At 37.5% G+C, this 115,343-nt stretch carries 95 protein-coding genes and 5 tRNA genes (1 of these 100 running past the window's edge); 41 read left to right on the plus strand and 59 right to left on the minus strand.

Annotated features, from left to right (window positions below):
• Positions 1 to 271: 271 nt before the first annotated feature.
• The 3 genes from EPA86_RS16130 to pabB all read right to left on the minus strand — a co-directional run bounded on the left by EPA86_RS16130 (position 272) and on the right by pabB (position 4,003).
• Positions 272 to 1,648 (minus strand): L-serine ammonia-lyase, encoded by a 1,377-nt coding sequence (locus EPA86_RS16130; RefSeq protein WP_140605428.1) that lies wholly within the window; start codon positions 1,646 to 1,648, stop codon positions 272 to 274.
• Positions 1,649 to 1,959: 311 nt separating this feature from the next.
• Positions 1,960 to 2,544, minus strand: a complete 585-nt coding sequence (locus tag EPA86_RS16135) for a CoA pyrophosphatase (RefSeq protein ID WP_140605429.1) — start codon at positions 2,542 to 2,544, stop codon at positions 1,960 to 1,962.
• A 70-nt stretch (positions 2,545 to 2,614) separates the two neighbouring features.
• Entirely contained in the window at positions 2,615 to 4,003 is a 1,389-nt protein-coding gene (gene pabB, locus EPA86_RS16140) for an aminodeoxychorismate synthase component I (protein ID WP_170309687.1), read from the minus strand.
• A gap of 211 nt (positions 4,004 to 4,214) precedes the next feature.
• Here pabB and EPA86_RS16145 point away from each other — a divergent pair, with 211 nt between their 5' ends.
• Positions 4,215 to 5,738 (plus strand): fumarate hydratase, encoded by a 1,524-nt coding sequence (locus EPA86_RS16145; protein WP_140605431.1) that lies wholly within the window; start codon positions 4,215 to 4,217, stop codon positions 5,736 to 5,738.
• A 76-nt stretch (positions 5,739 to 5,814) separates the two neighbouring features.
• Here EPA86_RS16145 and EPA86_RS16150 read toward each other — a convergent pair whose 3' ends face one another.
• The 3 genes from EPA86_RS16150 to EPA86_RS16160 all read right to left on the minus strand — a co-directional run bounded on the left by EPA86_RS16150 (position 5,815) and on the right by EPA86_RS16160 (position 9,956).
• A complete protein-coding gene (locus tag EPA86_RS16150; RefSeq protein ID WP_140605432.1) occupies positions 5,815 to 6,525 on the minus strand; it encodes a substrate-binding periplasmic protein in 711 nt (236 codons plus the stop codon).
• A gap of 174 nt (positions 6,526 to 6,699) precedes the next feature.
• The gene (locus EPA86_RS16155) at positions 6,700 to 8,817 is read right to left on the minus strand and encodes a methyl-accepting chemotaxis protein (protein WP_140605433.1); all 2,118 of its coding nucleotides are present in this window, start codon (positions 8,815 to 8,817) and stop codon (positions 6,700 to 6,702) included.
• 251 nt (positions 8,818 to 9,068) lie between these two features.
• Positions 9,069 to 9,956, minus strand: a complete 888-nt coding sequence (locus tag EPA86_RS16160; RefSeq protein ID WP_246058434.1) for a LysR family transcriptional regulator — start codon at positions 9,954 to 9,956, stop codon at positions 9,069 to 9,071.
• Positions 9,957 to 10,319: 363 nt separating this feature from the next.
• On the opposite strand from EPA86_RS16160, the gene EPA86_RS16165 reads away from it, so the two are divergent.
• The 3 genes from EPA86_RS16165 to EPA86_RS16175 all read left to right on the plus strand — a co-directional run bounded on the left by EPA86_RS16165 (position 10,320) and on the right by EPA86_RS16175 (position 13,143).
• Positions 10,320 to 11,987 (plus strand): hypothetical protein, encoded by a 1,668-nt coding sequence (locus tag EPA86_RS16165; protein WP_140605434.1) that lies wholly within the window; start codon positions 10,320 to 10,322, stop codon positions 11,985 to 11,987.
• A 133-nt stretch (positions 11,988 to 12,120) separates the two neighbouring features.
• On the plus strand, positions 12,121 to 12,393 hold the full coding sequence (locus EPA86_RS16170; RefSeq protein ID WP_140605435.1) for a hypothetical protein: 273 nt from the start codon (positions 12,121 to 12,123) through the stop codon (positions 12,391 to 12,393).
• Between the two features lie 150 nt (positions 12,394 to 12,543).
• Positions 12,544 to 13,143, plus strand: a complete 600-nt coding sequence (locus tag EPA86_RS16175) for an FmdE family protein (RefSeq protein ID WP_140605436.1) — start codon at positions 12,544 to 12,546, stop codon at positions 13,141 to 13,143.
• A 1-nt stretch (position 13,144) separates the two neighbouring features.
• On the opposite strand, the gene EPA86_RS16180 is transcribed toward EPA86_RS16175, so the two are convergent.
• Entirely contained in the window at positions 13,145 to 13,786 is a 642-nt protein-coding gene (locus EPA86_RS16180) for an HAD family hydrolase (RefSeq protein WP_140605437.1), read from the minus strand.
• Between the two features lie 192 nt (positions 13,787 to 13,978).
• On the opposite strand from EPA86_RS16180, the gene EPA86_RS16185 reads away from it, so the two are divergent.
• Positions 13,979 to 15,904, plus strand: a complete 1,926-nt coding sequence (locus EPA86_RS16185) for a methyl-accepting chemotaxis protein (RefSeq protein ID WP_140605438.1) — start codon at positions 13,979 to 13,981, stop codon at positions 15,902 to 15,904.
• 137 nt (positions 15,905 to 16,041) lie between these two features.
• Here EPA86_RS16185 and EPA86_RS16190 read toward each other — a convergent pair whose 3' ends face one another.
• From EPA86_RS16190 to EPA86_RS16200, 3 genes are read right to left on the minus strand one after another with little or no spacing between them, the layout of a single operon-like run.
• A complete protein-coding gene (locus tag EPA86_RS16190; RefSeq protein ID WP_140605439.1) occupies positions 16,042 to 16,533 on the minus strand; it encodes a hypothetical protein in 492 nt (163 codons plus the stop codon).
• Between the two features lie 40 nt (positions 16,534 to 16,573).
• Positions 16,574 to 17,533 (minus strand): MBL fold metallo-hydrolase, encoded by a 960-nt coding sequence (locus tag EPA86_RS16195; protein ID WP_211664955.1) that lies wholly within the window; start codon positions 17,531 to 17,533, stop codon positions 16,574 to 16,576.
• A gap of 34 nt (positions 17,534 to 17,567) precedes the next feature.
• Entirely contained in the window at positions 17,568 to 18,449 is an 882-nt protein-coding gene (locus EPA86_RS16200) for a LysR family transcriptional regulator (RefSeq protein ID WP_140605440.1), read from the minus strand.
• Positions 18,450 to 18,566: 117 nt separating this feature from the next.
• On the opposite strand from EPA86_RS16200, the gene EPA86_RS16205 reads away from it, so the two are divergent.
• The 5 genes from EPA86_RS16205 to EPA86_RS16225 all read left to right on the plus strand — a co-directional run bounded on the left by EPA86_RS16205 (position 18,567) and on the right by EPA86_RS16225 (position 23,587).
• Positions 18,567 to 19,118 (plus strand): cytochrome b, encoded by a 552-nt coding sequence (locus EPA86_RS16205; RefSeq protein ID WP_140605441.1) that lies wholly within the window; start codon positions 18,567 to 18,569, stop codon positions 19,116 to 19,118.
• A gap of 63 nt (positions 19,119 to 19,181) precedes the next feature.
• Positions 19,182 to 19,754, plus strand: coding sequence for a YceI family protein (locus tag EPA86_RS16210; protein ID WP_425462580.1), 573 nt, complete (start codon positions 19,182 to 19,184; stop codon positions 19,752 to 19,754).
• A 197-nt stretch (positions 19,755 to 19,951) separates the two neighbouring features.
• Positions 19,952 to 20,290: a winged helix-turn-helix transcriptional regulator gene (locus EPA86_RS16215; RefSeq protein ID WP_140605443.1), complete on the plus strand. Its 339-nt coding sequence runs from the start codon at positions 19,952 to 19,954 to the stop codon at positions 20,288 to 20,290.
• On the plus strand, positions 20,287 to 21,285 hold the full coding sequence (gene nudC / locus EPA86_RS16220; RefSeq protein ID WP_140605444.1) for an NAD(+) diphosphatase: 999 nt from the start codon (positions 20,287 to 20,289) through the stop codon (positions 21,283 to 21,285). The genes EPA86_RS16215 and nudC overlap by 4 nt, the downstream gene beginning before the upstream one ends.
• Positions 21,286 to 21,493: 208 nt before the next feature.
• The gene (locus EPA86_RS16225; RefSeq protein ID WP_140605445.1) at positions 21,494 to 23,587 is read left to right on the plus strand and encodes a hypothetical protein; all 2,094 of its coding nucleotides are present in this window, start codon (positions 21,494 to 21,496) and stop codon (positions 23,585 to 23,587) included.
• Between the two features lie 163 nt (positions 23,588 to 23,750).
• Here the strand turns inward: EPA86_RS16225 and EPA86_RS16230 are convergent, their stop codons facing one another.
• Positions 23,751 to 24,188: a hemerythrin domain-containing protein gene (locus EPA86_RS16230; protein WP_140605446.1), complete on the minus strand. Its 438-nt coding sequence runs from the start codon at positions 24,186 to 24,188 to the stop codon at positions 23,751 to 23,753.
• A gap of 37 nt (positions 24,189 to 24,225) precedes the next feature.
• Positions 24,226 to 24,729, minus strand: coding sequence for a GFA family protein (locus EPA86_RS16235; RefSeq protein ID WP_140605447.1), 504 nt, complete (start codon positions 24,727 to 24,729; stop codon positions 24,226 to 24,228).
• A gap of 332 nt (positions 24,730 to 25,061) precedes the next feature.
• On the opposite strand from EPA86_RS16235, the gene EPA86_RS16240 reads away from it, so the two are divergent.
• Together EPA86_RS16240 and EPA86_RS16245 are read left to right on the plus strand one after the other, a co-directional pair.
• Positions 25,062 to 25,928, plus strand: a complete 867-nt coding sequence (locus EPA86_RS16240) for a LysR family transcriptional regulator (RefSeq protein WP_140605448.1) — start codon at positions 25,062 to 25,064, stop codon at positions 25,926 to 25,928.
• A 122-nt stretch (positions 25,929 to 26,050) separates the two neighbouring features.
• Positions 26,051 to 26,767, plus strand: coding sequence for a PGAP1-like alpha/beta domain-containing protein (locus EPA86_RS16245; protein ID WP_342777403.1), 717 nt, complete (start codon positions 26,051 to 26,053; stop codon positions 26,765 to 26,767).
• Positions 26,768 to 26,994: 227 nt separating this feature from the next.
• On the opposite strand, the gene pcaF is transcribed toward EPA86_RS16245, so the two are convergent.
• The 4 genes from pcaF to EPA86_RS16265 form a co-directional block, all read right to left on the minus strand.
• Positions 26,995 to 28,197: a 3-oxoadipyl-CoA thiolase gene (pcaF, locus tag EPA86_RS16250; RefSeq protein WP_140605449.1), complete on the minus strand. Its 1,203-nt coding sequence runs from the start codon at positions 28,195 to 28,197 to the stop codon at positions 26,995 to 26,997.
• 106 nt (positions 28,198 to 28,303) lie between these two features.
• Positions 28,304 to 29,611 carry an aspartate aminotransferase family protein gene (locus EPA86_RS16255; RefSeq protein ID WP_170309681.1) on the minus strand — a complete coding sequence of 436 codons (1,308 nt, stop codon included), beginning with the start codon at positions 29,609 to 29,611 and terminating at the stop codon, positions 28,304 to 28,306.
• A gap of 69 nt (positions 29,612 to 29,680) precedes the next feature.
• The gene (locus EPA86_RS16260; protein WP_140605548.1) at positions 29,681 to 30,331 is read right to left on the minus strand and encodes a 3-oxoacid CoA-transferase subunit B; all 651 of its coding nucleotides are present in this window, start codon (positions 30,329 to 30,331) and stop codon (positions 29,681 to 29,683) included.
• 65 nt (positions 30,332 to 30,396) lie between these two features.
• Positions 30,397 to 31,131, minus strand: coding sequence for a 3-oxoacid CoA-transferase subunit A (locus EPA86_RS16265; protein WP_170309683.1), 735 nt, complete (start codon positions 31,129 to 31,131; stop codon positions 30,397 to 30,399).
• A 197-nt stretch (positions 31,132 to 31,328) separates the two neighbouring features.
• Here EPA86_RS16265 and EPA86_RS16270 point away from each other — a divergent pair, with 197 nt between their 5' ends.
• Together EPA86_RS16270 and EPA86_RS16275 are read left to right on the plus strand one after the other, a co-directional pair.
• Positions 31,329 to 32,096 carry an IclR family transcriptional regulator domain-containing protein gene (locus EPA86_RS16270; RefSeq protein ID WP_140605451.1) on the plus strand — a complete coding sequence of 256 codons (768 nt, stop codon included), beginning with the start codon at positions 31,329 to 31,331 and terminating at the stop codon, positions 32,094 to 32,096.
• Between the two features lie 141 nt (positions 32,097 to 32,237).
• Positions 32,238 to 33,569 carry a DNA recombination protein RmuC gene (locus EPA86_RS16275; protein ID WP_140605452.1) on the plus strand — a complete coding sequence of 444 codons (1,332 nt, stop codon included), beginning with the start codon at positions 32,238 to 32,240 and terminating at the stop codon, positions 33,567 to 33,569.
• 65 nt (positions 33,570 to 33,634) lie between these two features.
• Here EPA86_RS16275 and EPA86_RS16280 read toward each other — a convergent pair whose 3' ends face one another.
• The 4 genes from EPA86_RS16280 to EPA86_RS16295 form a co-directional block, all read right to left on the minus strand.
• Positions 33,635 to 34,045, minus strand: a complete 411-nt coding sequence (locus EPA86_RS16280; RefSeq protein ID WP_140605453.1) for a type 2 periplasmic-binding domain-containing protein — start codon at positions 34,043 to 34,045, stop codon at positions 33,635 to 33,637.
• A 10-nt stretch (positions 34,046 to 34,055) separates the two neighbouring features.
• Positions 34,056 to 35,195 carry a porin gene (locus EPA86_RS16285; protein WP_140605454.1) on the minus strand — a complete coding sequence of 380 codons (1,140 nt, stop codon included), beginning with the start codon at positions 35,193 to 35,195 and terminating at the stop codon, positions 34,056 to 34,058.
• 31 nt (positions 35,196 to 35,226) lie between these two features.
• Positions 35,227 to 36,846 (minus strand): methyl-accepting chemotaxis protein, encoded by a 1,620-nt coding sequence (locus EPA86_RS16290; protein ID WP_140605455.1) that lies wholly within the window; start codon positions 36,844 to 36,846, stop codon positions 35,227 to 35,229.
• 268 nt (positions 36,847 to 37,114) lie between these two features.
• On the minus strand, positions 37,115 to 38,449 hold the full coding sequence (locus tag EPA86_RS16295) for a sodium-dependent transporter (protein ID WP_140605456.1): 1,335 nt from the start codon (positions 38,447 to 38,449) through the stop codon (positions 37,115 to 37,117).
• Between the two features lie 188 nt (positions 38,450 to 38,637).
• On the opposite strand from EPA86_RS16295, the gene EPA86_RS16300 reads away from it, so the two are divergent.
• Positions 38,638 to 39,321 carry an MBL fold metallo-hydrolase gene (locus tag EPA86_RS16300; RefSeq protein ID WP_140605457.1) on the plus strand — a complete coding sequence of 228 codons (684 nt, stop codon included), beginning with the start codon at positions 38,638 to 38,640 and terminating at the stop codon, positions 39,319 to 39,321.
• The gene (locus EPA86_RS16305; RefSeq protein ID WP_140605458.1) at positions 39,322 to 40,149 is read left to right on the plus strand and encodes an ion transporter; all 828 of its coding nucleotides are present in this window, start codon (positions 39,322 to 39,324) and stop codon (positions 40,147 to 40,149) included.
• 101 nt (positions 40,150 to 40,250) lie between these two features.
• Here the strand turns inward: EPA86_RS16305 and pip are convergent, their stop codons facing one another.
• Positions 40,251 to 41,195 carry a prolyl aminopeptidase gene (pip, locus tag EPA86_RS16310; RefSeq protein WP_140605459.1) on the minus strand — a complete coding sequence of 315 codons (945 nt, stop codon included), beginning with the start codon at positions 41,193 to 41,195 and terminating at the stop codon, positions 40,251 to 40,253.
• Positions 41,196 to 41,287: 92 nt separating this feature from the next.
• Complete coding sequence (locus EPA86_RS16315; protein WP_140605460.1) at positions 41,288 to 41,743, minus strand: YaiI/YqxD family protein; 456 nt, start codon at positions 41,741 to 41,743, stop codon at positions 41,288 to 41,290.
• A gap of 202 nt (positions 41,744 to 41,945) precedes the next feature.
• Between EPA86_RS16315 and EPA86_RS16320 the strand changes: the two genes are divergently transcribed.
• Positions 41,946 to 42,839 (plus strand): hypothetical protein, encoded by an 894-nt coding sequence (locus EPA86_RS16320; RefSeq protein WP_140605461.1) that lies wholly within the window; start codon positions 41,946 to 41,948, stop codon positions 42,837 to 42,839.
• Between the two features lie 30 nt (positions 42,840 to 42,869).
• Positions 42,870 to 43,229 carry an MGMT family protein gene (locus tag EPA86_RS16325; RefSeq protein ID WP_140605462.1) on the plus strand — a complete coding sequence of 120 codons (360 nt, stop codon included), beginning with the start codon at positions 42,870 to 42,872 and terminating at the stop codon, positions 43,227 to 43,229.
• A gap of 12 nt (positions 43,230 to 43,241) precedes the next feature.
• Here EPA86_RS16325 and EPA86_RS16330 read toward each other — a convergent pair whose 3' ends face one another.
• From EPA86_RS16330 to tpx, 3 genes are all read right to left on the minus strand, one after another.
• Positions 43,242 to 44,648: an FAD-dependent oxidoreductase gene (locus tag EPA86_RS16330; protein ID WP_140605463.1), complete on the minus strand. Its 1,407-nt coding sequence runs from the start codon at positions 44,646 to 44,648 to the stop codon at positions 43,242 to 43,244.
• 112 nt (positions 44,649 to 44,760) lie between these two features.
• Complete coding sequence (locus tag EPA86_RS16335; RefSeq protein ID WP_140605464.1) at positions 44,761 to 45,216, minus strand: Hsp20 family protein; 456 nt, start codon at positions 45,214 to 45,216, stop codon at positions 44,761 to 44,763.
• A gap of 336 nt (positions 45,217 to 45,552) precedes the next feature.
• On the minus strand, positions 45,553 to 46,194 hold the full coding sequence (gene tpx / locus EPA86_RS16340; RefSeq protein ID WP_425462581.1) for a thiol peroxidase: 642 nt from the start codon (positions 46,192 to 46,194) through the stop codon (positions 45,553 to 45,555).
• Between the two features lie 210 nt (positions 46,195 to 46,404).
• Between tpx and EPA86_RS16345 the strand changes: the two genes are divergently transcribed.
• Complete coding sequence (locus EPA86_RS16345) at positions 46,405 to 47,535, plus strand: response regulator (protein WP_140605466.1); 1,131 nt, start codon at positions 46,405 to 46,407, stop codon at positions 47,533 to 47,535.
• 48 nt (positions 47,536 to 47,583) lie between these two features.
• Positions 47,584 to 48,549, plus strand: coding sequence for a sensor domain-containing diguanylate cyclase (locus EPA86_RS16350; protein WP_140605467.1), 966 nt, complete (start codon positions 47,584 to 47,586; stop codon positions 48,547 to 48,549).
• Positions 48,550 to 48,600: 51 nt separating this feature from the next.
• Here the strand turns inward: EPA86_RS16350 and lnt are convergent, their stop codons facing one another.
• The 5 genes from lnt to miaB all read right to left on the minus strand — a co-directional run bounded on the left by lnt (position 48,601) and on the right by miaB (position 54,169).
• Positions 48,601 to 50,169, minus strand: a complete 1,569-nt coding sequence (lnt, locus tag EPA86_RS16355) for an apolipoprotein N-acyltransferase (RefSeq protein WP_246058437.1) — start codon at positions 50,167 to 50,169, stop codon at positions 48,601 to 48,603.
• A gap of 24 nt (positions 50,170 to 50,193) precedes the next feature.
• The gene (locus EPA86_RS16360; RefSeq protein ID WP_140605469.1) at positions 50,194 to 51,072 is read right to left on the minus strand and encodes a CorC family transporter; all 879 of its coding nucleotides are present in this window, start codon (positions 51,070 to 51,072) and stop codon (positions 50,194 to 50,196) included.
• A 36-nt stretch (positions 51,073 to 51,108) separates the two neighbouring features.
• Entirely contained in the window at positions 51,109 to 51,576 is a 468-nt protein-coding gene (gene ybeY, locus EPA86_RS16365; RefSeq protein WP_140605470.1) for an rRNA maturation RNase YbeY, read from the minus strand.
• The gene (locus EPA86_RS16370; RefSeq protein WP_140605550.1) at positions 51,569 to 52,597 is read right to left on the minus strand and encodes a PhoH family protein; all 1,029 of its coding nucleotides are present in this window, start codon (positions 52,595 to 52,597) and stop codon (positions 51,569 to 51,571) included. Before EPA86_RS16370 ends, ybeY begins: the two co-directional genes overlap by 8 nt.
• A 129-nt stretch (positions 52,598 to 52,726) precedes the next feature.
• The gene (miaB, locus tag EPA86_RS16375) at positions 52,727 to 54,169 is read right to left on the minus strand and encodes a tRNA (N6-isopentenyl adenosine(37)-C2)-methylthiotransferase MiaB (RefSeq protein ID WP_140605471.1); all 1,443 of its coding nucleotides are present in this window, start codon (positions 54,167 to 54,169) and stop codon (positions 52,727 to 52,729) included.
• A 434-nt stretch (positions 54,170 to 54,603) separates the two neighbouring features.
• On the opposite strand from miaB, the gene EPA86_RS16380 reads away from it, so the two are divergent.
• Both EPA86_RS16380 and EPA86_RS16385 read left to right on the plus strand, forming a co-directional pair.
• Positions 54,604 to 57,753, plus strand: a complete 3,150-nt coding sequence (locus tag EPA86_RS16380; RefSeq protein WP_170309684.1) for an EAL domain-containing protein — start codon at positions 54,604 to 54,606, stop codon at positions 57,751 to 57,753.
• Positions 57,754 to 57,824: 71 nt separating this feature from the next.
• A complete protein-coding gene (locus tag EPA86_RS16385) occupies positions 57,825 to 59,018 on the plus strand; it encodes an FAD-dependent oxidoreductase (protein WP_140605473.1) in 1,194 nt (397 codons plus the stop codon).
• A 457-nt stretch (positions 59,019 to 59,475) separates the two neighbouring features.
• Here the strand turns inward: EPA86_RS16385 and EPA86_RS16390 are convergent.
• From EPA86_RS16390 to lolB, 12 genes are all read right to left on the minus strand, one after another.
• Positions 59,476 to 59,559, minus strand: a tRNA-Leu gene (locus EPA86_RS16390).
• A gap of 137 nt (positions 59,560 to 59,696) precedes the next feature.
• Positions 59,697 to 59,771 (minus strand) — tRNA-Gln (locus EPA86_RS16395).
• A 49-nt stretch (positions 59,772 to 59,820) separates the two neighbouring features.
• Positions 59,821 to 59,895 (minus strand) — tRNA-Gln (locus EPA86_RS16400).
• Positions 59,896 to 59,933: 38 nt separating this feature from the next.
• A tRNA-Leu gene (locus EPA86_RS16405) sits at positions 59,934 to 60,017 on the minus strand.
• A gap of 31 nt (positions 60,018 to 60,048) precedes the next feature.
• Positions 60,049 to 60,125, minus strand: a tRNA-Met gene (locus EPA86_RS16410).
• Positions 60,126 to 60,321: 196 nt separating this feature from the next.
• The gene (locus EPA86_RS16415; RefSeq protein WP_140605474.1) at positions 60,322 to 60,663 is read right to left on the minus strand and encodes a DUF3718 domain-containing protein; all 342 of its coding nucleotides are present in this window, start codon (positions 60,661 to 60,663) and stop codon (positions 60,322 to 60,324) included.
• A gap of 302 nt (positions 60,664 to 60,965) precedes the next feature.
• Positions 60,966 to 62,057 (minus strand): redox-regulated ATPase YchF, encoded by a 1,092-nt coding sequence (gene ychF / locus EPA86_RS16420; RefSeq protein ID WP_140605475.1) that lies wholly within the window; start codon positions 62,055 to 62,057, stop codon positions 60,966 to 60,968.
• 71 nt (positions 62,058 to 62,128) lie between these two features.
• Complete coding sequence (gene pth / locus EPA86_RS16425) at positions 62,129 to 62,713, minus strand: aminoacyl-tRNA hydrolase (protein ID WP_140605476.1); 585 nt, start codon at positions 62,711 to 62,713, stop codon at positions 62,129 to 62,131.
• 31 nt (positions 62,714 to 62,744) lie between these two features.
• Entirely contained in the window at positions 62,745 to 63,365 is a 621-nt protein-coding gene (locus EPA86_RS16430; RefSeq protein WP_140605477.1) for a 50S ribosomal protein L25/general stress protein Ctc, read from the minus strand.
• A 315-nt stretch (positions 63,366 to 63,680) separates the two neighbouring features.
• A complete protein-coding gene (locus tag EPA86_RS16435) occupies positions 63,681 to 64,631 on the minus strand; it encodes a ribose-phosphate pyrophosphokinase (RefSeq protein WP_118960739.1) in 951 nt (316 codons plus the stop codon).
• Between the two features lie 153 nt (positions 64,632 to 64,784).
• Positions 64,785 to 65,669: a 4-(cytidine 5'-diphospho)-2-C-methyl-D-erythritol kinase gene (gene ispE / locus EPA86_RS16440; protein WP_140605478.1), complete on the minus strand. Its 885-nt coding sequence runs from the start codon at positions 65,667 to 65,669 to the stop codon at positions 64,785 to 64,787.
• Positions 65,670 to 65,680: 11 nt separating this feature from the next.
• A complete protein-coding gene (gene lolB / locus EPA86_RS16445) occupies positions 65,681 to 66,343 on the minus strand; it encodes a lipoprotein insertase outer membrane protein LolB (RefSeq protein ID WP_140605479.1) in 663 nt (220 codons plus the stop codon).
• Positions 66,344 to 66,652: 309 nt separating this feature from the next.
• Between lolB and hemA the strand changes: the two genes are divergently transcribed.
• The 7 genes from hemA (at position 66,653) to kdsA (ending at position 73,530) form a co-directional block, all read left to right on the plus strand.
• Positions 66,653 to 67,921, plus strand: a complete 1,269-nt coding sequence (gene hemA / locus EPA86_RS16450) for a glutamyl-tRNA reductase (RefSeq protein WP_140605480.1) — start codon at positions 66,653 to 66,655, stop codon at positions 67,919 to 67,921.
• A gap of 169 nt (positions 67,922 to 68,090) precedes the next feature.
• Entirely contained in the window at positions 68,091 to 69,179 is a 1,089-nt protein-coding gene (prfA, locus tag EPA86_RS16455; RefSeq protein WP_140605481.1) for a peptide chain release factor 1, read from the plus strand.
• An 8-nt stretch (positions 69,180 to 69,187) separates the two neighbouring features.
• The gene (prmC, locus tag EPA86_RS16460; protein ID WP_140605482.1) at positions 69,188 to 70,048 is read left to right on the plus strand and encodes a peptide chain release factor N(5)-glutamine methyltransferase; all 861 of its coding nucleotides are present in this window, start codon (positions 69,188 to 69,190) and stop codon (positions 70,046 to 70,048) included.
• 30 nt (positions 70,049 to 70,078) lie between these two features.
• The gene (locus tag EPA86_RS16465; protein WP_140605483.1) at positions 70,079 to 70,444 is read left to right on the plus strand and encodes a SirB2 family protein; all 366 of its coding nucleotides are present in this window, start codon (positions 70,079 to 70,081) and stop codon (positions 70,442 to 70,444) included.
• A gap of 78 nt (positions 70,445 to 70,522) precedes the next feature.
• Positions 70,523 to 71,350: a SirB1 family protein gene (locus EPA86_RS16470; protein ID WP_140605484.1), complete on the plus strand. Its 828-nt coding sequence runs from the start codon at positions 70,523 to 70,525 to the stop codon at positions 71,348 to 71,350.
• A 20-nt stretch (positions 71,351 to 71,370) separates the two neighbouring features.
• The gene (locus EPA86_RS16475) at positions 71,371 to 72,633 is read left to right on the plus strand and encodes a DUF819 family protein (RefSeq protein ID WP_170309685.1); all 1,263 of its coding nucleotides are present in this window, start codon (positions 71,371 to 71,373) and stop codon (positions 72,631 to 72,633) included.
• Positions 72,634 to 72,687: 54 nt separating this feature from the next.
• On the plus strand, positions 72,688 to 73,530 hold the full coding sequence (kdsA, locus tag EPA86_RS16480; RefSeq protein ID WP_140605485.1) for a 3-deoxy-8-phosphooctulonate synthase: 843 nt from the start codon (positions 72,688 to 72,690) through the stop codon (positions 73,528 to 73,530).
• A gap of 125 nt (positions 73,531 to 73,655) precedes the next feature.
• On the opposite strand, the gene EPA86_RS16485 is transcribed toward kdsA, so the two are convergent.
• The gene (locus EPA86_RS16485; RefSeq protein WP_140605486.1) at positions 73,656 to 73,937 is read right to left on the minus strand and encodes a hypothetical protein; all 282 of its coding nucleotides are present in this window, start codon (positions 73,935 to 73,937) and stop codon (positions 73,656 to 73,658) included.
• A gap of 341 nt (positions 73,938 to 74,278) precedes the next feature.
• Here EPA86_RS16485 and EPA86_RS16490 point away from each other — a divergent pair, with 341 nt between their 5' ends.
• From EPA86_RS16490 to rlmM, 4 genes are read left to right on the plus strand one after another with little or no spacing between them, the layout of a single operon-like run.
• A complete protein-coding gene (locus tag EPA86_RS16490) occupies positions 74,279 to 75,211 on the plus strand; it encodes a transcriptional regulator GcvA (RefSeq protein ID WP_140605487.1) in 933 nt (310 codons plus the stop codon).
• Between the two features lie 2 nt (positions 75,212 to 75,213).
• A complete protein-coding gene (locus tag EPA86_RS16495; RefSeq protein WP_140605488.1) occupies positions 75,214 to 75,882 on the plus strand; it encodes an alpha/beta family hydrolase in 669 nt (222 codons plus the stop codon).
• Positions 75,883 to 75,923: 41 nt separating this feature from the next.
• Positions 75,924 to 76,322: a DUF423 domain-containing protein gene (locus tag EPA86_RS16500; protein ID WP_140605489.1), complete on the plus strand. Its 399-nt coding sequence runs from the start codon at positions 75,924 to 75,926 to the stop codon at positions 76,320 to 76,322.
• Complete coding sequence (gene rlmM, locus EPA86_RS16505) at positions 76,319 to 77,404, plus strand: 23S rRNA (cytidine(2498)-2'-O)-methyltransferase RlmM (protein WP_140605490.1); 1,086 nt, start codon at positions 76,319 to 76,321, stop codon at positions 77,402 to 77,404. Before EPA86_RS16500 ends, rlmM begins: the two co-directional genes overlap by 4 nt.
• An 87-nt stretch (positions 77,405 to 77,491) precedes the next feature.
• On the opposite strand, the gene EPA86_RS16510 is transcribed toward rlmM, so the two are convergent.
• The 5 genes from EPA86_RS16510 to EPA86_RS16530 form a co-directional block, all read right to left on the minus strand.
• The gene (locus EPA86_RS16510) at positions 77,492 to 78,499 is read right to left on the minus strand and encodes an isocitrate dehydrogenase (RefSeq protein WP_140605491.1); all 1,008 of its coding nucleotides are present in this window, start codon (positions 78,497 to 78,499) and stop codon (positions 77,492 to 77,494) included.
• Between the two features lie 272 nt (positions 78,500 to 78,771).
• Positions 78,772 to 79,176, minus strand: a complete 405-nt coding sequence (locus EPA86_RS16515) for a DUF3192 domain-containing protein (protein WP_140605492.1) — start codon at positions 79,174 to 79,176, stop codon at positions 78,772 to 78,774.
• A 110-nt stretch (positions 79,177 to 79,286) separates the two neighbouring features.
• Positions 79,287 to 80,114, minus strand: a complete 828-nt coding sequence (gene xni / locus EPA86_RS16520; protein ID WP_140605493.1) for a flap endonuclease Xni — start codon at positions 80,112 to 80,114, stop codon at positions 79,287 to 79,289.
• A gap of 20 nt (positions 80,115 to 80,134) precedes the next feature.
• Positions 80,135 to 81,478: a nucleotide 5'-monophosphate nucleosidase PpnN gene (gene ppnN / locus EPA86_RS16525; protein ID WP_140605494.1), complete on the minus strand. Its 1,344-nt coding sequence runs from the start codon at positions 81,476 to 81,478 to the stop codon at positions 80,135 to 80,137.
• A 54-nt stretch (positions 81,479 to 81,532) separates the two neighbouring features.
• Positions 81,533 to 83,122 carry a GGDEF domain-containing protein gene (locus EPA86_RS16530; protein ID WP_140605495.1) on the minus strand — a complete coding sequence of 530 codons (1,590 nt, stop codon included), beginning with the start codon at positions 83,120 to 83,122 and terminating at the stop codon, positions 81,533 to 81,535.
• 257 nt (positions 83,123 to 83,379) lie between these two features.
• Here EPA86_RS16530 and EPA86_RS16535 point away from each other — a divergent pair, with 257 nt between their 5' ends.
• Positions 83,380 to 85,221 (plus strand): M61 family metallopeptidase, encoded by a 1,842-nt coding sequence (locus EPA86_RS16535; protein WP_246058439.1) that lies wholly within the window; start codon positions 83,380 to 83,382, stop codon positions 85,219 to 85,221.
• Between the two features lie 20 nt (positions 85,222 to 85,241).
• Here EPA86_RS16535 and queF read toward each other — a convergent pair whose 3' ends face one another.
• The gene (queF, locus tag EPA86_RS16540) at positions 85,242 to 86,093 is read right to left on the minus strand and encodes an NADPH-dependent 7-cyano-7-deazaguanine reductase QueF (protein WP_140605496.1); all 852 of its coding nucleotides are present in this window, start codon (positions 86,091 to 86,093) and stop codon (positions 85,242 to 85,244) included.
• Positions 86,094 to 86,147: 54 nt separating this feature from the next.
• Here queF and syd point away from each other — a divergent pair, with 54 nt between their 5' ends.
• Positions 86,148 to 86,732 (plus strand): SecY-interacting protein, encoded by a 585-nt coding sequence (gene syd / locus EPA86_RS16545; protein ID WP_140605497.1) that lies wholly within the window; start codon positions 86,148 to 86,150, stop codon positions 86,730 to 86,732.
• 29 nt (positions 86,733 to 86,761) lie between these two features.
• Here the strand turns inward: syd and EPA86_RS16550 are convergent, their stop codons facing one another.
• Entirely contained in the window at positions 86,762 to 87,091 is a 330-nt protein-coding gene (locus EPA86_RS16550; protein ID WP_140605498.1) for a hypothetical protein, read from the minus strand.
• A gap of 245 nt (positions 87,092 to 87,336) precedes the next feature.
• Here EPA86_RS16550 and EPA86_RS16555 point away from each other — a divergent pair, with 245 nt between their 5' ends.
• Together EPA86_RS16555 and EPA86_RS16560 are read left to right on the plus strand one after the other, a co-directional pair.
• Positions 87,337 to 87,711 (plus strand): DUF3192 domain-containing protein, encoded by a 375-nt coding sequence (locus EPA86_RS16555; protein WP_140605499.1) that lies wholly within the window; start codon positions 87,337 to 87,339, stop codon positions 87,709 to 87,711.
• 192 nt (positions 87,712 to 87,903) lie between these two features.
• Entirely contained in the window at positions 87,904 to 88,542 is a 639-nt protein-coding gene (locus EPA86_RS16560) for a GNAT family N-acetyltransferase (RefSeq protein WP_140605500.1), read from the plus strand.
• A 96-nt stretch (positions 88,543 to 88,638) separates the two neighbouring features.
• Here EPA86_RS16560 and EPA86_RS16565 read toward each other — a convergent pair whose 3' ends face one another.
• On the minus strand, positions 88,639 to 91,017 hold the full coding sequence (locus EPA86_RS16565) for a S8 family serine peptidase (RefSeq protein ID WP_140605501.1): 2,379 nt from the start codon (positions 91,015 to 91,017) through the stop codon (positions 88,639 to 88,641).
• A 385-nt stretch (positions 91,018 to 91,402) separates the two neighbouring features.
• Here EPA86_RS16565 and EPA86_RS16570 point away from each other — a divergent pair, with 385 nt between their 5' ends.
• The 3 genes from EPA86_RS16570 to EPA86_RS16580 all read left to right on the plus strand — a co-directional run bounded on the left by EPA86_RS16570 (position 91,403) and on the right by EPA86_RS16580 (position 98,435).
• Complete coding sequence (locus EPA86_RS16570; protein ID WP_140605502.1) at positions 91,403 to 93,235, plus strand: S8 family serine peptidase; 1,833 nt, start codon at positions 91,403 to 91,405, stop codon at positions 93,233 to 93,235.
• A gap of 247 nt (positions 93,236 to 93,482) precedes the next feature.
• Entirely contained in the window at positions 93,483 to 95,180 is a 1,698-nt protein-coding gene (locus EPA86_RS16575; protein WP_140605503.1) for a S8 family peptidase, read from the plus strand.
• A gap of 99 nt (positions 95,181 to 95,279) precedes the next feature.
• Complete coding sequence (locus EPA86_RS16580) at positions 95,280 to 98,435, plus strand: ligand-binding sensor domain-containing protein (RefSeq protein ID WP_140605504.1); 3,156 nt, start codon at positions 95,280 to 95,282, stop codon at positions 98,433 to 98,435.
• Between the two features lie 23 nt (positions 98,436 to 98,458).
• Here the strand turns inward: EPA86_RS16580 and EPA86_RS16585 are convergent, their stop codons facing one another.
• Positions 98,459 to 101,449, minus strand: coding sequence for an ATP-binding protein (locus EPA86_RS16585; protein WP_140605505.1), 2,991 nt, complete (start codon positions 101,447 to 101,449; stop codon positions 98,459 to 98,461).
• 1,056 nt (positions 101,450 to 102,505) lie between these two features.
• Here EPA86_RS16585 and EPA86_RS16590 point away from each other — a divergent pair.
• A complete protein-coding gene (locus tag EPA86_RS16590) occupies positions 102,506 to 102,799 on the plus strand; it encodes a hypothetical protein (RefSeq protein ID WP_140605506.1) in 294 nt (97 codons plus the stop codon).
• Positions 102,800 to 102,872: 73 nt separating this feature from the next.
• On the opposite strand, the gene EPA86_RS16595 is transcribed toward EPA86_RS16590, so the two are convergent.
• From EPA86_RS16595 to EPA86_RS16625, 7 genes are all read right to left on the minus strand, one after another.
• On the minus strand, positions 102,873 to 109,109 hold the full coding sequence (locus EPA86_RS16595; protein WP_140605507.1) for a collagenase: 6,237 nt from the start codon (positions 109,107 to 109,109) through the stop codon (positions 102,873 to 102,875).
• Positions 109,110 to 110,041: 932 nt separating this feature from the next.
• On the minus strand, positions 110,042 to 110,458 hold the full coding sequence (locus EPA86_RS16600; protein ID WP_140605508.1) for a hypothetical protein: 417 nt from the start codon (positions 110,456 to 110,458) through the stop codon (positions 110,042 to 110,044).
• Between the two features lie 372 nt (positions 110,459 to 110,830).
• Positions 110,831 to 111,664, minus strand: a complete 834-nt coding sequence (trpA, locus tag EPA86_RS16605) for a tryptophan synthase subunit alpha (protein WP_140605509.1) — start codon at positions 111,662 to 111,664, stop codon at positions 110,831 to 110,833.
• Positions 111,664 to 112,887, minus strand: coding sequence for a tryptophan synthase subunit beta (gene trpB, locus EPA86_RS16610; RefSeq protein ID WP_140605510.1), 1,224 nt, complete (start codon positions 112,885 to 112,887; stop codon positions 111,664 to 111,666). The genes trpA and trpB overlap by 1 nt, the downstream gene beginning before the upstream one ends.
• A gap of 1 nt (position 112,888) precedes the next feature.
• Positions 112,889 to 114,310, minus strand: coding sequence for a bifunctional indole-3-glycerol-phosphate synthase TrpC/phosphoribosylanthranilate isomerase TrpF (gene trpCF / locus EPA86_RS16615; protein WP_140605511.1), 1,422 nt, complete (start codon positions 114,308 to 114,310; stop codon positions 112,889 to 112,891).
• Entirely contained in the window at positions 114,310 to 115,326 is a 1,017-nt protein-coding gene (gene trpD, locus EPA86_RS16620; protein WP_211664957.1) for an anthranilate phosphoribosyltransferase, read from the minus strand. Before trpD ends, trpCF begins: the two co-directional genes overlap by 1 nt.
• On the minus strand, positions 115,326 to 115,343 hold the end of the coding sequence (locus tag EPA86_RS16625; RefSeq protein WP_140605513.1) for an aminodeoxychorismate/anthranilate synthase component II. Its footprint extends 612 nt past the window's final position; only the last 18 of its 630 coding nucleotides appear in the window; its start codon lies beyond the right edge, outside the window; its stop codon occupies positions 115,326 to 115,328. Before EPA86_RS16625 ends, trpD begins: the two co-directional genes overlap by 1 nt.

Here is a 115,343-nt window from a genome sequence, read left to right on the forward strand (position 1 = left end):
GTTTAGTGATTGATTTCATAACACTCTCCAATTTAATCGTGGAAAAGTGTCAACCTTATTTAGGACGGGTCAAAATAAAGAGAAAAGCCGTCATAATGACGGCTTTTTTATTAGTTGTTTTAGTATTATAAATCAATTGATTATTCTTGAATGAGGCAGTGAATTAGTTGTATTTGTTAATAAACGATTGTAATTAATGTGTCGAATATATTTACAAAAAAAAGCCCTATAAGTATTACTACTCATAGGGCTTTTTCTTATTTATTGCTGATTAACATTCGATAATATTAACGGCTAACCCACCACGCGAAGTTTCCTTGTATTTCGTTTTCATGTCATTACCTGTTTCCCACATAGTTTTAATGACTTTATCTAATGAAACTTTTTGCGTTCCTGTACCGCGAAGAGCTAAACGAGCAGCATTTATTGCTTTAACTGAACCCATGGCATTACGCTCTATACAAGGAACTTGAACAAGACCACCAACAGGGTCGCAGGTTAATCCTAAGTTATGCTCCATACCAATTTCAGCTGCATTCTCTACTTGAGATGGAGTACCACCAAGAATTTCAGCTAAAGCTCCCGCAGCCATTGAACAAGCAACACCAACTTCACCTTGACACCCAACTTCAGCGCCAGAAATAGAGGCATTGGTTTTATATAAAATACCGATAGCGGCAGCTGTTAGCAGGTAACGAATACAATCGTCATCAGTAACTGGTTTTACAAACTTATCATAATAACAAAGTACTGCAGGGATAATACCTGCAGCACCATTAGTCGGGGCGGTAACAACACGGCTTCCTGCGGCATTTTCCTCATTAACCGCCATGGCAAACAGGTTTACCCAATCCATAGCATTGAGAGGATCACTTGATTTTTCAACCATTAAGCCTCTATATAATGCAGGAGCTCTTCGGTTTACTTTTAAACCACCTGGTAAAATACCTTCTGTTGTCATGCCACGCTCAACACTGCTTTTCATAGCATGCCAAATTTCAATCAACTTGGTACGAACAGTCGCTTCATCATTTAAGCACTTTTCATTATTCATCATCATGGTTGATATGCTTAAGCCATGTTCTTTTGCTTGTACTAACAACTCTTCAGCATTTCTAAAAGTGTGCGGACGTTTAATATTGCTGTGTAAAGAAAGTGCTTTATCTTTTTCTTGTTCAAAATCGCAGTCTTCAACAATAAAGCCGCCACCGATTGAGTAATAAGTTTTTTCAGAAACTAACTCATCACCTTGGTAGGCAAATAATGTCATCGCATTTGCATGCGCAGGCAAGGTTTTTCGGTGATGGTAAATAATGGCATCGTCTTTTGGGAAACTAACTTGGTGAGAGCCATTTAGAAGTATTTTTTGTGTACTAACAACATCTTCTAAAGTTTGTTCAATAGACTCGACAGGAATAGTTTCAGGTGCTTGACCTGAAAAACCTAAGATCACAGCTTTGCCTGTACCATGGCCAATACCTGTTTGACCAAGAGAGCCAAAAAGTTCACATTTAACTCTATCAACTTTATCTAATAGTTTTTTCTCAAGTAAGTCATCTACAAAGAGTTTAGCGGCTTTCATTGGGCCAACAGTATGAGAGCTTGATGGGCCTATGCCAATTGAGAACATATCAAATACACTGATCATATTTCTTTACCTATATTTTTCGCAAGGCGATATCTTAATTGAAGAGCTGTCATTACCTCAATTGAAAGTTTAGTCGCTTTCTACAGTATGAGGAGAATCTGCTTTTTCAACAGAGTAAAATACATTTACTGTTATAAATATCAAATACGGTTTATTGTTTCATATCCGAATTTAAGTTGAGTAAATAGCTAATACATAAAATTATAATCGGTAATTCTATCCCAAATAGTTCGATTTGAAAAACAAAATAATATATAAAAGTTACTAAGCTATAACTAAAGGCTCTGGAAAGTTGAAATAGTATTGAGAAATCACTGTAAATGAGAGACTAAATCTTTAAGCATCACTGCGGTAGCACCCCATATATTATAATGTTTATAGGGTAGGAAGTGCACGTTGTGCTCTCGTCCATTCTTACTTGCTTTTACAACGTGGTGTTTATCGGCAGTGAGAAAGTGTTGCAATGGTACATGAAAAATTTCCGCGACTTCATTTTCATCAATACAGTATGACTTTGCCGTATCAACTATGGCAACAATAGGTGTGACAAGGTAGCCACTAATGGTTTGATAAGGTGCTAATTGACCAATTACCGTGACAGTATCGGGTGATAGACCAATTTCTTCTTCTGCTTCTCTTAAAGCCGTCCTGATAAGTGATAGATCTTCCGGCTCGGCTTTGCCGCCAGGGAAACTGACTTGTGATGGATGATGCTTTAAATGGCTGGCTCTTTTGGTCAGCAATACCTGTAAACCCACTTCATTATTTGTGGTATTAGGTTCAACTAAAGCAATTAATACCGCGGCTGATTTTAATGGCTTATCATGAAGGTAGTTATGGGCTGAATCGGTTGGTTGATACAAACTATAACGTAATAAAAACTCATCTTTTGTCATTTTTAACTTCCTAATATTACGTAATTACGTGTAATGAGTTCTTATCCTATTTAAGGAAACACGACAGTGGTCAGCTATTATTGCGAGTATTTAGCTGGCTCAGTATTGGCAGTATTTTATTCACTTTGTCATAGGTTTCTTGGTATTCACTCGCTGCAGTAGAGTCTGCGACTAAACCACCACCAGCCCAACAATGTATGGTTTGCTTTTGCTGATGGGCAATAAGCGTTCGTATTGTTATGCTTGTATCCATGTTACCACAGCTAGAAATATAGCCAATAGAACCACAGTAAACACTTCTTTTGTGTGGCTCAAGTTCCTCTATTATTTCCATTGCGCGAATTTTTGGCGCGCCAGTAATTGAACCGCCAGGAAAGGCATCTCGTAATAAATCGCAACCATCTTTGTTGGTTTGTAATTGACCTTCGATGGTGCTCACTAAATGATGTACGGCAGGAAAACTTTCAATATCAAACAGTTTAGGTACTTTTACTGAGCCTGCGATACAGTTTTTACTAATATCATTACGCAGTAAATCCACTATCATCAAGTTTTCGGCTTTATCCTTGGTCGAGTGAGCTAGGGTTTGGGCGTTTTCTTTATCTTTCAGCGCATCTTCACTGCGTGGCATAGTGCCTTTAATAGGTTTTGTTTGTACTTTACCTTGCTCTAATTGCAAAAAACGCTCGGGTGAAACACTTAAAATCGCTGCTTCGGGTATACGAATAAATGCTGAAAAGGGCGCTTTGTTTGCTGCTCTCAGTGCTTTATAGGCATTAAATGCTTCACCCTGGTATAGTGCACTAAAACGTTGGGCAAGGTTTATTTGGTAGCAGTCGCCACTGAGTAAGTAATCTTGTACTTGTTGAAATTTTTTCTCGTAATCTATTTGTGTCATATTAGCTTGCCATTCACTGGTTAAGCTAAAAGATGAATCTAGCTTATTCGCTGGGCATAGCTCATTTATTTCGAGTGTGAGTTGCTCTCTTTTTTCTGCTGGGCAAATCAAATAGTATTGTTGTTGATGATTGTCATAAACAATTGCTTGGCTATAAATCCCGACAGCCATTTCAGGCAAATTGATATCATTACTGGCTTTATCAGGCAATTTTTCAAAACGCCTACCTAAATCATAAGCAAAATAACCGACACTCCCTCCTAAAAAAGGGCAGGTAGCTGCATTGTGTTCTACTGGGGAAATAATCTGTGCCTGTAATTGCTTAATCAATAGAAGCGGGTCTGCTTGGCTTGTTTCATTATAGCTATCACTCATACGTTTAATGAGCGTATTGCGGCCTTGGGTGGTAAGGGTGATTTCAGGCTGCCAAACCAAGATATCAAAGCGGCTATCAACGTGTTCACTGTCACCTGAATCTAACCACATTGACCAAGGAGTCGCTGATAATGAAGTAAATAATGTTAAGGGTGAACATTGCTCTGAAAGTGCTAATTCCTCAATGGTTAACGATAAAGGGTAAGTCGTTGAAGAAAGTAACGATTGACTAAAATAAGAAGACTGAGAAGGCAAGGTTATAATTACTCAAGTTATTCGCTGTTTAAATGTTGACTATTAGCTGTTTACACTGGCAGCAAGGTCAATAGCAAGTTATTATAGGTGATAGTTTATTATAACTTTCAACTCAATAATATTAAAGCTAATAGAGAGCACTATGGCCATCATTAAACAACAAGATCTCATCGATAGTGTAGCGGATGCACTACAATATATTTCTTATTATCATCCTCTAGACTTTATTCAAGCATTAGAAAAGGCATATCACAAAGAGCAAAACACTGCGGCAAAAGATGCAATTGCTCAAATTTTGATTAATTCACGTATGTCAGCTCATGGTAAGCGACCTATTTGTCAAGATACGGGTATTGTGACGTGTTTCGTGAAAATAGGTATGGATGTTAAGTGGGATAAAACTGACATGACCGTTCAGCAAATGGTTGATGAAGGTACCCGCCGTGCTTATATGAACCCTGATAATCCTTTACGTGCATCCATTGTTGCAGATCCGGCAGGGGCTCGTAAAAATACTAAGGATAACACTCCATCAGTTGTGCATATTGACCTAGTAGCGGGCAGTGAAGTTGAAGTCATGATTGCGGCTAAAGGCGGTGGTAGTGAAAATAAAACCAAAATGGCGATGTTAAATCCTAGTGATTCTATTGCTGATTGGGTTGTTAAAACTTTACCGAGTATGGGGGCTGGTTGGTGTCCTCCTGGGATGTTAGGCATAGGTATTGGTGGTACGGCTGAAAAAGCAGGTGTACTTGCCAAAGAAAGCTTAATGGACCCTGTAGATATTCAAGAGTTAATTGATAGGGGCCCTCAAAGCGCTGAAGAAGAATTACGTTTAGAAATTTTTGAAAGGGTTAATAAATTAGGTATTGGCGCACAAGGCTTGGGTGGTTTAACGACAGTAGTCGATGTAAAAATTAACTCGGTACCAACCCATGCAGCCTCTAAGCCGGTTGTTATGATCCCTAACTGTGCTGCTACACGCCATGTTCATTTTCACTTAGATGGTTCAGGCCCTGCTGACTTATCGCCACCTAAACTTGAAGAGTGGCCAGAAATCACATGGGAAGTTGGTGAGAATGTTCGTCGTGTTAATGTTGATGGTTTAACCAAAGCAGATATCAGTGAATGGAAAACAGGTGAGACAGTTCTACTTAGTGGTACCATTCTTACAGGTCGTGATGCAGCACATAAACGTATACAAGATATGTTAGCTAAAGGTGAAGAACTGCCAGTAGACTTTACTAATAAATTCATTTACTACGTAGGACCTGTTGATGCTATTGGTGACGAAGCCGTAGGCCCTGCAGGCCCGACAACAGCAACTCGAATGGATAAGTTCTCGGATATGATGTTGTCTAAAACAGGTTTGTTAGGTTCAATTGGTAAATCAGAGCGAGGCCCTGCAACTGTTGAAAACATTAAAGAGCATAACTCTGTTTACTTAATGGCTGTAGGTGGTGCAGCATATTTAGTATCAAAGGCAATTAAAAAAGCAAAAGTAGTAGCGTTTCCAGAATTAGGTATGGAAGCTATTTATGAATTTGAAGTTGAAGATATGCCTGTGACCGTTGCTGTAGATAGCACGGGTGAGTCTGCACATGTTACTGGTCCGGCTATTTGGCAAGCTAAAATTGAAGAGCTAGACAGTAAATTAAAGAGTTAATCACATTAGCACGATAAATAGCGGCTAAAACTAGCTTTATAAAGCGGACATATGTCCGCTTTTTTTTCCTTTATCCTTAGAGGGGCGGGTTGTTTATTACGACTGATAACGTACCTTCGAGTTCTTTTTGAAATTCAATCCATTCAGATTTTTTTGATAAACCAAGGAATAAAGGAATGTTTTCTATATGAGAGTATGGTTGTTTCGTTAGATTTTTATGAGGATCGACTTCAGTAAAACTCTCTTCATTAAAACTTGGCGGTGCAATAAGTACATCTAACCTATCTTTTAGAATGAGCTCAGTAATAACTTCGATAGTTAGAAAATCAAATTTTTGTAAATTTTTGGCGTTATCAAATTTCGGAAAATGCTCATAACCTCTCAGTATGCCTATACGTAGACCAGTAAGATCTTCCCACCGGCTAATTTTAGCTGTTTGCTTGTTGTCTGCATAAAACCTAAAGCCAGCAGATTGAGTTCTTATGCTAGGCTGTAAAAATGTTAAATAACGGCTTCGTTCTTCACTATAAAATAAATCATCAATGATATCGGCTTTTCCAGATCTTATTGCTTGCATACAACATGCCCAAGGGCATTCATAGATTTCAATGGGAATATTTAACGATTTAGCTAAACGGATGATAGTGTTATGTTCTAATTTACCTTGTTCATACAACCTTGCGTCATGCGGTTGAGCAGCAAAAATTAACTTTTCAGGGAATAACTCATTGCCTTGTGCCGTGAAGGTAGACAATGTAAAAAATAGGCAAGTGATCAGTAGTTTCATCTTCTTAGATCTATAATGATATTAACTAAAGGATTAATAGGAAAAGGCATTGATTAAATTCAGCGTTAGTATATTACGTATGGCTTAGCAAAAACATGCAGAATCTATTCGTTGTTACAAAACTATAAAAAATAGGAGCGTAGACTCATAATAATTGTAAAAGTAAGGTTAATACTATTCAGATTTTAATAAATTTAATTGAGCATTCAAATCGTTAATTAGCTCTTGCGCACGCGCACTCATTTCACTTAAGGTTTCACCCATTTCAGCGAGTTGTTTGCTACTATCACTAATGGCCACTACTTGCATATTAACTTCTTCACTTACTTGGCTTTGCTCTTCAGCAGCCGTTGCTACTTGAACAGAGCTATCGCTGATGGCGTTAATGCTAGTTACGCCATTGGCCAATTGCTCAAAACTATCTTTTGTTGCATCAACTGATACATCAACAGATTGCTTTATTTCCGTTAGGTTACCTACAGCGACATCTACGTCGGTTTGTAAGAACTGAATTAAGTCACTAATTTCTGTTGTTGAGGTTTGCGTTCTACTTGCAAGATTTCTAACTTCATCAGCAACAACGGCAAAACCTCGACCCATTTCTCCCGCTCTGGCTGCTTCAATGGCAGCATTTAAGGCGAGTAAATTGGTTTGCTCAGCTATACTTTGAATAGTCGATACAATACTGGTTATATTTTGCGTACGCTCTGCAACTTTCTCAATTTGTTCACCAGTTTCGGTCATGTTTATAGAGAGTTTCTCAATTTCAGTAACAGTGCCTTGTAGAGAGCTTTGAGTTCCCGTAAGAATGTCATTCGCATCAGATGCATTTGTTGCAGTATCTTGTGAAAGGCGTGATACCTCCATTGCGGTTACTGACATTTCATTTATTGCAGTTGCCATATTATCTAAGTTCATCTGTTGATTGTCAGTATCATTTTTAACTTGCTCAGCTCCGCTGTCTAGTTCTGCCATTAAGCCAACTAATTGCTGAGATACCGCTTTTGAACCACCAATAATGTTGGCTAATTTGTTCATAAAGTCATTTAACCCTGAAGCTAATCGAATTAACTCTTCATGGTTTTGTATATGAACCTTTTGCGTTAAATCACCTTCTTGAGAAGAGAGGTTTTGTACTGAATCAGAAACGGACTTAATAGGAGAGGATATAGATTTTGCTAGCCAAACAGCAATACCAACAGCAACGGCTAAAAAGAGAATGGAATGGATCACTAAACTGGTAATTGCGCTGGTATAGGTTTCATCAGAGGCTTTCTTTAAACTGATGACTGGCATCATAGCCACTTCTTTTGGAATGGAGACAATTAATTTCCAAGTAACTCCCGCTTCTTCAAGGTTAACATCAACCTTTACCTGCCAGTTTTCATCAGTTATATGAGTTTTTTCTGATGATTTAGCAAATTGTAAAAGTTGATTAGAGCCTTTAGTCACAGGTTGACCAACCAAATCTTTATATTTAGTCGAGGCAACGATAATGTTATTTTGACTAATTAAGGTCAGCATGGATTTACCATTAAATAAACCTGTTGATGCTTGCTCTATCCATGTTTGTACGACAGGTAAATTAATATCTGCACCAACAATACCAATGAACTTCCCTTGAGAAATAATAGGGGCTGATAAAGTTGTTAACAGCTCAGATTTACCGGGCTCAATTTCATATAAATACGGATCAAGTGCACAGGGGGTTACTTTATCTCGAGGGCAAAGGTACCACTCTGATTCACGCATGCCACTTTCATTTATGGTTTCAATATATTTTTCGCCAGCATCTTCTGTTGGGTAAAAGATTGTTTGCCCATTTTCTCTTACCCAGTAAATTTCAAGTGCTCCGGTATTTGAGCTGTGTTCAAAATTATTTCGGTTTTGGTCATCTAAGCCATCATAGCCGTCTTTTTCAAGGTGGGTGTAAAGCGAGCTAATAGCTTCGTTGGCTTTTAATGCTGAGTGCGTGACTTTTTTTACTTTTTCACGTGAGAATGGCTTTTGCGGGATAGCTGAGTCAGAAAAAATTTGCGCTAAAGTTAAGGGGATAGAAAAGCTTTGCTTTAATAAGGTTGCGACTTTATTACCCGCAATAGTGCCACCTCGTTCAAGAGAGGATAGAACAGATTTTTTTACCTCATCTTCCATGTAGTTAAGTTGTTGCTCGCTTACATCCTCGAGAGAATTTGAGGAAACATAGGAAAGGATTACGATGCAAGTAGCAATCAGTAAAGCAAATAATAAGGTGATCTTTGTACTTAAAGGGGCGCTTTTACTTAGAATCACAATTGTATCCTTTTGGTGTATATGATGTTCAAGCTTTAAATGTGGTGAGAATTTATCGTACTTAGTTACCAAATATAGACGAACATTTCGTAATTAAAAAGGTGTATAAACAATAAATTACCAGCGTAATTTCTTAATAGCTTGTGAAAAAGTTGTGCTCTGATTAGAGGTGGCAACTAAGAAATAAACTGCTTATTTGAAAGGGATGGTTTTATTTAGCTTTTGGGTGTTGCTTATTAATTATGGGTAAATTAATTTTCATCTTTTACTGTGTCTATTAACCATTGGGTGAATTTCTGTACTGGGCTGTAATCAAGTTTATCATTTGGTGTGACTAAGTAATAAGCATTGTCAGTAGTGAGTGGTGTACAGCAAACCTCTACTAACTCTTTACGCTTTAGTTCATTTTCGATTAAAAACTTTGGCAATAGCGCGATACCTAAGCCAGCAATTGCTGCATTTGTTGCGATAGAAAATTGTTCAAAATGCATTCCTTGCTGTGCAGGTGTGAAAATACTGTGACTGGCAAACCATTGCTGCCATGCGTCTGGCCTAGTTGATATATGTAATAGTGGCTGCTCAGCTAAACTGGCGATAAAGCGCTGTTTATTATCAGTAGTGCAATCCTTTTGTTTAATTTTTTTAAGAAATTCAGGTGCACATACTGCAACTGACTCTTCTGCCATCAAAAAAGTTGAGTTTGCTTGTGCCCAATCTCCCTGACCAAAATGAATTGCGCAATGTACGTCTTCAAGAGAAAAATCAAATTGCGTTAATTTACTTACCGTGTTGATTGTTATTTGAGGGTTCTTTGATAGAAAGTCAGCGAGGCGGGGCATTAACCATCTAGAGCCAAACATTGGCAATATGGCTATATTTAATACCCCTCCTGTCGGGTTGGTCATCATGTTTAGAGTGGCTGAGCGAATATGACTTAATGCACTATGTATATCTTTTGCATAGCTTTTTCCTATTTCCGTCAGCTGAATATTTTGTTTGTGGCGGTGAAAAAGCGTGATATTTAATTGCGCTTCAAGCGCATTAATTTGCCTACTGATTGCGCCTTGAGTTAACGATAACTCTTTTGCTGCCGCGGTAAAACTTCCTGTACGAGCTGCCGCATCAAAAGCTGCAAGCATGCTCGTACTTGGTAATAATTTTTTTGATTGTGGCAAGTTCATTTTTAACTTTATTACCTAGTATTGTGGTCAATAAGAAACCAAGACATTATAGCGATAAATTTATATTTGATCATTACAAAAAGTCATGAGTTGGTGAGTTAATATCGTTTGAATGAAACAATGAATTGACGAAGAATATAGCGAATTCAGTAAAGTGAATGAACTTTTTTGGGATGTTTACACAGAATAACAGTTTGTTAAATGCGTTTTGTTATCATTTGCAGTAAACAGAGAGTTTTCGGCTATGACGTCAATAGTGAAAATATCTAACCTAAAATATGAGCTACTGTAATACCCTATAAAATATCAGGAGATTGTCGAATGTCTAATTCAAATTCAAGTGCGGAGCAACAGATTGATGTTGCTCTTGTTGATCCTAAACAAGTGGAAAACACTAGCTCATGTGAGCCTAGTGGCGCCATTCATAAGCGTGCTCAGGTAATAAATGATGTTAGCGTTGAAGATATTAACGACATGATGGATGTTTACCATTACAGTGACGAAACACGACAAATCATTAAAGATGAGAATTTACTTCCTACAGGTTTATTAAGCCGTTTACATGCTTCTTATCCACAGCATTCTGGCTTGTTAGATAAAGAATCGCATATGTTCAACGAAAAAGATCAGTATACTGGGCTTTCAGGTTTTCGTCGTGTAGTAGAAATACTCGAAGCGAATAATATTGATATTGGTGATATAGAAGAGCGAGAACTTTTTGTTGAAGTTTATCGGTTTTTAGCAACGAAACACAGTTTAAATAGCATTGATTGGACTAACTTCTATGAAGATTCAGTTTTTCAGTTAGTCATGCCTCAGCCTAATATGATTAATAAAGATACTGTAAATGAATATTTAGGTGCCAGTGTCGAAGAGAAAAAGAAAATTGTTGCTGATTATCAAGAAAAAACAAGCCCACATGATGGTAACCAACAACTTAATAAACCTTGGTTTGAGAACGAGCAAGGGGAAATAGAATTTCTCGATGGCAGTCAGCATAAATATCCGCAGTGCCAGCTTATTTTTGATAAAACCACGCAAAATTGTTTTTCTTTTTGTACTTATTGTTTCCGTCATGCGCAAGTTCGTGGTGACGAAGATATGTTTATTCAAAAAGAAATCGATCAAATTCATCGTTACTTAAAAGTGCATAAAGAAGTTACTGATATGCTGATTACGGGTGGTGACGGTGGCTATATGCCAGCGAGTCGCTTTGATCAATATGTTACGCCATTAATGGAAGATCGAGAATTACTGCATATTAAGACTGTGCGATTAGCCACCCGCTCATTAACTTTTCAACCGGAAATGATCTTAAGTCACAAATACGACAAGATGCTCGCCGTGTTTGATAAACTGCATGAAAATGGAATACAGTTGGCGTGGATGGCTCATTTTTCTACACCACGAGAGCTTCTAAACCCAACAACTATCGCGGCCATTCGTCGTCTACAGCGCCACGGTGTTGTTATTCGCAGTCAAAGCCCAATGATGAACCATATTAGCCTGTTTGAGCATAAAGATGGCACTATCGATATCGATCGCAGTGCGCAAAACTGGATTGATTTATCCAATATATTAGCGACTATGCTTATTAGTTTTCATTCTATGTATTGTGCGCGTCCTACAGGTGAGCATCATTACTTCACTGCACCATTAAGTGATGTCAGTAAAATCTTTGATAAAATATATCGAGAGCTTCCTTCTATTAACCGTCCATCTCGTCATCTATCTATGACAACTTCGGCAGGTAAAATTTCGATAATGGGTGAATGTGAGGTAGGAGGCGAAAGAGCTTTTGCCCTAATGTTCACTGAAGGTCGAAATATGAAATGGCTTGATAAAGTATTCTTAGCAAAATATGACGAAACAACGAATGATGTTAAGTTACTTAAGCCATTTGATACTGATAAATTCTTCTTTGAAGATGAATTAGAAACCATAGAGCATGATTTAGCTGAAGCGTTAAGTAAGCGACTAACGACTTAACAATCATTGAGTTACAATTCAACAAAGCCAGTTAATTAACTGGCTTTTTTTTTGAAAACGCTGTTGAGTTGATGAAATGAACGTTCTGCGGTACTGTATGCAAAAATAATAATAAAAATGTGGGAGTGTTGTTATGTTGTCGTGGATATTTACTCTAGCGGGGTTAGCGGTATCGTTTGCTTATATAGATCTTGATTCCTCCTCTTTTATTGGTGCGTTACTTTGCCCGATAATCTTTACTGCCTTTCTTATATCAGCAGTGATTAAATTTCGAAATTCTTCTCAATCAGAAACTTATGTAGGGAGTAGTATCTCCTCAAGTTCTTCTAGTTCATCATCAATGGATTCATGGACTGTGTCGGGGGATAGTTTTTCAGGAGGCGATTGTTCTGGTGGTGGCGATTAACCCTGAATATGCCTGTACAAAATCAGGTCAAGCTCTCTATTAAAAACTTATTTGATACCACACAATAAAACAGCTAACAGGCTGTTTTATTTTTTCTCACTTTTAACGTACTTTTATCATTAGAACCACTTTTTAATCCTAGGTGTAATGATGAAGCATCCTGATTTTTACAATCAAATTGAAACTATTACTTTGCAAGACGAACTCGCGAGCTTTTTAGGCGCTTTCGAGCAAGGAATTATTGAATTTAGTTATTTAGATACAGTAAAAGCTGCGGGTCACTCATGTCCAACGGTACTTGGGGCTTACTTAATGACCTTACAAGGCTTAAAAGCTCTGTATAAAGATAAACTGCCAAAACGCGGCGATATTTTGGTTGAGTTTGCCCAAAATGCCAACGAAGGAGTAGCAGGCGTAATAGCTAACGTAATAACTAATATAACAGGTGCAACGGTAAACCTTGGTTTTAAAGGTTTAGCGGGACGTTATGATAGACGTCATTTAATGCATTTTGACTGTGACATTTTAGGTGAGGTCAAATTTACTCGTCGAGATACTGGCGATGCGGTAGAAGTTTTTTACGATGCAAGCTCCATATCGGCTGATAAAAATATGCCTGAACTCATGCAAGCGTGTTTACAAGGGAATGCGAGCACTGAGCAACAAGCAAGTTTCGCAAAATTATGGCAAGCACGAGTAGAAGCGATTGCTAAAAATATCGATAACGTGATTAGCTTTCAGCGTTGTTAAGTTATAGTTTAGCTCTTTTTAAGCAAGCGTAGAGCGCAGGTAGGTTATTAATCGCGATATCTGCTTGTTTACTGTAACTAAGTTGACGTTCAAAGGTTAATAAACAAGAAATCATTTGCGCGTTTTTAGCTGCTTGAATATCATAAAGAAAGTCACCAACATACATTATATTCTGAGTAGGAGTTTTCCATTTGTGCGCTAAATATAATAGAGCTTCTGGTGATGGCTTTGCACTAAATTGCTCACGGGTTATAAGATCTGCAATGGCTATATCGTTGTTCTTTATTTTTAACCTAGCAGCTTGTTGGCAGTTTCTGGTGACAATTGCACAACGTAAACCTAGCTTTTTTATCAAATCTATAAGCTGATGGCAGCCATCTAGTGCAGTAGAGTTGCTAGCATCAGCCATTTCAAAATCAACTAATATTTGCGTTGCCTGTTGGCGCTCTTTTCCTGACATTTTACTGATAAAATCGAGTACGTCTTCACCATCTGGGCAGCCAAGTGTTGCTCGAATCTTGGGGAAATTTAATGAGGAAGACACTAGAGTATTGTCTAAATCAAAAATAATTCCCTTTAACTGCTTTAACGACTGCAATTTTGCATCGCTTGCAAGTGTTATTGAAAGGGCACCTTTTTCCATAGAAATTTCCTGCGTTTTTCTAGCAAGCTTAAAAAAGTTTCTGTTGCATTATGGTTGATGCAAGTGCTGGTTAAAAGAAAAATCAATGCTAATATGAAATAAAACAATGACCTATTAGGTCTATATCCTATCAATAAAAACAATGGCTATAAAGCTTGTGCTACTTACCATTTATCTTAGGAACTCGTACTTATGAGTATATTAACCCCTGCGATTGCTCTTTCTAATAAATTAAAGTTTAAATTCAAATTTTTATTACTAGGCATCATTTTCTATATTCCTTTAATGGGTATGTGCTTATGGGTAATCAATGGTTTAGTAACCAATATAAATGCTTATCAGTTGGAGTTAACTGGTTATGATTATTTAAAGCGATTAAACCAAATAGAACATCAACTCTCTCAAGGTCAAACGGCGTCAATTGAACAGCTCACGAGTGAATTAGGTGAGGATCCCCTGTTCAATAATGCGATGAATTCGTTAAATGAATTGCAGCAATGGCAAGCAATGAAGGAAGAAAGCGGAGAGTTTGATTTTTATTTACACACTATAGCCTTAAAAGAAAATATTTCTGCCGCGACGGGGCTAGCTAGAGAAAATGATGCGATTAGCTTTTATTTGAATCAAATTATTAGCTTACGTTTGCCATCTTTACTTGAATACTTAACAAAGCTTTCTTCAACAAGTGACCGTGTTATTCGAGATGGATTTGATGCACAAAGTTATACGTTAATTGTCGCGCTTGATAAGCGGGTCGATGAGATACAGAATCAGCTTAATAAAAGTGTTAACTTGCTTAAACTTCATGGTGAAGACAGCCAAGCAATTTTACAGTTTTCATCAAACTATGAATTATTGACACAAAATCTTGATGAGTTTCAGCGTACTTTAAGAAGTCAGGTAATTGAGCCTGATGAAATATCGTTATCACAGCCGCAAGCTATGCAACAATCATCAGAGATTTTAATCAACGGCCGTGCATTGCTTAATAGCAGCGAACAGATGTTATTTGAGGCATTAACCCATTTAAAAGCAAGCAGTGACACTGTGCTTTATTTGATATCGGCAATATTGCTTTTAGTCACTTTATTAAGTATTTACTTTTTAGTTGCTATGTATCAGTCACTAAGTGATAACGTGTATGCAATTACATTAGCTGCTGAGCAATTAGGAAACGGTAACTTTGACCAAACCTTAGTTGCTTCAAGTCAAGATGAATTTGGTAAAATTAGCGACAGCTTTTCTCAGATGCAACACAAAATTGCCTCACTGCTTGCACTGTTAAATACAGATGCGAAGGTCTTGACTGAGGCAGCCAATGATATTCAATTACTGACCACTAACATGGAAAATAGTATTAGTGAGCAGCAACAAAACACCCATTCTGTTGCGACGGCAATTAGTCAAATGAGTAATTCAATTGCTGTTGTCCATCATAATACTGAACAAGCTAAAGGCATCACTGAGCAGGCAAGTGAAAACGTGCAACAAGGACAGTCAGTGATCAAAGATACTGAAATGGCGATTGATGCCATTGCCTTAGAAGTAAATAACTCCGCTACGGTTATTAACGAACTTGCTGAAAATAGTACCAATATTACCCAGTTTGTTAGTGTGATCAGAGAAATAGCTGAGCAAACAAATTTACTCGCGTTAAATGCGGCTATTGAAGCGGCAAGGGCAGGTGAGCAAGGTCGAGGTTTTGCTGTTGTTGCTGATGAGGTGCGAACTTTAGCAGGTAGAACGCAAGATGCCACAACTGAAATTCAACTTATCATTGAAAAACTTCAACTGGGCGCTAACAAGTCGGTAGAAGTAATGAATGCGGGAGTTGAAAAAGCTAATGCGGGTGTTGAACAAGCACAGTTAGTTGCGACAACATTTTCTGATGTAACGGTAAATGTGACGGATATTGTTAACGCCTCGGGCGAAATCTCTTCCGCAGTAAACGAACAAAATCAAATGGTTGAATCAATTAATATCAATACTGAAAATATTGCAACCGGTGCTGATGAGGTGGCCAATGCCGCTAGAACCACCGCAGATGCTGGTGTGAAATTATCAACGATTGTAGAACAACTCTCCAGACAGTTAGCTCAGTTTAAATTGGCCAAATAAAGATTGCATTTGTTGAACATCTCGATGTTTTATTGACAAAAAGCCAGTTAATGACTGGCTTTTTTAATCAGGTTATTTAGTTGAGGCTATTTAGTTGAGCTAAGTCCGTTGAATTAATCCTGCTAAGAAAAATGAGATTATTCACAAATTCTATTCATCAGGCTTAATACGGCAGGACTGTCTTCAACTAATAGCATGCCTTGTTCAAATTGGTATTGACTGGCAGACTTCGCTTGACCAGTAATAAGCACAAAAACGTCGTTACCATTCGTGTTTTTAAAATAGCCCGCACGATAATCAGCCATAGCAGTGCCAGCTGAGCGGTATGACAATTGATAATTTGAGTTGGCGCTAAAGTTAGCAACTTTTATACAAGCATTAGCAGTACTAAATGTTTTTGAAAAGCCACCAGCGTACACAGTTAATTGGTTATCTTTTAAGATAATACTGTTTTTGTATGAGCTATAGGCGATAAAACAAATAATGATTATTGCAGCAAAGATACTTGCATAACCAAATGGCTTTTCACGTATTTTTTTTACAAAAAATAAAATAACCAAAAGTGGAACTATAGCAAGCAAAAACCATAGTTCGCTGATTGGTAGATAGATATTTATACTAGTTTCCATAAAATCCTTTTAACGATAACGTTTTCTTTTACATGTTTATTTAGTGACTATGTGCTCCCTCATTATGAGAGTGACGGTGAGATTGTTTGTTAGAATGTCTAGTAGATAAACCTTTAACCATTTGACGCGTCATACGCTCTGTGGTGATAAAGCCCCAATTCCATTTGTCATGGTATTTTTTTAACGGGTTGAGGGATACGATTTCTTCTTCATTCTTACCACTTACTATCAGCTTTTTGATGATGCTTTTTGAATCTTCTAGCATGTTAATCGAGGCTTGTAAGTCAGCCTTACTGGCTAGAGGGCCATGACCTGGAATGATTTTGGTTTTGTCATCAGCGAATGACAGAATTTTTTGTTGGGCTGCAATAAAGCCCTCAACGCTACCGCCACTGTTTAAATCAATATAGGGAAACATACCGTTGAATAAAGTATCACCCGTGTGAATTACATTAGATGAAGTAAAGTGTATTACGGCATCACCGTCTGTATGTGCGTGTGCTACATGGAAAATATGAGCCTCTTCATTGTTTAGATGAAAACTCATTTCATCAGAAAATGTAATTACGGGCAGGGCAGCTTTGGGAGCTGGCACCATACCATCTTTACCTTGGATACCTTTAGTTATTAGATGTTTACGTAAATTTTGGTGAGCAACAATATGAGTGCCTGATTTTGCCATTGCTTCATTATTACCGGTATGATCACCGTGTACGTGGGTATTAATTAAAAAGTCTACAGGTTGGTCGGTAACCGATTTTATAGCTGTTTTCATGATATCTAGCATTGGCGGCATTGAATCATCAATTAAAATTACGCCGTCGTCACCAATGGAAAGGCCGATATTACCCCCCGTGAAACCACCAACCCCCATAAGCATATGTAAGCCAGGTGCTACTTCTGTAGTTGAGAAATGTAATGGCTTTTTCTCATCTGCAATTGCGTTAAATGACATTGCTGTGAATATGCCAGCTATAGCCAGTACTTTACGTGCTTTCATAATTAATCCTTTTACAATGTAATGTTTTACCATTTCAATTTTGTTTGGTCAGGGAAGTTGTTAAAAAGTCATAAAAACTCTTTATACGTATACTATGCTTTAAATCTTTATGATAAACAAACCAAATAGACTCAGACGCTTTGGGTAGTTTTACCTTCATTTTTACTAGGCCTTCATGAGAATTGGCCTGATTCTCTGCTAAAGGGCCTATGCCCATACCTGAAAAAACCGCCTGGTGAATATCTGGAAAATGGTTGCTTTGAAAGACAATGTTTTCTTTGTTTATATGCTCCACTATGAAGCTAACAAATGGAATACGGTGCTTATCTGATGATGGAAGAATCCATTGGTGCTCTTTAAATTGTGCTATTGAGGCTGGCATACCATATTTTTCAACATAATCTTGTCGAGCATAATATTGTGTATTCAATTGAGTTAACTCTTTGACAATGAGGTCAACTCCATCAGGGCAGGGGCCAGCTCGAAGTGATATATGTGCAGCACCTGTATCTAATGGAATGATTTCGTCAGTAGAAATTAGTTTTAAACGAATTTTAGGAAAAGCAGCGCAAAAAGTTTTTAGTGATGGTGTTATGGTGGATGAGAAGGAACTCACGGTCGTTATACGTAGCTCACCACTGATTGTGCCTTCAACATTTTGTAATCGATTTTCTAAGCTGGCAAAGTTAGTGATTATTTCAGGCATTTCATCTAATAATAATATTCCAGCATCCGTGAGTTTGTAGCCACGTTGATGTCGAATAAATAATGTAACTTCTAAATTTTGTTCTAATTGATTAATACGTCTTAATACCGTTGCGTGATTAACGCCAAGAGAGACTGCCGCTTTACTCAAGCTACCATCAATGGCAACTTGATAAGCTATTTTATAATCATCCCAAGATACACTATTCATTTTATCTACCTTGTAAATTAGTTGTGCAAATATGCACAATAGTTTCTCATTTGTTGGTGTTTTTTGATAGGGAAATGTTCGGTATTATGGCCTCAGTTTTTTAAAGGCAGATAATTCATGATAAAAAATACAGAACAATCATATGGCTTGATCGCAATAATATTACATTGGGTAATGGCTATTGTAATTTTTGGCTTATTTGGTTTGGGCTTATACATGGTTGAGTTGAGTTACTATGATGCTTGGTATAAAGGCTCTTTAGATCTTCATAAAAGTATTGGTTCGTTACTCGCCATTTTGTTATTAATAAGAGTTTTTTGGCGCACTGTTAATCTACAGCCAGAGCACGCCGATTCAAGCGCAGCGTCTATTGAAGTTAAGGCTGCCTATTTCGGGCATTTAGCTTTATACATTTTAATGTTTTTATTAATGCTTAGCGGTTACTTAATTTCTACCGCTGATGGTAGAGCTATTGAAGTATTCAATGTTTTTTCATTACCGGCTTTGCCTTTTAGCATTGATAACCAAGAGGATATCTTTGGTGAAATACACTTTTATTTAGCTTGGACACTTATCGTTTTAGCAACAGGGCATGGCTTTGCTGCATTGAAACATCACTTTATAAACAAGAACAACACCTTAAAACGAATGTTATTCGTATCAAAATAACGTCGTTTTGCTAACCCAAATGACACCTAAAACTTAACTTAAGGAAATATAATGAATAAACAAATGATAATAAGCGGTTTACTTGCTTTTTCAGTTTTTATCGGAATAAATAACACTGCGTATGCAGCGCAATATAAAGTGGATGTGCAAGGTGCTCATGCTTTTGTACAATTTAAAATTAAGCATTTAGGTTATAGCTGGTTACTTGGTCGCTTTAATACCTTTGATGGAAACTTTAATTATGATGCTGCAAAACCAAATGAATCTCAAATCGCCATTGATATTGACGTTACAAGTATTGATTCTAACCACGCAGAGCGTGATAAGCATTTAAAAGGGAAAGACTTCCTTGATGTGAATAAATTTCCTAACGCAAAGTTTGTTAGTAAAAATATTACTTTCACCGATGAAAAAAATGCTGTGGTAACGGGTGAATTTACTTTGAAAGGAGTGACTAAAAGTATCAGTTTTAATGTTGAAAAAATTGGTGAAGGTAATGATCCATGGGGTGGCTACCGAGTTGGGTTTTCAGGCACTACAAGCTTGAAGCTATCTGACTATGGTATTACGTATAATTTAGGTCCAGCATCTACACATGTTGATATGGCTTTACATATTGAAGGGATTAGACAGTAAATCCTTAACTATTTGTTAAAGCACAGTAAATTAAACAGGAACTCTCATTTAAAGTATCTCTATAGCTAACGTTAGCAAAAGTTAACGTTAGCTTTTTTTTGCTTATTAGTCTAAAAATACTCAAATTTTATTTATTGTATTGTGCTACAGATACTGTAGCATGCTCTGTAAAATAATTTATATGTTCAATACAATTTATGAGTATTCCACAACCAGGTAAACAAGTACGAGGCTCTAAAACAGGTAAGCCAATTATGGCATTACTAGACTTAATAGGGCGAACGTGGGCGTTGGGTATTATTTGGAATTTACAGCAAGGCGCAGCAACCTTTCGAGAACTGCAACAGCGTTGTGAACAAATTTCGCCAACCTTATTAAATACTCGTTTGAAAGAACTAAAAGCACTTCATATTATTGAACTGAAAGAGACGGGTTATCAATTAACCTCTCAAGGACAAAGCTTAATTGAAATAATCTTTCCTCTAGGGCAATGGTCAATTCAATGGGCAAACGAATTAAAGGAGCAAAGCTCATGAGCTTAACCTATAGCCTTATGCCACTTGATAGGTGCAGCAATCAACGCAAAAATTTATCTTGGTTAAAAAAAGAATTTTCTCATCAAGATACTGTTTTTTGCTTAATTAATGACGGTATGAGCTTTTTCAATCTTGAAGGTTCTTTAACGCCTTATTTTGTACCAAAGCAGTTATTAGTTGAGTTAACGGTGCATCAATGTATTTATTTAGGAAAAGGTAAAAGGGGCTCAGTATTTGCTGTTGATTATAATAATTTACGGTTTTCTACCCAGCAAGCGCTTGAATCACTAGGGGGCTGGCAAGTGTTACGAGAAGTCACTGCTGTATTAAACTCTGATGATGCAGCCACTTTGGCACTGGCCAAAGGGTTAGTTCATTGGCACAAAAGTCATCAATTTTGTGGTCAATGTGGCAATGTTAATCGCTCAACGGAGGCAGGTCATGCCAGAAAATGTACTGAGTGTCGAAACTTAACGTTTCCACGCACAGATCCTGCGGTGATCATGCTCGTTGAAAAAATGTTTGCTGATGGTATTCCAAGATGTTTATTAGGCAGACAAGCAAGTTGGCCTGAAGGAATGTATTCAACTTTAGCTGGCTTTGTTGATCCTGGTGAAAGTTTAGAAGAGGCGGTAATTCGAGAAGTCAAAGAAGAAGCAAATATTGATGTAGAAAAACCAAAATATGTAGCCTCTCAGCCTTGGCCGTTTCCCGCATCTATTATGTTAGGCTTTGTGGCTGTTGCTACCAGTGAAAAAATTGATGTAAGCCAAGACAGTTTGGAAAATGCACAATGGTTTTCTAGAGAGCAACTTGCCTCATTTAAAGTTAATGAAAGAGTTATCAACACTGAGCAGTTAAATAGCCCGAGTAATTCTACTAATGTTGATAAAAACTCGGCCTCATCTATACAATATAAAATGAGTAGCCAAGACTCAATTTCATCACACTTAATTAAGGCATGGTTAAATAAAGAGATTGGTATTTATTTGTAGTAACGCTAGTCTTACAGTTTTGATGAATAGGGTAGGTTTCACTTGACTGGCAGTTATGAGCAATTAACTGACATTTAAACAGGTTCTAGTCTTCCTAGGCCCCACGGACTAAAACGGTCATTCATGGTTCACACATAATACTTTAAAGACTTGAAGCCGATTTAATGAAATTACGGTAGAATGCCTCAAACATAATTTATGTGACTGCTTGACGACTTTAAAGGACTATATGCAATATAAAAGACGTATCATCGGTGCTGCTGTTCTGGGCTTAGTTGTCATTATTATTGGCACGCACTTCTTTGCGCTAGAGGAGAAGAACGCGCTTTATATCGACTCAACAAATATCGTTACTGAAGAGCGAAGTATCACGGCAGACAAATACTCCCCGTTAAATGATCAATTAACACTTGTTCACACAGAGACAGTGTTGGACAACGCAATACAAATCTATGCGGCAAGTGAAGCATACAGCCAATGTGAAGTAGAAAATGCAGAAGTATGGGAGCGACTCGAAGTCGTAAAGAGCGCGATTAACGATGAACTCAATGTTATAGCTGATAACCATTTACTTAGAGATGCTGTGTTCCTACTCCAAAGTGAAGGACACTTTAAAACCTTTGAAGCATTATTTAATTTGAAACGACTTCAATTGGCCATTGAAAAGCAGCACTTCCAACGCCCACCAAATAGGCTCACTCAAGAAGAAATTGATCTATTTACAAGTGCAGCCAATCTGCTGCGCGATGTATCTGATGCCGCGACGGATTACGATATTGAACAAACCATTCAGGCAACACGTATTTTTAGACAAAACAGTAGTAAACGCGGTTTTCTGTTTCGACGTGGGAAAAACAAACAGCTTTGGACGCCAGACGTTTTAATTGGCCATACTCTAGCAACTGCGCCATTAAGTTTTGTTGACAGTATTGCCGCACAATATCCTACTAGTCACTTACTCTTTACTCAAGCAGTCCGCTCGGGCGCAAGCAATGAGGTTTTAAAGAAATTGCTGTCGAGTTTTGATTTTACCAATACACCGATTTATACCAAACACAACAATCTACAAACAGCATTGCAAGCGGCGATCGAGATTGAATCGCTAAGTGCAATGCGTTTAATTCTCTCTCAACCTAATCTTCAGCACACTGATTTTATCTTTAACCCGCTCAATATGATTGTTTTTGATACAATAAATAGGAAGGTGGGTGAGTTTACGGACACCCAAAAGGCCATGATGGCATTATTGGTTGAGCACGGCTTTCGAGTTGATATCGTATCTATACCATTTACCAAAAAACGTATGTTGGCAGGCTATGCAGCCATACTTGAACGACCTATTGTAGACCAATTAAAAGCATTGTCTATTCCCCCTCGTCACATTGAGAAACTTCGAATACATCCTGATTCTACATTGCCCTTACACTTACAAGATCAACTAAAACATGATGCGTTTCAAAGTCAAGTGCTGAAGAACGAATACAATGAAAGGGCAAAAACTTGTGGTGAACTTAAGCAAGCGTTACAGTCTTTGGTGCCGCCGCTAACAAGAATTGATGACATCTTTTCTTATGTCAGTGCCGAAAACAGTTTTGTCGATAACGTTCATATGCTGAAGCAACAATCGTTGACCTTGGTTGATGCCTATTACGCTAAGATGGAGCGCGAGTCTGCGGATACCCAAAGAGTTGATGCGATAGCAGCATCCACTAGTTCGCTTCAAGATATTCCTTTTACAGTTAGCGCACAAATTAATGAATTGACTCCGTTTGAGCGACACCACCTCACCGAAGTATATTGTGAAAAATTTGGTAAGCGCTTTATGGAAGATATTTTTGATATTGTTCAGTACATGAGTTTTAGTTTGTTTAGCTTTGAAGCATGCCTTGCCGGTACACCAGATGATTATACTGAGACCGAACTCAATTTTTATCTCCATGAGAATACTTATCCTGGGATCATTTATAGTAAATTAGAGCGCTATACCTTTGATAAAGTACTAGAGGCATTAGCCGATCCCGCCTTTCAGCGTCCAAAAGATTTACAAGGCTATCCCCATGGTCGGGATGCTTTGATGTTGGCGCTGGATTTAAAACTCGCCGCTCATAGTGTCGACAAAAAAGACTATAAAGCGGTGATAACCGATCTTATCGCGAAAACATCTTTGAAAGATGAACATTTCAAACGACTTCATCGCTTGAAGGTTGCTCACTTTTTATTCTTCGAGGAGATCGCTTCATTTCACCCGCAAATTCGTCAAGCCGTTGAGTTTCCTCTGGCAACGTACAGAACGCATAACTAAGGCCTGCCTATATCTCTTAAATATTATCAATGACCTACTGCCCTATAGATATATTTGACTATGGTTCATTAATGAACTGAAAATGGCACATATGCGACTATCAGATTTGATTGAATCTTATTAATAAAATCTGATAGTTCAAGTTAAAACTTATTTAGTTTTATTAATGATAATGCTGCATATTCTTTTGGGACTTTATTAAGTCTTGCATTATTTTTCGATCACTACGGCAAATGTGATTGGTAAACTCTCTTTCAAGTTTTGCTACAACTGTATGTATATTGCTAGAGCTTAAATTTGTTTGTAATAAGTGCAAACTATTATCAAGCTGCGTCAATTCATTTTGGTGTAATAACGCATGTTCTTTTACTACATGTGCAGGTAAGTACTTTTGTAACAATAACTCTTCTTTAATGACATGCTCAACAAAAAATGAAATAAGCCTTTCTAATATGATAATTGCGTAATCATAGTCTTTAGGTTGCTTAGCTATTTTGTTTAATCTAGCTATGTAATTGAAGAGATCTTTGTGATCATCGTTTAAATGTATAATGTCGATATCATTGCTTTTAATAACACTATCAAGGCTGTCCCGTTTCATGTTGACTCCCTATGCCTTGATGAGTTAATTGATTAGTTTACTTATCACCAATGGCTTTTGTTAACAGTGATTGTCTTTTTGCTTCGTTTTCTTTTGACCATACTGCTTTAAAATCGTAAAACTTTTCATATTGTGGGCTATTTTTTGCCAGCTGCAGCCAAGGCTGCTTTGATTCAGTATAAATGTGTACATCGGGTGGAAATAGAGCTGCTTCATCTAAAGTACCTACGCGAATAAAGCGAATAAGGTTTTTTATTCCACCCATGAAGTAGTTACTCCAAATGGCGACTTCACATCTTGGGCAACGTGCAATAACTTGACCTCTACCGCTTGGCGAGGGGGTCATAACCTCTTTCACTTCACCCGCAATTATGTTGACACTTGTGGCATCAAATAGGGCATTTAAGGCAAAGGCACTACCTGTTTGTCTTTGACAAAAGCGACAATGACAGCAATGAATAATGAAAGGAGGTGAACTAATTGTGTATCTAACATAGCCACATGCACACCCTCCTTCACAAGGAGTAAAGTTTGTAATCATCGTATTTCCTTCCTTGGATGATGTTTTAAAGAATATCCTTTATCCATGTATGAATCCTTATAATTTCGATAATTGCCACTATTCTTACTCTAGCCAGAGTAATCACGACTATACTCTGTTTTGTACGTATTGTTTTGTACGTATTGTTTTGTACGCATTGTGTTGTGCTTATTACGTAGTACCGCTTTGCTGCATTTAATCATCGAGTGCTATTTGCTTTTAAGTGATTGCCAGCTGATATCAACATAAAGAGCTTAGGTTGTATTTTACTCATTAACAATTATTGAAAAAATGACACTGAGTGTGCATAGATGCACAGTAGGAAGGAAGCTATGAATTGGGATGATTTAAAGTTTTTTCTCGCTGTATCTCGTTGCGGTACTATAAGCGGTGCAGCTAAACAGTTTAATGTACAACATTCTACAGTTTCTAGGCGTATTAAAGCGTTAGAGCACAGTTTAGGAGTTAGCTTACTAAAACGGACAAACAATGCTTACGAATTAACAGTGCAAGGAGCTAAAATAGAGCAAGCTGCTAAGCGTATGGAAAGCGAGATTACCTGCGTTGATGGCATGCTTGTCGGTAAAGAAGATTCTCTTGTTGGTCCATTACGGATAACGACCATTAGTAGTATGTCATCAGGCATTTTAATGCCAATCTTCTCAAGTTTCTGTAAAACTCACCCACATATTGATTTACATGTTGCCTCAACGAGTGAGGCAGTGAGCTTAACCAATAGAGAGGCAGATATTGCTATTCGGTTAACTAATACTCCGCCTGAAATGCTTATTGGTAAGCGAGTAGTTACCGTAGCTTCGACCATTTATGGCAATATTGATTATTTAAAAGAGCTTAGTCAAACAAGCGAGCCCTTTGAATGGATAGGCGCAAAGTGTTGTCATTTTCATGACACGTGGACCAAACAATCGTGTAAAGAAAAAACACATTTATTTAGTAGTGATGATGCCTTAACGATATTATCCGCGGTTAAAGCAGGCTTAGGAGTCACATTTTTACCCTGTTTTATTGGTGATGCTGAACCTTTATTAGCGCGGTATGTTGAACCTAAAGCCGACTTCGATTTAGGTTTATGGGTGCTCATACATCCAGAGTTAAAGCAAAATGCGCGTGTTGTTGCTTTTAAGCAGCACCTTATTAAGGCCATAAATAATATTCGGCATACCCTTGAAGGTTGCTGATGTTTCTTAAGTGTATTTGCTAATAAAGCCCTTTCACATATATCTCACTTTTTTGTTAAAAAATTGTAAAAGTGCAATTTAATCTATGGGTATTGTGGTATATCATCGGTGGGTTAATCGCTATGTTGAAAAGTAAGCTAATTGAGAGTGAGGTGCTAATGTCAGAGTCGTGTATAGTTCAGCAAAATAAAAATGCCTCTGTGATATTGCTTCATGGCCTTGCGCGCAGCGAAATTTCATTAAGAAAACTAGAAGCCATATTACAGCAGCAAGGTTATCACACGGTTAATTATAATTACCCCTCGACAAAGTTTAGTGTAGAGAAGTTAGCAGAAGATGCTATTAGCCAAGCACTATCTCAGTGCCGAAAAGATAATATTATTCATTTTGTTACCCATTCGATGGGCGGTATTTTGGTAAGGCAATATTTAAGTCAGCATAATATTGAAAACTTAGGGCGAGTGGTGATGTTAGGGCCGCCGAATCAAGGTAGTCAGGTGGTAGATTTTTTAAAAAATATTTCTATGTTTAAGCTAATAAATGGCCCAGCTAGCGTACAATTGGGCACTGCTGAAATTGGATTGCCTAAGCGTTTAGGTGCGGTTAACTTTGAAGTAGGAATTATTGCCGGTACACGCAGCGTTAACCCTTTTTTATCGACCATGTTGCCAAAACCTGATGATGGTAAAGTCTCTGTTGAGAATACAAAAATTGATGGCATGGCCGATCATATTACATTGCCGGTTACTCACCCATTTATGATGAGAAATGATAAGGTTATAGAGCAGGTGTTATCTTTTTTACAACAAGGAAAGTTTGTACACGAAGAAACGATTTAACTTCAATGAATACTGGTATAGGAAATGGGGCTCAAGAAGTATTCGCTTTGTTAATATATATTTAGGAAAAAGCCTCTAGTCACGCTGCTTGTTTGTAACCTGATGATCTGAAAAAGAAAAGAGAAAGATAATAAAGAGAAAAACAAGCAGTAATACTCTTTATGTTTCTCTTTTCTCTTATCTTTCTCTGGTTATGTTTTGCCTTACTTACGCCGAGCTTAGGTTACTTATACTTTTTCGATAACCATGGCAATGCCTTGCCCAACACCTATACACATGGCACAAAGCGCATAGCGTTTATCAGAGCGTTCTAATTGTTTCATTGCAGACAGCACAATACGGGTGCCGCTCATGCCAAGAGGATGACCTAAAGCAATTGCGCCACCTTGAGGGTTTAGACGTTCATCGTTATCTTTAATGCCAAGCTCTCTTGCGCTCGCTAGTGCTTGTGCGGCAAACGCTTCATTGAACTCAATAATATCCATATCATCTATAGAAAGACCTAAACGTTTTAATAGTTTTTCACTGGCTGGCGCAGGTCCTATGCCCATTACACGTGGCTCTATACCTATAACTGCAGAGCCGACAATTTTAGCTTTTGGCGTTAAGCCATTAGCTAATGCGGCTTCTTTTGATGCTACAATCACTGCTGCTGCACCATCATTAATACCTGATGCATTCCCTGCGGTTACAGTGCCTGGCTCACGAAATAGGTTTTTAAGCGTCGCTAATTTATCTAGTGGGGTTAGGCGTAAATGCTCATCTTTATCAAAAACAATGTCTTCTTTGCGTCGTTGCGGGATGATTACAGGTACTATTTCTTCTGCTAAGCGGCCATCTTCCTGGGCGGCTTTGGCTTTGCTCTGGCTCCAAAAAGCAAACTTATCTTGGTCTTCACGGCTAATATTAAACTGCTCAGCAACGTTTTCTGCCGTTTCTGGCATCGTTTCTGTACCATAGAGTTTATCAAGTTTTTTATTTACAAAACGCCAGCCCATCGTGGTATCAAACATTTCCTGGCTTCTACCAAAAGCACTATCAGCCTTACCTATAACGTAAGGCGCCCGAGTCATGGCTTCAACACCACCAGCGATGATAATATCACCTTCGCCTGCTTTAATATTATTTGCTGCCATGGCAATAGCGTTCATACCGGAACCACACAAGCGGTTAATGGTTGTACCGGCTACAGCCATTGGGTATTCGGCGAGTAATAATGACATGCGCGCAATATTTCGGTTATCTTCACCTGCTTGGTTTGCACAACCCAATATGACATCATCGACTTGGTTAAAATCAAGCTGTGGGTTTCTATCTTTAAGTGCTTTTAGTGGGATTGCCGCTAAATCATCTGCTCGCACAGAGGCAAGTGAACCGCCATAGCGCCCGATAGGCGTTCTAATTCCATCACACAGGTATACATCTTTCATCTTTAATTCCTAAAACTTATGGCAATTAACCTGAGTTTATGACTTTGGCTAATTGCTAATAATTTTTCAATGCTTAACTACTAATGTTTAACTACTTAAGTCAATGCTAAGCCATATCTGGCTTTAACATCTCAAAACCATCTTTAAGTGATGCGACTAAGCTATCTATTTCTTTTTTACCCATTGCGGTGGATAAGGTGGCTGAGCAGGTATTAATCATCATAATGCCGTTATCAAATAAATGATCAAGTAGCTTGTTGATTAATAAACTTTCTTGCTTACTAATGTAGGCTTCACGGTAGTTATTTGGTGGTGTAGCTTTTAGATGAATTCTAAACATGCTACCAGCACCAGTAACACAAGCATTAATTCCTACCTCAGCAATTGCTTGATTTATTTGCTCCTTAGCATATTTTGCCAAATCATTAAGCTTAGTTACCGCAGCCTGATCAAAATCTTTCATAGCAGCATAACCTGCTGTCATTGTGATAGGGTTTGCAGAAAATGTTCCTGAATGTGGTAGCAGTACTTTTTCTTGCGTGGGATCTAACACTTTCATTACGTCGTCGCTGCCAGCTAAAGCACCAGCAGGGAAGCCGCCACCAATCACTTTTCCCATGGCAGTTAAATCAGGTTTGACATCATAATTTTGTTGGGCGCCTGCAAAGTTCGTTCTAAAAGTGATTACCTCATCAAACACTAATAAGGATTGATTATCACGTGTCCATTGATATAACGCATTAATAAAGTCGTTATCTGCAGGGATTAAACCCACTCGATGCGGAAGTAAATCAACTAAAATACAGGCAATATCCTCTTTATGTTGATTCAATATATTGATGGCGCGTTCAATATCGTTAAATGGGATAACAACTACATCGTCTAAGGCTTTTTCAGGCGTACCAACGGCTACAGGAATACTGCTTGGTTTATCAATGTCGCCCCAATTAGACGGGTTAGCGGTTTGGCTAACTTCAGCATAATCATAAGCACCATGATAAGCACCTTCTACTTTCGCTATTTTGGCTTTACCCGTATAAGCTCGGGAAGCTTTTAGCATTGCCATCACAGCTTCAGTGCCAGAATTAACAAAGCGAATCTTGTCAAAACTTGGTACACGATCGCAAAGCAATTGTGCATAGTTAACTTCACTTTCTGTTGCCATGGTAAAGCAACTGCCTTTGGTAAGTTGTTCTGATACCGCATTTACAATCGCAGGATAGGCATGGCCATGAATTAGTGATGCCATGTTATTGGCAAAGTCTATTCGACTAACCCCTTCAATATCTGTGACATAGCAGCCTTCGCCTTTTTCTGCATAGAATGGGTGAGGCTTTCTAAAAATAGTGTTTCGACTAACACCGCCGGGCAGTACTTGTAATGCTTGCTCAAATAATTGTTCGCTTTTACTCATGATAATTTCTCAATTCTGCACTAATACTCGTTTTTATAGCGTGTAATGGTATGTTGGTTAGCAAGGGGATTAGCCCAATGCATTGATTAACTCAACTCCTGTTCTTGCTTGTACGTACTCAAAACTTACTTCAGGTGCAAGTTCTGTTAACACTAGCCCTTGAGCGGTCACGTCTATCACCGCTAAGTCACTGTAAATTCGACTCACAACTCCTTGTCCCGTTAGCGGGAATGTGCACTCAGGTAATATTTTTGCTTCCCCATTTTTAGTGGTGTGCTGGGTAATAATGTAGATAGTTTTAACACCTGCTACTAAGTCCATAGCACCACCTACTGCAGGAATTGCATCAGCAGCACCTGTTGACCAGTTGGCTAAATCACCTTTTGCTGATACTTGCATTGCGCCTAGTACACATACATCGATGTGGTTACCACGAATCATGGCAAAGCTGTCTCCGTGATGAAAATACGATGCTCCAGGAATTGCTGTTACGGGTTTTTTGCCCGCATTAATTAAGTCAGGATCTAATTCATCTTCACTAGGTGCGGTTCCCATGCCTAGTAAACCGTTTTCAGTGTGATAAATTACTTCTCGTCCATCGGGCACGTATTGGGCTACTTTTTCTGGAATACCTATGCCTAAGTTAACATAGCTTCCATCTTCAATGTCCTGCGCGCAGCGCTTGGCCATTTGCTCTCTATTCCAACCTACTTGTTGCATATCTCGCTCAGGTTTAGCGTTTTTGGCGTTTTCTTGAGCTGCTTTTGATACTGATTGATTCATGGTTATTCCCCGGCTACTTTGTTCATAGGAGGGTAAACAACCCCATCCTTGACTAATTGAGACTCTTGTTGAGGGTTAGCGACTTCAATAATACGATTAACGAAGATCCCTGGTGTAACAACATGCTCAGGATTTATATCACCCAGCGCTACAACTTGGTTTACTTGTACTAAGGTATTCGTTGCCGCCATCGCCATAATTGGGGCAAAATTTCGTGCTGTTTTATTGAAAATTAGGTTGCCATATCGATCTGCACATTTTGCTTTGATTAATGCAAAGTCTGCCTTTAGGCTACGTTCCATAACATAGTCATGACCGTCGAAGTTTCTAATTTCTTTGCCTTTGGCTAACGGTGTACCAACAGAAGTTTTAGTATAAAAAGCCGGAACACCCGCGCCGCCAGCCCTAATACGCTCGGCTAGAGTGCCTTGAGGGACTAACTCTAATTGAATTTTATTATTACGATATAGCTCGGGAAAAACTAAAGAGTTAGCGGTGCGTGGATAAGAGCAAATCATTTTAGCTACTTGATTGTTTTCGATAAGTGCCGCTAAGCCTACGCGCCCACTCCCTGTATTATTATTAATGACGGTTAGATCTTTTGCACCATGGTCTATAAGAGCATGGATAAGTTCTATTGGACTACCCGCTTCACCGAAACCGCCAATCATTACGGTATCGCCATCTTTTATATCTGCAACGGCTGTGGCACAGCTTGAGATGTTTTTATCAATCATTTGCACTACTCATTGTGTAGATAAAGAATGTTCAATATCTATTGTTAGTTAAAACAAGTTGTGCGCAATGCGAACACTTGTTACTATGTCGAACATTAGTGTAAGTCTCAGTAAATTGATTGTCAAAAATAGAACAGGTAAAAGATGATGACGATCAAAAAAATTAAATAAAAGCTGTATCGTAGAAGGGGATTTCTATGTCAGAAGACATAAAACCGACGGAGTTAGTTCAATCATTAGTAAAAGGGTTGGTAGTTATTCAAGCGTTTAACCAACAACGACCTGCGATGACTTTATCGGAAGTGGCAAGTGTTACCGGTTATACACGGGCGGCTACAAGACGTTTTTTGCTTACCTTAGTTAATGAAGGTTTTGCTAAACAAGAAGGTAAACTTTTTTCATTGACGGCTAAGGTGCTTAATTTAGGCTTTGCCTATCTTTCTACGGTTGATGTTTGGCATAACGCTAAACCCATCATGGAACAACTTGTTGAACAATTAAATGAGTCGTGCTCTGCTGCTGTTCTTGATGGCAATGACGTTGTTTATGTTGCTCGCGTTGCAACAACTAAACGTATTATGTCGATAACTTTAAATGTAGGAACAAGGTTACCCGCTATATCTACTTCAATGGGGCGTATGCTGCTTGCTTCATTATCTGATTCAGCACTTGATGAATATTTAAATCAATGCGATTTAGTCAAACATACTCAATATACATTAGTTGATAAAGTCGCTCTCAAAGCGGATATCTTGCAAGTTAGGACACAAGGCTATTCAATTGTTGAGCAAGAGTTTGAACTGGGCTTAACCTCCATTTCAGTGCCTGTTCATAACGGGGCAGGCGAAGTGATTGCCGCGCTAAATGTCAGTACACATATGTCGCAAACGGCAAGACAACAAATCCTTGAAGTTATATTGCCAGCGCTCAAACACAGTGTGAAAAGGATTGAGCAGTTAGGATAAGTGCAATTTTTTGGATATTTGTTTAAGAGATACGTGTTATTTCGATAAATATTTGGCTGTAGCAGTAAAGCTGTGTTTTAATAGTTCGAGCACTGTAATAATAAACAGTATCTTTTGGTTTGAAAACAATTAGAGCATTGTATGGATTTTTCTATTACTCAGTCCCCTTTATTTCCAGTAGCAGCCATTGTTGTTTGTTTTTTTCTATTGCTAGGTTTCATTATTATTGCCAAATTGTCAAAACTGCAAGCGCAATTGGTTGAGCAAAAAGTAAGCCACGGGGAATATATTGATGACGTTATATCAAAGCAAATCAAACAATTAAAAGAAAGTAATGAATCTAGCTTTTTACTGGCACATCAAAAGCAAGAGTTAGTCTTGGTCAATATGTTTGAACAAAAAATGGCTGATTTACGTATTAAACTATTGCGTCAATTAGCTGAGCAGAAAGATCAACAAAATCAAAACCAGTCACAGTCTCTTGATCAAATTATTAATCATTTAAACAATACAGCAAAGGATAATAGAGAAGAGTTAGCAAAATCGTTAGCGCAATCAAGTGAGCAAATGACTCAACGCATTGATGGTTTAACCCAAGCCACAGATAAACGCTTACAAGATATTAGTGGCCAAGTTGAAAAGCGTTTAGCAGAAGGCTTTGAGAAAACCACAAAGACATTTAGTGATATTTTGCAAAGACTTGCTTTAATTGATGACGCTCAGAAAAAAATTACAGAATTATCGAGTAATGTAGTGAGTTTGCAGGAAGTATTAGCTGATAAGCGCTCTCGTGGTGCTTTTGGTGAGGTACAGTTGAATGCACTATTACGTAATGTGCTGCCCGAGCAAAGTTTCAAATTGCAACATACCTTGTCAAACGGCAAGGTCGCAGATTGCATACTATTTTTACCACAGCCCACGGGTAACGTTGTGATTGATTCTAAATTTCCATTAGAGAGCTTTCAAAAAATGATGGATAATGAGTCGGCTGAGTTGGAGCGAAAGGTCGCATTAAGGCAATTTAAAACAGACATTAAAAAACACATTAATGATATTAGTGATAAATATCTAATCGATAAAGAAACTGCTGATGGCGCTATTATGTTTATACCCGCTGAAGCCATATTTGCTGAAATACATGGACATCAAAATGACTTAGTTGATTATGCTAATAAAAAACGTGTATGGCTTGCTTCTCCAACTACATTGATGGCGATTTTAACTACTGCTCGTTCAGTGTTAAAAGATGAAGCAACCCGCAAACAAGTACATATCATACAAGCCCATTTATCTCATCTATCAAAAGACTTTGATCGCTTTAAAGGACGTTTTGCTAATTTAGCTAAGCATATTGATCAAGCTGCGAGTGATGTAAAACAAATTCATACATCAGCGGATAAAATATCGACACGTTTTGAAAAAATAGAACAAGTAGAATTAGTTGATGAAGCGCTAGAGCTTCTCGAGGAGTAAGTATAAAAAAGGCAATATCTGCAACATATTGCCTTAGTATTCAATTTTAGTTGTATAGGTGGCTCTTAATTAACGACTTTTACAGAGTCATTCACTTTACTTCTATCTACATAGCCAATTGCATTAGGATTGGAGGCAATAAAAGAGATAACGTCTTCTTCACTTGACAGCTCTTTTAGCGGTTTACCTTTACCAGTAAAGATTAATTTTGACCAATAAGCCTTAACTTGCGATTTGGATTTTCCGAGTACTTGTTGCTGAAAACTATCTCGCACGGCGCTACTAGATTTTAAATTAATAGCTTTAACCGATTCACCGTTTGTGAATGTTTTGCTTTTGCCAAGAAAAATCTTACTGATATCGCTCTTGCTTAGGTCACTGTTATTACTAGGGTTGATTATTACGGCAATATCCGCAAATGCAGTAAAACTAATTAAGCTAACTAAAAGAGTAATTATGTTTGTTGGTAACTTCATCTTATACTCCTTAAAATACTGTAACCAATGCAGCACGTAATAACCCTGCATCATTATTGTTATTAAGTTTGTTAGAAAAATCTGTATATTCTAATTTAATAGCAGCAGAGTCATGGAAGTCATACCTTACCCCGACAGTGACATATTCTTCTTCAGTTTCCTGACCCATTAAAAAGCCTTCTGTTGTCCCTTTTAGAAAATCAATATCGGGATGTAAGCCATAAGGTATATCAGAGGTGTAAATGTCACTTGTATTTTCGTCAACACCATATGTGATATGCACAAGTACACTATCAAATTGATAACCCGCCATCACATAGTAAGACTCTTCTTCTGCTAATGGTGAGTTGTCTATTTCAAGGTTAGTATATTCACCAACAACAATTATAGCGTCATAATTAATTTGAAAACCTAACTCAAGGAATGAAGAGGAGTCCTCAGAAATAGTGGTATTATTAGCGACATCTTCAAAGCCTGCTTGACTCCAACCCTGAGCTAAACCTTCAAGGTCAGAAAATGGCATAGTTGTATCGGCAATAAAATAACTTGCTCTTAACGTTAGCCAATCGTAAGTAAAAGTTGTTGCAAGACCAGTTAAGTCACTAACATCTGGGGTTATGGTGTCGCCAAAACCAGTAAATTCATCGGTAATCCTACCGTAGATACCATGAAATGATGCATCCACTTCACCAAATGAGGTGGAATAGATGGCACTTAAGCCATCATAAGTGTCAAAGACTAAATCATAAACACCTTTTGGGGGAGAAATCCAAGGATATGCATACGATACGTCAAGAAAGTCTGAATACATGTAAAAAGGTGCACGTTGACGTCCTGCCAGAATACGCAGTTCGTCAGTAGCATCATAGCTGAGAAAAGCCCATTTAAATTCAGGGTCCCAATCATCAGCACCTTTTGAAGCGAGTTGAATGGTTACACCTAAGCCTTCTCCTAAATCACTTGATGCCTGCAGAGCAAAGATTGAGCCTTCTTTAAAGTCGATAGTGTCATCATAGCCATATAAATTGTCGTTACTCGAGGTTGTTGTGCCTGCAACAATTGAAGCAAAGCCATTAAAGGTTATTTCAGCTTGAGATGGTAAAGCGATCAAAGCTGCCATTAAGGATGTAAACGCTAATTTTTTCTTCATCAGTAAATACCTATGGTTTCATGTTATTAATTTACACTTTAAATTGTAATGCTATTTTTTCTAATTCTGAGGCGAGATCTGTTAGTTCATTACTCACTTGGGCTATTTCAGAAGAAGCGTTCGAAGCATCTTCTGCAGACTGTTGAATGTCATCAACATGCTGAACCATTAGTTTTGAAACTTCAGTTTGCTGTTGAGTTGAATGAGCGATTTCATCATTCATTGTAGATATCGTGCTAATGGCACTGGTAATTTCAAGAAGACTATCACCCGCTTGATTAGCACTTTTTACGCTATTTTCAACGCCGCTAATAGAGCTTTCCATAGTATGCACAGCTTTACTCGCCGCACTTTGCAGTTGATCTAACATTTGGTTAATTTGCTGAGTAGACTCTTGTGTTCGAGAAGCAAGATTTCGCACTTCATCTGCTACAACTGCAAAACCTCGTCCTTGCTCTCCAGCTCTTGCTGCTTCGATGGCAGCATTTAAAGCTAGTAAGTTGGTTTGTTCAGCAATACCACGTATAACCTCTAACACGACATTAACTTTGTTAGTATCATCGTTAAGCTGATTAATAATTTCAGAAGATTCTTGGATAACTTCTGATAATTGCCTTATTTCAACGACGGTTTTATCGACAACATCCTTACCATTGCTTGCTTCGTCATTGGCATTTCTTGCTGAAGATACTGCATCTGCAGCATTTGATGTGATTGCTTGAACACTGTGACTCATTTCCTCAACGGAATGTTTAGAAGCATTGATACTTTCTGTTTGTCTTTCAAATGAGCTGATTGTTTCGTTAGACAAGTTTTGAATGTTATTTGCCGTTTGAGCCAATGGCACGGCAGTATCGACAACATTTTTAATGACGCTTTGAAGTTTTTCAATAAAACTATTGAACCAGAAAACCAAATCCCCAATTTCATCTTTATTTGAGGTGGTTAATCGTACTGTTAGATCACCATTATCTTGCGCAATATTTTTTAACGAAGAAATAATACTTTGTAGGCTTTTATTAATTGAGTTTGCAATAGGGTATGAGGTAGTAAATAGGATGATAATGGTGACTAAGCCAATAATAATCCCAATAGTTGACGTTGACTCGACTTTACTACTTACCGATTCAAAAGCATGATTAAAGGATTGGTTCTTTTCATTTTGAAATTTTGATAATTTGTCTTGCAAGGCATTCAGTTTATCGACCATAGAAGCACTTCTACTTTCCAGGGTGCTAAAGTCCATGGTGCCATCAACCATTTCTTGAGATAAACCATGAGCTTGCTGATAATAGTCATTAAAATCAGCTAACAATTGCTTTAAAAAAGCAGCGTTGTTTTGGTTAATGCTATATGAGTTTTTAATTTTGTTTCTAAATTCTTCAGCATAATTATTAGATGTATCTAGTAGTTCTGTTTCTCCCATGGTGACAGCACTACTTAATGTTTCTTTAATTTTGTCTAAATAAAGTAAGCCAAACTCCGATGTTTTTAAGTACTTGTATTCAACAGCATATGCGTCATCTAGTTGATTCACAATTTGTGACATTGCCACTAGACTCGTAATTAAGTAAATGGAAAAACCAATAGTGCCTACGATAGGAATGAGTAGTATTTTGATACGAATGGGTAGAGTTTTAAATGAAACCATCAGATGTAAAGCCCCGTATTATTCTTAATTAAATAAGTTTCCTTTTTGAGTATAGTCAAAATATGAAAAAGTGACTGATACATAACAATAAATATTAATTTATCGATGAAAACTCACAAAAAATGACTATGGACTTGGTTTATTTATAAATGGATGTGAGTGAAGGGAAGTATTTAATTAGTAAAACATTAGGTTTGATATAAGAAAGGAAGTAAAAAGAGCGTTTCTCCCTTTCTTAAGGTGCGTTGTTTAAAGCCGAAGTGAGGGTTTAAAAAGCAATGTTAATAAAGACTATAACTAACAATACAGGGCAAATATAACGAAGATAAAAGCCAAGTAACTTTAAGCTGTTGTCTTGTTTAAGTGTTGCAATGTCAGTTAATTTATTACCTTTTTTCCATAACCAGCCTACGACAATAAAATAAAACAATGACATTAATGGCTGCAATATGGTCGTTAGTACCTGAATAACTAGACCAAAGAGTACTTCAAAGTAAGCGATAAGTACCATGCTTGCAATGAAAACTGCGCTTGACATTAACCATGTGGCTTTTTGTCTTGATACGTTTTTTGCTTCTACGAAATAGGCAACAGGTACTTCTGTGGAAGATATTGTTGAGGTTAAAGCCGCAATAGATAATAGCGCAAAAAAGGCAAATGATACCACTATACCTATGGTTCCCATGGAAGAGAAAAGCTCTGGAAGAATTTGAAAAATAAGCTGGCCTTCACCAATGAGTTTTCCGTCAGCAAAAACTTGTTGTCCTGCGTGTTGGGCAACAAAAAGAGCAGGAATAATCAATAAGCCGGCGACAAAGGCAATAAGTGTATCAAGGACAGCGATGGATACCACCAACTTACCTATTTGTTGATCTTTTTTAATGTATGAGCCGTAAACCATCATTGAACCAACACCAATAGCAAGTGAGAAAAATGCTTGCCCCATGGCTGAAATGATAAGTTTCGGATTCGTCACTTGACTGAAATCAGGCACTAAATAAAGCTTAACCCCTTCTAAAGCACCCTCTTGTTGCAAAATAAAGATGATTAAGCCGATTAACATTATTAGTAATATAGGCATTAGTCTAGTAGACCAACGCTCAATCCCCCCATGTACGCCTTGATGAATGATGCCAGCAGTAAGTAGAATGAAAATAGGGGTGAAAATAACATTTCGTAAAGTACTTGAAGAGGCTAACCATTCTGATAATTCGGTAGCATTAAATAGCAGTGCTAAAGCAGAAAGCGAATGAGCCAACATCCAGCCGGCTACAATAGTGTAAAAGCTAAGCATCATTAAGGCGCCAACTAGGCCTATTAAGCCAGCATTTTTACCTGTCTTAGCAAATTTTTCACCACAAGCTTGTTTCAACGACTCTACTGGGTTGCGCTGAAATTGATTACCTATATATATTTCAGCGTAAAGGGCAGGTAAAGCGAGAATAATCGTTACTATGAGATAGACTAATAGAAAAGCACCGCCACCATTATTTGCAGCCTGTGTTGGGAAGCCCCAAATATTTCCTAAGCCTATTGCTGCGCCAGCAGCAGCTAAAACAAAACCGAGACGAGATTTAAAAGAATCGCGAGAAGTAGCAGTCATAGAGAAAATTATTATTAGAAGTTAGTTAAGTAAAGCTTAACGATTTAAGAGAGCAAGTGAAAGCCTAAATATAGTCATTAGCTGCTAATTTAAGCAATAAACATACATTTACTGACAAAATGTCATTTATCTTGGTAAATGACTTTTGATATAATCTCGACATTATTTCATTAAAATATAGTTTTTATATGTCTTTAGAATCACCCGATAGTCAATTACAGTTTGAAATTATTCCTGTAACGCCTTTTGAGCAAAATTGTACCTTGTTTTGGTGTGAAGAAACGAAAAAAGCTGCCGTAGTTGATCCTGGTGGTGATATTGAAAAGATCAAAAAAGCTCTGACAAAACATAACCTCACTTTAGAGAAAGTGTTAATTACCCATGCACACATTGATCATGCCGGAGCTACCCATGATTTATCTAGCCAATATAATGTGGTCATTGAAGGCCCGCATAAGGAAGATCAATTCTGGATAGATATGCTTGAAGATCAAAAGCAACGTTTTGGTGGTGCTTTTTCCTATGCAAAACGCTTTACACCTACTAGATTTTTACAGCAGGGTGATACAGTTACGTTTGGTAATATTAGCTTGGAAGTTTACTTTTGCCCAGGGCATACGCCTGGCCATATTGTCTTTTTTCATAGACCATCCCAATTAGCGCAAGTCGGTGATGTATTGTTTTCGGGGTCAATTGGCCGTACTGACTTTCCTCGTGGTGATCATCCAACACTGATAAACTCTATCCGAAATAATTTATTTCCTCTAGGTGATAGTGTTCGCTTTATACCTGGCCACGGGCCAATGAGTACTTTTGGGCAAGAGCGAAAGTCTAATCCTTTTGTTAGTGATGCTGCATTAGGTCGCCGATAAATGAATAGTTTGGTATTTCGCACACAGCGACGATTAAAGAAAATAGATAACAGTAAAGTTTTTCAAGGGATTATTATCGCTGTTATTATTTTGTCGGCGTTACTTATTGGAGCTAAAACCCACAATCTTTCTGAAAATGCTATTGCAATATTAGCAATGTTAGATTCAGCGGTAACGGTTTTCTTCGTAATTGAAATTGTTATTCGTTATTTAGCTTACCCTAATAAAAAACAGTTCTTCAAAAATGGTTGGAATATATTTGATACTGTTATAGTCATTGGTAGTTTAATCCCTGCTGGCGGCACTGGCGTATTGCTCGCGAGGCTATTACGCGTATTTAGGGTGTTGCGTTTGGTTTCAATGGTTCCTGAATTACGCTTATTAATTAATGCCTTATTAAAAGCCATTCCAAGAATGGGTTATATAGCATTATTAATGTTTGTTATTTTTTATATATATGCTGCTATTGGCAGCATGCTATTTCATAACATTAATGAAGTACTTTGGGGAGATGTGTCTATTTCAATGTTAACGCTATTTAGGGTGGCAACATTTGAAGATTGGACAGATGTTATGTATGAAACCATGACGGTTTTCCCAATCAGTTGGATATATTATTTATCTTTTATTTTCTTAACGGCTTTTGTGTTTTTAAACATGATGGTTGGTACTGTGCTAGAAGTTATGGGGCAAGAGCATGAAAAATTTCGTGCAGAGCAACATGGTGAAACTGGTGAAGGTGGCGAACCAGCTAGTCGTGCGCAAATAGATAAGCTTGAAGCCGAGCTTGCTGAAATTAAAGCTTTGCTTGTAGATAAAGTAAAATAGTCACTTTATAAAACTATGTTAAAAAAATAAAAAAGCAGTGATAAATAATATCACTGCTTTTTTGATTACCGCTCTAATTGATTATCAATTTAATCATTCATTTAATCGACGAGTGCGTTTGTGGCGCTAATTAAATGGTGTTTGGTATTTGGCTCTGAAGAGGAATGTCCTGCGCCTTCACTGGTAATTAAGGTTGATTTTGATAACTTTTGATGTAATTGCCATGCATTATCGTATGGGCAAACTATATCGTATCTACCGTGAATTATTGTCGTAGGAATGTCTTGAATTTTATCGCAATTATTCAGTATTTGATCACTTGTTAAAAAGCATTGATTAAACATATAGTGCGCTTCATGGCGTGCAAGTGTCCATGCTCTTTCATCTGCGGTTGCTTCATCGACAAACTTTTGATCAGGTATGAGAGTACAGCAGCGAATTTCCCAAATACTCCAAGCTTTGGCAACTTTCATGGCCAGTTCTTTATCATCACCTATCATAATCTCATAAGCCGATTGTACTGTGCCTTGCTCAGCCCCTTGCGGCAAGCTGTTTAAATATTCTTGCCAATAATCAGGGTAAATTCGCGTGGCACCACCACCGGCAAAAGTCCAGTTTGTATCATGCTCTCTACCTAGGTAAATACCTCTTAAGGTAAGGCTTTTAACTTTGCTTGGGTGAGTCTGTGCATAGACAAGGGATAAGGTCGATCCCCAAGAGCCACCAAATACATGCCAAGCATCAATTGAAAGTTTTGTGCGAATTTTTTCTATATCTTCTACAAGATAAGCAGTTTCATTGTTATCTAAACAACCATGAGGTAAAGAGCGCCCGCACCCTCTTTGATCAAATAATATGATTCGGAATTTTTCGGGATTAAAAAAGCGTCTATCTTTTGCTGAGCAGCCACCACCGGGTCCACCATGAATAAATACAATCACTTGGCCGTTAGGGTTACCACACTCTTCTACATAAATTTGGTGCTGCTCATCAACAGGTAATAAAAAGTTGTTATAAGGTTCGATTTCTGGGTAAAAGTCATTCATTGGGTTATTATTTCCGTACAATAGTTAGGCTATAAAATGTTTCGATAGTTATTATATTGTCAAACGATAAGCAAGGGTAATTGAGCTATTGCTTATGAAGACTGTAGGTACTTGGTAATTATTTTATCTAAGTGGTTGGCAAATGTTTGGCGATCATGCTGACTAAGAGCAGCTGGTCCGCCTGTTTGCATACCACTGGCTCGCATTGTATCCATAAAGTCTCTTATATTGAGTCGAGATTTAATATTCTCAATGGTAAATAACTCACCACGCGGACTCAACGCTTGTGCACCTTTTGTTATGACATCATTTGCTAGTGGAATATCACTTGTGATCACTAGATCACCAGAATTAACACGTTTTACTATTTCATCATCAGCAACATCAAAACCACTTGAGACTTGTACAAATTGAATATATCTAGATGGTGGAGTTCTTATAGAGTGATTAGCTAGAAATGTTATTGGTATTTCGCGCTTATCAGCCGCTTTAAAAAGGATGTCTTTAATTGCAACAGGACAGGCGTCAGCATCAACCCATATTTTCATTGTGATATACCTTGTATAGTGCTTTACATGATGTTTTTATTGTAAATATTTTATAGTATAGATAGGCATTTAGATAGAAAATAATCTGTTCTTACAAGAATGAGCAATAGGAAAATGAGAAGATAAACGCTATGCTTTGTTATAGCATATCACTCTGTATTCCCATTAGAGGTTGCTTTTGAATATCACTAAGTATGCTTTTTTGATAGCAATGATATTATTTAGCTTTATCTGTCAGGCAAATAAAGAAAAGGAGCAACTTATTTGGCTTACCGATGATAGTGAAGATCTCGTCAACTTAAATTCACCGAATAAGCAAGTTTCTATTGGTACGGATACAACAAACCTCGTGTTACAGGCCTTATCTGAGTTTGATATCGACATACAGCTAGTGCAAATTCCGCGCGCGTCTATGTTAATGAAGGCGATGGATAATGTTTGTCTTTCAAATCGAGTTAAAACTAAAGCCCGGCTAAAAGATAATATTTTTAGTTTACCAGTCAATATTTTCCCAAGTTTACGCTTGTATTATATGCCTACACAAAAAAGTGCTTTAGAGCAAGGAATTGATGAAAGACTGTTTACAGATCGAGGCGAGCTTAAATCTTTGGCAAGTTTGTTTACTGTTTATCCTGAAGCAATCTTAGCCATGACAAAAGGGCGTTCATTTGGCGATATTATAGATAATCAATTGGAGCAAGTACCTGAACGCAATAAAATGACGCGAGCTGGAGATGGACGTTATCATGCGATAATTCAAATGCTGCTTAAGGGGCGTATTGATTTTATTATTCATTTTCCTGTAGAAATTAGGCAAGAATTAAAAGACTTACCAAAACAAACTAATTTATCTTCAGTATCACTTGCTAACACATCAGAATATATAGTTGGTCACATTGCTTGTAGTGATAGTGAGTTGGGGCGAGAAGTTATTGCTAAAGTAAACGCAAAATTAATGCAGCTTTATCAAGATAGAGCATATTATCAGGCTCATCGTCGTTACTTACCTGAAAGTGATTTAAATAACTTTGCACGTTATTATAAGGAAGTTTTTGGAACTGAAGTGCCTAAAAGAACTTTAACACCAATGAAATAAGCTTATTTCCCCAATTTAAAAATCAAACTTATGCAAAAAAGCTTTCAAAACTATCAAAAAATATGGCAAACCGTACAATGTATTCCCGAAGGGAAAGTCGCTAGTTATGGTCAGGTAGCTGATTTAGCTGGGTTACCAGGCCGTGCTCGTTTAGTAGGTAAAGCGCTTGGTCAAGTTCCTGACGATGGTTGGCAAGGTAAAGTCGTGCCTTGGTTTAGGGTGATTAATTCTCAAGGGAAAATATCATTTGCTGAAGGTTCTGAAGCTCATTTAAGGCAAAAGCAGTATTTACAAGATGAGCAAGTCGTTGTGCTAGGTAGCCGTATTAAAATGTCAGAATTTCAATGGCAGCCAGACCTAACTGAGCTGCTTTACAAGTTAACTTTTTAGCAGTGTGATCGTTTAAATAAAGGTTTTACTCTCTTGCTTTACTAAACTCTTAAGCTTTTCATAGACAAAGTCTTCTTGCCAATGTTTTTCAATGTCCTTTATCAACATTATTTGTTCCATGAGAGCGTCTTGTCGCTTGCCTATTTGCCTTGCTAGGCTATAGGGCAAATCAGCAGAAAAACTGATCATCGTGTATAGAGGTGTCCATAGTTTAGGATACATTTTGTGGAATTTTGCTTCGATTCTTTTCTTGAGAATAAAGCGTGGCTCACAGGCAAATTCACTAATTTCTTGAAAGTGTTCTTTGGCAAGCTTACTGATGGCATCAGTATTTTCTTTTCTTGATTTTTGATATGCAGGAAGTATTTGCTCCCAATCATCTTGATGTATATTGATAAGCTCTGCAATTTCTCGACAATCTTCAAAACTGCAATTTAAACCCTGTCCATAAAAGGGAACCATGGCATGGGCCGCATCACCTATTAAAGCGACTTTATTATTGAAAACCCATGGTGCAACACTCACTAAAAATAATGGATTTGCTGCTTTTTGACAGAACGCCTCTACAGGATCATTCAACATCGGGTAAACATCAGCAAAGTGAGTTGATAAAAAAGCTTTGATATCTTCCTTTTCTTGCAATGAGCTAAATGAAGGTTCACCATCATGATTTAAAAATAATGTACAGGTAAAAGAGCCGTCACTATTAGGTAAAGCAATCATGAGAAAGTGTTTTCGTGGCCAAATATGCAAAGCATTTTTATCAAGCTTATGGCTACCGTCATCATTTGCGGTAATGGTTAATTCTATGTAGCACTGCTCCATATAATGTTGAGAGTAACTAAAACGTGGTGTTTCTTGGGCAAGGCGGCGTACTTTGGAATAAGCGCCATCGGCAGCAAATGTAAGATCTGACTCTACTTCTTTTTGCTTAACTATATGCTCACTATGATTAGCATATACACTGCAACCATTGACAAAATCCAAATGCGTTAAACGGTTATTAAAAGTTAAGTTTACTAGTGGTTCTTGCTCGGCAATGGCGAGTAATATCTCATTGAGTTTAACGCGTGATATGGCCCAAATAGCTTGTTGTTCATCGCCATAGTTTTGTGATATTTGTGAGTTATCTTGCGTATGAACTATGCGTTGGTATAGGGGGATTGCGTGTTCTTTAACAAGTGGAGTTGCGCCTATGATATCTAAAGCTCGCCAAGCTCTATCAGACAGTGCTAAGTTTATTGATTTGCCTTGATAGTGTTTTTGTTCTCTAAAATCAGCTCTCGACTCAAATATATTGACTTGATAATTAGCCCTAGAGAGAATTGTCGCAAGTAATGCGCCTACAGGACCGGCACCGGCGATTGATATTTTAGCTTTTACCTTTGCTTGAAGTGAGGGATGTTGCGTGGTGTTCAAAAATATACGCTCAAATTCTAGTCAATTTGCTTTATTTAACCGCAACAAAAAAGCCCAGTCAATGACTGGGCAAAACAAAAAGGGAAACACAATAACTTTAGATTAAGTCAGTTTATGAATTACCTGACAATAAACTCTTGCCATTAATGGCTATTTTACGAGGCTTAAGTGCTTCAGGGATTTCTCTTTGAAGGTCAACATGCAATAAGCCATTTTCCATAAAGGCACCAATCACTTTCACATGTTCACCAAGCTGGAATTTTCGCTCAAAATTCCTTTCCGCTATGCCCTGATGTAGGAACTTTCTTTCTGTCTTTTTCTCATTATGTTGGCTGCTATTGCCAATAATAATCAATGTATTGTCTTTAGACTCTATTTCTAAATTTTCTTCGCCAAAACCGGCCACAGCCATGGTAATACGGTATTGGTCTTCGGCTAGTAACTCAATATTATATGGAGGGTAACTTGACTGTTTATCAGCGCGTGAAGCTTTATCAATTAGCCCTGCTAGGTGATCAAAACCAATAAAAGAGCGGTAAAGTGGACTGAAATCTGTAGATGTACGCATAATGTAATATCCTAAATAATTAGCAATAAAAAATCGTTAACAAATAACTGTGGGCAAATATTATTCTCGTGAATACATATTTAACGTCATTACTACCAAGATCACTTGCCTAGTAATTTATCGACTCTGTCACAGATGTTTTATTAACGTTGCCTTTCAATATGAACAGGCAAAGTGTGATTGTAGCCCCTTATGGCGACTACAATTATATAGATGGGAATGAAAGTATATTTTTCAAGAAAATAGTGAAAATAATTTTTAACTAACTGATAAGTAATAGGAATAAAGTTTTGAGCTTAAGGTGTCATCGCTAACAACACCTAAGCCCTATGCTTGTTAGCTCGTTTTATCGGTACTTTCAGGCGCCACTTCTTTTTCAATGACGACTACTGGAGCTGTATTTTTAATAAACTCCAGCGCTTTATCGTAATTTGGATGCTCAGAAATATTAGCGACAAGCTCTTTGTAGACAATCTTTCCTTCATTATTAATGATAAAAATTGCGCGGGTTAGTAATCCCATATCTTTTATAAGTAAGCCGTAATTAATGCCAAACTCACGCCAGACAGAATCAGAGAGTACTTTTATTTGGTCAACTTTTTCTGTTTTACAGAAGCGCTTTTGCGCAAATGGTAAATCATTTGAAATGGTCACTAAACTAATATTCTTGGGCAACTTACCTACTTCTTCATTAAATCGTTTTGTTTGTAGTGAACAAACACCGGTATCTAAACTTGGCACTACAGAAATTAAAACCGTTTGATTAGAAAAGTTTTCTAATGTTACAGGAGCAAAGTTTTTATCAACTACTTTAAAGTCGGGAGCTTGTTCGCCAACATTTACCTGAGTGCCAAGTAAAGTGACATATTTGTTGCCAGCTTTAACTAAGTTGCTGGTTGCCGTTAGTTCAGATAGGTCGAAGGCATTGGCGAGTGTCATCGTGCAGCTAAAGAGTAAAAAAACAGTTATTTTTATCATAGGAGTAGAAAAATTCATGAACAGTTGAAATAATTAATGTTACGGTAAGGTCAGTTTATCTTTTTAATTAAAGAATTTCTATCTATAGCCCATTTAGGCATTGTTTTTTATGTTGAATACTCTATTGTTATCAATAGAGACGGTTTCTTATAATAACGTGTTTTAGCTATTACGTTTCTTTGTGTAGGTTAATTGAGGGTCAATATTAATATGTCGACTAAGTTATTAATTTGTGATGACTCTAATATGGCGCGCAAGCAAGTTGCGCGCTCTCTCCCAGATGGCTGGGATGTGGATGTTAGTTTCGCCAGTGACGGCATTGAAGGCATTGAAGCCATAAAAGCAGGAAAGGGTGATGTACTATTACTTGATTTGAACATGCCTAAAATGGATGGTTATCAAGTACTGGAAACTATTTTAAAAGAAGATCTTCCTACCTTAACTATTGTTATTTCAGGAGATATTCAACCTGAGGCCCATGCGCGTGTTACAGGTATGGGGGCGCTTGATTTTATTCAGAAACCAGTAAGTAAAGATACTTTAACAAAAGTATTAAGTGCTTACGGTGTTTATAATGCTGAACGAGAACCTAACATTGAACAAGCGGCGCCAATAATTGCTCCTGAGGTGGCAACTAAGCATAGTACTCCTGCTTCGGTTGAGTCGATAACAACTAAACCAGTAGTTGTGGCTACTGAAATAGAAACTCTTGAAGAGCCTATTGTAGAAGATAAAATTGAAGTAAAATTATCTTCAGATATGCGCGATTGTTATCAAGAAATTGCCAATGTAGCGATGGGGAGAGCAGGGGATTTACTCGCACGTTTATTAAATGTGTTTGTGCAGTTACCTATTCCTAACGTTAACTTTATAGAAGTTAGCGAAATTAGAATGGCTTTAAAAGATGTTGAAGCTAATGATAGTACATCAGGAGTTTGCCAAGGCTTTATCAGCGCAGGTATCTCAGGTGAAGCACTATTAATTTTAAATGATTCTAGCTTTAAAGATGTGGCTTCTTTACTTAATTATCAGTATGACGCAGAAATGGGTACTGAGCTTGAGTTGTTAATGGACTTAGCTAATGTCTTAATAGGGGCCTGCTTAAAAGGAATTTCAGAGCAATTAGATGTTCAGTTTAGTCAAGGTCACCCTGAAGTTTTAGGCCAACATCGTAAAATATCAGAGCTGATTGCTAACAATGCGAAAAAATGGAAAAAAACATTAGCTATAGAAATTAGCTACAGCATTGAAAATTATCCTATTAAATGTGATTTACTTTTACTCTTTACTGAATCGTCAATGTTAACATTAAATAAAAAACTGTCTTATTTATTGGATTAGTTTTACTCAATAATAATTTTTAGCTATAGCGATAGCAGGAAAATAGAAATGGCATTAGAGTCTTCGCAATTAAATGAATTACACTGGTTAATGGAAATGTTGCATAACATTGACGTTGGTTTAGTCGTGTTAGATAAAGAGTATAACATTCAGATTTTTAATGGTTTTATGGAAAACCATAGTGGTTATTTACCAAGAGAAGTAAAAGGTAAATGTTTATTTGAGCTGTTTGATGAAATACCACAAGATTGGTTTGTACGAAAGGCCGAGTCAGTATTCTTGTTAAAAAATAAAGCGTTCACTATTTGGGAACAACGCCCTTATCTCTTTAAATTTGATAGTTATCGTCCTGTTACGGGTAGTGCTGAATTTATGTATCAAAACACTACGTTTATTCCTCTATTGTCTGCATCAGGTGACGTGACTCATTTATGCTTATTGGTTTACGATGTAACTGATAATGCCATCCATAAACTTAGCCTTGAACAAGCTAATCAAGAGTTGGCCATATTGAGTCAGACAGATGGGCTTACTCAGTTATTTAACCGAAGCCATTGGGAATTATGTTTACAAGCGGAATACAAGCGTTGGTCGCGAAGTGATCATGCGAGTTCATTAGTGATGTTAGATATCGATCACTTTAAAAATGTCAATGACAGCTATGGTCACCTCGTGGGTGATGAAGTCATTCGTCACCTTTCAGAGCTTATCCGTAAACACGTCAGAGAAACCGATGTTTCTGGTCGATATGGAGGTGAAGAATTTGCTATTCTGTTGGCCGATACGCCCATTGAGAACGCTAAAATCTTTGCAGAAAGGTTACGTTCAGAGGTAGAGAAATCAGTAGTAAAACATAATGATATTGAAATTCAATACACGATAAGTATTGGGGTTGCAGAGGTTGAGAAAACGATAAATACTTATGAAGCATGGATAGAGTGTGCTGATAATGCGTTATATCGCTCAAAAGAAGAGGGGAGAAATAGAATTTCTCTTTATCCTAAGCAAACTTAACAAGCTATTGACAGAAAAAGAGTTAAATAAATTAAAAGCTGCTTAATTATCTTAAGCAGCTTTTTTTGGGGCTGTGAAATAGTGTTGAAACAACATAATTAGTACTAGTGGTATTAGGATCATTAACCACAAAATTAACCTAGGCCACTGACTATACGGTGTATTCCCTGACACCAGCTTAATATTTGCTTTTAATACCGCTTCTTCAAACTGTGGGATAATGCCAGAAATATTACCAAGATGATCGATTGTCGCAGTTATACCATTATTGGTGGAACGCAGTAATGGTTTACCAAATTCTAAAGCGCGCATTCTTGCCATATCTAGATGCTGATGTGGTCCATGAGAATCTCCAAACCACGCATCATTACTTACGGTTAATATTATATTGGTTTCTTGAGTTAAGTTTGCTGCAAGCTGAGAAGGAAAAGCGATTTCAAAACAAATAAGTGGCAAAATAGCTAAATCATTAGCAATTAAATTAGGTTGAACATAATTACCGCGAGAAAAGGAAGATTGCGGTAGGTTAAATAGCGGGGCAATAGGCCTTAACCATTCTTGAAAGGGCACAAACTCGCCTATGGGTAATAAATGGTTTTTATAATAACGATTGCTGTGATTATAAAAATAGCCTAAGTCATCATCTGAGTGCTTTTTTCCTAAGGTAATCAGAGCATTGAAATATTGTTTACTTTCAAAATTGTAATTTAGAATACCCGTTATAATGGTGCTTTTATTTAGCAAAGCAGATTGATTAACTGTAGAAAGAAACTCTTGTACTGCAGGCTCTAGGGCTGGAACAGCAGACTCTGGCCAAATAATAAGATCAGCATCGTAATTAACCCGAGTTAAATCTAAATATTTCAACATGGTTGGCCATTCTTCTTCAGGCTGCCACTTTATTGATTGTTCGATATTGCCTTGAATGAGTGCAACAGTAAGCTCTTCGCCCGTTTCTTTTACCCATGTAGGGTAATTAACAGCAATAGTAAGGCTGGTTATTAACGCGATTACACCGGTTGCTTGGATTAAATCATTTTTATGGTGCTGAGTTTGCTTAAGGCGTAGAAAATATATCAGTTGGTATAACGCTACATTAAAAGACAGTATGACAAAGGTAATACCTACTTCACCAATGACAGGTGCGTATGAGGCCAAAGGGCTATTTATTTGGCTATAACCTAAAGATAGCCAAGGAAAGCCCGTTAAAACAATAGAACGCAAGAACTCTGTAAATAACCAAAGTGATGGTAGAAGCCATAATGTCACTGTGGATGTTTTTGAAAGCCGTTTAGTTAAATAACTAGCTAATGCGGGGTAAATGGCTAGATACAAACAGAGTAACACCATAAGTAGTATTGAAAAGAACAGTGGCAAGCCGCCAAACTGATCAATACTAACGTGTACCCAGCTGATACCACTAGCGAACCAGCCAAAAGCAAAATACAGTCCGCTTTTTGCCGCCTGTTTAGGTGTTTGGGCTGTTTTTATGGCATGGATAAGCGCTAAAGGCGCGATAAAAGCCAGCCACCATAAGGAGTATGGGGCATAAGCAAAAACCAAACTGAGCCCTGCCAGTAAGCAAAGCCAGTTCAGTTTATCTTTTTTGATAAAATTCAAAAGAGCAGACATTATTACTAAAGATTAGTCGTTAACTTTACCATTGATTTGGTGAGATTTATTCACAGTAACTTGCAAGGTTTGCATGCGTCTATTATCAGCTGCAAGCACCTTGAACTCAAAGTCCCCTATGGTGATAAGTTCACCTTTTTGTGGCATATGATTAAACTGGTGCAACACAATACCACCAATGGTATCGGCATCTGTTTCATCAAACTCAGAATTAAAGAACTCGTTAAAATCCTCTAGTTCAGTTAATGCTCTAACAAGGTATACAGTACCAGCAAGATGTTTGATATCTTCTTCAATCTCGTCATCGGTTTCATCTTCAATCTCACCGACAATTTGCTCTAGAATATCTTCGATTGTAATAACTCCAGAAACACCACCATATTCATCAACCACTAAGGCCATATGGTAACGGTTAGAGCGAAATTCTTTTAGTAATGGCTCTACTTTTTTACTTTCAGGAACAATAATGGCTGGTCTAATAATACTTTGTAAACTTAACTCGTCTGTCTGTTGGTTAAAACCAAAGGCAAGTAAATCTTTTGCTAATAAGATGCCATCCACATGGTCAATATCTTCATTGACTACAGGAAATCGAGAGTGGCCTGACTCTAAAATTATGGGAAGAAATTCATCAAGGTTTTGATTTCTGTCAATGGTAACCATTTGAGAGCGAGGGATCATTATGTCTCTAACTCGCATTTCAGAAACATCTAAAACCCCTTCAATCATTTGCTTTGTTTCGGGGTTGATCAATTCACGATCTTGGGCATCTAATAATACTTCGACCAATTCGTCTTTGTTCTTCGGCTCTGGCGTGAATGCTTGAATAATTTTATTCAAAATGGATTTATTGGCAGAGCCGTTACTAGAGTGGGGGTTGTCATCGCTCATAGAGCAGTTTGATATCCTATAATAGGTGAAATAACGTTAATTATTGGTTAAGTAGGGATTATCTATCCCTAATTTCGTTAAAATGGCAATTTCCAATGATTCCATTTCTTGTGCATCAGTATCACTTATATGATCAAAGCCAACTAAATGCAAGCATCCATGAATAACCATATGCGCCCAATGATCAAATAAAGCTTTATTTTGGCTTTTTGCTTCATCTGCAACTACTTGGCTACAAATGATGAGGTCACCCAGTAAGTTCAGCTCAACCCCTTCAGGCACCTCAAAAGGAAAAGATAATACGTTAGTTGTTTTATCTTTATGACGATATTGACTGTTTAGCTGTTGAATTTCAGCCCTATCAACCACCCTGATGGTTAACTCATGACTAGATTCACTGTTAATAGCTGCTGACAATGCACTATCAACCCATAGTTGAAAGTCCTCATTGGAGGGCAAATTGTTATCGCTACAAGCCAGCTGAATATCAAGGGTATTAGTCATTAGCTAAGCCTGATTGGTCGTTATTTGCGTTTTTATCATTGTCAGTTTTTTTACTATTATTTTGTTCCGCTTTAGCTTGTTGCTTTTGACGGTTTATTTTTTGTTCATGACTTTCGTAAGCTTCAACAATACGGGCAACAACTGGATGCCTAACGACATCTTTAGATTGAAAGAAGTTAAAGCTAATACCGTTAATGTCTTGTAATACTTCGATGGCGTGTCTTAAACCAGAAGATTGATGACGTGGTAAATCTATTTGGGTTATATCGCCGGTGATAACAGCACGAGAATTAAAGCCAATACGGGTTAGAAACATTTTCATTTGTTCTACCGTGGTATTTTGGCTTTCATCTAAAATGACAAAGGCATCATTCAAGGTTCTGCCACGCATATAAGCTAAGGGTGCGACTTCTATAACATTACGCTCTATGAGCTTTTCAACTTTTTCAAAGCCGAGCATTTCAAATAATGCGTCGTATAAAGGCCTTAAGTAAGGATCAATTTTTTGTGATAAGTCACCAGGTAAGAAACCTAATTTTTCTCCGGCTTCTACTGCTGGTCGAGTAAGTAAAATACGGCGAACTTCTTGACGCTCAAGGGCATCGACAGCACACGCCACAGCTAAATAGGTTTTACCTGTACCAGCAACTCCGATACCAAAGCTAATATCATTAGTAAGTATATTTTGCACATAACCTTGCTGGTTACCATTACGTGGCTTAACCATGCCACGCTTAGTTTTAATGGTAACCATGTCATCGTATTTTTCATCAAGCTTTGTGTCAGCAGTTTTAGTGTCGTCTTGCTCTAATACTTTGGCATCTAAAATAGCTAAATGTACCATTTCAGGAGTAACGGGTTTACTTTGCCCTTTAACAGTTTGCGTTTCAATATAAAGGTCTTTAAGTAATGAGATCACTGCCTGACAATTAAGATCATTGCCTACAACGGTAAAGTGGTGACCTCGGTAACTAATTTCTACGCCAAGCCTACGCTCGATAGTTTTTAAGTTATCGTCCATTGGCCCTGTTAAGTTCGCTTGACGATAGTTATCTACCGGCAATAATTCAAATTGTAGCTTGCTAGCTGTATTCGACGCTTTTGAGTAGGCTTGATTCAATCTGTTTTCCAACAATAATAAATAAACTGGTTAAGGAGTAAAGGTTGATACACCTAAATCATCTTGGTTACTTGGCTTAGCATTGTGATGGGTGTTAGCCAAAATATCAGCAGGTGAGTGAGCAATACGAAGTCCCATCTCGCTTTCTTGGCGAATTAATTCACCACGTAGAGAGTTTGAATAGACATCAGTGATTTTAACATCAACAAATTGCCCGATGACACTGTGTGGTGCTACAAAGTTGACAATACGGTTATTTTCAGTGCGTCCGCGAAGTTCCATAGGATTTTTCTTCGATGGGCCCTCAACAAGAATACGTTGCTCAGTATTTAACATTTGACGAGCAATTCGTAGCGCTTGTTGGCTAATTCTGTCTTGCAATATTTGTAAACGCTGCTTCTTTGTTTCATCACTAATATCATCAGGTAAATCAGCTGCTGGTGTACCCGGACGAGCGCTATAGATAAAACTAAAACTTAAATCGAAATCAACCGCTTTGATTAAATCCATGGTAGCGGTAAAGTCTTCATCAGTTTCTCCTGGGAAACCAATGATAAAGTCAGAAGACATGCACAGTTCAGGTCTTACTTTCTTCAACTTACGAATTTGAGATTTATATTCGAGTGCAGTATGACCACGTTTCATTTGAGTAAGAATACGATCAGCACCACTTTGTACGGGTAAGTGTAAATGGTTAACTAGTTCAGGTACGTCGGCATATGCTTCGATAATATCATCGGTAAATTCAACTGGGTGTGAAGTGGTATAACGAATGCGGTCAATGCCATCAATAGTTGCAACTAAACGCACTAAATCGGCAAATCGGCAAATACTGCCATCATGCATTTCACCACGATAAGCATTTACGTTCTGTCCTAATAAATTAACTTCGCGAACACCTTGTTCAGCAAGTTGGGCAATTTCATATAACACATCATCTAATGGTCGACTTACTTCTTCACCACGAGTGTATGGTACAACACAGAATGTACAGTATTTACTACAGCCTTCCATGATTGAAACAAAAGCACTTGCACCTTCAGCTTTAGGCTCAGGCAAGCGATCAAACTTTTCAATTTCAGGGAAACTTACATCAACAATTGGGCTACTGCTACGCTGTAATTGATTTAGCATTTCAGGCAAGCGGTGTAACGTTTGCGGGCCAAACACCATATCAACAAATGGTGCACGTTGACGTATAGCATCACCTTCTTGTGAGGCAACACAGCCACCAACACCAATAAGTAATTCGGGCTTAGTATCCTTTAGTGTCTTCCAGCGCCCTAATTGATGAAATACTTTTTCTTGCGCTTTTTCACGAATAGAGCAGGTATTTAATAAAATAACATCAGCTTCTTCAGCCTCTTCAGCTAAAGCATAACCGTGGGTTGAATCTAAAAGTTCTGCTATCTTTTGTGAGTCGTACTCATTCATTTGACAGCCCCAAGTTTTTATATATAGCTTTTTACTCATTTACTTCTACTCTATTTTGATGAAATGTCATCGGGGTTTTCGCTGATACTTGTTAAAAATTAACCAAGCACCGATAAAAGGAGGCGTATTTTATACCAATTTATGTGTGATTTCGACTTTTCCTTTAACTTATTCGTAATAGTGCAAAACTTTAAGAAAAGTTAGGCTTTTATTGGAGTAGGTTAGTGAAATAGCCCGTATTAACCTTAGTTTTTATAGTGATTTTCGTATAATTTATGTGAAGTATTATTGATGTTAAACAAGCCTTTGAACCAGCAAGGCTGCTAGTATTCCTTACTTTCTATTCTTTGCCCTAATTGACTGGATCATTAAAAATGATTTTAAAATGGAAGTGCGGTCTAAACATTAGTAAGCGTCTTAAAATATTATTATTGCTTCCTTGGCTAGTTATTTTGTATTTAGGCTTTGTACAGATGACTCAGCATATTGCAGAAATCAAGCAGGCTAGGCAAGCAAGTCTGTCTATTGATATTTCACTTCAAATTGACAAATTAATTTTTGAGCTGCAAAAAGAGCGTGGGTTAACTGAAGGTTTTTTAGGGCAAATAGATAAGCCTAATAAAACACTCCTGCATCAGCAGCGGTTAAAGACAGACCAGCAACTAGCTAAGTTTACTGCATTTAACCAAGCGATTGATTTTGAACATTTACAAATAGATACCATAGCGTCTCAATCTTTAATTCTATCGGTATATCAAGAAACAATTACTATAAGTGAAAGCCTTGCCCCTCAGCGAAAAAATATTGATGAGCGCATCGATTTAAACTACTTCAATTATTACTCTCATTTCATAGAGCAACTTTTACGGCTCATTTCACAACTGCAAGTAAATCTGCAAAACACAGAGCAAAACCGTAATAGCTTAGACTTTATTAACCTTGTTCGATTACAGGAGAAATCTGGTCAAGAGAGAGGGGCTTTAAACGGTATGTTAACTGCCGACAAAGTCACTATAAGTCAGCTTCAACAAATTATTTCGTACGGTAAATTACAAGATCAGATTATTGCTGACTTATTTGCTATTTCAAACAATCACCATCAAGACTGGTTATCAGAGCAGCTCGAATCAGAGAGTAATAAGCATGTTCTTGATATAAGAATGCGAATCAATGAGAAATTATTACGAGAAGAGTACCTTTATAAACTAGAGCATGAGTTAGGTTATGGCGGTCTAATCCATCATTTTAAAAACTATGTTATCCGTGGCGAGACAAAATACAGTCATTTATTTAGCCAGCACCATTTTGAAGCTAAAGAAGTATTAGCTAAATTTAAACGCTTACCTAACTTAACGACTACAGAAATAGCAGGCTTAAAGGTACTTGAAAATACAATTGATCAATACCAAATGCAGTTAGCAATGGCTAAGGAGTTAAAGAGTAGTGGCCAAAATATAACGTTTATTGATAATCAAGTACGTATTGATGACAGTCAGGCTATAGCTGCTATTGGGCATTTGCAGCAATATGAGCTCAATATAGATAGTGAAAAATGGTGGCAAGTGAGTAGTGAGCGTATCGATTTATTTAGAGGACTAAGTGATCACCTGAGTGCGGAAATGAAAGACCTTGCCACAAAACAGCAACAGAAGGTGACTAATATTCTCATTACTTATGTTTGCTTATTCTTAGCTATTTTTGTTGCTGTGTTGTACGTATCGTCTCGATCGATACGAATTATCATAGATAAAATCAATTATATTGCACAAGCAATGAAACAAATGCAGTTTGATCACAAGTTTAATGTACCTCTGGTAATGCATGGGCGCGATGAAATTACCGACATGGCAGTGGCATTCAACAAAATGCTAGCCGAACGTATTAAAACAGAAAGTGATTTAAAAATCTCGGCGCAAGTTTTTGAGTATGCATCAGAAGCAATTATGATCACCGATGATCAAAATAAGATAGAAATCGTCAACCCAGCATTTTGCTATATTAGCGGCTATCAACCTGATGAAGTGATTGGGAAAAATCCAAGCATTTTACGCTCGGGTAAGCACAATAAAGTTTTTTACCAAAATATGTGGCAGGAACTTGAACACAATAATTGTTGGCAAGGTGAAATTTGGAATAAGCGTAAAAGCGGAGAAATATATCCGGAATATCTTTCTATCAGTGTCGTTAGGGATGCTTCAAATAAACCATTACAATACATAAGCTTATTTTCTGATATTACAAAGCATAAAAAGTATGAAGAGGATATTTGGCGACAAGCTAATTATGATTCATTAACTGGCTTGCCTAATCGAAGCTTTTGTTTAGAGAGACTAAATGTTGAAATAAAAAACCTAGCCTTCACTCAGACTCATTTAGCTTTGCTGTTTATTGACCTTGATCGCTTTAAATATGTCAATGATACATGGGGACATCATTGCGGCGATGAGTTACTAAAATTAGCTGCGAAAAGACTTAATGAATCTATTAGAGAAACAGATATTGTGGCTCGGTTTGGTGGTGATGAATTTGTTGTTATTCTGTCTGGAATTTCCAAAAAAATCGACATTGAACGGGTAACTAAAAATATTATCAATAGTTTATCAATTCCTTTTCATTTATCTGATAGGGTCGACAGTATTTCTCATGAAGCCGTAGTATCGGCAAGCATTGGTATAACCGTGGCACCAGAAGATGGTAAAAGCGTTGATTTATTACTGAAAAATGCCGACACAGCGATGTACCAAGCTAAAGATTCAGGCAGGAATGCTTATCAATTTTTTGTTCCAAGTATGAATAAAATTGTCACTACACGCATGAAAGTGGAACAAGATTTAAGGATTGCTGTGAAGCAACAGCAATTTATTCTTCATTATCAACCTGTTGTTTCATTACTCACAGGAGAAATTATAGGTGCTGAAGCTTTACTGAGATGGCAGCATCCAAATAAAGGTCTTATTTACCCTGATTCCTTTATCAGTATTGCTGAAGAAACAGGGTTAATTGAGCCCATAGGTAAGTGGGTTATTGAGCAAGCGTGTCGGGATTTAAAAGTATGGCAAGGCATGGGGCTAAACCTGCATGTAGCGGTTAATGTGTCTAGTAAACAATGTAAGAAGTCCTGTGATACGCCTATATCAACAGTTATTCAGCAAGCTTTACAAGTAAACAACGTATTAGCACAGTATCTGAAAGTTGAAATAACGGAAAGTTTATTAATGGATAACTCCCAAGATATGATTGGCACCTTGCAAAGCATTAGAGATTTGGGGGTAGCCATCCACATGGATGATTTTGGTACAGGTTATTCATCGTTAAGCTATTTAAAGCAATTCCCTATTGATGTTTTGAAAATTGACAGAGCATTTATCGAAGGGGCTGTAGACGATATTACTGATGCTAATTTAGTTAAAGCGGTTGTACTTATTGGTCATAGTTTACGTTTAAAACTTGTTGGTGAAGGTATTGAAACTAAAGAACATCTTGAATTTTTAAAATCCTTAGGCTGTGATTATGGCCAAGGTTACTTTATTTCAAAGCCATTATTTTTTGAAAATTTTATAACCTTTTGTCAGCAAAAAAACAAAAATTCATCAGTTATTGATGAGCAAGTTGAAATCCCTTGATAAATTCATCGAATTTACTGAGCAGCAACGTTAGAATGTAACTCAGTTATTTAAGTCTTTAAGTGCGGTTTATGGAAAATTTTGATTGTGTCGTGATTGGTGGTGGGATGGTAGGAGCCGCTAGTGCTCTTAGTCTTGCTCAATTAGGATTAAAAGTTGCGGTTGTTGAGAAGTTTCCAGCGAAAGCATTTTCTGCCAGTCAAGCGCTAGACCTTCGTGTTTCCGCCATTTCATTAGCATCACAACACTTATTAACCCAACTTGGCTGTTGGCCGCAAATTAGGCAATGGCGTTGTTGCCCTTATAAACGTCTCGGGGTATGGGAAAGTGATACTAGCTACGTAGAATTTAATGCCCAAGAGATAAATGAAGAGAATTTAGGTCATATCATTGAGAATAGAATAATCCAGCTTTCTTTATGGCAGCAAATATCAAATCATGTTGGTATTACTTTATATTGTCCTGAAAGCTTGCAGCACATAGAGCAACATGAAGACTATAGTTTGATTAACCTTTCAACGAGCCAATTGAAGGCTAAATTAATTATTGGAGCTGATGGCGCAAATTCCTTTGTGCGAGCACAGGCTGGTATTGGTATAACAGGTTGGGATTATAATCAATCAGCCATGTTAATTAATGTTGAAACGGCGCTGACTCAACAAGATATTACTTGGCAGCAATTTCTAACTTCTGGCCCTGTGGCATTTTTACCGCTTCCTGGAGAAAGTGATTTAGGAGGATATGCCTCGTTAGTTTGGTATGACAGTAAAGAGAAGATTAATCAGCTGTCAGCAATGAGTAATAAACAACTTCAGCAAGCCGTTATAGCGCATTTTCCAAAACGTTTAGGAAGTATAAATGTTATAGATAAAGCGGCTTTCCCTTTAACTAGACGTCATGCTAATACGTATCAAAACCATCGCATAATACTTGTAGGTGATGCAGCTCACACCATTAACCCACTTGCTGGGCAAGGTGTGAACCTTGGCTTTAAAGATGTTAAGGCACTTCAAACGACTATTGCAGATGCAATAGCCTCAGGAAAGAGCTGGCATGATCCAATTGTATTAAAGGGCTACGAAAAGCTAAGAAGGGCAGATAACCTGCTTATGATGTCGACTATGGATGCACTTTACGCAACCTTTAGTCACCCATCTATACTTGTTAAGACCGCTCGTAATACCGCGTTTATGGCGCTTAATAAGTTACCTTTCTTAAATAACACAGTGAAAAGTAAAGCCCTTGCTTATGCATGCGGTTTATAAAATACTTGTGAAAGGCTGATTTATATTGATAAGGGTAAGGTATTGATAATAGCATAGGGAGATATTTGAACTCTCACATCAAAGATACTGGAACCGTACATATCTAACATCAGCAGCGCGTATACCAATCTCTACAGATAGAGATAAGTTGATGTTTTGGAATACAAAATAGAATATAAGGAAATGGTACGGGAGGAGAGACTTGAACTCTCACATCAAAGATACTGGAACCGTACATATCTAACATCAGCAGCGCGTATACCAATCTCTACAGATAGAGTTAAGTTGATGTTTTGGAATACAAAATAGAATATAAGGAAATGGTACGGGAGGAGAGACTTGAACTCTCACATCAAAGATACTGGAGCCGTACATATCTAACATCAGCAGCGCGTATACCAATCTCTACAGATAGAGATAGTTTATGTTTTGGAATACAAAATTGAATATAAGGAAATGGTACGGGAGGAGAGACTTGAACTCTCACATCAAAGATACTGGAACCTAAATCCAGCGCGTCTACCAATTCCGCCACTCCCGCATAGTAGAAAGTTTTTATAGAGACTTGAACTCTGGCATTTGAAAACTGAACCTAATTTGTAGAAGGAGTCAGCAAATCTAATGGTTATTTATTCCGTCACTTTAGAGATAGTTAAAGTGTTTTATTTGGAATGAAAGTGGCAGGGGTAAGAGGATTTGAACCTCTGAATGACGGGATCAAAACCCGCTGCCTTACCGCTTGGCTATACCCCTGCAGAAATCATTTTGTAATTACATTGGATTCTTTTGAATTGAAAAGAAGTGGCAGGGGTAAGAGGATTTGAACCTCTGAATGACGGGATCAAAACCCGCTGCCTTACCGCTTGGCTATACCCCTGCAATGTACTTACTTTTTACAACTTACGTTGTTAGAAATGGTACGGGAGGAGAGACTTGAACTCTCACATCAAAGATACTGGAACCTAAATCCAGCGCGTCTACCAATTCCGCCACTCCCGCATTTCTAAATTCACATAATCCTTATGTGAAATGGTGGCTACACCGGGATTTGAACCTGGGACCCCATCATTATGAGTGATGTGCTCTAACCAGCTGAGCTATGTAGCCTTTCCAACCTGCTCTGTAGCAAGTGCGGCGTATTATGCTAATCTGCTTTGCTTTCGTCAACCGTTTTTTTCGAAAAAATGCGACTTTTTGTTTGTTTGGCTACTGAGTGCTCAATTTGACCGATAACTATGCAAAAAAAATAAAAAAAACGAATAACCAGCAATTCGATTATTCGCTTTTAGTAATATTTTGCTATTTATCTTTCTCGTGCTTCTTCTGCTAAGTGAGCAGAATATTTCGCTAAGTTATCAATTTCTGGTTTAACTTTTTTTGCTGGTAGCTTACCAATAATAAATTCACCTACTTCAAGTGCTTTTGATTTAGCTGAAAAAATAAGTAAGTTGTCGCCATTACATTCTAGACCATCATATATATTGCGAATCTTTAACTTGTTTTGCTTTAAAAATGATCTTAAACGACTTTTGTCGTTGGCTTGAACGTATTCACAAATTCGAAGTGAAATGTTGTCTGCTTTAGCCGGCACAGCGGTAAGTGTACTGGCTGCTAGGATTGTTGAAAGTAAAATAACTTTTTTCATTATTCACCCTTATTATTAATTTTTAAGAATTTCTTTTTACACAGAAAGTGTAGACCATAATTGTGTATTATTTCTAAATGGACAAAATTGATTATTGCGCCCATCATTTCGTATCACATTTTTCGGGGGCGATTGTAGGTAATTTTTATTGTAAAACAAGAGTTATTTGTTGTTTTACAGGAGTTTTGTTGTGAATATACTTTTTATAGACAAGTTATTTACACGGCCTTAACGTATGTGGTGTTAGGCATAAAAAAAGCTAACTGAATTCAGTTAGCTTTTTTAAGTGCTTATTGCTTTATTTACACATTAAAGCGGAAATGAACAACATCACCATCTTTAACTAGGTAATCTTTACCTTCAAGGCGCCATTTACCTGCTTCTTTAGCACCAGATTCACCGTTAAATTCAATAAAATCATTATAGCTAACCACTTCTGCGCGGATAAAACCTTTTTCAAAGTCGGTATGAATCACACCAGCAGCTTGTGGCGCAGTAGCATTTTGCTTAACAGTCCATGCTCTTACTTCTTTTACACCAGCAGTAAAGTAGGTTTGTAAGCTAAGTAAACCATAGCCAGAGTTAATGACTCGATTTAAACCTGGCTCTTCTAGCCCCATTTCAGCCATAAACTCAACGCGATCTTCCTCGTCCATCTCTGAAAGCTCACCTTCTATTTCAGCACATACTGCAACAACAACAGCACCTTCTTTTTCAGCAATTTCTTTTACAATGTCTAAGTAAGGGTTATCTTCAAAGCCATCATCATTTACATTGGCAATGTACATGGTCGGTTTAACTGTTAAAAAGTTAAGGTATTTAACAGCTGCTAATTCTTCTTTAGATAGTTCTAAAGAACGAATCATATTGCCTTCTTCAACGTGCTTGAGGATTTTTTCAAGGACAGGTAACTCAAACTTTGCTTCTTTGTCGCCGCCTTTAGCACGTTTGGTTTGACGTAAAATTGCTCTTTCTGCGGTATCCATATCGGCTAAAGCTAACTCAGTATTGATGACATCAATGTCATCTGACGGACTAATTTTGTTTGCAACATGGATGATGTTGTCATTTTCAAAACAACGAACAACATGACCTATAGCATCTGTTTCTCGGATATTGGCTAGGAACTTATTACCTAAACCTTCACCTTTTGAAGCACCTGCTACTAAGCCCGCGATATCTACAAACTCCATGGTCGTAGGTATTACACGTTCAGGATTAACAATATTGGCTAATTTGTCTAAACGAGGATCAGGCACAGGAACAACACCTGTATTTGGCTCTATAGTACAGAAAGGGAAGTTAGCTGCTTCTATACCTGCTTTGGTGAGTGCGTTGAATAGTGTTGACTTACCTACATTAGGTAAACCGACGATGCCACATTTAAATCCCATAATTATTACCTACAGTTGTGTTTTTTACGTTTCTCTCGTCGTGACGAAACCACGAGAAAACAAGTGTTTTTTTATTGTGCTTTAAAAGCGTGTAAACGCTGTTGGGCTTTGGTTAAGCCATCTTTTTGCCAAACATCAAAGCAACGACTCGCTTCATCAACAGCTTCGTCAATAAGCGCTTGTTCTGTTGCAGGCGCTTTGCCTAGTACATGGCCCGTCACTTTATCTCTATGACCTGGGTGACCTATGCCAATTCTAAGACGATAGAAGTCTTTATTATTTGCCATGCGAGCAATAATGTCTTTCAGACCATTATGACCACCATGACCACCACCTTGCTTTATTTTTACTGTGCCAGGTAGCATATCCATTTCATCGTGAGCAACTAAGATATTGTCTACATCTATACGAAAAAAGTTAGCTAAAGGGGCTACGGCCTGACCACTACGATTCATAAAGGTTGTAGGGATCAATAAGTGTACTACATCATTACCTATGATGCCTTTACCGTATAATCCAGAATATTTTTTTTCGGGGCGAAGTGTGATGTTGTTGCGTCGTGCTAGTTCTTCAACAAACCAGACACCAGCATTGTGGCGAGTTCTTGTATATTCGGGGCCTGGATTACCAAGCCCCGCAATTAGTTTAATAGTCATTATTTTAAATTAAATAAATATATTAAAACTATTATTCAGCTGCTGCTTCTTCTTCAGCTTCATCTTCGTCACTTGCTTTACCTTTCGGAGCATTAGCAGTAACTACTGCTTGGTCGTGACTTTCACCTTTTGCTAATTCGTCAGAAGTAACGCCCGCTGGGAATACTACGTCAGATAAATGTAATGTTTGACCAAGTTCAAGACCAGCTAAGTCAATTTCGATGTACTCAGGTAAGTCTTTTGGTAAACAAGAAATAGCAATTTCATTGATGTGGTGAGCAATGCTAGCACCTGTTTTCGCTGCTACGTCTTCGTTTAAGAAGTGAACAGGAACGTTAGTGTGAACAGCGTGCTTAGCATCGATACGGATGAAATCTAAGTGCATGATAACGTCTTTGTATGGGTGACGTTGCATGTCTTTGATAAGACACTCAACCGCTTTACCATCAACGTTTAATGTTAAAACGTGTGAGTAGAATGCTTCTTCTTGTTGTGCACGGTAAACATTTTTGTGTTCTAACGTTAAAGAAACAGGCTCTTGGCCTTCACCGTAAAGGATAGCAGGAACTTTATTCGCGTGACGTAGGCGGCGGCTCGCACCTTTCCCTAAGTCTGTACGTACTTCTGCATCCAAAGTAAATAAATCAGTCATTGTTTAATACTCTTTATATAAAATAAAATTAGACCTTGCTTTTTGCGACCAAAAACAAGGAGATATGCTCTTTTTTTGAGTGAATAACTTAGCAAATAATTGAAAAGGCTTCACTACAGATAAAAAAGGCGCCGAATAATAACACTTCATGAAGGCTATTGCTATTGAATGTTTAATTATTAATGAAATATTTTATAGGGGGCGCTTCTCAATTGCTTGTTGAGTGGTTGCTGAAGGAAGTTAGAGGGGGAAATAAAAAGCCAACATGAAATGTTGGCTTTTAGTCGATTTATTTAAAGACAAATAACGTAAATATTATGAGTTTTCAAACATCGCAGAAATAGATTCTTCGTTACATACGCGACGAATTGCTTCACTTAACATACCGCTTAATGTTAATTGGCGAACCATTTTAAGTTTTTTGATTTCTTTTGATAATGGAATTGAATCTGTCACAACCACTTCATCAATGACTGAGTTTTTAAGGTTCTCAGCAGCGTTACCCGAAAGAACAGGGTGAGTAGCATAGGCAATTACACGCTTAGCACCATGTTCTTTTAGTGCTTCTGCAGCTTTTGCTAATGTGCCGCCTGTATCAATCATGTCATCAACAATAATACAGTCACGACCTTCAACTTCACCAATAATATGCATAACTTGTGCTACGTTTGCTTTAGGGCGACGTTTGTCGATGATGGCTAAATCTGTATCATCAAGTAATTTTGCCACAGCACGCGCACGAACAACACCACCAATATCAGGCGAAACCACTACAGGGTTGTCCAATTCGCGGTTTTTCATATCTTCTAAAAGAATTGGTGTACCAAATACGTTATCTACAGGTACATCGAAGAAGCCTTGAATTTGTTCTGCATGTAAGTCAACCGTTAAAACGCGGTCAACACCAACACTTGATAAGAAGTCTGCAACAACTTTAGCAGTAATTGGTACACGAGCACTACGTACACGTCTATCTTGGCGAGCATAACCAAAGTAAGGAATAACCGCGGTAATACGACCTGCAGATGCACGACGTAATGCGTCAATCATTACAATTAACTCCATTAGGTTATCATTGGTAGGAGCACAAGTTGATTGCACAATGAAAACATCTGAACCACGAACGTTTTCCGTGATTTCAAAGCTAATTTCACCATCACTAAAACTGCCTACTTTGGCTTCGCCTAAAGTAATATATAGGCGATTAGCAATTTCTTTGGCCAGTTCAGGGGTGGCATTACCCGCAAAGATCTTCATGTCAGGCACAGTCAGTTCCTCAGAAACTTTTGACATTAATATTATACTTAAATGCACTTGGTAAAATGCATTCAAGCACTACTAAAACAGAGTTAACTTTAGAAGTTATCAAAGTACTTCGCAAATTATCCTCAGTAAACTTTTCAGTATTCTTTTATCAATTTAGCGTAATTGATAACTTTCCATTTTACTTAGTAAAGGAGACTTATTGACTCCTTTTGCGACAAATGAGCTTACTCCCTCAGGGAGTTTTTCCTGTATATCGCGCGCCATTGCTTGACTAGAACAACGCGTAAAGATACACGCACCAGTTCCGGTCATTCTTGACGGCGCGTATTCTATCAACCAAGCCAGTAGCTTGGCAACCTCACTGTAGTGATTTATTACCATGGTTTGACAATCATTATGGAATATATCATTAGTAAATACATCGCTCATTAATTCATCAGGCGATAGTGAGGGAGTATTTCGCGGTAAGTCTTTTGCAGTAAATACACTTTGAGTCGAAATACTGCAATTAGGTTTGCTGATCAAATACCAGCTTTCTTCAGGTGTTATTGTGACTACTTTTTCACCAACACCTTGGGCAAAAGCAGAAAAGCCATGAATGAAAATAGGCACGTCGGCGCCTAGCGATAAGCCTAACTCGGCAAGTTTCTCGGTTGAATGGTTGCATTGCCAAAGGCTATTGAGTGCTAATAAAATGGTTGCGGCATTGGAAGAGCCACCGCCTAAACCCCCGCCCATTGGTAATACTTTTTTGACACTGATATTTACACCAAGAGGATTGTTAGAAGCACTCGCCTTTAATAGCTGTGCTGCCTTAACAATTAAGTTGTCTTTATTGGGTACATTAGTTATTGGCGTCAGTAAATTAATTTCATCGCTATCAGTAACTTCTAAAGTTAAAGTATCGCCATAATCGAGGAATTGGAATAAGGTTTCTAATTCATGGTAGCCATCATTACGTCTACCAATGATATGTAGAAATAAATTTAGTTTAGCTGGAGAAGGTAATTCGAAAGTTTGATTAATATACGAGGTCATAGAGTGATTCTTTAGGAGTTAACTTGCCACTTATCGATTGCTATTTTAATAGTTAAATTTTTTGTTTTGATAGTAAATTTAGTAGCCAGAGCAATATTGTTGACCATTTTATAGCGACTGTAATTAATATGCCATTGTTGCTGTTGACCATATGCATTAGCTAATGAGCTTGTTAACGTTTTTGGTAATGCGGTTTGATCATCATAGGTGATGAAATCATGTTCAGTGTCATAGGGAGTACCTTTTAGCCAATAACTTAATGCTTTTGTAGGCAAGGTTAGCCCTGTTAACTCTTCAATGAGTAAGTCGAGGTTTTCACCGTGATATTTTTTACCATCAATCTTTAACGTGTGGTGATTTTTTTCAGAATTAAGTTGAAGAACAGTAATGCCAAGGTAACTTGACAAATTTAGTTGCTGACTCGGAATATTTTCATCCATAGACCAATATAAATTTACACGTTCGCGTTCTTCACCTTGAAAAAAAGCAATCTTTCCTGATAATTTCCATAATGAGACATTATTCAGTTGCTCAAATCGTTGTTGAGCAGGGATATTAGTCGTTATAGGCTCGTCAACTCGTAAAGTAGAGCAGGCTGTTAAAAATAAAAAACATGATAGAGAGAGAATTTTAAACAAAGAACTAACAGGTGAGTTAGCTTTATATATAGTCATTTGAATAATCAAAAAAATAATTTTAGCTATTGGAACACAGGCATTGCTGATGTTCAAGATTAGGATGAGCTTAGTGATTGGTTATAATTTATGGAGTTTTTATCACAGATCATAGTTTATTAACAAAACCTGAGTAATAATAGGGAAATACCCTGATGACTGGGGTATAATGAACAAATAGATAATTTTTTAAGGTTTTGAGATTTAAAGTAGAGTGACTTTAATCACATCAAAGCATTAAATAGCATAAAGATTAAATGTAGCGGCTATAAACAAAAGCTGGCTACTTAGAAAGATAGGTTAATTATTTTGTCCATTGTTGCCGTTGGAATCAATCATAAAACTGCACCCGTTGCTGTGCGAGAGAAAATATCTTTTAACCCAGATAACCTCTCTATTGCTTTGCAAGAAATGTTGAATGAAGTTCAATGTAAAGAAGTTGCTATACTCTCGACTTGTAATCGAACTGAATTATATTTAGTGCAAGATGGTGATGTTGAACAAACGCAAGAACGCTTAGTTCAGTGGCTAGAAAATTATCATAACGTACCCGCATCAACTATTTTACCTAGCCTTTATTGGCACCAAGACCAGCAAGCCGTTAATCATATGATGCGTGTAGCGTGTGGCCTTGACTCATTAGTATTGGGTGAGCCACAAATCCTTGGTCAAATGAAGCAAGCATACAGCCAAGCTAAGGCTGCAGGTTCTATGGCACTTGTCATGGACAGATTGTTCCAGCGTACTTTTGGTGTTGCTAAACAAGTTCGTACTGAAACGGAGATTGGTGCGAGTGCTGTATCGGTAGCTTTTGCCTCTGTTAATTTAGCAAAGCATATTTTTGCCAGCCTCGAAAAAGCCAGAGTACTGTTAGTGGGTGCTGGTGAAACAATTGAGCTTGTGGCAAAACATTTATATGAAAACAATGTTGGTAAAATTACTGTAGCCAATCGTACTATTGCTAGGGCCGAGAATATGGCAAAGCAAATTGGTGCAGATGTGATTACTTTAGCGCAAATTCCTGAGCAGATGTGTCATGCTGATATTGTGATAAGTTCAACGGGTTCTACCTTACCTATTATTGGTAAAGGTATGGTTGAGCAAGCTTTGGTAACACGCAAACATAAGCCTATTTTTATGGTTGATTTGGCGGTACCAAGAGATATAGAAGAACAAGTGTCAGAATTAGAAGATGTGTTTTTATATACTGTTGATGACTTGCAAAGCATCATTGCAAAAAATATAGAAAATCGTCGCAAAGCAGCAGTTCAAGCTGAAGGTATTGTAAATACTCAGTCAGACAACTTTATGTCTTGGCTTCGTGGTTTAAATACTCAAGATACTGTTATTAGTTATAGAAAACAATGTTTGGCACATCGAGACCAATTGCTTGAAAAAGCACTGGTACAATTGAAAAACGGTAAGAATTCAGAAGCTGTCGTTGCTGAACTTGCCACGAAACTATCAAATAAGTTTATGCATGCACCAACTAGTGCTTTGCAATCTGCGGCACAAGGTGGTGAACTAGATAAGCTACTTTATTTACGTGATATCTTTCAAATAGATCAACAAGACTAAATGACACACGAGATGAGTTTATCGTGTGTTATTTGCTTTTGTAACTTTCCAATTAAAATCTCCCTGTAAATATTCATTCACAGCATTACTGTGCTAGAATAGCGGCAATTTTTGTTAATTGTGATAAATACAATTAACCGTTACCCGTTTAAAAGATAAGATATTATTCATGAAAGCCTCTGTTTATCAAAAGCTCGAAGTATTAGTCGAGCGTTTCGAAGAAGTACAAGCCCTATTATCAGATCCTGATACCATCAATGATCAGGACAAGTTTCGTGCTTTATCTCAAGAATTCAAACAACTTGAAGAAGTGACACAAACTTTTAACGACTATAAAAGTGCAGAAGACGATTTTGCAACGGCTGAGCTGATGCTTAAGGATGATGATCCTGATATGCGAGAAATGGCTCAAGAAGAGTTTAAAGAAGCTAAGAAAGCTGTTGCAGATATTGCCGATCAATTGCAAATATTATTATTACCTCGTGATCCCAATGATGACAATAACTGTTTTGTTGAAATTAGAGCAGGTGCAGGTGGTGATGAGGCAGCCATTTTTGTTGGTGATTTATTTCGAATGTACAGCCGTTATGCTGAAAAGCAAGGCTGGAAAATAGATGTCATGAACAGTAATGAAAGCGAGCAGGGCGGCTTTAAAGAATTAATCATGAAGGTTAATGGTGAAGGTGTTTATGGGCAGATGAAGTTTGAGTCAGGCGGACATCGTGTTCAACGTGTCCCTGAAACAGAATCTCAAGGTCGTGTCCATACTTCTGCCTGTACTGTCGTGGTAATGCCTGAAATTCCTGAGTCACAAGCCATTGAAATCAACAAAGCTGATTTAAAGGTTGATACTTTTAGAGCTTCAGGTGCGGGTGGTCAGCACGTTAACAAAACGGATTCTGCCATTCGTATCACTCATATTCCAACAGGTGTTGTTGTAGAGTGTCAAGATCAACGTTCTCAGCATAAAAACAGAGCGCAAGCGATGTCTGTGTTACAAGCTCGCTTACAACAAGCAGAAGATGAAAAACGTCGTAGTGAAGAAGAGTCTTCGCGTCGCAGCTTAGTCGCAAGTGGTGATCGTTCTGAGCGAATTCGTACTTATAATTTCCCGCAAGGGCGTATGAGTGATCATCGAATCAATTTAACCTTATACAGGTTAAATGAAATCATGGAAGGTAACTTACAATTAGTAATGGAGCCTATTATGCAAGAAAACCAAGCAGATTTATTAGCTGAGCTTGCAGAGCAAGAATAACGTTTAATATGTCTATTAGCGTTTCTTCAATTGCTGAGTTATCTGAATATGGCAAACAACAATTATTGTCACATTCAGATAGCGCACAATTAGACAGTAATATATTACTTTGTCATGTTATAAATAAAGATCTTAGCTATTTATATACATGGCCCGAAAAAAAACTTTCACTTAATGAATACGAAAAGTTCATCGAACTGCTTAATCGTCGCATTGAGGGGGAGCCCATTGCCTATATAGTTGGTATAAAGGAGTTTTGGTCGTTACCTCTACTCGTTTCTCCAGCTACCTTAATCCCTCGACCTGATACTGAAACACTTGTTGAATTGGTACTTGAATTATTTCAAGGCCAGAAGAACTTTGATTGCTTAGATTTGGGTACGGGAACAGGTGCCATTGCATTGGCATTGGCCTCTGAAAATACTTCTTGGAAAGTTGATGCAGTAGATTTTAATGATGAGGCAGTGAGTTTAGCCAAACTCAATGCAGAACGATTAAAAATTGCCAATGTAAATGTATTTCAAAGTAACTGGTACAGTAATGTGGCTAACGAAAAGAAATACAATATCATTGTAACTAACCCGCCATATATTGACGAGCATGATCAACACTTGGCGCAGGGCGATGTTAGATTCGAGCCAAAATCAGCGCTTGTTGCACAAGAGCAAGGGTTAAGTGATATAAAAGTTATCGTTGAAAACGCAAAGCAGCATTTAAAGCCTAATGGCTCATTGTTTATTGAACACGGTTTTGAACAAGGTGTATTAGTTTGTGATATATTGTCAGGCTTTGGTTATCAAAATGCACAAACTGTTACAGATTTAAATGGTCAAGATAGAATAAGCTGGGCCGTTTATTCAAATGAATAGATTAACCCCTCTTTATTGCAAGGAATTTTAATGTTTAAACATCTTCATATGACACTTGCACTGATAAGTGTCATCTTATTTAGTTTACGTTTTATTTGGACGCTAATTAATTCAAACCAATTACAAAAAAAATGGGTGAAAATCACTCCGCATATAATTGATACGTTATTACTCTGTGTGGGTGCTTATATGGCATATCAATACAGTATGAGCCCTTTTGAACACCTATGGTTGGGCGAAAAATTATTGGCATTAGTCGCCTACATTTTTACGGGTTATTACACCTTAAAACTAGCTCGAAATAGAAGCATGCAAATTATTGGTTATTTAGGTGCTATGGGTTGGATAATGCTGATTTATAGATTAGCAGTAACACGTGAAGCAATGTTCTTCTAAATCAGAATAGTAGAAAATTGAACCCGCGTTAATTAAGAATATTGATAGAAATATTAGCTGATATTCAGCAGAGATGTTATGAACGAATTGTTGTTGTCTGAAATAAATTCTACTGAAAAAGATTTACTTCAAACTATGGTGTTACTGGAAGAGTTTATACTTGCTAAACAACCCTCTGAAGGTAATGGAGTAAGCTCTGATAACTCTTTAGATGGTTTAGAACTAATTATTAAACAATGCCAAGCGGTGATTGAAGAAGTTGAATCTCCGCTAGATAGAGCAGAAATTCTGTTGAATGAGCTTTACTTTCAACATTTATTTATTGATAAATTTAGACGAACTTATCCGGTAGAGGCGTATTGTGTTGCACCTGCAATTAATAGCCGGCTCATGTCACCTGTGCTTAAAGCGGTGATTGTTTGCGAAATTATCAATGCCTGTGGTTTTGAAACAGATATAGTCTTTATACCTAGTAAAATGATGGTGCGAATTTGTTGTGATGAGAAATATGCCATTATTTTTGATGCGACAACAGGTGAGTCACTTAACTGGAATGAGCTTGATTTACGCTTAGATGAACTAAATGGTGACCCAACACAGCATGAATTATCGAGTGTTGAAAGTGAGGCGATTTTAGTAGAACATTTAACGGCATTTAAAAATACCTTAATCAAAGAGCAAACGTTTGATAAAGCCTTGCGCTGTGTTGATGTTATTTTAGCATTAACGCCTGATGATCCATTACAAAGACGAGATAGAGGCTACTTATTACATCAGTTAGATTGCTTTAATGTTGCGGTTGATGACTATCGCTACTTTGTTGAGCAATGTCCTAAAGATCCCGCAGCTAAGTTACTTAAACTGCAGCTAGATAAAATTAGTATTCTCGAAACTGTATTACATTAATTAAAATAAAAGGTTAACCAATGCAAGAGCAAATTGTGGCAAATGCGCCACTTATCGCTAACGATAACGTAGTGCTAGGGATCCTAGCGTTAATATTAGGTTTTGTATTTTATACATCTAATAGTTCACACCCCTTTTGGCAACGTTTTTACAAATATGTTCCTGCGTTACTCATGTGTTATTTACTGCCTTCTTTACTCAACACCTTTGGTATTGTTAGTGCGGATGTGAGTCAAGTTGATGAAGTGGCAAAGTATTATTTATTGCCAGCCTGTTTAGTACTACTTACGCTAAGTATTGATATTAAAGCCATTGCAGGTTTAGGTAGTAAAGCTATCATAATGTTTCTAACTGGTACCATTGGTGTTGTCATCGGGGGGCCACTTGCCTTATTAGCGGTTTCTGCTGTGTGGCCTGAGTTAATCGGTGTTTCTGGTCCAGATGCAGTGTGGCGTGGTATGGCAGCACTTGCAGGTAGTTGGATTGGTGGTGGTGCCAACATGCTTGCCATGAAAGAGATCTATGAAGCTGATGGCAAGATTTTCACTATCATGGTTACTGTAGATATAGTTGTGGCAAACATTTGGATGGCAGGTTTACTTTATATTGCTGCAAACCATAAAGCGATAGATGCCAAAAGTGGCGCTGATACCTCAGGGATAGATAAACTTATTGCGAAAGTTGAAGAGTATGAGCGTAATAATAAGCGTATGCCTGAGTTAAAGGATTTCATGCTGATAATTGCCGTTGGCTTTGGTGCAGCAGGCTTTGCTCATTTAGCGGCAGACTTTTTAGTTCCTTACTTTCAAACAAACTTCCCTGAACTTAAGAAGTTTAGCTTACATAGTAAGCTGTTTTGGATAATTGTAATGGTGACCACTATTGGTTTAACGTTATCCTTTACAAAAGCAAGAAAATTAGAAGCAGTTGGTGCTTCGAAAGTAGGAAGTAGTTTCCTGTATATTCTTGTGGCGACAATTGGTTTGCATATGGATATTGCTCAAATAGCAGAAGCGCCTAAATATGTGGTTATAGGTCTTATTTGGATGGCGATTCATGTTGTTTTACTGTTTGCTGTTGGCAAAATGATCAAAGCTCCAGTGTTTTATTTAGCCGTGGGAAGTAAAGCTAATATTGGTGGTGCAGCATCTGCTCCTGTAATTGCATCTGCATTCCACCCTTCTTTGGCACCTGTCGGTGTGTTATTAGCAGTGCTAGGCTATGCCTTAGGTACATACATGGCTTGGTTGTGCGGACAATTACTTCGCATTGTAGGTAGTTAAACTATTTTGATATATGACTCCTGTCAAAAGGAGTCATTTAATTAAGGAAAACATATGACAATTTCATCGGTAAATGTAGCCAATATTGAGGTTGCTAATGATAAACCTTTTGTTTTGTTTGGTGGTATGAATGTGCTTGAATCTCGTGATTTAGCCATGAAAATTGCTGAGCACTATGTTGAAGTTTGCCAAAAATTAAATATTCCCTATGTTTTTAAAGCTTCTTTTGATAAAGCAAACCGTTCATCGGTTTATTCGTATCGAGGCCCTGGCTTAGATGAAGGTTTAAAAATTTTTCAAGAAATTAAATCTACCTTTAATGTACCAATTATTACTGATGTTCATGAACCTTACCAAGCTCAACCGGTAAGTGAAGTTGTTGACGTAATTCAATTGCCTGCTTTTTTAGCACGACAGACCGATCTAGTTGTTGCAATGGCGAAAACAGATGCAGTTATCAATGTTAAAAAACCACAGTTTTTAGCAGCTCATGAAATGAAACATATCATTAAAAAGTTTAGTGAAGCAGGAAATGAAAAAGTAATGCTTTGTGAGCGTGGCAGTTGCTATGGATATAATAACTTAGTGGTTGATATGCTGGCGATGGATGAAATGAAGAGGTATGCACCCGTGATTTTTGATGCTACCCATGCTTTACAAAAACCTGGGGGGCGCAGTGATAGTGCTGATGGTAGAAGAGAGCAAGCGGCTCAATTAGCACGTAGCGGTATGGCTATAGGTATTGCAGGCTTATTTATAGAAGCTCACCCGGATCCAAGCCAAGCTAAGTGTGATGGTCCATGTGCTTTACCATTAGATAAACTAGCACCTTACCTAGCTCAAATGAAAGCAATTGATGATTTGGTGAAAGACTTTGCTCCACTACTAACTGATTAGGTAGTGTCTGCTATTTTGCGTAAAGCTAAGATAGTTTCACAATAGAAAAGCAAAAAGGTGTCCTAGGACACCTTTTTTTAATAACTGAAGTTTATTTGAGTGTGCGAGCACTTTTAAATAATGGCTTATTCTGCTACTAAGGTAATTTTTGAAATAGTCATCGTTTTGTTTTTGTTTTCAGACTTTTTCTTATTAACTAAAACATTGTCAGTGCTTAACTGTGGTAATTCTTTTTCTAGCTCGATAGTAGAAAATGAAGCAGCTAGTGAAGCTTGAGCGTGAGCAACGAGGTTTTCTTGTTTAACAGGTTCTAATTTTACTGTTTCAGAAGAGGGTACAGCTGCAAAGCTTGTGTTGCTAACTAAAATGCCGATGCTTAATGCGATTAAAGTGTTAATTTTTCTCATGGTCTTGATCCTGATTTTCCGCCAATTCTCTTATTGGCAATAATAAATATATGTTCTTCCCGATAGATTTATTAGGACCTTTTCTCGCGCTTGCTCATTCACTTACTTTAGGTAAACTAGAGTGTAGCTAAAGGGTTGGGGTCTTAAGCTACACCCTTATGTTTGAGCGTTGAGATGATGTCCTTCATCTACGGTGTGAATAATACGCAGGTAACTTAAAAAAATAAAATGACAATTTTTAATGTTATTCATTAGAAAAACTAATGAATAATTGTTATGCTTGCTTTCTAATTAATTATGCAGCATTTCCTTAATGCTATTAATATGTTTAAGGGTACCTTTTGGCTAACAGACTCCCACCATTAAACGCTTTGCGAGCATTTGAAGCTTCAGCTAGACAGCTTAGTTTTACCCGCGCAGCTGAAGAGCTTTTTGTCACTCAAGCGGCTATAAGTCATCAAATAAAGTCTTTGGAAGAGCATTTAGGCATTAAATTGTTTATGCGAAAAAATCGCGCTCTATTACTCACTGATGAAGGCCAATCGTATTTTTTAGATATTAAAGATATCTTTAACTCAATAAATGAAGCGACTGAGCGCTTACTGGCGCGTGGCGCAAAAGGTGCAATTACTGTTAGTTCACAAGCAAGTTTTGCAATTCAATGGTTGGTTCCAAGGTTAACAGCTTTTAATGCGCTGCATCCTGAAATAGATGTAAGAATTAAGGCGGTGGATCAAGCCGAAAATTCATTAACTGAAGATGTTGATGTGGCAATTTACTATGGTCGTGGAAGTTGGCCGAATATACACGCTGATAAGTTACATACCGAGTACTTGATTCCAGTATGTTCTCCTTTGTTAATGCAGGAAAACTCCGTTAATGGCAAGCCAGCATTGCTATCTTTAGATGATTTAGCTCATCATACTTTATTACATGATACTTCACGTAAAGACTGGAAACGCTGGTTTAAGCAAGTGGGTGTTAAAGGTGTTAACGTTAACCATGGCCCTATATTTAGTCATTCTGCCATGGTAGTCCAAGCTGCTTTACATGGTCAAGGTGTTGCGCTTGCATACAGTGTATTAGCAAAACCTGATATCGACTCGGGTAGGTTAGTCTGTCCCTTTAATGATGTGTTAGTGAGTAAAAATGCTTACTTTATTGTTTGTCGAGAAAATCAAAAAGAACTAGGTAAGATTGAGGCCTTTAGAGAGTGGATGTTAGATATGGTAGCTAGCGAGCAAGAACAAATAACGGACGGACAAATAACTTAGCTATGAAAAATACTATAGAAAATCAAGTTGAAAAGCCAATTGCCCATGTTATTTTTGCTCATGGTGCGGGGGCAGGCATGCACCATGAGTTTATGGAAGCGATGGTAAAAGCGCTGAATAAGGAATGCATCAGTGTATTACGCTTTAACTTTCCTTACATGGATAAGCGCGCAGAGTTAGGGAAGAAATACCCACCAGATCGAATGCCTAAATTACTTTCTTGCTATGAAGAGGTTATTGAGAGCTATTTGAAGAATATTGATGATGCTTATCAACAAATTCCATTCTTAGTTGGTGGAAAGTCGATGGGCTCTAGAGTTGCTGCTACCTTAGTTTCATCATTAAGTGAGGTGTCGCAGAGTACCCTATCTGCTATCGATGGAGTATTTTGCCTAGGCTATCCCTTTCATCCAGCAAAAAAGCCTGAAAAGCTTCGTTTAGAGCCCTTACAAGAGAATGTTAGGCCTGTGCTAATATTACAAGGTAGTAGAGATACCTTAGGCTCTGAAGAAGAGATTAAGCAATATCAACTCTCCGCCACAGTACGATGCCATTTTTTAATAGACGGTGATCATAGTTTGAAACCTAGGGTGAAATCTGGCTATAAGCTTGATGAACATTTAAGAACGGCAGCTAAAGAAATTGCACAATTTGCAACATCATTTGCTTAAGCTATGTACGTGAATAACGAATAAAGGTAATTAACGCTATCATGACTCAAGGCGCAAAAAGAAAATACTTACATCAACTAATTACTATTTTTGTTGGTATCAGTGGTTGTTTTTCTGTACTATTCGGCGCTTGGTTAGCACATGCCGATTTTTCAGATTCGATCACGGTATACACCAGCTTATCTACGGCATTACAGTATCAATTTATACATACGCTTGCCCTATTAGCTATGGTGTTATTTTCTCGGCATCAGCAAGCATCAAAAGTATTGACGTGTTCTATGTTGGCCTTTGTACTGGGCATTTTGCTCTTTTGTGGCAATATTTACATAAAATCATTATTTGATATTCAATTTTTAGGAAAACTCACCCCAATTGGCGGAATGTCATTTGCTCTGGCATGGCTATTACTTGCGGTTGAGGGGAAAAATAATTTATGACTTCTATTGTTTTATTTTGTCGTCCAGGCTTTGAGAAAGAATGTGGTGCAGAAATTCAGGAAAAAGCTGCCTGGAATGAGATGTATGGCTACTTAGAGCTGAAAAAAAATCAAGGCATTGTATTTTTTCATCTACATAAAAGTGAAGATGGTGAAACATTGATGGGGAAGTTACCATTGAAGCGTTTAATCTTCGCAAGACAATGGTTTGTGACACTCACTGATATTATTGAGTTACCAGATTATAATCGTGTAGAAGCAATCACAGAAGCGTTGGGTAATGAATGGCAGTATGCTGATTTAAGAATGGAAATGCCAGACACCAATGATGGTAAGTCTCTAGCAAAATTTTGCCGAAAATTAGCCGTACCATTAAGACAAGGGTTACGAAAAGCAAAAGTATTAACTGAAAAAAACGATAAAGATGGCGCTAATTTACATGCGTTATTTTTATCAGGACAAGAGGTTATTTTAGGTTTTTCACTAGCGCATAATAGCTCTGAGCATGTCATGGGAATACCACGATTAAAGTTCCCGAGCCAAGCTCCAAGTCGTTCAACTTTAAAACTTGACGAAGCATTTTTGTATTTTATTCCCAAAAACGAGTGGGATAGTCGATTATGTTCTGGGCTTAATGCCGTTGATTTAGGCTCAGCACCAGGTGGTTGGACTTATCAATTAGTACGACGAGGGATGATGGTTACAGCGATTGACAATGGACCGATGGCTGAATCATTAATGGAAACAGGCCAAGTTAAGCATAAAATGATGGACGGTTTTAAATATGTGCCGATGAAGCAGAATGTTTACTGGTTAGTATGTGACATGATTGAAAAGCCTCAACGTGTTGCAAAGTTAATGAGTGAATGGTTGCTAAATAGCTACTGTAAAGAGGCAATGTTTAATTTAAAGCTCCCAATGAAAGGGCGTTACCAACAAGTTACTGAAGACTTACAAAGTATTAAAAATGCTTTTAGTGAAGCAAATGTTAAATATGAGTTATATGCGAAACATTTATATTATGATCGTGAAGAAGTAACAGTACATGCAAGGTTGCTTTCTTCACCCGCGCAAAAGAAGTAATAATTCATTTAAAAGTTCTGAAAATTACATAAAAAAGTGCCTATTGTTAGTTAAGCAATAGGCACTTTTTTGTTGTTCTTTTTTAAGCTACAGACGTTCTAACAACGCTTCAGTAAAGTCTGTTGTGCCATGTGTTCCGCCTAAGTCACGTGTAGTTCTATCACCTGATGCGATAACTTCCGTTAGGGCGTTTCTGATTTTCTCTGCTTTATCTGTCATTTCTAAATACTCAAGCATTTGAATTGCAGCAAGAATTACAGATGTTGGGTTAGCAAGGTTTTTACCTGCTATATCAGGTGCGCTACCGTGAACTGCTTCAAAAATAGCACAATCTTCACCTATGTTAGCACCAGGAGCCATACCTAAACCACCTACTAAACCAGCGCATAAGTCAGATAAAATATCACCAAATAAATTAGTGGTTACAATGACATCAAACTGCTCAGGGTTCATTACTAGCTGCATACAGCAGTTATCAACGATCATTTCAGTTGATTCGATTTCAGGATATCTTTGTGCTACCTCTCTAGCCACTTTCAAGAACAAGCCTGAGGTAGACTTTAAAATATTGGCCTTATGTACCGCAGTCACTTTTTTTCTACCTTCTTTACGTGCTGTTTCATAAGCAAAAGTAAGGATTTTTTCAGCGCCTTCACGAGTTACAATACTCATGGCTTCTGCTTTTGCACCGTCTTCAGAGACTGTTTGCCCTGCGCCTGAATACATACCTTGGGTATTTTCACGAACTGTTAAAATATCGATGTTTTCATAGCGCGCTTTTGTTCCTTTAAATGATAAAACAGGGCGCAAATTGGCGTATAATTTAAACTGCTTACGTAATGTGACATTAATAGAAGTAAATCCTTCACCTACAGGTGTAGTAAGCGGGCCTTTTAAGGTTATTTTATTTTTCTCAATTAAAGATATTGTCTCTTCAGGTACTAATTCGCCATGTTTTTCTAATGCGGCTAAACCAGCATCAGCAAATTCGTAATCAAAGTTACACCCTGCTTTGTCTAGTACTTGTAATGTAGCGTCAATAATATCTGGTCCAATGCCGTCACCAGGGATAACAGTGATTGTCTGCTTAGTCATTTAGTTCACCTTGTAGATTTTGTCTTTTAGCAATATGTTGCTGCGTATTTTGCTTTTGCTGCCATGAATGTTAATACAGCAAAAAATGTACACACTGAAGAAGTAGCCGATGCTAGAAAAGAAGCTTCAAGTGCGTAAGTTGGCGCGATTTATATCATGTAAAGTAAGTGTTTGCGAGCATGAAAACTTTCATAAAAAAATCATGCTCAAAAGGATAGTAGAGTGAATGAGTCACCCTAGCAAGGTGACTTTAGTCTATAGTGTGGCAAATATTACGTAGAGGTTTGATAGTTTTTAATAATTTCCCATTGTTCAGGATAATTATCACCTAAACCTATTTCTTTTAATACGCCATTAACAAAGAGCAAGAAAGTACATTCATCTTGTGTGGTTATGCCATCAGATTTTACATGCTGAGTTCGGTAAAACATAACTTGAAAGTTATCATTGTTGACTGTTTTAGCTTCAGTAATATCGGGACTACCTAATTGCGCTATCGCTTGATCAAAAGTGAATTCGTCGAGTTTTATTTTAGCGATAAACTGCCTATTGTATGACTCTCGATCTTTCCATTCCATTTTATCTGGACTATCGTCGTAAAAAGTCACAACCAGGGCAACAAAAATACCGTAAGCAGCAAGGGCAAGTAATATTCGTGAGATAACTTTTTTATTCATTTTTTAAAAACCTAAACTCTGTTAACTGCAAATGATAACGGCATGTTAATAATAATTAAAGGGCTTGATATCATTTTCTATAATTTTTACAGGTATTGTTGTTAATTTAGTCAATGCTCAGCGTGTGGTAAACGAATATCTTTAAGATTAAAGCCTAAGGGAATATCACTTTTGAGGGTGAACAATGTTTTTGTTAACTCCATTTGTTGCTTATTATCATGAAGTTTATCTAAAATCGCGGGTTTCAAGTCAGTTGCATTTTCTAGGGCTTTGATTGAACCATATTCGTTAAGCAGCTTTGCAGCAGTTATAGAACCAATACCAGGGACACCCGGTATTTTGTTTGTACTATCACCTGTTAAGGTCCAAAAGTCGATTAACTGAGAAGATCTTACATTGAATTTATCGTTGATGTAATCTTGATCTAAATAACGTCGGTTAAAGTAATCGTAGACTTTAACATTTGGGCTAAGCAAGGATAAGAAACCTTTATCTGTGGAGATGATGGTAACGTTCTTACCATGAATGGCCATTTTAGTTGCTAAAGTAGCAATTAGATCGTCTGCTTCATCCTCTTCTGAAGTTAACGAATCCACACCAAGAGCCATGAAACTGTCTTGGATATCAGTGAGGGCTTGTGCTAAAGCATCAGGCATTTTCTTTCGACCTTTTTTATACCCGTCAAATAGCTGATAGCGCCAACAAGGCTTTTGGCAATCAAATACTGCTAAGGCATGACTTGCTTGCTGTTGAAAAAGCAGTTTTTCAAGGGCTATATTACAAGCAGCTTGGGTATTAGCGATAACCTGCTGCTGTGTACTCGCTGAAAGTTCGCCAGTATCTTGATTCTTAGCGTGAATAAATGGACGCTCTTGTACAGCATAAATTCGACGTATTAAATTGAGTGCATCGATTAGAATTAGGTGCGAATTAGACATGTTATAAGCACTTTAGTATGTTAATTAATGACCTTATAACAAGGAGTATACTCACTCCCTGGTAATTTCATTCTTTGTTGCTTAACGAATGAGGCAAGTAATTTATCCATCATCGCCATTATCTTCTTATCTCCAGAGATCATAAAGGGGCCATGTTGTCGAATAGCTTTTATGCCACCTGACTTTACGTTACCTGCGACTATACCTGAAAATACCCGACGTAAATTTGCTGCTAATTCAGCCGTTGATTGTTCATAACTGATGTTTAGTGCAGTCATATTTTCATGATTGGGCTCAAAAGGGTGTTGGAAGTCTTCCTCAATAACAAGAGACCAATTGAAATGATATGCATCGCCTGTTTCTTTTCTGTGTGCGATTACGCCATCTAAGCCCTGTTTCATAGACTTAGCAACTTGCTCAGGGTTATCAATGATAATCTGATATAAAGCTTGAGCCTCTGCTCCTAAGGTTGCCCCAATAAAGGCATCAATCTCAGTAAAATAATCACTTGCCTCAGCAGGGCCTGTTAAAATGATTGGCAGCTTTTGCGCTTTATTTTTCTCATTTAGCATTATGCCAAGAATATAAAGTAACTCTTCAGCAGTACCGGCACCACCTGGAAAAATAATTATGCCATGAGATATACGCACAAAGGCTTCTAACCGTTTTTCAATGTCAGGCATAATGACTAATTCATTAACGATAGGGTTGGGTGGCTCGGCAGCAATAATACTTGGCTCGGTAAGTCCTATGTAGCGTCCTGCTTGATTTCTTTGTTTTGCATGACCGATTGTCGCGCCTTTCATGGGCCCTTTCATTGCACCAGGGCCGCAACCAGTACAAATATTGAAGCCTCTTAAACCAAGTTGATAACCAACATTTTTAGTGTATTTGTATTCTGTGTGCTTAATAGAATGCCCGCCCCAACATGTGATCAGGTTTGGTTCAGTTTCAGGCAAAATAGCATCAGCATTTCGTAGAATATCAAAGGTTGCATCAGTAATACTTTCAGAAGATGTGGGCATTGCAGGGTAGCGGTTATTAATGAAGAGGATATCGCGTAGCACTGCTGATAAATGTTCTCTGATACCGCGTATTATTTTGTCATCTACAAAGGCGTGAAGTGGAGGATTGTTAAGGTCTATCTTTACACCACGCTCTCTTCTTAATACTTTAATTTCAAAGTCCTGATATTTTTCATATATGGCTTCAGCGTCATCTGTATTGGAACCAGCATTTAAAACAGCGAGTGAACAATTTCGATAAAGGTTATAAAGCTCACTACTTGCAGTTTGCTGAAGTTGATCAACTTCAGCTTGAGAAAGTAGACTCATATTGCCAACAGGGTTTAATTGTGTATGCATACAAACTCCTTTAATGATGAAATCATTATGAAAACAGGATAGGAAAGTGCAATGTTACTCTTGATAAATAACTTGGTTTTTACCTTGAGACTTTGCTTGATACATAGCTTGGTCAGCGCGTTCAAAAGCTATATGAATGTTATCTTCTGAGTGAATATGAGTTGCCCCCATAGAAAGTGTTATACTGACTTTGTTGTTTTTAAATTTAAAAGGTAAACGTGCGACGTGTTTATTAATTAAATTTAGCTCATTCACAAGAGACGAAGATTTTGTGTTCGTGTAAACAATGACAAACTCTTCACCACCATAACGTGCAACAAAGGCATTTTCGCTAGAATGCTTTTGAATAGTATTGGCAATAACTTGTAGTGTTTTATCACCCGCAGAGTGGCCATAGGTGTCGTTGATTAGTTTAAAGTCATCAATATCAATAACAACTAGAGCAAGTTCGTATGGTTGATGATGGTATCTCACCATGGCTTTCGCGAAATAATCATCAAAGGCTGCTCTATTAGCCAGTTTTGTTAGTGCATCTTGCATGCTTTTTCGTTGTTGTGCTGCAAGCTTTTCTTCAAATACTTTGCTTTGTTTTTCTAAGTAACTCACTTTATCAGACATTTCTTGTAGCTGTTCTGCTAAAAGCTGTTGATTTTGTTGTTCAAACTTTGCTTTCTGTTCTAAGGTTCCCGCAATAATCTGCAATTTGTCATTAATATCTACTTTGACCTGATCTAAAGATAATGCTTTAGAAACAGTCCCAGTCATATCGATTAATTGCTTTTGTAATTTATGATTAATTTTATCATTTGTTTTTTGCGAACTTTGTTGAACATTTAAAGTTTCTTTAACGGCATTTTGTACCGTAGTGAGTGTTTCACTCAAGTTTGTTAAAAAGCGTTTGGCTTGCTGTTGCTCGTCTTTAAAATCAGCAACGATGAGATCAAATATTTCAATAAAGTGTTCGAGTACTTCCTCATTTGATTTGTCATTGAGCAGTTTCTTTTTAATGGCCAGTAAGTGACTTGAATGCTCTTTAGATAAATTTAATGCACCTAATGCTTCCGTAATTTTTTCTATTAATCCACTGTCTACTTTTGGTGCGCTTGGCTGAGTACTTTGAGTATTTAAAGCTTGCAATAAACCTTGTTTAGGTGCGGATGTTTGTTGCTTTAATGTATTGCCATATAACTCAAGTAATTGGCTTAGTAACGGCACGTATTGAATTAATGCATCTTTAGTTGTTTCGGTATCTTTTAACAGAGCACGTAAACCTCTTCGTAAATCAGGAGCTAAGCCATTTACTTTTTGTAACGTTTCACCTGAATGATTAAATTGCTCATGAATACGATTAATGTTTTGTTCGTTGGTGATACTGTATTGTTGTAGTATTTTATTGATGACTTTGATTTTTTCTTCTATTTCAGCAAAAGGAGCTGCTTTAGAAAATAAGGTTCTTAATTGAGCCAATCGATTATCGAGCTCAAGATCTACACCTTTAGAGATTAAAGAAAGTTTATTGATAAATTGAATAAGGGACGTTGACTGGGTACTGAAGTCTTCTTCTAATGTGCTTCGAGATTGTATTGCTGCATCAAGCTTTTTTTTCAGTGCAACAATTTGCTGCTCAGCTACAGGCTTATTCATAAAAATGCTATTTCCTTAAAAATTATATGATAGTTTAGTATCATTCCTATAGATAACGGGGAATTTAACCACTTCAATAGCTAATATCATTTATCTATCATCAAAATGAAAAGTTAATGATATAAGCCTTAGTATAAGCCAATTTATCAAACAAGCACTCAATTTGTGTAACGTAATGCGAAAAAAAGTTACTTTATTGTTTTAAATTAGCTTTTTCTTACCTAAAATTAAGAAAATTATTAGTTCTTAATACCTTAATGATGACAAAAAATATCTCTATCACTTATCACTTATCGTTAATTTTTATCATATCAATAACAGCTATTTTTGCACAAGCAGCAAATGCCAATGTCTTAGTTAATATCAATATTAATCAAAGCGAACATCATATGGCAAAAGTAGCCATAACATTGCCTGAAACTGAACAGAGTTCCGTTGAACTGAAGTTGCCTACCTGGAGAACAGGGCGCTATGACATTCTTAACCTGTCTAATGGTATTAGGAACTTTTCTGCTCAAGATAGTAAAGGTAATAGTTTGTCCTGGGTAAAACTTGATAAAGATACTTGGCAAATAACAAACATTAAAAATAAAAAAATGACGGTCTCATATCAAGTTTATGCGAATGAATTAGGCATGAGAACTCGACATATTGATGATAGCCATGCTTTTTTGGATAACTCTACGGTCGTGATGTACAGTGATGAAACTCGTGTATTACAACACACAATTAACTTGGAAGTTCCTTCCTCTTGGCGTAGTGTTTCTGGTTTAGCTAAAGGCGTACATACCAATCAATTTATTGCTAAAAATTATGATGTGTTAGTGGATTCGCCTATTGAAACCGGTATCAACAAGTTTGAAACTTTCTCTGTTGATGGTCGAGTTTATGAACTGGTTATTTGGGGGGAGGGTAATTACGACGTTGAAAAAATGGTCTCGGATTTAAAGGTCATGGTGCAGCAAAGTAAGCATATATGGCAAGGTTATCCTTTTTCACGTTATGTCTTCATGGTTCATGCGACTAGCGGTGCTAGAGGTGCAACTGAACATTTAAATTCGACCATCATTCAGCGTTCTCGATTTAAGTTTTCAGATAGAAAAGATTATTTAGGTTTTATACTGACAGCTGCTCATGAATTTGTGCATACATGGAATGTGAAGCAATACCGACCCAAAGGCCTTGTTCCTTACAACTATCAAAGTGAAAACTATTCAAACTTAATTTGGTTAGCAGAAGGCTCGACTAGTTACCTCCAGAGCCAGCTACTTATGCGAGGCGAGTTAATTACTGCGAAAGAGTTTCTCGAAAAATTGGCAAACCGTATAAATGCACATCAACATAAACCGGGTAAAGACAATCAAACGATTGCACAAGCAAGCTTCGATACTTGGCAAAGCCAAGGTGGAGATTACGGCAACAACCATAGTGTCAATATTTATTCAGAAGGGTTTATGGTGTCGTGGTTGTTAGATTTTGATATTTTAACGAGAACTAAATTAAAACGTAGTTATCGTGATGTGCATAATGAACTGTACCAACAATTTAGTGTGCCTAAAAGTTATGATGAACAAGATGTAATAGATATTTTAGCTCAAGTCACAAAGAAAGATTACCATCATTGGTGGCAAAGCAATGTACATGGCCATCTGAATATTGACTTTAATAAGCTTTTAGCTAAAGCCGGTTTAGTGCTGAGTTATGGTAAAGGTAATGATAAAAATTCCAGTGAACAAGAAAAAGCTAAGCTTCTGCCTTGGACAGGAATCAAAGTAAAAAAGGCAAGTCATGGCTTAAAAGTGACGGCTGTGGAGAAAGGCTCTCCTGCGTGGCAGGCTGGTATCACTCTCGATGATATTATAATTGCAGTTGATGGCTTACGGTTGGTAAGCAAGGATCTACAATCAAGGTTAAAGGACTTTAAAGTAGAGCAAGAAGTTGAGTTTTCATTATTCAGGCGAGATCAATTAATCACTAAGTCGATTACGCTTGGTGCTATTGCTAAAGAGAAGTTAAGAATAATCCCGTTAGCAAAAGCATCACGTAAACAAAAGGCATTCTTTAAAGCGTGGACCGGCTTAGATTTTCCCTCAAAATAAAACGTGAATCATCATAAACGCTATTGACGTAATGTTCGTCCCCAAGGAGCAGTTGCTACGTGAGTGCTCCTAAAAGGATTAATATCAAGGCCACCGCGCCTAGTATATCTTGCGTAGACCGTTAATGCTTCAAGTTGACAGTATTGCTGTAAATCACAAAAGATTCTCTCAACACATTGTTCGTGAAACTCATTATGCTGTCTAAAAGAGATTAGATAAGTTAATAGTTGCTCTTGGCTAATTTCTTTACCGGTGTAATGTATATAGATACTTGCCCAATCTGGTTGATTGGTTATCAAGCAGTTCGATTTCAGTAAGTGACTTACAATATTGTGCTCTTTTATTTGAGAGTGGTTTGATTGACTATTAAGTAGATGTTCGGCGTTAAATTGATAATCCTCAATACTAATGTCTAAGTCATCAATGCATACAGCCTTTTCATCAGCTATTTCAAGGGCAGGACAGTTATCTACGGGAAACAATGTCACAGTTGCCTTAGTGCCGGAAGTAGCCGATAAGTCTTTCTCTAAATATGATTTTACTTCTTCGATATCGTTAAATTTAGTTTGATTAAAGCTATTAAGGTAAAGCTTAAAGGATTTTGATTCCACAATATTTGGACTGGTGCAGGCAAATCTGAATTCGACCAATGCGACAACGGGCTTACCTTTATTATTAAGCCAAGATAACTCATAACCATACCAAACATCTTCCCCAATAAAAGGGAGATTAGCTTCGTTTAACGCTAAATCATCTCTATTTAAACTTCTTGGTACGGCTTGCAATAGTTTGGGATCATACTCACTCGTGTAATCTGTTTTTTTTCCTAGTGTTAGCTCTTTAAGCTGTGATGCGTTTTGGTAAGGTGTCATAATATAACTATCTTTAACTCGAATAGTCGTTATTTTAAAGGATCTTTACTCTAGATGACATCTTCAAATACTCGTTTAAAAAATGTTTTACTCGATTTCTCTAAACAATATGTTGCTGCTTTTGAAAAAGCCTATAATCACCTTCCAATAATTGAAAGAGATGAGGCCTGGATTTCACCATGTGAGAAGCCAAAGAATGAAGAAGAAAATTATTGGCAGCCAACAGCGTTAACTGACTTTCTATTACCGGAAACGATTGCTGCTGAATTAAACTTTGAAAATGTAGAGTCAGCGCTTGAATTATCGCTACATCCCGATATAAAAACATATTTTTCAACTATGTTCAGTGAAGCGTTAGAGGCACATTGCGCTGATGGTGAGTTGAGTTTGTTGTTTGCTTGGAATATGGATGATTTTGTTCGTTTGCAAGAAAATATTATTGGTCATGTGTTAATGAAGAAGAGGCTGAAACAGCCTGTGACTATCTTTTTTGCAGTGACCGATGAAGAAGATATTATTATTTCTCTCAATAATGAAACTGGTGAAATATGGGCGGAAAGAGTAGGTTGTCTTCCCCATAAAAAGTTAAGTGATGACTTGGTAAGTTTTTTAGAGCAATTAAGTCCTTTAACCAAATAAGACTAATCGTTATTTCAGCTGCTTATTAATTATTTTAGGCGCTTACTTAGTTGTTTAATTAGCTCTTTTAAATCACTAAGTTCGCGCTTCATTTCAGCGAGTTCATCATTTAATGTTTGTTGAATGATTAACTTAACTTCTTCAGAAGAAGGTGGGGTATTTTCGCTGTTAAGTTCAATATCTTCTTCTTGTGTTACGCTAATGAATTCAGGATCATGTTGCCAAGTCTTTAATGTAGAAATAATGCTTGGTAATGGAGCCGGTTTAGCTAATTTCGCTTTAATTAATGCGACAGTTGGCTTTTTACCTTCATTAGCTAATTGATTAGCACAGACTAATATTTCATCGATAATTGTCATATTGCTTAACTTTATATGAATAATTAACAAATTTAACTACATTTTAGGCAATAATGCTATTTTTGTTTATTGTTACTTAAATTTAAAATGCAAAAAATTATAAATATCAATGGGTTGTGTTTTTGGTTTGCTTTTTGCTAATACCATTATGAGAAATTGAAGTAGTCAGCAAACTGCTTCATTTACAATAAAAACTTATTAAGGTTAGCTTGACTAACAAGATTTAAAGTCATAGGAATTTAAACATGAAAAAATCATTACTTGCATTATTAATCGCTGCACCTTTAACGCTAACGTTATCTGGTTGTGTTATTTCAGTAAAAGATGGTGAAGTTGACCATAGTTTTATGTCTGCTAGTGAAGACAGAACTTACCAAAACCGTAAAAAAATTGCACAAATCCAATTGGGTGAAAGTATTGCTGATATGCAAGAAAGATTAGGTGTTGCAGATTTTTCAGAAACTTATAAAAATGATGATGATACGGTACGTGTATTATTTTATCGTACTCAGCGTAAACATAAAGATGGTCTAACGACGAAAGATGAATGTACTTATTTAAAATTTGTTAACGGTGAACTTGTTGAAACTGGTAACGGCGAAACCTTCTCACGCGGTTAATTAGCTATCATTTAATGTTAAAAAACACCTCGCTTGTCGAGGTGTTTTTGTTTTTGAAGGGAAAGAGTAGAGTTTTATCGCAATATATTTGACCTATTTTTAACAATACTGTTATTGTTATCTATTGCTATTAAGCAAAACTAACGCATTAAGTTAACATAATATAATCCACCATAAGAGTTGGAGCATTAAATGACAGATACCGTAGTAGCACCAGAAAATGTCGATATTAGAGCAACTTACCTGAAAGCTCACGAGCTTAAACTGGCGGCCTCTTTATTATATCAAGCGTACCATGACGATCCCGTATTTCTAGAAATTTTCAATGGCGACAAAGAAGATTATGAACAAAGGCTTAGAGCAGCAATACGAGAAGAGTTGAATGCTTTTTGGCAAGCTCAACAGCCTATGGTTGGTTTATATCTTGGCGAAACCATGGTTGGGGTTGCGTGCTTGAATAGCCCTGATGATACGCTATCAAGTGAACGCTTTTGGCATTGGCGATTGAAGATGCTATTAAATGCGGGATATTTTAGTACCAAGCAAATGATCCAAAAAGAAGAAAGTGTTTTTTCTGCAGTACCATTGAAGTCTTTTCATTTATTATCTTTTATCGCTGTTCATCCTCTACATCAACAGCATGGCTTCGGTCATTACCTAATGGCGGCGGTTAATACTGTCCTTGAAGAACACCCAGACAGCGAAGGTGTTGCTGTGTATGCCACTTCAGGTAAATTTAAAACATTCTTTGAAAATGTTGATTATCAATTAGTGAAGGAAGTTTCTGTGGGCGATGTGAGTGGTTCAGTAATGGTTCATTATCGTAAGTAGCATTACGGGTAAAGTAATAGTTATTTTAATATTTAAAATATTTTCAGCGATGAAGCCAAAAGCATGTAAATAATGCTTTTGGCTTTTTTAAAACTATTAAGGGTTATAAACGACATCTAGCGAAAGTCCGCTAACTGCTGAATAACCATAAATACCTATATGCCACGTGTCTGCCACTGGACTTGTGAATGAACAAGATTCAGTGTTGCCACTTTTATATGGACGACAGTCGTAGCTAGACTTAGTCGGCTGAGCGCCGCGCTTGATGTAAAGATCTGCATCACCTGAGCCTCCGCTTATGTTAAAGTCAAGAGTTGACATACCAGCGGGTACTTCAATGGTGTAGTATTTCCAGTCTCTTCGACTAATACTTATATCCGATACACTTGCGCTACCACCTGTTGCTCCACCTGTAGAACCGCCAGAGTTGTCGGTATAGCTAGCTGTTAATGAAACGCCTGAAAAGCTTGAGTAAGCAACTAGTTTAACATGGTAAGTACCTGTTTGAGCAGTGGTAATAGGACAACTTTCATTATTACCGCTTTTATAAGGGCGACAATCATAATTTGTACTAGTAGGTGCTGAACCGAATTTAACATATAAATCAGCATCACCTGTTCCACCCGACATATCAAAGGTTAAATCTGTAGCATTTGCAGGAACGTCAAAGGTAAAACTTAACTCTTGGCCACTTGAAGCATTTAAGTTAGTTTTTGCAACGCCATTTTCTAGACTATTACCTGATGTTGGTGGTGGTGTACCGCCGTCATTACATGAGCTTGCTAAAGCATCAGATGCTGCTTTAGCTTGGACTAAGCCATGGCCTGTCTTGTCATCTCTGCCTGCTGTTTCTAAATCAAGTGCGGTTGATTTTAACGCGCTACGAACTTGAGTTGCAGTACAGTTTGGATTATTACTCCAAACCAGCGCTGCAACACCTGCTACATGTGGAGTAGCCATCGAGGTGCCATTATAGTAGGCATAATCCTGGTTAGCACTTATGCTAAGGTTTACGTTATTGCCAAGCTGAGTTGCTAATTGCTGACCTAAAGTTCTATTTACTGAAACTGTTGGTACAGTGACTGCACTTGAAGCATCAACTAAGAAAGGGTTTTGTAATCCAGGGCGGTCGCTATTACTGTATACGATAATGCCTGACGCACCTGCATCAGCACAGGCTTTAGCTGGATTAATTTCAGGGTAGTTACTTCCTTTTTGGTTGTCATTACGTTCAGCAAGACAGATGTTTCCAGAAACATTACTACTACAACTATAGCTACTACCTGAAACTGTACAGCTAGATAATATACCTGAAGCATTACCATTAACATTATTGATTGAATAGTTACCACCACTTTCAACATATCTGCTTTGAGGTACTACATGATCATCAGCATAGGTAGTTGAACCAATAGTTATAGAGCCTAAGCGACCATCGCCTGCTACAGTGGAAAGAATTGCTTCCCCTGGGGCTGAAATTTCGACTTGGCTGGTGTATTGAGAAAACTCGGCGTGTTGGCCATTTTGATCTACTGCACCTACAGCCATAACAGTATCGTAAGAGGCGGGGTAAGACAGGCTTGAGTTACCATCATTACCAGAGGCTGCAATTAAGAGCACGCCAGAGCTTGTTGCCGCTTCTAGAGCATTCTTCTCTGTATTAGATGAGCCAGAACCACCTAGACTCATGTTAACCACCTTGGCACCATTATTAACACAAGTATCAACCGCATCAGATAAGTCGCCTGAGTAACCCCAGCCACTTTCATTGAACACTTTAACAATGTGTAGGTTTACGTTTGTACTTGGTAATATCCCTACGACACCTTCACTGTTATTAACGGCAGCAATAGTACCTGCAACATGAGTTCCGTGTGAGCCACCTGCTTGATACCAATTGCCAGTGCCTGAGTTGTTTGTACCCGTTGCATTGTTGGCATTTAGATCTGGATTTGATTGCTGATAGCCTGAGTCAATAATACAAACGGTCATATTTGCCGCATCATTATCTGTTAATAAATCAGATTGTGTATTGCTGATACCCCATGGTTCATTTTGCGAGAATAAAAAACGCTGATAATCAGGTTCAATTGATTCAACAGAAGGATGCCTACGCATTTTCTCTATTAGTTTTTCAATATCTTTGACGTGTTTTAATTGTCCCATTGAAATGACATGACCACCACGTTTTAGAATCTTAACGTGTGATAAGTCTAAACCAACTTTTTTAGCTAAACCTGGCGGTACAAATGGACCATGTTTTTTATCTTTAAAGGTAATGATTAAACGATCAGTATAATCATTTCTATTAAGTTTTTGCTGTTCACGCCAATTAGCAAAACTTGCTTGCGCAGAGTTAGATTGCTTTACCGCTTTTTCAACTTTTTTAAGGTCGGCTGACGTTGCATTACTACTTGCTGAGGCAAGAACTGCCATAGCTAATGCGCTGAGTACATAGTTATTATGGGTCTTCATTTAATGGTGTCTCCATTATGTTTTTATAATATTGATAGCTTTTAGCTACTCTTGTTTGTTTTTAATATTGGCTAAATCAAGTTCAACCCTATTCATCATGTAATTAATAATGGGTTGCCACTAGCAATAATCAGACGTTTTTTAGTGACTTTACGACCAGAGAATAAAAGAATTTATATATTTTATGCTGTTCAAGCTCTTGAAAATAATGGCTTTATTTTGTTCTTGTCGTTTTTGTACGAAAACTTGTCGTGTTTTTGCTAGGGGAGATGCTCGTATTCGGTAGTATCGATAGCACTTGCAGATTGGAAGCGATTAATAAAAAGACGGAATTCAATTTTAGAAATTATAATTATAATAAACATGCCCTAGGGTGGAGAGAGATATGAAAATTTCAAAGTTTGCTAGTTCATTAGTTGCAGTAGCGGTATCAACAGTATTTACAGCACAAGCTGCTGATGATAGATACATCATCCAAGTTGATAACAGTAAAAAAGGTGTTGTAAAAGCACTTGCTAAAAAGTTAGGCGGTGAATTAAAGGTAGATGGTAACGGGTTTATCGCTGCTTCATTTAGTGGTAAAAGCTTGGCTGATGTTAAAGGTTTATTGAATAATCCACATATTAAAGTAGTTGAAGAAGATCAACGTCGTATGCCATCAGCTGTTTATAGTGATGATGCTGGCAATCCAATGACATCACAGCTTACTCCATATGCTGTTTATCAATCTCAAGCAGATCAAGTTAACTTTAACGCTTCAGCTGGTATGAAAGTATGTGTAATTGACTCTGGTTTAGACCGCTCTAACCCTGATTTTGCATGGAACAACATCTCTGGTGATAATGACTCAGGCACAGGTAACTGGGATGAGCACGGTGGCCCACATGGTACACACGTTGCCGGTACTATTGGTGCAGCAGACAATAACGTAGGTGTTGTTGGTATGGCGCCTGGTGTTGATATGCACATCATCAAAGTATTTAATGCTGATGGTTGGGGATATTCTTCAGACTTAGCACATGCTGCTGACAAATGTAGTGCCGCAGGCGCAAACATCATTAGTATGAGTCTTGGTGGCGGCGGTGCAAATAGCACTGAAGAAAATGCATTTGATGCATTTACTAATAACGGCGGTCTAGTCTTAGCGGCAGCGGGTAACGACGGTAATAGTGTACGTTCATACCCTGCTGGTTACTCATCTGTAATGATGATTGGTGCTAATGACGCAAACAATGACATTGCTGATTTCTCTCAGTTCCCTAGCTGTACAGTAACTACAGGTAAAGGTAGAAACGCAACGACATCAACTGATGAAACTATTTGTGTTGAAGTAACAGCAGGTGGTGTTGATACTTTATCTACTTACCCAGCAGGTATGGCAACAAGTGCTTCAATGTCAGCTGACGGCCAAGCTTACGCATCTTCATCGATGGAAAATTCAGGTAGTGTTTCTGGTAGCACATATTACATGGGAACAGCAGAGACTACTGATTCTGGAGCAAACGGTAATGTTTGTGTAATCGACCGCGGTAACATCTCTTTCCATGATAAAGTTCAAAATTGTGAAAACTCAGGTGGTATTGGTGCAATTATCATTAATAATGAAGCAGGCATGTTATACGGTACATTAGGTGATACTAACGCAACTTCAATTCCGGCAGTTGGTGCTGCATTTGAAGACCGTGCTGCGATATTAGCTGCTTCTACTGCTGATATTACTATTGGTACAAGCGATTACGGTTTCATGAGCGGTACATCAATGGCAACTCCTGCTGTATCTGGTATTGCTGCGTTAGTATGGTCAAACCATAATGGTTGTACTGGTACTGAAATTCGTGACGCATTAAAAGCTACAGCACAAGATTCTGGTTCAGCTGGACATGATGTGTACTTCGGTAACGGTATTGTTAAAGCGAAAGCAGCAAGCGATTATTTGACTGCAAATGGTTGTGGCGGTGGTGTAACTCCTCCTCCAACAGGTGGCGATATTACTTTATCTATCTCAACTTCGACAGCTAAGCGTAAAACTAATGTAACGTTATCATGGGCAGATGCTTCTACAACTAACGTAGATATCTTCCGAAATGGTTCTTTAGTAGTTACTACTGCTAATGATGGTTCTTATACTGAAAGCTTCAGAAAGTCTGGTTCTTATACTTATAAAGTATGTGACCAAGGAACAAATAACTGTTCAAATGAACAATCTGTTTCTTTCTAAGATTAGTAATAATTAATTACATCCAGCTTGCTTTTAGTAAGCTGGATTTTTTAGTTTAAGTCACCCTAGCATAGTGTTTATAGTAATTTTGTATGTTTATTGTTGACATGAGTGGGTGTAAATCGGTAAGTTGAATCCAGTAACTTAAAATTTACTTAATTTTTACAATTGTATATTTTCTACGAGAAGATACATGCGTAATAAAAGTGAGATAAGTAAATTGGTATACTTACCATAGGGGAAAAATATGTTGTTTGAATCTTATAAAAGATTTGTAAAACCTTTAGTCATTTTAATAATTATAAGTTTAGCAACAGGAAGTTATATCTCGACAAGGATTAGTGAACAAAAGAATACCACTCAATCGTATATTATAAGTGCCAAAGATTTTTCTTTGTTAAAAGAAAGTGTTGGCTCATTGTCACTTACACCGTCTCACGAACTACCCATAATTAACGCTTTGGCAGTAGAACTAACTGCACAGCAATTATCTTTATTAGAAGAGAAGGTCGCGCTTTATGCTACGCCTAATTATAAAGTTGAGTTAGCTTATGCTAATAATGGTTGGCGAAAAGGTCAGCGACGCTGGCAACCAAAATCAGCGGTAAATGATTTTATTGATGCAACATCTGCTCATCAAGCTAGAAATTTTGGTGATGCAGTCACAATAGGCTTTTTGGATACGGGTTTAGATCAACTATCAGGTTTATCAACAGATTTATACGGTAATGATAAGGCTTGGGGCACTTATGATGCGATTAATAATACTCTACATAATTATGATGATGAAGCGAACGGTCATGGTACACATGTAGCGAGTATTGCAGCAAATAGTGATTTTGATATTTATGGAAAGTTATACGGTGTTGCACCCAATGCCGCTTTAGTTGGTATTAAAGCTTTCGATTATGAAGGTAAAGCAACTTATGCTGATGTAATTCGTGGTATAGAGTGGGCTGTCCAAGTTAAAGATCAAATCAACTTACGCGTGCTAAATATGTCTTTTAGTGGTCCAGTAAGGTCACTTTACTGGCAAGACCCGTTGAACCAAGCTGTTATGAAAGCTTGGCAATCTGGTATTGTTGTTGTTGCCTCTTCGGGTAACAAGGGGCCTGAACCTATGACGGTAGGTGTACCAGGTAATGTTCCTTACATTATTACGGTAGGGGCGATGACCGATTTTTATACAGAATCACAAACTCAAGATGATAAGTTGGCAAGCTTTAGTTCTGCTGGACCTACCCCCTCTGGTTTTGTAAAGCCAGATATTTTAGCTCCAGGTGGTCATTTGTCTGGTTTAATGTCATTAGATTCAGAAATTGTTACACAACACCCTGAGTTTCATGATGGTGGTCGCTATTTTGAAATGTCAGGAACATCGCAAGCAGCTGGTGTTGTTTCTGGAGTTGTCGCTTTAATGCTAACAGATAATCCAAGTTTGACTCCTGATGATATTAAATGTCGACTCATGGACAGCGCTTATCAAGCGTTAGATACTGATGGAAAACTTGCATACAGTGTATTTCAACAAGGTGCTGGTTTAGTTAATGCAAAAGCAGCAATCGAAAGTAGTGCGAATGGTTGTGCAAATCAGACCTTAGATATTGCTAAAGATTTAGCTGGTGAAAATCACTATTATGGTCCAGCAAACATAGATGAAAAAGGCAATTTTTATATTGAAGGTTTAGGTGAGGAATACGTTTGGCAGCATAGTCAAAAGTCTATCGATGGAAGTGGCTTAATATGGAAGAATCACTTTGTATCTGATGGTCTAATTTGGAAAAACTCTGCAACCACAGATGGACTTATTTGGAAGAATAATTTTGAAACCAATGTGTTAGTTTGGGATGAAAAAGCACTTGTAGATGGTCTTATATGGAAAAATAGTCTAAAAGCCAATGAAATAGCAACAATTGCTGTTAATCACTGGGTTGAACAAGAATAATGGTGTAGTTTTATTATAAAAGCCACTGCTTAAAGTAGTGGCTTTTTCATTTATTATCGTACGCTTTTTATATCCACTTTTCTGTTTTGGTAATCCCTTGTGAAAAAAATTTTTATTTTTCTACTTCTGTGCAATCAAAGCTTATTTGCTCAAGAGATAAAGTTATTTAAACGTTTTAACGTAGATAACCCTATGTCTTATCTATTTGTGAGAACGTTAGCTCAAGATAAAGATGGCTTTATGTGGATAGGTTCTCAAGAGGGCTTGCATCGATTTGACGGATATCAATACCTGAGCTTTCATCACGATGCTAATTTAGCGAGCTCATTAAGTTCTAATGTTGTTAGTAGTATCCTTATTAATAAACGAAACGAGCTTTGGGTAGGAACTCGTGGTGGAGGATTAAACTTATATCAAGAAAAAACTCAGGATTTTTTGCACTTTTCAACGAAAAGCAAAAGCTTGCCGCTTTCAAATGATAGTGTAAATACATTATATGAGACAAGTGATGGAAAGCTTTGGGTTGGTACTGATAATGGCGTGAATATTATTTACCAAAACCAAGGTAAGTGGCACGTTAAGAAAATCCAACAAGAGATAGGGCAGGTTAATAGCTTATCTCATAACACTGTACATGCAATAACCGAAACAGATAGTAAACAAGTACTAGTAGGAACCAATGGTGGTGGCGTCTCTATATTTGATGAAAATGGAGATTTTTTAAGGACATTAACATACCAACAACAGGGTAAAAAATTAATAAATGCTCAATTTATTAATGCGTTATATTCAGATAAACAAGGTTTTATATGGGTTGGTACTGTTGATCATGGCTTAATTAAATACAATCCTCGCGATAGAAGTCATAACCATTATGTGTTTAATGAAAATGACAGCCACTCGCTGATTAGTAACACTATTGAAGATATTTTTCAGGACTCTAGTGGGCAAATCTGGATAGCTACTGACAAAGGAGCATTAACTTATAACAACCTCAATGATAACTTCTATAGGTATAATCATTCACCGACAAATCCTTATAGTTTAAGTAATGATTTTACTTTAACATTTTTTGAAGATAGTAATAATTTAATGTGGATTGGCACTATGACTGGTGTAAATCGATGGGATGCTAATATGACTACATTTAAACAATATAGCGTTCAAACTCACCCACAATTACAAAACGATAATATAACTAGCTTTGCTCAGGATAATGAAAGTTCAATAATATTTAGTACATACAGTGGTGGAATATATAGATTATCGTTAGCAGATAACCAAGTGTCCCGTATGAACTTTAATGGTTATTTTTCTGAGTTACGTATTATGACTTTATTTCAGGAAGGACATAACTTATGGGTAGGGACAAGATCATCTGGCTTGTTCAAAATAGATTTAAAGAGTAAAGCTATTAAAAAATATAGCCATAAAGAGAATGATCAATCATCAATTTCAGCAAACAGTATTACTGATATTTTGAAAGATAATAATGGTAACGTCTGGGTTTCAACTTTTCACCAAGGTTTAAATAAGCTAAATGCGGATGGTAGCTTCACTCGTTATACTCAAGACAAAGAGAATATGGAGCTCGGGCCTAGTAGCAATCATATTTTACACTTACTTCAAGGGAAGGAAGGTAACCTTTGGCTTGCTACATATGGTGGTGGGCTCAGTCAATTAGATTTAAATACTCTAAAATTTACTCATTTACGTCATGATGAAGCAAAGGTTGGCAGTATTTCCAGTGATTTGTCTTGGTTTATGTATCAAGATAAAGAGGCTAATTTGTGGGCTGGAACACAAGCTGCAGGCTTAAATATATTGAAACAGCAGGATATAATTAATAATCGATTATCTTTTCAATATTTAGACACTAAGGATGGTATGAAAAGCCGCACAGTTTATGGAATATCACAAGACCCTAATGGCTATTTATGGTTTAGTACTAATAAAGGTATATCTCGCTTTGATACTAAAAGTCGGCGTTTTAAACACTTTGGGTTAAGCCATGGTTTAATTGATTTGGATTTTAATCACGGTTCTATTTTTTCTAGTATGAATGAAACAATATATTTTGGTGCTGGAAAAAGCTTTGTAAGTGTAAACCCTAGTGATATTGATGGCTCTAGGCAAGCGCCAGAAGTTCGGTTAACAAATATTTTGAATCTTAATGAGCCCATGACCTTTAATGAGAGGTTAAGTGATATATCGAGTATTACTTTTGGTTATAAAGATCAAGTAATTTCATTTGAATATGTAGGATTGAATTATGCAAATCCAGAATCAACACGTTATAAGTATAGGTTACTGGGTTTTGATCAAGAATGGGTTAATGCTGACAAATTAAGAAGGGCAACTTATACCAATTTACCTCAAGGAAATTATCAGCTACAGATCATTGCTGGTAATAGTGATGATGTCTGGAGTAAGCCATATCAATTAAATGTAGTTATGAATCCAGCGCCATGGAATACATGGTGGGCTTATTTAATCTATGTTTCAATTATCGCGTTTATCATTTTAATGTACTCCCGATTATTAAATCGTAAATTATTGTTAGAGCAGCAGCAAAAATTGTTATTAGAAAAGCAAGTAGAAGAAAAAACACAAGAGTACTTATTAAAAAATACTGAACTCGAACATGCTAATAAGCAATTAGAAAAAGCGGCAACTATAGATAAAATTACAGGGGTCAAAAGTCGTCGTTACCTAGATATCTATATTGAGCAAGCTAGCCAATTAATGAACAACATTCATCAAAATTTGCTGCCTGTACAACGTAATATTTTGCCACGACTCTATATAATTATGATTAAAATAGATCAATTAAATAATGTGACGAATAGTCAATTGGTTAACTTAACCGATCTATTATTATATAGTCGAAATCCTGATGATCTGGTTATTCGTTGGTCTACTGATACTTTTGCTATTATCGGTTATGAGAAAGAAAATAATGCTGCAGAACTATCTACTAGGTTAACTAAGCGTTTAGAAGATATTTTTGAAAAGCAAACAACGGTGAGTATGGCTTTTTCTTTTTATCCATTTAATCGAGAACAACCTGTCGATATCTCGTGGGATCAAGTCAATGTTATTATAGAAATGGGATTAAATATAGTTCAGCAAGATTCTAGTTTGTCTTGGTTAGGTTTTTGTGAACCCAAAGAGCAACCTTTTAATTATATGGACGTATTAAAGGTGAATAAGGTAAATGAGTTAAAGCAGCACATTTTAATTAAGCAGGGGTAAGCTTAAATTAGCATTATTTGGCTTTATGCAGAATCTATATGCTTTTGTTGATACTGCTTTGGAGTACAGCCAAAACTTTCCTTAAAACAACGGCCAAAGTAGGTTTGTGATGAAAAGCCCACATCAAGAGCAATTCGACCTATTTGTGTACCGTTCTTTAATAAATCTTGTGCCTTCCTTAAACGAAACTCTTTAATAAAGTTATTCGGTGTTATGCCTAAGAGTACTTTTATTTTTCGTTGAAGCTGGCGTTCACTCATTGCCATTTCTTTAGCTAGGTGAGATATTCCAAGCTCAGTTTCTGTATAGGTTTTAGCTGTGATTGCTTCCAATTTTGATAAGAACTGCTCATTGATTGAATCAGCACTTGTGTCATTCTCTAACAAAGACTCAACATTTTTATGAGATGTTTCTTTTCTTTCTTCTTTTTGTGTATTAGCAATTTTTTGTTGGAAGTTTTGCAACAGCTGCTTTCTATTTTCGATTAAGTTATCAATTCTTATTAAAAGCTCTTGTTGATTAAACGGTTTACTCAAGTAATCATCGGCATGCAAATTTAATCCGTGTAATCTACTTTCAAGATCTGACCTTGCGGTTAATAAAATAATAGGGATGTGTGATGTAAGATCGTTTTCTTTTATTTTTTTCAGAACTTCGAAACCATCTATGCCAGTAAGCATAATATCGCAAACAATTAAATCGGGAAGATATTCTTCTGCTAGGGTGATACCTAATTCACCGCTACTTGCTAATAAACAATGATGCTTTTGCTCAATAACCTGCTTAATATGACTTTGCATGTCTAAGTTGTCTTCAATTACTAATATAACTTGTTGAGAATGATCTGTTTGCTTACTGATTTGTTCTTTCTGTTCAATTAATAAAGAAGACACTTCATTTTCAGAAATGCTGATAGGAATTGAGAGCTCTTCTGTTGCAGGTTGAGCGCAAGGAATAGAAAGTGAAAACTTACTGCCTTGGTTATATTCACTGACCAAATTTATACGCCATTGATGTGCTTTCACTAACTCATTAACTAATGACAAGCCGATGCCAACACCAAATATTGCATGGTTTTTATCATCATCTGCACGTTGGAAACGATCAAATATCTTGGCTTGAGAGGCTTTATTTATGCCAATTCCAGTATCAATCACATCAATAATAATGGTGTCTTGGTCTTGGTAAGCATTAACTTTAATTTGACCACCAGAAGGTGTGTATTTAATAGCATTTGCAAGTAAGTTAAATATAATTTTTTCAAACGCTTGGGCATCACACTCTAACCACAGATTATCTTCGATATTGGCTTCATAAGTTAAATTGCTTTGTATCGCTAATCTTGAAAATGAATCGGATGGCATAGACATTAAGGTGTTAAGTCGATAAGTAGACATACTTAATGATGGGTTATCGGTTAGACGTGATAATTCAAGTAATTGTTCAACCATGCGAACTAGTCTCAAGCCATTACGCTTTGCGGTAGTGAGCTCTTCATTTTCTTCTTGAGACTTTGCAACCATTAAATAACGGTCAAGTATACCGTTAATAATAGTTAATGGAGTTCGAAATTCGTGTGATATGTTAGCGATAAACTTATCTTTAAGTTCAAGTGTTTGTTGCTCTGCTAGTTTTCTCGCTGTCAGGTTAATAAAAGTGATAACAACTAATGGCTGCTCTTGTCTTTCTGCCCATTGTAATTCTACCTGAACGGGAAATTCCGAGCCATCAGTACGTATAGACGTACATTCAACTGATATGCCATTCTCCTTTCGCTGTAATGCATACACATTACTTTTAAAGTTAAAGAAGTAATGCATTTTATCTTCAGGTGAAAATAATTTTGCGATGTCAGAGCCTAGCAATTCTTGCTCTAAACACTGAAATATTTGCACAGCGGCTGGGTTTGCAGAAAGCACAGTACCTTTTATTGTACTGGTCAAGATTGCATTGTTGGACGCATTTACTATTGCTTTATCTTCACTATTAATCAGTGAATTTGTAAGCTCATCGTTTAAAGACTTTAGGGAAGATTGCTCTTGATTTAATGTATTAAGTTGTTGTTTTACTTTTATGTAAAGTTGTTTCTTACTACGTAAAATGTAGGTGGTTAATATAATCGCTATAAAGAGCCAGATAGCAATTAGGCTAGCTTGAAAGTGACTCTGTGCAATATAAAACAGTGAAAACTCAGTGCCCACAATATGCACAGTTATTACACATACTGATAATACTAAAATATATAGCTCTGTTAAGGGCGTTTGCTTAAATGTTGGAGGGTGTTTGTGCTGAGAAAATGATAGGTTTGCGGCAAACATTAATAAGCAGTAGGGTAAAAACTGTACAGTGCTAATTATTAGCTGATTATCATTAGTGATTTGATAATACTGAAAGAAGTTTTCAACTTCCCCCATGAGAATAGCGATTGAACCTAAAATTAATAAGCCATAAGTTTTATACCAAAATCTATGCTGACTAGTCATTGCTAAAATACATAATCGAATGATTATGAATAAAGTCATACACAGTTCAAAAGTTATTGATGGTAAATGTGTTTGGTATTTTTGCTCAGAAAACTCAAATGGCATGAGTATGAAATAACAAAAACAAAATACAGAGAAACATATTGCAGGAACCTTGCCTCTAATATGCTTGTTTTGAGATTTCCCTGATATATGAGGGCTGCTTTCAATGGCGAGTATAATAAAAAAGTAGCTGAGTAATGTTGTAAAGTCATCAAATAGCAGAAAATGTGACGATTGATTATGTTGACTAAGTACAGAAGGAATTGATGCCGAAATAATGGCTAGGCTAAAAAATTGCCAAAATTGCTTTAAGCTTCGAGATTGACTGTGTTTATAAGCCAAAATAGAGAATATGAAGCTGAGCAGTTGAACTAGCGATATTGCTATGGGTTTTACAATACTCGTAGATGCATTAAAAAAGTAATCGTAAGGGAGAAATGTGAGAATTAATGCAACGATTAACGTGATTTTTTTTAGAGTTAACTGCAATTTTTAAACCTAAGTAAAGAGTCATGAATACTGTTAAGTTCAATTTATGAACTTTTTATTTCTTATTATTAACTTACTATACATTATTTTAACAACACTGCAGTTTATATGAGTTTTTTACGATGTATTTTTTAAATATAATTTCTGTTTTTCTGTAAACCGTGTAAGACATATCGCACATGGTCGTGAGATATATTGGCAATTCATGCTGATATTACGAATGTGGTTTTCTGTATCTTTATGTTATTTAAAGTTATTTTGCGTTGTTCGTCATGTTACATTTAAATTACAAACAAGTCATTTTAGCAAACCTACTTTTAGCTTTTTGAAATAGGTGTAATATTAATAATGTCAGGACGACATGGAGCAGGGGGCTTTATTATGAACAAGGATTTGCTCGCAGGAATACTTGCTTAGGATAGGCAAGAATGGTTTTAGGATAAACCATGAAAGTGGAAATATCAAAGGATTGATATAATAAGGATGTTGAAAGGAAACGAGGAAAATCAAAACAGGATGTTTTGTTAAGGGAACTTTAAGGACAAAGTATAGTGGCAGGATGTTGCTAAGGGACGATATAAACATGGATGTGGGTTGATTAGGAAGATCAACGTCAGGAAGACAGTAGTAAAAGGACAATGAGAGGACTCATTAGGATAGACTAAGGATAGTTATTCAAGGAAGAAACGAGAACACCATATTTAGTGCAGGACGCACGATATAAGCTAGTATAAAATGCGGCTCACTGAGCCGCATTTTTGTTTCTGAAATTTTTCAACGTATTTTCACTTTTTAACAGCACATCTAAATATTTATTACACTATTATTTTAGATTTTTAGTCATTTCTTTATTTTATTAAGTTGCTTTTTATTTTTAATTGAGTAGCTTATTCAGGGGGTTATGTTTAGCAAATATGCTCAGTTAAGTATAAAGGTGCTGTTATATTGGCTGAGCAATTCATTAAATAGAAATTTATTCGTTCAGGACAATAGATGTATCTATCCTTGCAAAAAATAGCTAACACTTTACTACCAGTAAAAGGAGTTATGCTAATTATGATAATGAGCTTAATTGGTTTTATTGGATATCAACTTGTGATTAATACCCCTGGTACTATGCAAAGCCATTTGCTGAAGGTGTGTTTATTATCATTGTTATGGCTTTTATTGTTTTATACTGTCATTTTGACTTTTTCAGGTGATGTACAAAGCGGGATTAAGTCAACAACTTTGTTTGGCAAGTTAAAAGCAAAAATTGTCAGTTTTACTCAATGGTTACTCACAGTGTTATTTATTATGTTAACTATCGCTACTTTATTAATAACTAGTCGTATGGCAAATGTGATTTAAACTAAGCATAAAAAACCCAACATAATGATGTTGGGTTTTTAGTGTTAAGTTATTACTTATTAGATAAAATTTATTATCTTTCAGTAACCCTTAGTTCTACACCACCAAATTCACCATCTAAAGTGATGTAGTGCCAGTAAACATCCGGATTTAGCTGAACTTCTAAGCTATCCCAGTTTCCATCACCGTTAGCGTAACCGTCATTATCTTGTGCTGTTGGCCAGCCATCAGCTTTAAACATAATGTCAGCATTCCCCCAGCCGCCTGTAGTACTTAATCTAAGACGAGTAGATAATCCAGCTTCGTTACGGATGAAGAATGATGCGCGCCCACCTGAAGAATTAATACATTCAACGATTTGATTCGTTATTAAGGTTGTATTCTCAGGGTCATGAGCATTTTCTGCTACGTTAACCTCACAGGGTGAAAAGTCAGTACTAATCGTTACTGGTTCACCGGCCCAGTTACCAGCGGTACCTGAAGCAGCTGAGTCTTCATCATTTGGACCAAGCTCAACAATATTGCTTTCGCCTAATACCACACCATTTATTAACCAGTCATTAAACTCGTTATCGTAAGCAGTGCCAATATTATCCATGTAAGTTTGGTACTCAGGGTATTGTCCTGTACGCGTTAAGCTAAGAATTTGATTCACATCATTTCTGTGATTCTCAAACATAAAGCGAACAGCTAAGTAACCCCAGCGATAAATACGTGTTTGACCTGAGTTGTAGTCATTTTTGAAGATTTCAGATAATGCTACATCCTGTGATTGACCTACAGAAATTGCATAATCATTACCATCACCTTGAGAAATGTATTCACCTAAACCTTCAGACCACCATACAGTATTGACAGTCATACCAAGTTGGAAATCACCGTATAAATCGAAACGACCATCTAAGTAATGCACATATTCATGTTGTAGGTTCCAAACATGGAATTCAGGCTTAATCCACTCGGCTTCATACGCAATGAAGCGTGCTTGGTTCTTCTCGTTAATTGGCGCACCTTCTAAGTACATACCACCATTGTTGGTATTGATACCGAAGAATTGACCTGCATAAGTTTGGTAATCATCTGAAGAGTCGAAAATAACTAATTCTAAAGATTGGTTATTATCGTCAGCTACTGGTTGATAACCTGTACCTAAGATTTGATGGAAGTTAGTTTCTTGACCGCCTAATACTTCGCAAATCCAAGCAGCTTGATCGTTATACATATGTTGCGCACGAATCTTAAGACTATCTGAACACTTATAGTTAAATGCTAATGTTTCTGCTTCTAACGTATAAGCGAAACCACAGATGTTATAATAGCCACAGTCAGCACGGTCGTAGTAATCAGACATGCTAGCTGCTTTAATCCATAAGCCTCTAGTGTCATCATCTTTGCTAGTACTATCAAGTACGGCTTTTACTAGTGACTTAACACGTGGGAATAACTCATCGATATGATATAAGCGAGACATTTCGTTTACAGCATTTAATAAAACATACTCAGCATCAGTACCAATCATGTCACGGTTAGTGTTTTGGAAGTCATATAAAACATCTAAAATACTGTCGTCAGCAATAAATATAGCTTTCATTGCATCATCCCATTGAGCACGGAACAACGTAGTGAAAACAGCATTTGCAGCAGCATTCATGTTAAAGCTAGATTTCCAATCAGCATTGTAATCAGTTAAGACTTTAATTGTAATATCATTAAAATCTGCACCTAATCCAGCTGAGTCAACTGTTATAAGTGACTCTTTTAATACACTACCATTAGCTTCACTTGTGATCCAAGCATTGCCATTATTAAAAAATGCACGTAATGCTGTCTTAATTGTTGCTTTTACAGCGCTTGTGTATTCAGGTACGTCATCTGGGTGTGAGAATGAGACATAGAATGAACCACGTAAGAAATAGAACAATGATTCAAGACCTGTAGTGTCTTCACCAGTATATGACGGAGCACGGCTATTAATTGCATTAGCAATGGCTAACATATTAGCTTCTGAGTAGATTTGTGTCGCATCAGAACCACTAATGTTATAGATAGGGCTAACATTTTGTGGGTGAGAAATAGCAATACGCTCTACAAGTTCATCACCGTTTAACCCTAAGAAGCGAGTGGCATCTGTTGGGAAACCATCATCAGGGATTTCATTACCACCGCCTGTTGTTGGGAATTTGGTTTTGTCTGTAGCAACTAAGAAGCTTACTTCATCAGCATCACCACCGTTAGCGTCTAGTAAAACATATAACCAGCCTTTGTTTGCTGTAAGAGTTACAGACTCACCAGTACCTGTGCTTGTTGATACGTTTTCGTAGTTACTTGTTGATGCCCATGTTTCACCGTTAGTGTAGATAGCTAAATCAGCTGTACCACCTGCAGTAGACATGGTTATTTCAAGGTTATCACCTGGTACAAAAATGTAGTACGAAGAAGAACCTGAAATATTAACACACTCAACTTGGTTAAAGGTTAACTCTTGTTCTTCTAAAGTGTCAGCACCACACATACCTGGGTTAGTCGGTAAGGTAGGAACATTTGGATTAGTGCCGTCACCAGAACCATCGCCAGAGCCGTCACCGTCGCCAGAACCGTTACCAGAACCGTCGCCAGAACCGTCACCAGAACCGTCACCAGAACCGTCACCAGAACCGTCACCAGAACCGTCACCAGAACCGTCACCAGAACCGTCACCAGAACCGTCGCCAGAACCGTCACCAGAACCGTCATTCGCTGTGAATGAGTCAGCATCAATCACGTAAGTGTTTACAGCTTCAGTTAATACCGCAACACCTAAACAACTGTTATTACTATCAGCAACCATTAAACGGTCACCTTGTGCCCAGTAATCAGCAGTATAGCTGTCACCGTTGTTCAAGGTTTGGTAGTTGTTATCTAGGTTAGGTTCACCAGTTGTTACGTCTACCCAGTAAAGATTTACTGGTGTATCTGTGGTGTTAGTGATTGAGATTTCAGCACCATCAGCAGAACGTGTATAGGCGTTAGTTAGGTTACAGCTACCAAATGTATTTGCAGCAGGAATTACTTCAACAGTTACCGCATCCGCAACCATAGCTGCATCAACGTCATAGCTATTAGAGGCTTCAGTTAATACCGCAACACCTAAACAGTTTTTATAGTTGTCAGTAACTACTAAACGATCACCATTTGCATGGTTTGATGATGTGTAGCTTTCACCTAAACCTAATACTTGTAATGGGTTAGTGTAGTCAACTTGACCTGTTACACCATTAATAGCGTATACAGTTACTGGTGTATCTGTTGTATTCGTTAACGTAACACTTGCTGAAACGCTGGTATCATTAGCGTATTGGTATACTAAATCACAGCTACCAAACGTATTTGCAGCAGGTAATTCTTGTGCAGGAGGAGGTGTAGCTTGTGTATTTGCTGCAACCCAATCAACAAAGCCCGTACCATCTGTTTCAGCTACTTCTAATAATGCTGTTTGATATAGTGAAACATCAGAAGAACGTAGAGCTTGCGCAAGAGTTGCTACAGCATCAGGACGTTCAAGTCCTAGATATTGCATCGCAAAGTAGCTCCATGGATATAGATTTGTGAAGTCATAAGTTGCGTACAACACACTGTAAAGCGATGGGATATTTTCACCAATTACACTGTCTAAGTTACGTTTGTAACCTTCACCGTTAGCCATATATTCAGCCATACCTTCAGCCCATGACGTAGTATTGTCATGATATTGGAAAGCACCATATAAATTGTAACGACCATCTAAGTAGTGAGTATATTCATGCTCAAGGTTATAAACATCACCTTCAGCGGCACATGAGTAACCAACCCAACTAGCAGGACACTGCATTGCATGAAAACGTGCAACATTACCATTTACTGAAGGATCGCCTTCTAAGTAAATACCACCGTTATCGGTATTATGACCGAAGAAATCATAACCATATTGCTCATAATCTTCCGGAGTTGCATAAACAACAACTTCTAGCTTAACGTTAGTATCATTAGCAACAGGTTGGTTACCTGTGTTGAAGAAGTTATGGAATTTATCACCAACAGCTGCCATTTTTTGACATGAACTATCTAATTGCGCTTGCGTCATTGCTTGTGCACGAATAGTTAAGTCAGCGGTACACTGATGAGTGATTGTTAATACGTCGTCTACTTGTAAAGCAGGTAAGCAGTAATCAGCTAGCGCATCATTCGCATCACACGTACGACCCACGGCTTCAAGATACGTTGTACCTATTTCACGTTTTGCTGTTTCAACTGAGATATCTGCAATAACACTGTTATAAATTTCAATAACGATGCTATCGATACGCTCTTTGGTTGCATCATCAGCAATATTGCTAACATGACCTAGTGCTAAGAAGATATGTGCTAAGATCCATTTCTTATCACTATCAGCATCCCAGCGTAAATCTAAGCCAGTCTCGCCTAAACCGTATGTACGTAATGCAGAGATAACTGAAAGCATATTATTATCAAAAGCAGCATCTAAAACACTATTTGATTTTGCTTCCCAAGCCATATCATACACAGCTTTTAATAACTGATGTGTGCTATAACCAAAGTTATCATTCGCATACGGGTTAGTTAATTCAGAGTAATATTGAATTAAAGCTAATAAATGTGGAATGTGCTCTTCGAAAGCATCACTTGCTGGAGACAATGCTAAGTTTAACATTGCTGTAGCATAACCTTCTTGGATCAAACCGGCAGGAGCTTCAGTTGAGTGGAAGTCAGTCATTTTCGCAACTGCATGTAAAGCATTGCTTAAACGAGTTACTTCGTCAGTAGTGAAATCATCCGTAGTACCATTGAACGAGTAGTTTCTTAAGAAGTAAACTAACTGATCAAGATCTGTACTAGTAAGGTCATCTTGTGCGGCTAAGAAATGAATAGCATCTGCAACATCACCAATTGGATCGTCTGCTCTGCTAGCAATAGCTGCCCAATCAGCCCATGAGCCAGCAATAATTTCATTTACTACATCTGCAAATTGACTTGATGAAGTTAATGTTGGAGCTGGAATAGTAACAACGACATTTTTATCAATAACTACATAATCGTCACTCCCGCTGTCGCCACCGCCAGTATCACCACCACCGTCACCACCGCCAGTATCACCACCACCGTCACCACCGCCAGTATCACCACCACCGTCGTTAGTGTCATCCGTAACACTGAAAGTAACTTGATCGTTGTTACCGAAAATACTGATGTATAAACGGCCAGCATTGGCTGTTAATGAAATACTTTCTTCTGTTGTACCTGCAGTTGCTGATGAAGCTATATAGGCATTATCATATGCCCAACCGCCAGTATTAACGTAAAGATCAGCTTCACCTGTACCACCCGTTGTACTGATTGTAAGGTTAGTGCCATCTGCTTCTACATCTAAGTAATGGTATTGACCATTACCTGAAATACACTCTGTTTGGTTAAGTGTTAATGGGTAGCCTGTGGTTGTTTTGGCACCACACAAAACTGGCTCAGTCGTGTCACCACCACCGTCACCAGAACCGTCACCAGTTCCATCATCAGAGCCACTATCACCATTTAAGCTGAAAGTAACGCCTTGATGATTACCCATTAATGAAATATAGAAGGTACCAGCATTTGCTGTAACGGATAATGATTCTTCAGTACCCGAATTTACAGAAGATGCAGTATAGCTGCTACGTGTGGCCCAAGAGCTAGAGTTAACGTAGATATCGGCTTCACCTGTACCACCTGCCGTAGTGATGGTAAGCTCAGTACCGTCTTCTTCGATTTCAGTACTAAAGTATAATCCGTTACCAGAAGTACATCTTACTTCACCCAATGTTAATGTTGCATTTTCACTGCTAGGGTTTGAGCAAGGTTGTCCATCACCTGTGCCGCCGCCGTTATCATTGTTGGCGTTTGCATCTTTAACGTTAAGTGTAACTTGTTCATGGATACCAAAAACACTGATATACAAGCGACCAGCATGGGCTGTAACCGTTAGTGATTCTTCAGTACCTGAATTGTTTGTACGTTGAGTGTAGCTAGAGCTTGAAGCCCAGCCCGACGTGTTGACAAGAATATCAGCTTCACCAGTACCACCTGAGGTAGTAATTTCTAGTTCAGTGTTATTATTTTCAACATCGACGTAAAAATATAGACCGTTACCTGAAGTACATTCAGATTGGCCGACAGTTAGCGCACCACCTGTTGTTGTGGTGCTACCACAGAGTGGGGTATCACTTGCCTGAGCACTGTGTGATGCAAAAGCACCTGCTACAGCAATCGCGGTAAGCAACTTTTTAGCGACAGAATGTGTCATATAAGTTCCCGTTTTTTTACTAAGGGATAAGTTATGCAATACCTATCCGTTAATTTATTATTTTTATGTACTTTTGTGAGTTTCCTCTTTAACCGATTAATATCGATTTGCTAGAAAAGCGCTAGCATTGCATTGGTTACTAGTTAGCTGCTATTACCTTTCTCTTATGTGAAGGTATTAATTAGAAGCGACTAATTACTGGAAAGTAGTTGCATCCTACAGACAGTTCCCAGCTTAATTCTTTTAATATCCATATGAAGAAGCAGTAACGGAGAGGCTTCTTATATTGCTACAAAATGTAACTGAATATTATTATTGTATGCAATATATTATAAATAATATTAATTGTATACATGCTGCTTATAACTTTTGCTATTTTTTTGTACGATTTTCCTGTTAAGTGAAGTGGGGATTTTCAAATTAATAAGAAATTCAATTGATTCCGGTCTTTTTTGATTGATTTGACTTAATTCTTTTAGGATTGTTAGGATTAATAGTATAAATATTGTTTATATGTAAAATGAACTTCCTTACGTTAATTTGCTGTTTTTAATGTTGCAAAAATGTATATGTTTTTTGTGTTTTTTGAGTGATTTTTATTGTTGGTTTTAAAAGACAGGAATCTTTATATCTAACTGTTATTAGAGGTTAAGTTTTTAATGGACTGTTATTGTTTTGTAACTACGGCTAAAAAATAAAAATGGAGCATTTATACCATTTAGCATAAAGAGGTGATCACTTTCTTATACAGATTGGTTTCATACTAGTTAAATGAATGTGTATTGGTCTATGTTTCAAGAGTTTTACCAAAATTATTTTAAGAAGTGGTATTTTTTGTAGAAAAGAAGCTTGTTTAATATGACTAAAGACAAAACTGAAAAGCGAAATAAAAAGCTAACGGCAGCTAGCTTTTTAAAGAAGAATTTCGTTTTTTAGCCATTAGGCCCTACTGGTGGTGGTACATCGCTACCACGTTTATTTGAGGAATCTGATTCATGACCATGTTGATGGGCAGAATGATGGCTCGTTCTGTTACCATTTTTTCTAGGTGCTGGTGCAGGCGGAGGTGGTGGTAATCGTTCACCTGTCTCAGGGTTAATTTGTTTGCCAGAGTCATCAGCATAACCGTGCTCTACGGGTAAAGCTGCATGATTGACACTGGTGTTGTGTCTTGGCGGCGGCAAAGGCTGAGAGCTTTGATTTACTGGTTTCTTTGCTTGGGTTGAAACGGTTGTACTCGTCTCTTGTTTTTTTACTGTATTTTCATCTGAGTTGTTCACGCTATTAATAATATATGCACCAGATGCAATCACGAGTATTGCTACAGCAATAGATTCTAACTTTGTCATAAAACCTCTTTATAAATATGAACAGTTTTTTATTAAGCTAGCATGCTTTTAATCAAGGCTCAATAATTAAGCAGTTAAGAAAAATACTTTAAATTCTGTTGCTTACAGAGTAGTGCTCTACTTTGTTTAGTTAAAGTATATTGTATTCAATAGCTTGGGCTGAATTTGGTTTTTCTCAATATGCAAAAATATTTCTTAAAAAAACTTCACGAATAGCAGTTTTGTGCAAGGGAGAATGACATAAAATTGTCTTTGGAAATGTTTCTAGATAGAAAATGAGGAGTAAATAATTACTCCTCATTCGTTTAACGAGTTTAGTGTGCTTTATAAATAGATTCGTTAAGGTGTAATAATTTACTTATTTTGCCTCTATTACAAGCAAGCGGCTTTCATGTCACTTACAAAAGTTGATAGTTCAACTAACATTTGTTCATTATTGTTTAGATTTTCCTCGATGATCTTAACCACAGCAGAGCCACTGATTGCACCTGCCGCACCAGCCGCTAACGCGTCTTTTACTTGGGCTGGAGAAGATATACCAAAGCCAACGATTGGTGGTGCTGCGCTGTATTTCTCAAGAGAGTTTATTAATCGTTTGGCAGATGATTCAGGCGTTAAAGCACCACTATCAACGCCAGTAACACCTGCACGACTTAGAATATAAGTATAGCCAGCACCAAATTCAGCAACATGCTTTAAGGTTTCTTCGCTGGCGTTAGGCGGAGCGATAAAAATCGGGGCAATATTGTGCTTCATTGCTGCTTCTCTAAAAGGTTTACTTTCTCTGATAGGCACGTCGGCAATCAGTACAGAGTCGACACCAGCAGCACTCATATCTTGGTAGAATTTTTCAATACCACGAGCAAAAACTAAGTTACCGTAAAGCAATAAACCAATTGGAATGTGCGGTGCATATTCTCTAACTTGTTTTAAAATATCTATACAAATATCGGTATTAATACCGGAATTTAATGCTCGAAGACCTGCCATTTGTATGGTTACACCATCAGCACTTGGATCAGAAAAAGGAATGCCAAGTTCAAGTGCGTCAGCGCCAGCGTCAATTAAGCTTTTAATAATGGCGAGTGATTGCTCTGCATTAGGATCGCCTATAGTAACAAACGGAATAAATGCTGCTTGATTTTTCTCTTTGAGCAAGTCAAAGGATGCTTGGTAGCGTGCGCCCACGGTTTTATTTGTTGTCATTATACTTCTCCTTGTGCAGAAAGTACTGTGTGTACGTGGGCCAAGTCTTTGTCACCACGACCAGAAAGATTCACTAAATAAATGGTTTCTTCTGTTGCAGCTTCAGCCATTTTTAAAGCTTGTGCTAAGGCATGGGAAGACTCTAATGCAGGAATAATTCCTTCATTTTTAGCTAATGTTTGAAAGGCTGTTAATGCCTCATCATCATTAATCGGTACATACTGTGCTCTACCTGTTTCTTTTAAATGAGCATGTTGAGGGCCAACCGCAGGATAATCTAAACCGGCAGATATTGAGTATGACTCATTTATCTGTCCATATTGATCTTGCATGATATAGGTGTAATTACCGTGTAACATACCTTTACTGCCAGCTGCTAATGTTGCGCCATGCTGGTCAGTATCTATACCTTTGCCACCAGCTTCAACACCGATCAATTTAACGTCTTCTTCTTTAATGAAATCTTGGAACATACCAATTGCGTTTGAACCGCCACCGACTGCAGCGATTACGTAATCAGGTAACCGTCCTTCTTCAGCCAAAAACTGTGATTTAGCTTCAATACCAATCATTTTCTGAAACTCTCTTACTATGGTTGGGAACGGATGAGGTCCTGCGGCAGTCCCCAATAAATAATGAGCATCTTCATAATTAGCGGACCAATCTCTTAATGCTTCATTTACGGCATCTTTTAACGTACCAGAGCCGGCAGTCACAGGGATGACTTCAGCGCCCATTAGTTTCATTCTAAAGACATTAGGTTGTTGTCTTTCACAATCAACAGCGCCCATATAAACGCGACATTTTAATCCTAACAGTGAACAGGCGATAGCTGTTGCTACGCCGTGCTGTCCAGCACCAGTTTCGGCAATGATTTCGGTTTTGCCCATGCGTTTTGCAAGTAAGGCTTGCCCCAATACTTGGTTAGTTTTATGTGCGCCACCGTGCAGTAAATCTTCACGTTTTAGGTATATTTTTGCTAATGGGTTTTTAACGATATTGCGACAGCAAGTAAGCGGAGTAGGGCGACCAGCATACTTGGTTAATAAATTATTAAATTCAGTGAGAAAGGCTTCATCATTTTGTGAATCCAAAAAAGCTTGCTCTAATTGCTCCAATGCAGGAACAAGAAGCTCACCAACGAACATACCGCCAAACTCGCCAAAGTAGGCAGGCAATGTTGTTTTTTCTGTACTCGTAGTTTTATTTGTATCGTGTTGCATATTAATAATTCCTAATGTGAGTGAAAACGGTTTGGAGTTTGTCACTCGATTTTATGCCTGGACTCGTTTCAACACCTGAGTTGAGATCTAAACCAAACAAGTCTAATTCAGTTAATTGGTTTAAGGCTGAGTCAATATTTTCTTCGTTCAGCCCACCAGCTAATAAGCTATTTGATAAATTTTGTGCTGTTTCAGCAAGTGTTTGCCAGTTAAATGGTTTGCCACTACCTGGCGATTTACCATCAAGTACATGATGCTCAACTTTCTCGCTTAACGTTGGTACTTGTTCAATTACAGCATTAGCTTGCCAAATTTGGCATTGCTGTTGATTATTATCATTCAGTTGTCTTCTTAAACTCGTGATGTATTGCTCATCTTCGTCCCCATGTAATTGCACTGCAGATAAGTTAAGTGTCTTAACTAAATCAACAATGGCTTGACGTTGATGATTTACAAATACACCGACATATTCTAATTTACTGAGTGATTGATCATTCACGATCTCAAGAGCTTGATTTTGTGTGACGCATCGAGGAGATTTTTCAGCGAATATTAAACCACCATAACGGGCACCAGCATTGGCTGATTCGTGAGCAAATTGTGCAGCAGTTAAACCGCAAACTTTGTTATTCCCAAAAATAAGCTTTCTACAGGCTAAATCGATATCATTGTATGGATTATTATCCATTGCCATTAATGAACTACCCACTAAAAAACCATCAACAGCAGGTGCGAGCTCACGTACTTGTGCGTTAGTATAAATACCTGATTCAGAAATAATAATACGGTCATCAGGTATGCTGGGAGCAAAATCAAAAGTACGAGAAATATCAGTACTTAAATCTCTTAAATTACGATTATTGATGCCGATAAGCTTTGCACCTAAATCAATTGCTCGAAGCTTTTCTTCTTCATTAGATATTTCCGTTAAAATAGCCAAGTTATATTGCTCAGCCACTTTAGCTAAAGCAAGGTATTCCTCATCGCTTAGCACGCTTAACATAAGTAATATCGCATCAGCCCCATAATGCCTTGCAAGATAGACTTGGTAAGTATCAATAAAAAAGTCTTTATTTAACACAGGACAAGAAACGGTATTACAAACAATTTGCAAGTAATCAAAAGTTCCTTGAAAATATTTTTCATCGGTTAGTACCGAAATGGCTGAAGCATATTTATCATAGGTTTGGCATATACTTTTTACATCAAAATCAGGCCTGATTAGCCCTTTAGAGGGAGAGGCTTTTTTACATTCTAAAATAAAGCCTGCTTCAGGTTTATCTTCAGTGCGACGTAAAGCTTGGTACATGTCCTTTTGAGTGGGCACTAGCTCATCAATAAAACTTTCAAGGGGCTTAGTTTTTTTTAGGGCGTCAATTTCAATACGCTTATCTGCCACTATTTTTTGTAAAATATTAGCCATTATTGTGTTGCTCCTTCATTAGATAGCGCCACTAACTGCTCTAAAGTCTCTAAACCTTTGCCTGAAGCCAGCACTTGGCTTGCTATTTCTTGGGCAGTTTTAAGGCAATCTGCTTTGCCATGTAAATAAAGTAATGAAGCACAGTTAATCACAACGGCAGCATTGTGTGCTGCTTCACCCTTGCCTGATAAAATCGCTTTAATAATGTCAGCATTTTCTTGCGGCGTTCCGCCTTTTATCGCTTCTAGCGGATAACTATCAAGGCCAAAATCTTCTGGCGTGATGGTGCGCTCAATAAGCTCGCCTTGATCAATTTCAATTAATCGCGTTTCTCCGTGTAAGGCGATTTCATCTAAGCCACTACCATGCACAACAAAGGCACGCTCTACACCTGTTAGTAATAAAGCCTGGGCTATAGTTTGTAGTAAATCAGGAGTGTAAACGCCTAATAACATCACTTTAGGCTGCGCTGGGTTAACTAAAGGGCCAAGGATATTAAACAGTGTTCTAACCCCCATTGCTTTTCTAACGGGCGCTGCATGTTTAAAACCAGAATGATAAGCAGGTGCATATAAAAAGCATAGGTTGGCTTTAGCAAGACAATTACTGGCTGTTTCAGGCGTCATCATTAAATTAACCCCAAAAGCTTCAAGTAAATCAGCAGAGCCAGACATACTTGAAACGCTACGGTTACCATGCTTCGCCATTTTTATGCCACAGGCTGCTGCTAAAATTGCAGCCGTTGTTGAAATATTAATAGTGTTTGCACCATCTCCGCCTGTACCAACACAATCTGATACATGTTCTACTTGCGCTGGAAAACTCGTAGCGGCTTCTCTAATGGCTACTGCGGCACCCGCGATTTCTTCGGGAGTTTCACCTTTAATTTTTAAAGCGGTTAGTACGCTGCCTAATAATGCAGGTTCAATATTACCGTGCAATACCTCTCTAAAAAATGTATGGCTTTGTGTCTGAGAAAGGTTTTTACCGTCGATTAATAAATTTAAAGTACTCATCATACGTTCTCTGTGTT

Origin of the sequence: Litorilituus lipolyticus, from assembly GCF_006439335.1 — a bacterium.
GTDB classification, from domain to species: domain Bacteria; phylum Pseudomonadota; class Gammaproteobacteria; order Enterobacterales; family Alteromonadaceae; genus Colwellia; species Colwellia lipolytica.

Excerpts from the sequence above, each read along its gene's own strand:
- EPA86_RS16285 (WP_140605454.1), bottom strand. The coding sequence starts at position 35,195 with ATGAAGAAAAAATTAGCGTTTACATCCTTAATGGCAGCTTTGATCGCT.
- EPA86_RS16175 (WP_140605436.1), top strand. The coding sequence starts at position 12,544 with ATGAAGCATCCTGATTTTTACAATCAAATTGAAACTATTACTTTGCAA.
- miaB (WP_140605471.1), bottom strand. The coding sequence starts at position 54,169 with ATGAGTAAAAAGCTATATATAAAAACTTGGGGCTGTCAAATGAATGAG.
- EPA86_RS16255 (WP_170309681.1), bottom strand. The coding sequence starts at position 29,611 with ATGAGTAAAAGCGAACAATTATTTGAGCAAGCATTACAAGTACTGCCC.
- trpCF (WP_140605511.1), bottom strand. The coding sequence starts at position 114,310 with ATGGCTAATATTTTACAAAAAATAGTGGCAGATAAGCGTATTGAAATT.
- EPA86_RS16325 (WP_140605462.1), top strand. The coding sequence starts at position 42,870 with ATGCAAAAAAGCTTTCAAAACTATCAAAAAATATGGCAAACCGTACAA.
- EPA86_RS16230 (WP_140605446.1), bottom strand. The coding sequence starts at position 24,188 with ATGAAACGGGACAGCCTTGATAGTGTTATTAAAAGCAATGATATCGAC.
- EPA86_RS16475 (WP_170309685.1), top strand. The coding sequence starts at position 71,371 with ATGCAAGAGCAAATTGTGGCAAATGCGCCACTTATCGCTAACGATAAC.
- EPA86_RS16260 (WP_140605548.1), bottom strand. The coding sequence starts at position 30,331 with ATGCAACAAGTAGGTTGGAATAGAGAGCAAATGGCCAAGCGCTGCGCG.
- syd (WP_140605497.1), top strand. The coding sequence starts at position 86,148 with ATGACATCTTCAAATACTCGTTTAAAAAATGTTTTACTCGATTTCTCT.
- EPA86_RS16245 (WP_342777403.1), top strand. The coding sequence starts at position 26,051 with ATGTTGAAAAGTAAGCTAATTGAGAGTGAGGTGCTAATGTCAGAGTCG.
- EPA86_RS16555 (WP_140605499.1), top strand. The coding sequence starts at position 87,337 with ATGAAAAAATCATTACTTGCATTATTAATCGCTGCACCTTTAACGCTA.
- ispE (WP_140605478.1), bottom strand. The coding sequence starts at position 65,669 with ATGACCTCGTATATTAATCAAACTTTCGAATTACCTTCTCCAGCTAAA.
- EPA86_RS16265 (WP_170309683.1), bottom strand. The coding sequence starts at position 31,131 with ATGATTGATAAAAACATCTCAAGCTGTGCCACAGCCGTTGCAGATATA.
- EPA86_RS16315 (WP_140605460.1), bottom strand. The coding sequence starts at position 41,743 with ATGAAAATATGGGTTGATGCTGACGCCTGTCCTGTTGCAATTAAAGAC.
- EPA86_RS16150 (WP_140605432.1), bottom strand. The coding sequence starts at position 6,525 with ATGAAACTACTGATCACTTGCCTATTTTTTACATTGTCTACCTTCACG.
- lolB (WP_140605479.1), bottom strand. The coding sequence starts at position 66,343 with ATGACTATATATAAAGCTAACTCACCTGTTAGTTCTTTGTTTAAAATT.
- pth (WP_140605476.1), bottom strand. The coding sequence starts at position 62,713 with ATGACTATTAAACTAATTGCGGGGCTTGGTAATCCAGGCCCCGAATAT.
- EPA86_RS16145 (WP_140605431.1), top strand. The coding sequence starts at position 4,215 with ATGGCCATCATTAAACAACAAGATCTCATCGATAGTGTAGCGGATGCA.
- EPA86_RS16535 (WP_246058439.1), top strand. The coding sequence starts at position 83,380 with ATGATGACAAAAAATATCTCTATCACTTATCACTTATCGTTAATTTTT.
- EPA86_RS16350 (WP_140605467.1), top strand. The coding sequence starts at position 47,584 with ATGGCATTAGAGTCTTCGCAATTAAATGAATTACACTGGTTAATGGAA.
- EPA86_RS16205 (WP_140605441.1), top strand. The coding sequence starts at position 18,567 with ATGATAAAAAATACAGAACAATCATATGGCTTGATCGCAATAATATTA.
- EPA86_RS16195 (WP_211664955.1), bottom strand. The coding sequence starts at position 17,533 with ATGAAAGCACGTAAAGTACTGGCTATAGCTGGCATATTCACAGCAATG.
- trpD (WP_211664957.1), bottom strand. The coding sequence starts at position 115,326 with ATGAGTACTTTAAATTTATTAATCGACGGTAAAAACCTTTCTCAGACA.
- EPA86_RS16300 (WP_140605457.1), top strand. The coding sequence starts at position 38,638 with ATGTCTTTAGAATCACCCGATAGTCAATTACAGTTTGAAATTATTCCT.
- EPA86_RS16560 (WP_140605500.1), top strand. The coding sequence starts at position 87,904 with ATGACAGATACCGTAGTAGCACCAGAAAATGTCGATATTAGAGCAACT.
- EPA86_RS16135 (WP_140605429.1), bottom strand. The coding sequence starts at position 2,544 with ATGACAAAAGATGAGTTTTTATTACGTTATAGTTTGTATCAACCAACC.
- EPA86_RS16290 (WP_140605455.1), bottom strand. The coding sequence starts at position 36,846 with ATGGTTTCATTTAAAACTCTACCCATTCGTATCAAAATACTACTCATT.
- EPA86_RS16270 (WP_140605451.1), top strand. The coding sequence starts at position 31,329 with ATGTCAGAAGACATAAAACCGACGGAGTTAGTTCAATCATTAGTAAAA.
- queF (WP_140605496.1), bottom strand. The coding sequence starts at position 86,093 with ATGACACCTTACCAAAACGCATCACAGCTTAAAGAGCTAACACTAGGA.
- EPA86_RS16335 (WP_140605464.1), bottom strand. The coding sequence starts at position 45,216 with ATGCGTACATCTACAGATTTCAGTCCACTTTACCGCTCTTTTATTGGT.
- EPA86_RS16215 (WP_140605443.1), top strand. The coding sequence starts at position 19,952 with ATGAGTATTCCACAACCAGGTAAACAAGTACGAGGCTCTAAAACAGGT.
- EPA86_RS16240 (WP_140605448.1), top strand. The coding sequence starts at position 25,062 with ATGAATTGGGATGATTTAAAGTTTTTTCTCGCTGTATCTCGTTGCGGT.
- EPA86_RS16510 (WP_140605491.1), bottom strand. The coding sequence starts at position 78,499 with ATGACTAAGCAGACAATCACTGTTATCCCTGGTGACGGCATTGGACCA.
- prfA (WP_140605481.1), top strand. The coding sequence starts at position 68,091 with ATGAAAGCCTCTGTTTATCAAAAGCTCGAAGTATTAGTCGAGCGTTTC.
- EPA86_RS16465 (WP_140605483.1), top strand. The coding sequence starts at position 70,079 with ATGTTTAAACATCTTCATATGACACTTGCACTGATAAGTGTCATCTTA.
- EPA86_RS16485 (WP_140605486.1), bottom strand. The coding sequence starts at position 73,937 with ATGAGAAAAATTAACACTTTAATCGCATTAAGCATCGGCATTTTAGTT.
- EPA86_RS16180 (WP_140605437.1), bottom strand. The coding sequence starts at position 13,786 with ATGGAAAAAGGTGCCCTTTCAATAACACTTGCAAGCGATGCAAAATTG.
- EPA86_RS16280 (WP_140605453.1), bottom strand. The coding sequence starts at position 34,045 with ATGAAGTTACCAACAAACATAATTACTCTTTTAGTTAGCTTAATTAGT.
- EPA86_RS16595 (WP_140605507.1), bottom strand. The coding sequence starts at position 109,109 with ATGACACATTCTGTCGCTAAAAAGTTGCTTACCGCGATTGCTGTAGCA.
- EPA86_RS16295 (WP_140605456.1), bottom strand. The coding sequence starts at position 38,449 with ATGACTGCTACTTCTCGCGATTCTTTTAAATCTCGTCTCGGTTTTGTT.
- rlmM (WP_140605490.1), top strand. The coding sequence starts at position 76,319 with ATGACTTCTATTGTTTTATTTTGTCGTCCAGGCTTTGAGAAAGAATGT.
- EPA86_RS16415 (WP_140605474.1), bottom strand. The coding sequence starts at position 60,663 with ATGAAAAAAGTTATTTTACTTTCAACAATCCTAGCAGCCAGTACACTT.
- EPA86_RS16170 (WP_140605435.1), top strand. The coding sequence starts at position 12,121 with ATGTTGTCGTGGATATTTACTCTAGCGGGGTTAGCGGTATCGTTTGCT.
- EPA86_RS16160 (WP_246058434.1), bottom strand. The coding sequence starts at position 9,956 with ATGCTTGCAGCTTTTGATGCGGCAGCTCGTACAGGAAGTTTTACCGCG.
- EPA86_RS16495 (WP_140605488.1), top strand. The coding sequence starts at position 75,214 with ATGAAAAATACTATAGAAAATCAAGTTGAAAAGCCAATTGCCCATGTT.
- EPA86_RS16530 (WP_140605495.1), bottom strand. The coding sequence starts at position 83,122 with ATGAATAAGCCTGTAGCTGAGCAGCAAATTGTTGCACTGAAAAAAAAG.
- EPA86_RS16305 (WP_140605458.1), top strand. The coding sequence starts at position 39,322 with ATGAATAGTTTGGTATTTCGCACACAGCGACGATTAAAGAAAATAGAT.
- prmC (WP_140605482.1), top strand. The coding sequence starts at position 69,188 with ATGTCTATTAGCGTTTCTTCAATTGCTGAGTTATCTGAATATGGCAAA.
- EPA86_RS16370 (WP_140605550.1), bottom strand. The coding sequence starts at position 52,597 with ATGGACGATAACTTAAAAACTATCGAGCGTAGGCTTGGCGTAGAAATT.
- EPA86_RS16380 (WP_170309684.1), top strand. The coding sequence starts at position 54,604 with ATGACTCAGCATATTGCAGAAATCAAGCAGGCTAGGCAAGCAAGTCTG.
- EPA86_RS16385 (WP_140605473.1), top strand. The coding sequence starts at position 57,825 with ATGGAAAATTTTGATTGTGTCGTGATTGGTGGTGGGATGGTAGGAGCC.
- EPA86_RS16165 (WP_140605434.1), top strand. The coding sequence starts at position 10,320 with ATGTCTAATTCAAATTCAAGTGCGGAGCAACAGATTGATGTTGCTCTT.
- pcaF (WP_140605449.1), bottom strand. The coding sequence starts at position 28,197 with ATGAAAGATGTATACCTGTGTGATGGAATTAGAACGCCTATCGGGCGC.
- EPA86_RS16570 (WP_140605502.1), top strand. The coding sequence starts at position 91,403 with ATGAAAATTTCAAAGTTTGCTAGTTCATTAGTTGCAGTAGCGGTATCA.
- ybeY (WP_140605470.1), bottom strand. The coding sequence starts at position 51,576 with ATGACTAATACCCTTGATATTCAGCTGGCTTGTAGCGATAACAATTTG.
- ychF (WP_140605475.1), bottom strand. The coding sequence starts at position 62,057 with ATGGGATTTAAATGTGGCATCGTCGGTTTACCTAATGTAGGTAAGTCA.
- tpx (WP_425462581.1), bottom strand. The coding sequence starts at position 46,194 with ATGATAAAAATAACTGTTTTTTTACTCTTTAGCTGCACGATGACACTC.
- EPA86_RS16185 (WP_140605438.1), top strand. The coding sequence starts at position 13,979 with ATGAGTATATTAACCCCTGCGATTGCTCTTTCTAATAAATTAAAGTTT.
- EPA86_RS16190 (WP_140605439.1), bottom strand. The coding sequence starts at position 16,533 with ATGGAAACTAGTATAAATATCTATCTACCAATCAGCGAACTATGGTTT.
- EPA86_RS16600 (WP_140605508.1), bottom strand. The coding sequence starts at position 110,458 with ATGACAAAGTTAGAATCTATTGCTGTAGCAATACTCGTGATTGCATCT.
- EPA86_RS16210 (WP_425462580.1), top strand. The coding sequence starts at position 19,182 with ATGATAATAAGCGGTTTACTTGCTTTTTCAGTTTTTATCGGAATAAAT.
- EPA86_RS16470 (WP_140605484.1), top strand. The coding sequence starts at position 70,523 with ATGAACGAATTGTTGTTGTCTGAAATAAATTCTACTGAAAAAGATTTA.
- xni (WP_140605493.1), bottom strand. The coding sequence starts at position 80,114 with ATGTCTAATTCGCACCTAATTCTAATCGATGCACTCAATTTAATACGT.
- EPA86_RS16575 (WP_140605503.1), top strand. The coding sequence starts at position 93,483 with ATGTTGTTTGAATCTTATAAAAGATTTGTAAAACCTTTAGTCATTTTA.
- trpB (WP_140605510.1), bottom strand. The coding sequence starts at position 112,887 with ATGCAACACGATACAAATAAAACTACGAGTACAGAAAAAACAACATTG.
- EPA86_RS16360 (WP_140605469.1), bottom strand. The coding sequence starts at position 51,072 with ATGAGCGATGACAACCCCCACTCTAGTAACGGCTCTGCCAATAAATCC.
- EPA86_RS16515 (WP_140605492.1), bottom strand. The coding sequence starts at position 79,176 with ATGAATAAAAAAGTTATCTCACGAATATTACTTGCCCTTGCTGCTTAC.
- EPA86_RS16235 (WP_140605447.1), bottom strand. The coding sequence starts at position 24,729 with ATGATTACAAACTTTACTCCTTGTGAAGGAGGGTGTGCATGTGGCTAT.
- EPA86_RS16550 (WP_140605498.1), bottom strand. The coding sequence starts at position 87,091 with ATGACAATTATCGATGAAATATTAGTCTGTGCTAATCAATTAGCTAAT.
- pip (WP_140605459.1), bottom strand. The coding sequence starts at position 41,195 with ATGAATGACTTTTACCCAGAAATCGAACCTTATAACAACTTTTTATTA.
- EPA86_RS16590 (WP_140605506.1), top strand. The coding sequence starts at position 102,506 with ATGATAATGAGCTTAATTGGTTTTATTGGATATCAACTTGTGATTAAT.
- EPA86_RS16345 (WP_140605466.1), top strand. The coding sequence starts at position 46,405 with ATGTCGACTAAGTTATTAATTTGTGATGACTCTAATATGGCGCGCAAG.
- EPA86_RS16500 (WP_140605489.1), top strand. The coding sequence starts at position 75,924 with ATGACTCAAGGCGCAAAAAGAAAATACTTACATCAACTAATTACTATT.
- EPA86_RS16200 (WP_140605440.1), bottom strand. The coding sequence starts at position 18,449 with ATGAATAGTGTATCTTGGGATGATTATAAAATAGCTTATCAAGTTGCC.
- EPA86_RS16565 (WP_140605501.1), bottom strand. The coding sequence starts at position 91,017 with ATGAAGACCCATAATAACTATGTACTCAGCGCATTAGCTATGGCAGTT.
- ppnN (WP_140605494.1), bottom strand. The coding sequence starts at position 81,478 with ATGCATACACAATTAAACCCTGTTGGCAATATGAGTCTACTTTCTCAA.
- EPA86_RS16130 (WP_140605428.1), bottom strand. The coding sequence starts at position 1,648 with ATGATCAGTGTATTTGATATGTTCTCAATTGGCATAGGCCCATCAAGC.
- EPA86_RS16275 (WP_140605452.1), top strand. The coding sequence starts at position 32,238 with ATGGATTTTTCTATTACTCAGTCCCCTTTATTTCCAGTAGCAGCCATT.
- trpA (WP_140605509.1), bottom strand. The coding sequence starts at position 111,664 with ATGACAACAAATAAAACCGTGGGCGCACGCTACCAAGCATCCTTTGAC.
- nudC (WP_140605444.1), top strand. The coding sequence starts at position 20,287 with ATGAGCTTAACCTATAGCCTTATGCCACTTGATAGGTGCAGCAATCAA.
- kdsA (WP_140605485.1), top strand. The coding sequence starts at position 72,688 with ATGACAATTTCATCGGTAAATGTAGCCAATATTGAGGTTGCTAATGAT.
- EPA86_RS16430 (WP_140605477.1), bottom strand. The coding sequence starts at position 63,365 with ATGACTGATTTATTTACTTTGGATGCAGAAGTACGTACAGACTTAGGG.